Source organism: Sulfitobacter sp. R18_1 (assembly GCF_017743915.1).
GTDB lineage: Bacteria > Pseudomonadota > Alphaproteobacteria > Rhodobacterales > Rhodobacteraceae > Sulfitobacter > Sulfitobacter faviae.
Genome location: NZ_JAGHRG010000011.1, coordinates 1 through 113208, shown reverse-complemented (window position 1 = coordinate 113208; position 113208 = coordinate 1). Strand labels below are relative to the sequence as shown.

Sequence of the window (113208 nt, the reverse complement as noted above, 5' to 3'; positions counted from 1 at the left end):
GCGAACAAGGTTTGGGCGGCGCAGCCGTCGGCGCAGGTGCGGCAGCCGTCACAGGCGGGTCGCTGGCGCAGGGCGCAGCCATTGGCGCTGCAGCCAACGTCGGTTATTGCCAGCTCAATCCCGGCAAATGTAACTGATCCAGCTACAATAGCCGCTTTGCCCGCCATCCGCGCGGGCAGGGCGGCCTCCCTTTCATCTTTACCCCTACAGGCACCCGCGCAGCCCCGGCTGACGCGGCATTTTGCGTGGCCTGTCACCGTCAAAGGAACTGCTGATGTTTGACAAGATCCTCATTGCCAACCGGGGCGAAATCGCCTGCCGCGTGATCAAGACCGCCAAGAAAATGGGTCTGACCACCGTGGCGATCTATTCCGATGCAGACGCGCAGGCGCTGCATGTGGAAATGGCGGATGAGGCCATTCACATCGGCCCGCCCCCGGCGAACCAGTCCTATATCGTCATCGACAAGGTGATGGAGGCGATCAAGCAATCGGGCGCGCAGGCGGTGCATCCGGGATATGGTTTCTTGAGTGAAAACAGCAAGTTCGCCGAAGCGTTGGAGGCCGCGGGCGTGGCCTTCGTCGGCCCGCCGAAAGGGGCCATCGAGAAGATGGGCGACAAGATCACCTCCAAGAAGATCGCCAAAGAGGCCGGTGTTTCGACCGTGCCGGGCTACATGGGGTTGATCGAAGACGCCGAGGAAGCGGTGAAGATCTCCAATGACATCGGCTACCCGGTGATGCTCAAAGCCTCTGCCGGCGGTGGTGGCAAGGGCATGCGGATCGCTTGGAACGACGAGGAAGCGCGCGAGGGTTTCCAGTCGTCCAAGAACGAGGCGGCCAATTCCTTCGGCGATGACCGGATCTTCATTGAGAAATTCGTGACGCAGCCGCGCCACATCGAAATTCAGGTGCTTTGCGATGCCCATGGCAATGGCATCTATCTGGGCGAGCGCGAATGCTCGATCCAGCGCCGCAACCAGAAGGTGGTCGAAGAGGCCCCGAGCCCCTTCCTTGACGAAGAAACCCGCCGCGCGATGGGCGAACAGGCCGTCGCACTGGCGCAGGCCGTGGGCTACACCAGCGCGGGCACCGTGGAATTCATCGTCGACGGTGACAAGAATTTTTACTTCCTTGAAATGAACACCCGTCTTCAGGTGGAGCACCCGGTCACCGAACTGATCACCGGCGTCGATCTGGTTGAGCAGATGATCCGCGTGGCCAACGGTGAAAAGCTGTCGATCACCCAAGACGACGTGACCCTGACCGGCTGGGCCATCGAGAACCGGCTCTACGCCGAGGACCCCTACCGCGGCTTCCTGCCCTCCATTGGCCGCTTGACCCGCTACCGCCCGCCGCAGGAGGTGGCCGCGGGGCCGCTTCTGGAGCAGGGCACATGGCAAGGCGACGCGCCCGCCGGCGACATGGCCGTGCGCAATGATACCGGCGTCTACGAGGGCGGCGAGATCTCGATGTATTACGACCCGATGATCGCCAAGCTTTGCACATGGGCCCCGACCCGCGAAGAGGCGATTGAGAAGATGCGCGTCGCGCTCGACAGTTTCGAGGTTGAGGGCATCGGGCATAACCTGCCGTTTCTCTCTGCCGTGATGGATCACCCCAAGTTCGTCTCGGGCGAGATGACCACCGCCTTCATCGCCGAGGAATATCCCGAAGGTTTCGAGGGTGTGACCCTGCCTGAGGGCGAGCTGCGCCGCATCGCTGCGGCCTGCGCTGCGATGCACCGCGTAGGCGAAATTCGCCGCGCGCGTGTCTCGGGCCGGATGGACAACCACGAGCGCAAGGTTGGCAGCGATTGGAACGTAAAACTGCAGGGGGAGAGTTTCGACGTGGTCACCAAGGCCGATCCCGAAGGGGCGACGGTGGCCTTTGGCGATGGCAGCGAAATGCGCGTCAGCGGCGATTGGACACCGGGTGATCAACTGGCCGAAATGACTGTTGATGGCGCTCCTTTGGTGCTGAAGGTTGGCAAAATCTCTGGCGGCTTCCGCATCCGCACCCGCGGCGCAGATCTGAAAGTCCATGTCCGCACCCCGCGTCAGGCGGAACTGGCGGCCCTCATGCCCGAGAAGCTGCCGCCCGACACCTCCAAGATGCTGCTCTGCCCGATGCCGGGTCTGGTGGTGAAGCTCGACGTCGAAGTTGGCGACGAGGTTCAGGAGGGCCAAGCGCTCTGCACCATCGAGGCGATGAAGATGGAAAACATCCTGCGCGCCGAGAAGAAGGGCGTGGTGAGTAAGGTCAACGCCGGCGCGGGCGACAGCCTTGCGGTGGACGATGTGATCATGGAGTTCGAATAGGGTGCGACGCGGGGGCGATCAGGGCGGGCAGGGCGCGGGGCATCAGCGGTTGACGCCGCGCTCCTTCGCCTCTCTGATCTCTCGCTGCCTCAGCGGCATCTTGTCGATGCTGCGGGTGATCTCGCGCACGTCCCAAGGGAAGGGTTTGCGCAGCTCGATCTGGCCTTCCTTGTCGACCAGCACCAGCATGAAACCACGCGGGCGCATCCGCAGCCGCAGCGGGCTTCGCGCGGCGGGGTCGGTATCGGTCAGCACGACGACATCGCGCAGGCGCAACTCGTCCTCGCGCTCGCGGAGGTATTCCATCTGCGCGACGAAGGCGGGGTCGTTCTCGGAATTGGCAAAGACCAGCACGGGCCGTTTGGTCCATTGGAAGGTGCTGAGATCGGCCATATCGGCAGGCATGAACAGTGGGTCCTCCACCGGGGCATCGGCCCCTTGGGCCATGGCCGCCGTGGTCATCAATCCTGCAAAAACTAGTGAGATCAAACGTTTCATCAAGGCTCCTGTCCCCTCAAATATAGGGGGCCTGTGCCAGTTTGCGAAGGGCAAAGCGCCGCAGGGGGTATTTATCCCCCTAAGGGCGCGGCCTTTGACAATTCAGCCGCCCCAGTTGCGCAGGCCGATGCCTGCCGCCGGGCGCTAAGGGAGAAGGACAAGCATATGACATCCGACCAAAAGGACGCGAAGGCGCGTTGGCAGGAACTGGCTACCGGCGAATTGCGCGGGCGCAGCCTTGACGATCTGACGTGGAAGACGCTGGAGGGGATCGACGTCCAGCCGCTTTACACCGCCGAGGACGTGGACGGTCTGGAGCATCTCGGCAGCATCCCCGGCGAGGCGCCGTTTACGCGCGGCGTGAAGGCCACGATGTATGCGGGCCGCCCTTGGACGATCCGGCAATATGCGGGTTTCTCCACGGCGGAGGAATCCAACGCCTTTTACCGCCGTGCCTTGGCGGCAGGCCAGCAGGGTGTCTCCGTCGCCTTCGACCTCGCCACCCACCGCGGCTATGACAGTGACCACCCCCGCGTTGAGGGCGATGTCGGCAAGGCGGGCGTGGCCATCGACTCGGTCGAGGACATGAAAATCCTCTTCGACGGCATCCCGCTCGATCAGGTCTCGGTCTCCATGACGATGAACGGCGCGGTGATCCCGATCCTCGCCAATTTCATCGTCGCGGGCGAAGAGCAGGGCCATGATCGGGCCAAGCTCTCGGGCACGATCCAGAACGACATCCTTAAGGAATTCATGGTGCGCAACACCTATGTATACCCGCCGGAGCCGTCGATGCGGATCATCGGGGACATCATCGAATATACCTCGGACCACATGCCGAAGTTCAACTCGATCTCGATCTCGGGCTACCACATGCAGGAGGCGGGCGCGAACCTCGTGCAGGAACTGGCCTTCACCATCGCGGACGGGCGCGAATATGTGCGCACGGCGATTGCGGCGGGGATGGACGTCGACCGCTTCGCGCCGCGGCTGTCGTTCTTCTTCGCCATCGGCATGAACTTCTTCATGGAGGCCGCCAAGCTGCGCGCCGCACGTCTGCTCTGGTCGCGGGTGATGGAGGAGTTCGAGCCGAAGAACCCCAAGTCTTCGATGCTGCGTACCCACTGCCAGACCTCCGGCGTCAGCCTTGCCGAGCAAGACCCTTACAACAACGTAGTCCGTACGGCCTACGAGGCGCTTTCGGCAGTCTTGGGCGGCACCCAGTCGCTGCACACCAACTCGCTGGATGAGGCCATCGGCCTGCCCACCGACCATTCCGCGCGCATTGCCCGGAACACCCAGCTGATCCTGCAGGAAGAGACCGGCATCACCAATGTCGTCGACCCGCTGGCGGGCAGCTACTACGTTGAGAAACTGACCGCCGATCTGGCCGAGGCGGCGTGGAAGCTGATCGAGGAGGTCGAGGAGATGGGCGGCATGACCAAGGCCGTGGCCTCGGGCATGCCCAAGCTCAGGATCGAAGAAGCCGCGGCCCAGCGTCAGGCAGGCATCGACCGCGGCACCGAGGTGATCGTGGGCGTCAACAAGTACCGCCGCGACAAGGAAGAGCCGATCGACATTCTCGACGTCGACAACGTCAAGGTGCGCGCAGGACAGGTGGCGCGTCTGGAGCGCATCCGCGCCGAGCGCGACGAAGAGGCCTGCACCGCCGCCTTGGCGGAACTGACACGGCGGGCGGCCGAGGGCGGCAACCTGCTCGACGCCGCGGTCGAGGCCGCGCGCGCACGCGCCACAGTGGGGGAAATCAGCATGGCGATGGAAAAGGAATTCGGACGGCACCGGGCCGAGGTCAAGACGCTCTCGGGTGTCTATGGCGCGGCCTACGAAGGCGACGCGGGCTTTGCCGACATTCAGAAATCGGTCGATGAGTTCGCCGAGGCCGAGGGCCGTCGCCCGCGTATGTTAGTGGTCAAGATGGGTCAGGACGGCCACGACCGCGGTGCCAAGGTGATCGCCACTGCCTTTGCCGATATCGGCTTTGACGTGGACGTGGGCCCGTTGTTCCAGACGCCTGCGGAGGCCGCGCAGGACGCCGTGGACAACGACGTGCATGTCATCGGCATCTCCAGCCAAGCGGCGGGGCATAAGACACTGGCGCCGCAGCTTATTCAGGCGCTGAAGGATGCGGGCGCAGAGGATATCCTCGTGATCTGCGGCGGGGTGATCCCGCAGCAGGATTACAAGTTCCTGCAAGACGCGGGCGTGAAGGCGATCTTTGGGCCGGGCACCAATATCCCGACCGCCGCGCAGGACATCCTGAAGCTGATCCGCGAGACGCGGAAGTGATGCAAGAAGACGGGAGCGCCGCCCGGAAGGACGGCGTGATCCGCCCCGCTTTGGCGCAGGACGCCGCCGCCGTGGCGGCGCTGTGGAACGGCATGATCCGTGGCAGCCTGTCGACCTTCACGACCGACGAAAAGACGCGCGAGGAGATCGCGGCGCTGATCGCCGCCCGGGCAGATGCCTTTTGGGTGGCCGAAGGGGACGGTGTGGTGCTGGGCTTTGTCACCTATGGCAGCTTTCGGGGCGGGCCGGGCTATGCGGCGACGGTGGAGCATAGCATCGTCCTGTCCGAGGCGGCGCAGGGGCGGGGGCTGGGCCGCGACCTGATGACACAGGCCATAGAGGCGGCAGCGGCGCAGGGCCGTCACACCATGGTCGCCGCGATCAGCAGCGCCAATCCCGGCGCAGTGACGTTCCATGAAAGACTGGGCTTTGCGCAGGTCGGGCGGATGCTCGAGGTGGGGCGCAAACATGGGCAATGGCTCGATCTCATCTTGATGCAAAAAACGCTGCCTGCATCCTGACTTCCCCGATGCCAGCGGTTAAGCTGGGGGCCGAATACCAAAGGGTCAGCCCATGTCGATCTGGACGCGCATCTCCGAAGCTCTGTCAGCCCTCACCGCGGGCGAAGGGCTGTCGGCTGTCTTTGACCGGCTGCGCAGCCCGCCCGAGCGCTCGGTCGCCTTTACCATCGCGGTGATCGCGCTTGGCGCCAAGATGGCCAAGGCCGATGGGCTGGTGACCCGCGATGAGGTGACCGCCTTTCGCGAAGTGTTCCAGATCGCCGAAGCGGATCAGGAGGGGGCGGCGCGGGTCTTTAACCTTGCCCGCCAAGACGTGACCGGTTTCGAGGATTACGCCCGCCGCATCGCGCGGATGTTCAGCGACCAGCCCCAGACCCTGCATGACCTGATGGAGGGGCTGTTTCACATCGCGATGGCCGATGGCATCTACCACCCCAACGAGAACGCCTTTCTTGAGGATGTGGCCGCGATTTTCGGCATGGATGAAGAGGCTTTCGCCTCGCTCAAAGCGCGTTTCGTGCCCGATAGCTCGCCCCTGCCGCGCACGGTTCTGGGCATCGGCCCCAATGCGACGTTGGAAGAGGCCCGCCGCGCCTGGCGGCGGCTGGTGCGCGAGAACCATCCCGACGCGCTGGTGGCGCGCGGCCTGCCGCAAGAGGCAATCAAGATGGCCGAGAAACGCATGATCGACATCAACCGCGCATGGGAAACGCTCTCGGGCAAACACGCTTGATGCGCATCGCGACCTACAATGTTGAGTGGTTCGCGAGCCTTTTTGACAATGACAACCGGCTTTACGACGATGACGCTTGGGCCGGGCGGCACGGGGTGACCCGTGCGCAGCAGACTGCAGCTTTGGGCCGAGTGTTTAGCGCGCTGGATGCCGATGCGGTCATGGTGATCGAAGCGCCGAACCACGGGCGGCGGCAATCCACCGTGGCGGCGCTTGAGCATTTCGCCGCCCGGTTTTCCCTGCGCACGCGGGCCGCTGTCATGGGGTTTTCCAACGATACCGAGCAAGAGATTGCGCTGCTCTATGATCCCGACAAGCTCAGCGCCCGCCATGTACCTCAGGGTGCCACTAATGCCCCGCGCTTTGACCAGACGCTGCGGATCGACCTTGACGTGGATGCGACGGAAGACGCGGTGGTCTTTTCCAAGCCGCCCTTGGAGTTGGAGGTGACCACGAAGGCCGGTTTCGCTTTTCAGATGATCGGCGCACATCTCAAATCCAAAGCGCCCCATGGGGCCAAGTCCGAGGCCGATGTGCTGCGCATCGCCATCGCCAATCGGCGCAAGCAATTGGCGCAGGCGATCTGGCTGAGGCGGCGGATCGACATGCATTTGGCGGCGGAACGGCCCGTGATGGTCTTGGGCGATCTGAACGACGGGCCGGGGCTGGATGAATTCGAAAGCCTCTTCGGGCGGTCCTCGGTCGAGATCGTGCTGGGGCAGGGGCCAGCGGCGCTGTTCGACCCCCATGCCAAACAGGCGCTCAGCCGCCGTTTGGGGGCCGCGCCGACCAGCGCGCGTTTCTGGATCGCGCCGGAGGAACGCTATCTTCAGGCGCTGCTGGACTACATCATGGTCAGCCCGCAGATCGCCGCCCCTGCGGCCCGCTGGTGGATTTGGCATCCGATGGATGATCCGGCCTGCTGGCAAAACGTCGCCCTGCGTGATGCGCTGCTGGCCGCCTCGGATCACTTCCCAGTCACGCTGGATGTCGATCTTTAGGCGGGGGGCTGCCAGCGGCGAGGCGTAAGACTGGACATGCGCGCGGCGCCGCCTACCTCAATCCCATGACACGCTTTATGCCCCTTATCGCCCTTTGTACGGTGCTGCCCCTCGCAGCCCATGCGCAGGAAGAATCCGAAGAACGCGGTCTCGGCCTGATGGAGCGCGGCGCGCAGATGTTCATGGACGGGATCATGGATGAGATGGGCCCGGTCATGGAGGGGTTTGAAGGGTTCACCGAGGCCATGCGCCCCGCGCTGCGCGATTTCGCGCGGGAGATGGGGCCGAAGCTTACGGAACTCTTGGACGAGGTCGAGGATTGGAGCGCCTATCAAGCGCCCGAGATGCAGCCCAACGGCGATATCATCATCCGCCGCAAGCCCGATCACCCGATGGTCCCGCCTGAGACCCCAACCGAACCCGTGCCGCAGATCGAGCTTTAACGCGCGGCGCGTTTGCCGGTCCGAACATGCACCTCTGCCTCAAGCGATTTGGCGAGTGAGTTCAGCCGCGCCTCTGCGACCTCTCCGAAAAGGGGGACCATGTCGGGGGTGAGCCACAGTTCCAACTGCTTTTTCTTGGGGAACCAGCGCAGTTCGCCGCGCTGTTCGCCCTTGTCCATCCAGAGCATCGCACCAAAGCGCATGGCCTTGCCAAGGATTTCGGCCTCCAACCGGGTCTTTTCATCGACCATCTCATAGAGGTCTTCGAAACGGGTGTTCTCACGCTTGTTGGAATAGCGGTGCAACAGGGCCAGCCCGAGGTAGATGCGTTCGGCGTGTTTCAGCCCGCCGAGATTGGCGCGGGTGGCATTGTCAAAACAGGTTTCGGCCCGGTAGTCGGGATGCGCGCGCCAGCTTACGTCGTGCAAAAGGCAGGCCGCTTTGACCAAACGCCTACGGGCGTGGGGGGCAGAGCGGTAGAGCGGCAGGATGAAGTTATAGAGCACCTTGCCGAAACCGGGCATCCGCGCGTCTTTGGCCTCGGCGAAATAGCAGGCTTCGATCAGCGGATCCCGGTCGCGCAGGCGCTGCGGCATCTGCTCATAAAGCATGCCTTCGCGGATGCCGTAGCTGGAAATGGCGATGTCCTTGGGCCGGAAGGTTTTGACCAGACGGCTCAGCACCTCGGCGGCGTAGGGCACAAGCGACATCCGGCTGGCGGAGACGCCGCAGGCATTGCGCAATTCCTCAAGGTCGGAAGTTTGAATGAACTTCACCGTCTCGCGAACCGAGGTCACGGTCATGCGGTATTCATGCAGCACATGCAGCGGATAGCCCCGGCGGTACATGTCGATCCGCGCGATCGCCCGCCAAGAGCCGCCCACAAGGAACAGCCGGTCACGCTGGCTGCCCATCTTTTCCTGAAGCCCGGTGATGACCTCTTTGATATGCGCGTGCCGCCCCTTGGCGCCGCCCTTGAGGTCGCGCAGCTTGAGCGGGCCAAGCTGCGAGGTGACCCGCCGCCCGACGCGCCCGCCCGATATTTCGGCAAGCTCCATCGAAGAGCCGCCGATGTCGCAGACGAGGCCGTAAGCACCGGGCCAGCCCAAAAGCACCCCTTGCGCCGAGAGCCGCGCCTCTTCCTCCCCGTCGATCACCCAGATGCGCAACCCGGTCTCGCGCAGCACATCGGCGCAGAAGGCGCGCCCGTCGCTGGCATCACGCACCGCCGCCGTGGCGACGACGGTAAGCTCTGACAGGCCCATGCCATCGGCCAATTTGCTGAACCGCCGCAGGGCCGAGAGCGCGCGGGCGCGCCCCTCGGGCGACAGATGCCCGGTCTCGGCCATGCCCGCGCCCAAGGCGCACATGATCTTTTCGTTGTAGAAATAGGCCGGAGAGCGCGCCGCGCCGTCAAAGACCACCAGCCGGACGGAGTTCGACCCCACATCCACCACGCCGACGCGGGCCAGCGCCCGCGCGCCCGGATCCTGAAACAAGGGTTTTCCGAAAAGGCCCAGTTCCGCCACACCCGTCTCAGGGACGGGGGCGGCTCGGGAAGGGTCGGTCTGGTCTGCCATCAATGCTCCTGCGGGCCATCCGTTTCACTGGATAATTGGCGCAGGGGGGCGGTGAGGTCAATTGCCAAAGGGGCGCTTGCCGGTCAATCCTCGGTATGGGTCAGCTTGGGCACATCCGAGGCCCCGGCGCTGCCCCGGCCCGAGAGCGAGGGGTTTTCCATGAAAAAGCGGTGGCAGTTGAAGGCGAAAGTGCCTTCGGGGATCGCCGGGCGGGTGAATTTGCCATCCGGCCCCATGACCCAGCTTTGCGCCACGTCAGCCAGATTGGCCGCCATGATCTGGCTGGTGATCTGCGCCTTGACGGTGGGGTTTTCGATCTCGACCAATGTCTCGACCCGGCGGTTCAGGTTGCGGCCCATCCAATCGGCAGAAGACATGAAGACCCGCGCCTTCTTGTGTGGCAGCCCGTGGCCATTGCCGAAACAGACGATGCGGCTGTGCTCCAAAAAGCGCCCGATGATGGATTTGACGCGGATGTTGTCCGACAGCCCCTTCACCCCGGGGCGCAGCCCGCAGATGCCGCGAATGACGAGGCTGATTTCCACCCCGGCTTGGCTCGCGTCATACAGCGCGTCGATCACCTCAGCGTCGATCAACGCGTTCATCTTGGCCCAGATCACGGCGGGGCGTCCGGCGCGGGCATGTTCGGCCTCGGCCCGGATCATCTCAAGCAGGCGCGGCTTCAGCGTCGTGGGGGAGATGGCGAGGTTTTCCAACTGCTCCGGCGGGGCGTAGCCCGACAGGAAGTTGAACACTTTCGTCGCATCGCGCCCAAGGCTCGAGTCGCAGGTAAAGAGCGACAGGTCCGTATAAATCCGCGCGGTGATCGGGTGGTAGTTGCCGGTGCCGTAGTGGGTATAGGTCACCAATTGATCACCCTCGCGGCGCACCACGGTCGAGATCTTGGCGTGGGTCTTGAGGTCGAGAAAACCGTAGACCACATGCGCGCCCGCCCGCTCCAACCGGCGCGATTGGCGGATGTTGGCGGCCTCATCAAAGCGGGCCTTCAGCTCGACCAGCGCGGTGACCGATTTGCCATCCTCCGCCGCCTCGCAAAGCGCGCTGACAATGGGGCTGTCGCGCGAGGTGCGGTAGAGCGTCTGCTTGATCGCCACCACATCCGGGTCGCGCGCCGCTTGGGCAAGGAAACGCACCACCATGTCGAAGGTCTCGTAAGGGTGGTGCAGCAGCATGTCTTTCTGTCGGATCGCCGCGAACATATCGCCGTCATGGTCGCTGACCCGCTCAGGCACGCGGGGGGTAAACTGCGGCCAGAGCAGGTCAGGCCGGGCATCGGTCACCAGTTTCGACAGGTCGGCGATGCCCAACATGCCGTCGATCTCGATCACGTCTTGGGGGCGCACGCAAAGCTCGCGCATGACGACGGACTTCAGCTTTTCCGGCGCGCCTGCGGAATGGGTCAGGCGCACGACCTCGCCCCGGCGGCGGCGTTTCAGCGCGACCTCGAATTCCCGCACGAGGTCTTCGGCCTCATCCTCCACCTCAAGATCGCTGTCGCGCAGCACGCGGAATTCGAAATGCGCCTTGAGTTTGTAGCCCGGAAAGAGGTTGGGGATATTGATGATCAGCAGATCTTCAAGCGGCAGATAGCGCAGGCAGCCATCGGGGGCGGGCAGAGGCACGAAACGGTCGATCTGCGCCGGGATCGGCAAAAGCGCCTGTAGCGGGCGTTTGTCGCGGGTGCGCTCCAGTTGCAGCGCCAGCGCGTAGCCAGTGTTGGGAATGAAGGGGAAGGGGTGCGCGGGGTCGATGGCCAGCGGCGAGAGCACGGCGAAGACTTGGTTGAGGAACACCCCTTCGAGATGTTTGTGATCGGCCTCGGTCAGGTCGGCCGTGCGCTCCAGCATGATGTTCTGCGCGTCCATCTCGGCCATGAGATCGACCAGCACCCGTTGCTGGGACATCATCAGGTTGCGCGCGTCTTCGTTGATCAACACCAGTTGCTCACCGGGGCTCAGCCCATCGGCGGCGGCGGTGGTGTTGCCCGCCTGTGCAAGCTCGCGCAGGCCCGCCACGCGCACGGTATAGAATTCGTCTAGATTGGTTGCCGAGATCGACAGGAAGCGCAGCCGCTCCAACAGCGGCACGCGCGGGTTCTCGGCTTCTTCCAGCACGCGCCAGTTAAAGTCGAGCCAGCTCAGCTCACGGTTAAAGAACCGGCCCGGCCCGGCGGTGTCGAGATCGGGCAGATCGGTGGCGGGCGGAAAGGGCGCTTGCAGGAAATCAGCTTGGGTCATGCGGGCCTCATGACATTGGAATGTAACGGGTTTGCGAAGGCTTGCGTTAATTATTCCAGTATCACGCGCGAGGCGGGGCGATGTCCAGCACCTGCGCGGCCAGTGCGCGGGTCAGGGGGCGCTTCTGCGCAAGGCTGGCAGCATCCAGCCGGTCGACCAGCGCGATGGCGGCGGCAAAGGAACGATCCATCCGGGTCATCAGGTAATTGATCAGTTCCGGTTTCGGCGTCAGTTGCCGGTCGGCCAGCAGTTTGACCAGCAGGGCCGAGAGCAGCGCATCGTCGGGTGCCTCCATCTCGACCATCGTGGCGCCGCGCATCCGGCTGACCAGATCGGGCAGCGTAAGGCCCCAATGCGCCACCGGCCCGGTGCCGGTGAGCAAGAGCGCCTGACCTTCGGCCAGCACGAGGTTGTGCAGATGGAACAGCGCCGTTTGCGCGGCCGCGTCCCCGGCGATTAGATGCACGTCCTCCACGGCCACGGGAGCACGGGCGAGGGCGGGAATGTCGGCCTCCAGCAGGTCCGCCGCACTGATGATCCGCGCGCCCGAAAGGTCCGCCCAGACATGCGTCAGATGTGTCTTGCCTGAGCCTTGCGGCCCGGTCAGCGCCAGCTTGCCGCCCGCCCAACCGCGCCAGCCGTCGATCATCGCCATGGCCATGGCGTTGGAAGGCGCGACAAAGAAAGCGTCGCGGCCCAGAGCCGTTCGGCTGGGCAGGTTCAACCCGAGTTGGTGGGCCATGTTAGCGGATGTCCTCGTCGACGGTCGTTTCAGGCTCGCGGCCTTTGTAGAGCACGCTTTCGCGGTAGCGCGCCGTGGCAAAACGCGCGATCACGCCGATGGCGGCGGCCACGGGCACTGCAACCAAGAGGCCCACGAAGCCGAAGAGCGTGCCGAAGACCGACAGCGCCAGCAGCAGCCAGACCGGGTGCAGCCCGACCGAATTACCCACGAGCTTTGGTGTCAGCAGGTTTCCCTCGACCACTTGGCCCAGCACGAAGATGCCCGCGACGAGACCGATGGAAAGCCAATCCCCCCAGAATTGAAACAACGCCAGACCGATCGCCAGCGCCCCGCCGATTAATGCGCCGAGGTAGGGGATGAAGGTGACCAGCCCCGCGACAAAGCCGACGACGAGGCCGAATTGCAGCCCCACCAGCATCAGCGCCACGGCGTAATAGGTGCCAAGGATCAAGCAGACCGTGCCCATGCCGCGCACGAAAGAGGCCAACGTCGCGTCAATCTCGCGCGCCAATTGGCGAATCGTCGGGGCATGGTCTCGCGGCAGCAGCCGGTCGACCGCGGCGACCATACGGTCCCAATCGAGCAGCAGGTACACCGCGACCACCGGGACGATGACGAACAAGAGCAGGACGTTGATCAGCGACGCAAAGGAGGCCAGCGCGGTTTGCAGCAATTGCCCGCCGCGCTCTTGAATGGTGGTGCCCAGTGTCGTCAGCGAGGTGCGCAGCGTCGAATCGTCATCCAAGAGAGAGGGGAAACGGTCGGTGATGAAATCGGTGAAATTGCGGGTGAGCTTGGGCGCGGTCTCGATCAGGTTCACGGTCTGATTGACCAGCGTCGGGATCACCAAAAGCGCCATCAGCACGAAGACCAAAAGCGCCACCACGGTGATGACGGCGGTGGCCATGGTGCGGCTGAGGCCCAAACGCTCAAGCCGGTCGGCCACGGGGTCGAGGAAATAGGCAATCGCCCCGCCCAGCAGGAAGGGCAGCATCACATCGCCGATGAACCACAGCGCCACCATGAACACCGCTGCCGCGATGCCCCAGTACTTCAATTGGTCTCTGATTGGCAGGGCCATGGCGCTCTCCGGCAGGGAATGCCATCACATCGCCCATGTGGCGTTTCGTTTCAAGCCTTGGCTGCGGGTGGCGCGCGCGTCAAAGGCGCGGAACGGGCAAGCGGTGGAACTGGCCCAGCGGGCCGCCCGACCTCAGCGATGTGATTGTCTCGCCCTTTGACATGCACTAGTCAGGGGGCAATGCGTCAATGAGGAAACACCATGCGTCTGTCCCAATATTTTCTACCCGTGCTGAAGGAAAACCCTGCCGAGGCGCAGATCGTCAGCCACCGGTTGATGCTGCGGGCGGGGATGATCAAGCAATCCAGCGCGGGGATCTATTCTTGGCTGCCGCTGGGCTACAAGGTGCTGCGCAAGGTCGAAGAGATCGTGCACCAAGAGCAGCAGCGCGTGGGCCATATCCCGATGCTGATGCCGACGCTGCAATCGGCGGACCTGTGGAAGGAGTCGGGCCGCTATGACGCCTATGGCCCCGAGATGCTGCGCATCCGCGACCGGCAGGACCGCGACATGCTCTACGGTCCCACCAACGAAGAGATGATCACCGATATCTTCCGCAGCCATGTCGGCTCTTACAAAGACCTGCCGCTGACGCTCTACCACATCCAATGGAAGTTCCGTGACGAGATTCGCCCGCGTTTCGGCGTGATGCGGGGCCGTGAGTTCCTGATGAAGGACGGCTACAACTTCGACCTCACCAAAGAAGACGCGTTGCACGCCTATAACCGCCATCTGGTCAGTTACCTGCGCACCTATGAGCGGATGGGCCTGCAAGCGATCCCGATGCGCGCCGACTCTGGCCCCATCGGCGGCGATGACACGCATGAGTTCCTCGTGCTGGCTGAAACGGGCGAGTCGGAGGTTTTCTATGACAGCGAGATCACCGACCTGACCTTTGGCGACCGCGAGATCGACCCCAATGATCACGACGCCTGCCGCGCGGTGCTGGAGGAGTTTACCTCCCGCTACGCCCGCACGGATGAGACCCATGATCCGGAGGTATTTGCCAAGGTACCGGAAGAACGCCAGCGCACCGCCCGCGGCATCGAAGTGGGGCAAATCTTCTATTTTGGCACCAAATATTCCGACGCGATGAACGCCAAGGTGCAAGGCCCCGACGGCAAACAGGTGCCGGTGCATATGGGCAGCCACGGCATCGGCGTCAGCCGTCTGCTGGGCGCGATAATCGAAGCCAGCCATGACGACAAGGGCATCATCTGGCCCGAGGGGGTGACGCCTTTCCATGCGGGGATCGTGAACCTCAAACAGGGCGATGCGGAGGCCGACGCGGCCTGCGACGCGCTTTACAAGAGCCTCAAGGCGCTGGGCCTCGATCCGCTGTATGACGACCGCAAGGGCGGGGCGGGGATGAAGTTCGCCACGATGGACCTCATCGGTCTGCCATGGCGCATCACCGTCGGCCCGCGCGGGCTGAAGAACGGCGTGGTCGAACTCACCAGCCGCCGCACGGGTGAGAGCGAGGAGCTACCGCCCGAACAGGCGGTTGAGAAGATCGCCAAGATCTACGCCGGTATCGTCTGAGGGCCGCGATGATCCTGCGGGCGCTGACATTGGCCGGTGGGATCGTAAGCGCAGGCATTGCCGCACAAGGCCCGGGGTTCACCCGGGCCTATGTGTTTCAGCTCGAGGCGGCAGAGCAGCGCCTCGCCAAAGTCGTGGCGGATTTTGATGCCGCCGCGCAGGCCGCAGGGCTGGTGCGGGAAGACGCCGTGGCGCGGCTGCGCGGATCGGCGCTGCTAGAGCGCCGGGGCTGGGACATGCGCCGCAACATCGAACGGCGAGGGTGGCTTGAGGCCACATTGCCGAGGCTCCAATCAGCGGGCCCGTTCCTGCGCTGCTATCTGCTATGGCGCAGCCCGGATGCCGAAGCTTTGCGCGCCGCCCTGCGCGGCTTTGCCCCCACCGCCCCGCGCAGCCGTGCCGAATGGCTCTTCGCCGGTTTGGGGCTCATCACGGGGGCCAGTCTCACCCGCCTGCTGCTGTGGCTGCCCACATGGCCCGCGCGCTTCCGCCGCCGCCGGGCATTGCGTTCTTGACCCTGCTGGGGCAAAGCCTCAGGTTGCGCGCACCTCAGACCGGAGCCTTCCCGCATGGCCAGCAAACCCACACGCACCGCCCCATTCGCGGCCTTTGAATGGATGATCGCTTGGCGCTACCTGCGCGCCCGCCGCGCCGAAGGAGGCGTCAGCGTTATGACGTGGATCAGCCTCATCGGCATCACGTTGGCGGTCTTTGCGCTGATCGCCACGCTTTCGGTCCGCTCAGGGTTCAGGGCCGAGTTCGTCGACACGATCCTCGGGGCCAATGCCCATGTCACCGTCTACACGATGGGGGAGGTGCTGCCCAACGGCCAGATCGACCGCACCATCGACGATTACGAGGCAATGGCCGAGCGGGTGGCAGCCGTCGAAGGCGTGACCCGCGTGGCCCCGCTGGTGCGGCAACAGGTCATGGCCAACCGCCGCCAGTCGAACGCGGGGGTCGAGGTTTTCGGCATCGCTTCGGATGACCTGATGACCATCCCCGGCATCCAGCCCTCAGAGCGTTCTTTCGGTGACATCACGCGTTTTGAAGAGGGCATGGCCATCGGCAGCGGCGTGGCGCAGGCCTTGGGCGTGCAGGTCGGCGATAGCGTCAAGCTGATCTCGCCCAACGGGGTAAAGACCGCCTTTGGCACCAGCCCGCGGGTCAATGCCTATGAGGTGGTCTATATCTTCTCTGCCGGGCGCTACGATATTGATAAAACAAGGGTTTACCTGCCTATCACCGAGGCGCAGAGCTTTTTCAACCGCGAGGGCGTGGCGGATGAGCTGGAGGTTATGGTCGAAGACCCGGAAGGCGTGGATGCCATGGCGCCCGCGGTGATGCAGGCGGCGGGCGAGCGCGCGCAGGTCTGGACATGGCGCGACGCCTCAAGCTCCTTCCTCTCGGCGCTCGACATCGAGGACCGGGTGATGTTCGTGATCCTCAGCGTCTTGGTGCTGATCGCGGCGATGAACATCGTCTCGGGGCTGATCATGCTGGTCAAGAACAAGGGCCGCGACATCGGCATCCTGCGCACCATGGGGCTGTCTGAGGGCTCTGTGCTGCGGGTGTTCTTCATCTGCGGGGCCTTCACGGGCATCATCGGCACCGCGGCGGGCGTGGTGCTGGGGGTACTGTTTGCCACTTACGTCGACCAGATCTTCGGCTTCGTGAACTACCTCAGCGGCGGCAATGCCTGGGACGCTTCGATCCGCGGCATTTATTTCCTGCCTGCGAAACTGCAACTGGGCGATGTGCTCTCGGCCGTGGCGCTGTCGCTTGGTCTTTCCTTCGTCGTCACGATCTTTCCCGCCCGCCGCGCGGCGCGGATGAACCCGGTGGAGGCCCTGCGCTATGAATGATCCCGTCCTGCGCCTGAGCGGCATTTCCAAGGCCTATAACCCCGGTGCACCCAATGAGGTGCAGGTGCTGCGCGGCATCGACCTTGAGGTGGCCCCCGGCGAGGTGGTGGCGCTGGTCGCGCCCTCCGGGGCGGGTAAGTCGACGCTGCTGCATATCGCGGGGCTTTTGGACACCGCCGACAGCGGCACTGTGGAGATCACGGGCGATGACCTGACAGGCCAGAGCGACCGCCGCCGCACGGCCGTGCGCCGCGCGGACGTGGGCTTCATCTACCAGTTCCACCACCTGCTGCCAGAGTTCACGGCGCTGGAAAACATCGTGCTGCCGCAACTGGCCAATGGCGTGGCGCGCAAGGAGGCCGGGGCGCGGGCGCGGGAGCTTCTGACGCAGGTCGGCATTGCCGAGCGTGCCGATCACCGCCCCGCCGCCATGTCGGGCGGCGAGCAGCAGCGGGTGGCCTTTTGCCGGGCGCTGGCCAACGCGCCGCGGCTTCTGCTGGCGGACGAACCCACGGGCAACCTCGACCCTTCGACCTCGGATCAGGTCTTTGCCGCGCTGATGGCGCTGGTGCGCGGCACCGGGCTTTCGGCGGTGATCGCTACCCATAACCTCGAACTGGCGGCCCGGATGGACCGGCAAATCCGGCTCGACGCGGGGCAGTTGGTGCCGGTCTGACTCAGCCGCAGATGTTTTCTAACTCGACCCCGTCCCAGGGCAGGCCCACGTCATAGGGGCGGCTTTGGGGCAGGGGGGGCACGGGCATGACCTCCGACAGCATCGCATGCAGCCGCTTGGTGCGCGGCGCCTGCGGGTCGAGCGCGCGGCAGCAGACGAATTCCTCCACGATCGAGCCTTGTTGCTCATAGCCAAAGTCGAGAAACCGCGGCTTGGTATCCACGTCGAAGAGGTAGGGGTCCGGACTGGTGAATTGCTCGGAGGCCGCGCGCAGGGGCGAATAGCCGGTGAACTCGCGGTTCTGCCATTGCCAGACATGGGTGATCTCATGCGCCAGCAGCATGGCGGCGATCAGCCCGATGCGGTCGGGGTGATCGGGCAGGTAATCCTCGAGGTACCAATCCTTGTCGAAGAGCACATGATTGAAGAGCGCCACGGCGGCGGGCTTCGAGGTGACGGTCTCGCCCACCTGCGGCGGCAGGATACGCTCGCGGCAGGTGGTGCGCGGGCGCGGCTTGCGGCGGAAGGTGACCGCGCGGGTGGGCGCGCCATCGTGCAGACGCACGCGCTCGTAGTCGAGGGTGGGGCCATGGATGGTGGCGAGATAGGCGCGTTCGTTGTCCGTCAGCGGTCGACCGCAGGCGGTGAGGAGGAGCAGGAGGAGAAGCGCGCGGATCATGGGGTGAGTTAGGCGCGGGGGAGGCGGCGGATCAAGGGGGAAGTTGGGGGTGCGGTCGCGAAACAGTAGGGCCGCGCCCGACCTCGGGCCGGAGGGCTACTTGGAAAAGGTCCAGTGGACCTTTGCAGCCCGGAAGGCGGCGCAAGCCGCCGGGGGGCACGCATGTGCGCCCTCCACGTGGGGGAGGGTGAAGACCGTCTCGCAAACTCTCCCGGGGGAGAGTTTGAGGTCGGAACGGGCGGAGCCCCGGACGGGCGTGGCCCGGGCGAGGCTAGAGCGCCCTAGGCATATACCAAGCTCGTGGAGACCGCATTGCGTAGTTTGGACGGAAAACACGCCCGTCTGGACCTATGGCTAATGCTGTATGGCAATTTCGCATTCGAACGTTCTTGAAGGTTCCGCCACCCATGCGGTTTTGTGCTTCAGATAGCGAAACTAGGTTTCCTCCTAAATTCAGCTCTCCGTCGATTTCCACCTCATCCCCTCGGAAGTCGATTGTTAAGAATACGTTCCCTTTTGCGCGGCGGAACTTCACCCAATTTGTCTTAAACTCGATGTCCCAGAACTGCCCGATGCTAGCGGCCATAACGTTTTGCTTTATTTCGACCTCGGGCCAAAATTCTTCATCAGGAATAAAGACGTTTAGTCTGAACTCTCCGTCTATCTGTCGATATCCGATAATCGAGTTTCCCCCGTAGTCTATTGCTGAGACGCAATCTTCTACGATCATTGAGCCTAACCTAAGAACTCTCTGTTCTCGATTCCCGCCGAGGTACCCACTTATCTTTCCGTTGCGAATATTGATTGGATTGGCTTTGGCTGAGTAGGACTTAGCTTTGGGAAGTTTTCCATACTCCGAGTGATGACTCGGGCAAAGGGCAACCATATGTTCTGGTTTGAAGTGCTTTTCTTCACGCCATTCAATAATATGATGGTATTCAATAATTGGACAGCCGCAGACGGCGCACCCAAATCCAGCTTCTTGACGAAGTTGGCGTGCGATCGCGGCAGGTGGCGTCCTACCCCTCAAACATCCAACTCCTCCACAAACTGCGCGTTCTGCTGAATATACGCAAACCGCATCTCCGGCTTCTTCCCCATCAGCCGCTCCACCAGATCCCCGGTCTCGCCCGGCACGTCCTCGTCCACGGTCACGCGGATGAGCTTGCGGGTCTCGGGGTCCATCGTGGTTTCCTTGAGGTCCTTCGCGTCCATCTCGCCCAGACCCTTGAAGCGGCTGACGTCGATCTTGCCTTTGCCGCCGAGGCCCTTCTCCAGCCACATGTTCTTTTCCGCCTCGTCGAGGCAATAGACCCGCTTGGCGCCTTGGGTCAGGCGGAAGAGCGGCGGGCAGGCCAGATACAGGTGCCCCGCGTCAATGAGCGGGCGCATCTGGGTGAAGAAGAAAGTCATCAGCAGGGACGCGATATGCGCGCCGTCGACGTCGGCGTCGGTCATGATGATGATCTTGTCGTAGCGCAGATCGTCGAGGTTGAACTTCGTGCCCATGCCGACGCCGAGCGCCTCGCACAGGTCGTTGATCTCGGCGTTAGTCGACAGCTTGCTCGAGGCCGCGCCCAGCACGTTGAGGATCTTGCCCTTCAGCGGCAGCAGCGCCTGCGTGTTGCGGTTGCGCGCGCCCTTGCCGGAGCCGCCGGCGCTGTCGCCCTCAACGATGAAAAGCTCGGTGCCCTCACGCGACTTGCTGGTGCAATCGGTCAGCTTGCCGGGCAGGCGCAGCTTCTTGGTGGCGGATTTGCGGGCGGTTTCCTTCTCCTGCTTGCGGCGCATCCGCTCCTCGGCGCGCAGGACGAGGAAGTCGAGGATCGCGCCCGCGGATTTTGTGTCTGCCGCCAGCCAGTTGTCGAAATGGTCGCGGACTGCGTTTTCGACCAGTCGCTGCGCCTCGGTGGTGGCCAAACGGTCCTTGGTCTGGCCGACGAATTCCGGCTCTCGGATGAAGCAGGACACCAGCGCGCAGCCCCCGGTGATCAGGTCGTCGCGGGTGATGTCCTTGGCCTTGCGGTTGTTGGCCAGCTCGCCATAGGCGCGGATGCCTTTCAGGATCGCGGCCCAGAAGCCGCTCTCATGGGTGCCGCCCTCGGGCGTGGGGACGGTGTTACAATAGGACTGGATGAAACCGTCGCGCGCGGGCGTCCAGTTGATCGCCCATTCAACCTTGCCCGGCACGCCGAAACGTTCCTGAAAGTCGACCGTCCCGGCAAAGGGGTTCTCGGCGTAGGTCGTGGCCTTGCCCAGCGTCTCGCGCAGGTAATCGGCGAGGCCCCCGGGGAAGTGGAAGGTCGCCTCCATCGGGGTGTCGCCGTCCTCGATCTCGGACTTCCAGCGGATCTCGACGCCGGAAAAGAGATAGGCCTTGGAGCGCACCATCTTGAGCAGGCGTGCGGGCTTGAAGCGGTGCGCGCCGAAAATCTGTTCGTCGGCGTGGAAAGTGACGGTGGTGCCGCGGCGGTTAGGTGCCGCGCCGATCTTCTCCACCGGGCCTTGCGGGATGCCGCGCGAGAACCGCTGCTCGAAGAGCTCGCGGTTGCGCGCGACCTGCACCACCATGGAATCCGACAGCGCGTTCACGACCGAGGCGCCCACGCCGTGCAGACCGCCCGAGGTCTGATAGGCCTTGCCGGAGAACTTGCCGCCCGCGTGCAGTGTACAGAGGATCACCTCAAGCGCGGATTTGTCCGGGAACTTCGGGTGCGGGTCGATCGGGATGCCGCGGCCGTTGTCGCGGATGGTGACCGAGTAATCGGCGTTCAGCTCCACCTCGATCCGGTTGGCATGGCCCGCGACCGCCTCGTCCATCGAGTTGTCGAGTACTTCGGCCACCATGTGGTGCAGCGCGCGTTCATCGGTGCCGCCGATATACATGCCGGGGCGTTTGCGGACGGGCTCCAGCCCCTCCAGCACTTCGATGGAGGAGGCATCGTATTCGGTGGGTTCCTGGCCGGAAAGAAGGTCGGTCATGCGGGCCTGCTCTTTGTTTGTGGGTGGGGCCATTTTGACAGCCCCGCGCGCCGGGGGCAATCGCGGGTTTGTCTTGGGCTGCTGTTTTGCCCCGGTCAGCCAGCTTTGGCGCGCAGCCAATCGGCAAGGGTCTCTTCATCGATGCGGCCTTGGGCCACTTCGCGGATCAGATCGCCTGCCTCGATGGTTTCGTGGTCAAGCTGCACCCCATTGAGATCAAGGCAGATATCGAGAACGAGATGCGCGGTTCGCTTGTTGGCGTCGTTAAAGACATGCCCGGTGGCAACTGCCACGCAATAGGCCGCGGCAAGGTCGAAAACATCTTCGATCATGCCGTAGACCAGCCGGTTATCGACCCGCGCCAATGCCCCTTCTAGCGATTTGTCCAAGGCCATGCCGGCCAACTCGCCTGGGTTTAGTGCGGAATCGTGAATCCTGACGACGAGGTCAGGTGAAAGCAGCACATAGGTCATTTATCTTTGAGGTAGTCCAGAACGGGCTGATTGATGTGCTTCCTGCGGGCAATGCTCTCCATCACCTCATCCAGCGTGGCCACGCGCGGCTCTTCTTGCAATGTCGCCTCGGCGGGTACGAAATAGCCCACGCAGCGCGAGTTCTTCATCACCGCCACGGGCTTGCCGCCCGAGCGTTCCAATACCTTATGCGGCTCGCGCATTTCGGTCATGGTGGCGATGTGGTTGGTGTGAATGCGGGTCATGGCGCGGCTCCTGAATGCATATACGAATATACATTATTTCGGCCATTTTACAAGGGCCGCTGTTTGCACCAGTCGAGCACCGCCGCCGCCACCTCTGACGGCTTTTGGTGGTGCAGCCAATGATCCGCCCCTTCGATCTCGACCCGGGTGAGGTCCGGCGCGAAAGCCTCCAACCCGGCGGTGGCTTCGGGCAGAAGAGCGGTGTCTTCCGTTCCCCAGATCAGCAGATGCGGGCAGGGGGCGCGCAAACGGTCGACCGGGAATTCTGGCAGGTCGCTCAGGGGCTTGCCCGGCGTGGCGACTTGCAGGGGGGAGGCACGATACCAGTTGATCATCGCCCTGAGCCGCCCCGGCCGCCCCCATTCCGCGCGGTAGTCCTCAAGCCGCGCGGGCGTCAGCCAGCTGAGGTCCATATTGGCGGAAAAAAGGTCGAGCAGCCCCGCGAAATCGTCCCGCGCCAGCTGCACCGCGCTGCCTTCGGCGCGCAGGGCGTTGATATATTGCGAGGCGCGCGACTGCGCCCCGCCTGCGGCCATGGCGCGCTGAAACGGCACGGGATGCACGCCGTTGAGCACGATCAGCCGGGCCACCAGCTCAGGCCGGAACATCGCCAAAGCGTAGCCCACGGAGGCCCCCCAATCATGCGCCAAGACGGTCACTGGCCTGTCGCCGATCAAAGCGGCCATATCGGCCATGAGGTGCGCCATCGCATAGGGTTCGATCCCCTCGGGCGCGCTGCTTTGGCCATAGCCGCGCTGGTCGGGCGCGATGCAGTGGAAGTCTTGGCACAGCAGCGGGGCCAGATCGCGCCATGCGCCGCCATATTCGGGAAAGCCATGGAGCATGAGAAGCGGCGGCAGGTTCTCATCGCCCCAATGGCGTATGAAAATCTCCTGACCGTTCACGCGGCGGGTTTCGGTCCGTGTCGGTTCCATCGCGAGCCCTCCTGCCACCAGCTTTGCCGTTAAGGGCCGCGGACGCAAGGATTTCATGGCAAAACAGTGGCATCGACCCGCCGCAAACCCATGGCAGAGCGCAAAAACCGCACTTCCCCTTTGCAGCGACCCGGCGTAAGGCTCGTGTCATGAGCAAGACAATGACCAACCGCAATCACGTCCGGGCGATCCTGACACTCGGCCTGCCGCTGATCGGCGGGCATCTGGCACAGATGGCCATCGGCGTGACCGATACCGTCATGCTCGGCTGGTATTCGGTCGAAGCGCTGGCGGCGGTGGTGCTGGGCAGTACCTATTTCTTCGTGCTGTTCATCTTTGGCTCGGGCTTTGCCATGGCAGTGATGCCGCTGGTGGCCGCCTATGACGCCGAGGATGACGAGATTGGCCTGCGCCGCGCCACGCGCATGGGGCTGTGGCTGTCGGTGGGCTTTGCGATGATCGCGCTGCCCGCGATGATCTGGTCGCCTGCGGTGCTGGACCTGCTGGGGCAGGGGCCCAACCTTGCCGATACGGCGGGCGATTACCTCAAAGTCGCAGGCTGGGGCATCGTGCCTGCGCTCTTGGTGATGGTGCTGAAATCCTACCTCGCCGCCTTGGAGCGCACGCAGGTGGTGCTGTGGATCACCCTGCTGGCCGCCGGGGTCAATGCGTTGGCGAATTACGCGCTGATCTTCGGCAACTGGGGCGCGCCGGAGCTTGGCGTGATGGGGGCGGCTGTGGCCTCGGTCACGACGCAATGCGTCTCGTTGATCGGGGTGGTGATCTATGTGCTGATCGCCCTGCCGCAGCACAGCCTGTTCGTGCGGCTTTGGCGGGTGGACGGGCAGATGTTGCTGCGGGTGTTTACGCTGGGCCTGCCGATTGGCCTGACCACGCTGAGCGAAGTCGGGCTTTTCGCCGCCTCCTCGCTGATGATGGGCTGGCTGGGGACGATCCCGCTGGCCGCACATGGCATCGCGATTCAACTCGCCTCGCTGACCTTCATGGTGCATCTGGGGCTGAGCAATGTCGCCACGATCCGCGCGGGCAATGCCTATGGCCGCCGCGACGTGCCGCATATGAAGCGCGGCGCGGTGATCGTGACCGTGCTGTCGCTGGTCTTTGCGCTGCTCACCATGGTCGGTTTTGTCGGCTGGCCCGAGCCGCTGATCTCGGTCTTCATGCAAGAGGATGAGCCCGCGCGGCCTGAAATCCTTGCCATCGGCACCGGGCTTCTGGTGATGGCGGCGCTGTTCCAACTGGTCGATGGGGCGCAGGTGGTGGCCCTTGGGCTGTTGCGCGGGGTGCAGGATACCAAAGTGCCGATGGTCATGGCCGCGGTCAGCTATTGGATCGTCGGCATGCCCTGCTCCTACCTGCTGGGCTTTGTGCTGGGCTTCGGGGCTATGGGCATCTGGGCCGGTCTGGTGGCGGGGCTGGCGGTGGCCGGGCTGCTGCTGAATGCGCGTTTCTGGGACGTGATCGTCAAGCGGCTGGCGGTTTAGACCTCAGCCCCGGTCCATCCGATCCGCCTTTTTGCGCACCAGCGTGCTGCGCAGGTCGTGCATCGCCAGCAGCAACTCATCCGTCACCGCCTCAAGCTCGGCGTCCGTGGCGCGGGACTGCGCCCATTGGGTGGTGAGGTTCAGATGCTCCACGGCGCGGCGGATGTCGTCGATCTCGCGCGCCGCAAGGGTCGCGCGGCGGGCCTTGGTCCAGCGGGCAATCTCGGCCTGATCGGCCTCGGTCAAACGGTGCTGCCCATGGGGCTTTACCTCTCCGTTGCGGATGTTGACGACGGCGATCTGCTCCATCTCGATCCGGCGCTGGCGGTTCGCGGCATCCAGCCGAAACACCGCCGCGCCATTCTCGCGGACCCTGAAATAATAGTCGGGAAGATCGCCCGCCATGGTGTTGTCCCTTACGTCAGCCCGGCGCAGAAGCTCTGGATGCGGCTGCACGCCTCTTTCAGCGCCTCATCCGAGGTAGCGTAGCTGACCCGGAAATTCGGCGAAAGCCCGAAGGCCGCGCCAAAGACGACCGCAACACCGGTTTCCTCAAGCAAAGCAGTGGCAAAAGCCTCGTCATCCGTGATCTTGGTGCCCGCCGCCGAGGTCTTGCCGATCAGCCCGGCGATGGAGGGATAGACGTAGAAGGCTCCCTCGGGCGTCGGGCAAGTGATGCCCTCGATGGCCGAGAGCATCTTAACCACCAGATTGCGGCGGCGCACGAAGGTCTCGTTGTTTTCGGCGATGTAATCCTGCGTGCCGTTCAGCGCCTCCACAGCGGCCCATTGGCTGACCGAACAGGGGTTCGACGTGCTCTGCGACTGGATCTTGCGCATCGCCCCGATCAGCTTTTCCGGCCCCGCGGCATAGCCGATGCGCCAGCCGGTCATGGCATAGGCTTTCGACACGCCGTTGACCGTCAGCGTGCGGTCGTAGAGCGCGGGTTCCACCTGCGCAGGCGTGCAGAACTCGAAACCGTCATAGGCGAGATGCTCATACATGTCGTCGGTCATCACCCAGACGTGCGGGTGGCGCATCAGCACGTCGGTCAGCGCCTTCAGCTCGTCGCGGCTGTAACCCGCGCCGGTGGGGTTCGAGGGGGAGTTGAAGATGAACCACTTGGTCTTAGGCGTGATCGCCTCTTCCAGCGCCTCGGGGGTGAGCTTGAAGTCGTTCTCCAGCGTCGCGGGGGCGATGACCGGCGTGCCGCCCGCCAAGAGCACCATGTCGGGGTAGCTGACCCAATAGGGGGCGGGGATCACGACCTCTTCGCCGGGGTTCATCGTGGCCATCAGCGCGTTGTAGAGGATCTGCTTACCCCCGGTGCCGACGCTGACCTGCGCGGGCGTGTAGTCGAGCCCGTTGTCGCGTTTGAACTTGGCGCAGATCGCCTGTTTCAGCTCGGGGATGCCGTCGACGGGGGTGTATTTCGTCTTGCCCGCGTTGATCGCAGCCACGGCTGCGTCCTTGATGTTCTGCGGCGTGTCGAAATCCGGCTCGCCCGCGCCAAGCGCGATGATGTCGCGCCCCGCGGCCTTGAGTTCTGCCGCTTTGGTGGTGACGGCGATGGTGGGCGACGGTTTGACCCGATCAAGGGTCGCGGACAGCAGTTCCATTTCAGCCTCGGGTTGCTTATGAATATCTCCACGTTCATAGGGGGCGTCCCCGCACCCGGCAAGGGTGTCTGGCAGGAGAGGAAGCATGACCGACGAGATTGACTGGTACGGCCCCGAGGCCGCCACCTTTGGCGACCGGGTCGCGGCGGCCCGCGAACAGACCGGCATGACACAGGCGATGCTGGCCAAACGGCTGGGCGTGCGCCTGTCCACCCTGCGCGGTTGGGAAGACGACCTGTCAGAGCCGCGCGCCAACCGGCTGTCGATGCTGGCGGGGCTGCTCAATGTCTCGATGATGTGGCTGATCACGGGCGAGGGGGAGGGCGTCGATGCCCCCGAAGCGGGCGAGACCGCGCGCCGTGTCGACCTCGAAGAGGTGCTGGCCGATATGCGCGCCCTGCGCAGCGACCTGCTGAAAAAGGCCGAGACTGTCGGCAAATTGGAAAAGCGCATTCGGCGCCTCATGACGGAGCCCGCAGATGGCTGAAGCCCCCGAACACCGGATCAAACGCCTGCAAATGCGCTCTATGCGCCGGGGCATCAAGGAGATGGACCTGATCCTCTCGGCCTATGCCGAGGCGCGGTTGCCCCAGATGGATGACGCGGGCCTCACGCTTTACGACCAAATGCTGAACGAGAATGACCACGACCTCTATCTTTGGGTCAGCGGACAGGCAGAGGCACCCGCCGAATATGCGGGATTGATCGCGGATATCCGCGGGCAATTGGCCGAGGCGCGGGGCTAATTCAAAAAACCCGAAAGGGTTTAACGAATTATTCTGATTTTTTAGCGAGTTTCCGGTTCAAACAGAGTGAACCGGAGATTTCGCATGAGCATTCAAGACCCCGCCACGCAGCCGATGGCCATAAAGGGTTTCATGGCAGGCTATCTTGAGTCCCTGTCTTTGGTCGAGCGGCTGCACCGCTTGCTGCTGGACGTGATCAAGGACGAATTCGAACGCGTCGGCGTGTTGGAGATCAACGCGGTGCAGGCGCTGCTTTTGTTCAACATCGGCGATAATGAGGTCACCGCGGGGGAGCTTAAAAGCCGCGGCTACTATCAGGGCAGCAACGTCAGCTACAACCTCAAGAAACTGGTCGAAATGGGCTATATGCACCACCAGCGCTGCGAGATTGACCGCCGTTCCGTGCGCGTGCGCCTGACCGAAAAGGGGCGCTATATCCGCGATGTGGTGGCCGATCTTTTCTCGCGCCATGCGGATGGAATGGAAAGCAAGGGCGTCTTAGGGGATGCAGGGATCGAGGATATCACCCGCTCGCTCAAACGGATGGAGCGGTATTGGACGGATCAGATCCGCTATATCTACTGATCGCGGGCAGGGGGGAGCTGGGCATAGGCCCGCCCGTCCAATTCGCGCAGGATTTTTCGCGTCATGGCGCGGGCGTAGTCTTCGAACCCCTCTGCCGTCTCAACGAAAGCTCCGGGGCCGAGGATGACCTCGGCCCGGTAGTATGACGCCAGCGCGCCGACCTCGGCCTGTCCATTGTCGTCAAGGCCCGCGTCTTTCGCGCCGATCACCAAGCCGTTGATGGTCAGCCCCTGCGGCCCGAGGGGCTGGTTTTGCAGGCTGTTGCGTATATCCCGGGGCCGCGGCCCGAAGTTCGAGATACCATCGCCCGAGATATCCAGCGTGTGTTTCCGGCAGTCCGAACGCGCCGCCAACTGCCGCGCGCCGAATTGCATCGCATCGCCCAAGGCCGTACCGGGCGACGCCGCGCGCCGCTCGGTGCTGCGCAAAAGGGTGATGGCATCGTCAAGCGCGGCGGCATCGTGCAATGGCGTCCAAGGCAGGATCACCCGCTGATCGCTGGACCCGCTCCACTCATAGACCATCAGATCGACGTGATCTCCGGGCCGCGCCAGAAGAGCGTCCCGCAGGCGCGGATCGTCCAACGCCTCGGCCAAACCGCCCATCTGCAACCGATACTCCCGCGCATCGACAGACCCAGAAACGTCCAGCCCCAAGGCCAGCGCCTGCCGACAGGCGGCCTCGGCCCATTGCGGGCCTGATAGGGTGAGAAAAAGGGCGAGGGCGGCGCGGATCATCTCTCTGCCTTCGGCAGGGCATCAGAAAAACGCGGGCCGAGCGCGGGAGGCGGAAAAGCCCCCCGCGCTACACTCATCAGCGCCGGGGCGGCGCGGGCGGCACCCCTTACCAATGGCCGGTGTTTTCCATGCTGGCCCATGGCTCCTGCGCGGGCAGGGCGTCACCCTCTTGCAGCAGTTCGACGGAAATATTGTCGGGCGAGCGGACAAAAGCCATGCGTCCATCGCGCGGCGGGCGGTTGATGGTCACGCCGTTGTCTTGCAGGTGCTGGCAGGTCTCATAAATATTCTCGACCGTATAGGCGAGGTGGCCGAAATGGCGGCTGTCGCTGGGCAGCGCGTCGTCGCCGTCCCAATTGTAGGTCAGCTCAACATCAGCATGACCGTCGTCCATGCCCGGGGGGCAGAGGAAAACCAGCGTGAAACGGCCCCCTTCGTTGTCGATCCGGCGCCGCTCGACCAGGCCCAGAAGTTTGTAAAATGCGATGGAGGCGTCGAGATCTTTCACGCGCACCATGGTGTGCAGGTATTTGATGGGCATCGGTTTTCCTTTGGTTGGCTGGCCTGAACGGGGCGACGCCCCTTCCAAGCTTGAATGTCGTTCAAAGCGGGCGGGGGCAAATCAACCCTTTGCGCTTCGCGGTGGAGTTTAGGGGCGAAACCGGCGGTGTCAAAGTGGGCGGGCGATGTCTGTTGATCGGCTTGAGGCCGAAGGCCCGGAAGGCTATGCAGAAGCAACCGCCACGAATGATGAGGAAGCCCGCGTGAAACAGTACCATGATGCGCTGCGCGAAGTGCTGGAGCAAGGGGTGACCTCGACCGACCGCACGGGGACGGGGACGATCTCTCATTTTGGAATGCAGCAGCGTTACCGGATGGCCGATGGCTTCCCGCTGGTCACCACGAAAAAGCTGCATCTGAAATCCATTGTGCATGAGCTTTTGTGGTTCCTCGCCGGGGATACGAACATTGCCTATCTCAAGGAAAACGGCGTTCGCATCTGGGACGAATGGGCCGATGAGAACGGCGATCTCGGCCCGGTCTACGGCCATCAGTGGCGGCGTTTCCCGATGGTGGGCGAACCGGTGCCCCAGCCCGATGGCACGGTGCTGCATCAGGCCGGGCAGGTCGATCAGATCGCCAAACTGGTTGAGGCGATCCGCAAGACCCCCGACAGCCGCCGCCTGATCGTTTCGGCGTGGAATCCGGGCGAGGTGGACCAGATGGCGCTGCCGCCCTGCCATACGCTCTGGCAGGTGCGCATCGCGGGCGGCAAGCTGCATTTGCAACTTTACCAGCGTTCGGCGGATATGTTCCTCGGCGTGCCGTTCAACATCGCCTCCTACGCGCTGCTCTTGGAAATGCTCGCCCATGTGACCGGCTACGCCCCCGGTGATTTCGTGCATTCCATGGGTGACGCGCATATCTACTCCAACCATCTGGAGCAGGTGAAAACTCAACTCGCGCGGACGCCCAAGCCGCCGCCCAAGCTGCGGATCAACCGCGAGGTCAGCTCGATCTTTGATTTCCGCTATGAAGATTTCACCTTTGAGGGCTATGATCCCGACCCCGCGATCAAAGCACCGGTGGCCGTCTGATGCTGAGCCTGATTGTCGCCCGCGCCCGCAACGGCGCCATTGGCAAAGACGGGGATATCCCTTGGTCACTGCCCGAAGACCTGAAATTCTTTCAGCGTGAAACCACCGGCGGGGCCATCATCATGGGGCGCCGAACGTGGGAGAGCCTGCCCTTCAAGCCACTGAAAAACCGGTTGAATTGCGTCGTCTCCAGCAGCGAGCTCGAGGGCGTCCATGTGGCGCGCGACCCGCAAGCCGCTTTGGGCTATTGCGCGGCAGAGGGCTATCGCCGGGTCTACGGCATCGGCGGCGAAGGCATCTACCGCGCGCTTTTGCCCCTCGCGGACCGGCTTTTGGTGACCGAAGTGGATGTGGAGATCGACGGCGCCGATGCGTTCTTTCCCGCGTTCGACCCAGACGAATGGATTGAATTGGGCAACCTTTGCCTGCGCACATCCGGTCCGCGTGCCATCGCGCGGGAGTGGCTGCGCCGCTGCTGACCGGCCATTGACATAGGCCGCGCGGCGGGCATCACTGCGGGCCATGTTTGATCTATCCGCACCGCCCGAAGGGTTTGTCGAGAACCCGTTCCCCCATTACGACCGCTTGCTGCGCGACGCTCCGGTGCTACGCCAGCCTGACGGCTCGGTCCTGATTTGCCGCCATGCGGATCTGAACGCGATCTACCGCGACACCACGCTTTATATCTCGGATAAGAAACTGGCCTTCGCGCCGAAATTCGGTCCCGGCAGCCCCCTGTTCGAACATCACACCACCAGCCTCGTTTTTAATGACCCGCCTTTGCATACCCGCGTGCGGCGGATCATGACCTCGGCCCTTACGCCCAAGGCGCTCGCGCGGATGGAGCCGGGGTTGATCGATACGGTCGACCGGCTGCTTGAGGGGCTGAGCCCCACGCCGGACCTGATCGAGGACTATGCCAGTTGTATTCCGGTGCAGATCATCGGCAACCTGCTGGACGTGCCGATGGAGGAGCGCGGCCCGCTTCGCGATTGGTCGCTGGCGATCCTCGGCGCGCTGGAGCCGACCTTGAGCGATGCAGAACTTGAGGCGGGCCATACCGCTGTGCGGGAGTTCAAAGCCTATCTGCAAGACCTCATCGCGCGGCGGCGGGCCGCGCCGGGGGATCCTGAAACCGATGTGTTGACCCGGTTGATCGCCGGGGATGACGGGGGGCAGCTGACCGAGATCGAGTTGATCCAGAACTGTATTTTCATCCTGAACGCGGGCCATGAGACGACGACCAATTTGATCGGCAGCGCCCTTGCGCTGCTGCATGACCATCCCGACCAAAAGGCGCGGCTGCTGGCCGAGCCTGCCCTGATCGGGCCTTGTATCGAAGAGGTGCTGCGCTTCCGCTCGCCCAATCAATTCGGCAACCGGGAGACCACGGCCCCGGTCACCATCGGCGGGGTCGAGATTGCCACGGGCAGCAACCTGCACCTTTGTATCGGGGCTGCGAACCGCGACCCGGAGGTCTTTGAGGAGCCGACAAAATTCGATATCGGGCGCAAGCCCAATCGGCATCTGGCCTTTGCCGGTGGCCCGCATGTTTGCGTGGGGCTGACCTTGGCGCGGATGGAAGGGAAGATCGCGCTTCAACGCTTCCTGAACCGCTACCCGGATTATGAAATCAGCGCAGCCCGCCAAGGCGGCGGGCGCATCCGCTTTCACGGCTATGCGACGCTTCCGGCGCGGCTGAACTAAAGCGGGCCTGCCATAAAAGACTGGACTAAAGGAAATCGCCCCGGCAATCTTCGTTAATATTATACATAATTACGAGGGTTATCATGCGTGTAACGACAGCTATTGCAGTGGCGGCAGGGCTGCTTACAGCCGGGCTGGCCGGTCAGGTCTCGGCAGAGCCCAAGGTCTATGCCTATCCCAGTTCCGCAAATTATTGCCCGGCGGGGCTGCAACCGGTGACCCTTGGCGGGGCGATCTGTTGTGGCACGCCGAACCAGACCATGACCTATGCTGAGGTCAAAGCGCACCCAGTGCAGCGCCGTCACCGCGTGGTCACACCGCGCCGTTCAGCCCGCGTGCCTTGCCCGGTTGGGACCAAGGGCTGTTCGTATAACTGATCTTTCAAGCAACGCCCGGCGCGGGACGCCGGGTGTTTTCTTGCAATGTCGTGGCTAGAGCAGTGCGAGGTCGGTGGCCATCTGCCGTCCGTCGCGGCCGTCGGTCAATTCGTAGCTGACCTTTTGATCGTCCGCCAAGCCGGTCAGGCCAGACCGTTCGACCGCCGAAATATGAACAAATACATCGTTACCGCCGCTTTCGGGGGCGATGAACCCGTAGCCTTTGGTGGTGTTGAACCATTTCACGGTGCCAGTTGGCATAATCTCCGCGCCTCCTTTGTCTTTGCGTCTCTGCGTCCAGCAGAATGGCGAAAGCGATTGAATTGCGACCCGCCATAATAGAAAGATCGCGCGGACTGGAAAAAAATCAAGCGATCAGCTGCGAGATCCGCAAATGGGCGCGGGATCGCGGGGCTGAGGGAGACGGATGTGCTAATTTATGGGCTGAAAAATTGTGACAGCTGTCGCAAGGCGAAAAAGGCGCTGCCTGAGGCGCAATTGGTCGATGTGCGGGAGGAGGGCGTGCCCACAGCGGTCTTGGAGAAGGCCCATGCGCAGTTTGGTGCGGCCTTGCTCAACACCCGTTCGACCACCTGGCGGGGGCTGGATGAAGCGGCCCGCAAGGAAGCGCCACTGGCCCTGATCCAAGCCCATCCGGCCCTGATGAAGCGCCCCCTGATTGCGGTGGGTGATCGGCTATTTCTAGGGTGGAGCAAAGAGATAGAAGCCGAGGTTCAAGCAATGCTTTAACCGCGGCCCGCCATGAGCCGGTCCAGTGACAGGGGGCCGGCCCCTTTGATGACCAGCACCACAAGCAAGAAGACCCAGAGCGCCCGCTGGTCGAGGATATGGGCGTCGGGGAAGCGGTCGAACCACGCGCCGAGGGCGCTGCCGTGGCCGTAGAGATCGGTCAGCGATTGCACCACGACAAAGCCCACCATCGCCAGCGCGGCCAGTCGGGTCAGCAGGCCGATGACGATAAGCAGGGGCAGGATGAACTCCGCCACTGTTCCGGCGACGACGACAAGCCAGTGAAACAGCCCAAGCGCGTCGCTGTCATAGCCGACCGCCTCAAAAACGCGGGGGAAGATCTGGGCGTAGGCGCCGGTGGAAGGGGTGAAGATGCCCAAAGGGCCGGGGCCGAGTTTGGTTAGACCGGCGTTCAGGAAGTAGACCAGCAACACCGCGGCAAAGAGGAACCGGGCAAGGGTCGGAAGCAGCCAGTCAGCCCGCGCTAGTCGGTCGGCGGCGGTGCGGTAAAGGGGCAGAAATCGGGTCATTGGCTTTCCTCCACGGAAATCGCGCTGAATACGCCGTGGCTCAGGGCAAAGCCTAGGGCGGCGGCGAGGTCGAACTCAGGTACGGCACCGACTGTGGCATCAAGGGCCGCCCCGAAGGTCCGCCCCTCGGAGAGGTGACCGGACCATTGCGCCGCGCCGGGGGGCGCCAGATGCGGGGCGGGATCATAGGCGGGGCGGGTGATTACCACGTCCTGCGCCAGGTTGCGCGGTTTGGGCGCGTTATCGGTGAAATTATAACGCCAGATGTCGAAAAGCGGCCAATCTGACCGCAGAACGCGGGTCGCGGGGGCGAGGGTCAGCTTGGCCCCCATCAGCGCATCGGGAGGGAGCGCCTCGAAGGTCTGCGGATCCAGCGATGACGCGTCGGCGGCGTGGTAGGAGGACCGCAGCGCGAGGTCGAGCCTTGCGGCATCGGCGAGATAGCCGATTTTCGCCAGTGGCGCGAAACCTGCGATGAACCCCGGGAAATCCGCGCCATAATGCATCATCATCGGCGATTTCGGTGGATGCGCCCGGACATAGAGCGGCGCGAGCTCGGCAAAATTGCGGGCACCTATCAGCTTGCGCACCAGCGGAAAGGCCACTTCGAGGGCCGCGATCAGGGAATGGGTGACATTGTTGCGATAGACGCCATAGCGCGCGCCCGCCGGTTGCCCCTTGCCATCGCGCAGCCCCGCAGGGGCGGGGCGTGCGGGATCAAGCAACCCCGCGCGAAAACTGTGCTGGTCGGTCACGCCAGAACCTCGGCGGCGCGATTGGACTCGGCCCGCAGGACGGGCCAGTCGGGCACGTCATTGTCCCACTCGACCAGTACCGGCTTTGGACCGGTTTGGGCCAGCGTGTAGCTGAGCAGGTCCCAGACCGGATCGACGACCTCTTTGCCATGGCTGTCGATCAATAGCGGCGCGCCGTGATCGTCGGTGTCGTCGTCATGGCCGCCCACATGGATCTCCCCCACATGGTCTGTCGGGAAGGCGTCGATGTAGCCCTGCGGCGATAGCCCGAGGTTGGTGGCCGAAATGAAGACATTGTTGACATCCAGCAAGAGCCCGCAGGTGGTTCGCGCGATGACCTCTGCTAAAAAGTCGGTTTCGGACAAGTCGGATTCTTCGAATGCGAGGTAGCTGGAGGGGTTTTCGAGCAGCATTTGCCGCCCCAATACGTCTTGCACTTGATTGATATGCGCGGCGACGCGGGTCAGCGTTTCTTCGGTATAGGGCAGGGGGAGGAGGTCGTTGAGATACTCCATCCCATGGGTCGACCATGCCAGATGTTCGGAGAAGGAGGCGGGCTGGGTTCGGTCACAGAGGGTCTTGAGCCGCGCGAGGTGGTCTGTGTCGAGGGGGCCTTCGCCGCCGATCGACAGGCCGACGCCATGAACCGACAGGGCAAAACGTTCCTGCAAGGCACGCAGCTGCGCATGGGGGCGGCCACCGTCGCCCATATAGTTCTCGGCATGCACCTCGATCCAGCGGACCGGGCCGGGATCGGCCATCAAGCCATCGAAGTGCCGGGATTTATATCCGACCCCGGGGGCATTGGGCAGCGTGGTGAGAGGGGGGGTATTGTCGCGCATATCGGCCTCCGGCATGGGGCGGGGCAGGGTCCGGGCGGGCGCCGCCCGGACCGCTTTGATTAAGCGGGCAGGTCGCGGTCAAGCGGCTCAAGAGAGCCGGTCCGCTCGGTCCCGTCGGCCATGGCGGGCAGGTCGATCTCGGCGCAGGTGCCTTCGTCGACGAGGGTCCATGCGTTGCCCTGATAGTCGGTCACGGAGGTGCCGGCGCAGGTCGTGCCGGGGCCAGCGGCGCAGTCGTTCTCACCGGCCAGCGATACGCCATAGCATTTCTCTTGCGAAGCGGCGGAGACGGTGGTGGCGTGGCTGCCGAGTGCGGCGGCAACGGCCCCTGCGATGGCGGCGGTCTTGAGTGTGTTGGACATTGTCATTTTCCTTCCTGATGGTGTTGACAGGCTTACTAGAGCAGCCCGTTCGCTCACAAGCCAGTCACGAGCGAGTGTGTCACAGTCCCGTCAGAATTCACCCGCAAAACCGGCGAAAGTTGTAACGATCCCGCGTAGGAAGGGAGGGATTGTTACAAAAACGCTCCGGCGGCTAGGGGGCATATTGCCCGCAAACCCGCCGGAGCGCATGTTTGTTACAGCGCGTTAGCGCAGGTCAGGCGGGGTCGCGTCCTGTGCCAGTTCGGCGGTGAGTGCGTCGAGCGGCTGTACGGATGTCTGTTTTTGCCCCAGACGCCGCACCGAGACCGTGCGCTCTTCGACTTCGCGCGCGCCCACGGCGAGGATCACCGGCACCTTGCCCAGCGAATGCTCGCGGACCTTGTAGTTGATCTTCTCGTTGCGCATGTCCGCCTCGGCACGGACACCGGCGGCCTTCAGGGTCTCCACAACCTCTGCCACATAGTCATCGGCCTCGGACGTGATGGAGGCCACAACGACCTGCCGCGGCGCGATCCAGAAGGGCAGCTTGCCGGCGTGTTCCTCGATCAGGATGCCGATGAACCGCTCGAAACTGCCCAAGGTGGCGCGGTGCAGCATCACGGGGCGGTGCTTGTTGCCGTCCTGCCCGATGAAGCTCGCCTCCAGCCGCTCCGGCAGGTTCGCGTCGACCTGCAGGGTGCCGCATTGCCAGTTGCGCCCGATGGCGTCGGTCAGGGTGAACTCAAGCTTCGGGCCGTAGAAGGCGCCTTCGCCCTCGAGCACCTCAAAGTCATAGCCCGCGGCCTTGCAGGCATCGCCGAGCGCCTGTTCCATATGGTCCCAAGTCTCGTCCGAGCCGATACGCTTTTCCGGGCGGGTGGAAAGCTTGATGGTCCAGTTATGGAAGCCGAGGTCGGCATAGACCTTGGACAGGAAGGCGATGAATTTCGCTGTTTCCGAGGTGATCTGATCCTCGGCGCAGAAGATATGGCCGTCGTCTTGGGTAAAGCCGCGCACCCGCATGATACCGTGCAGCGCGCCCGACGGCTCGTAGCGCGCGCAGGAGCCGAACTCGGCCATGCGTAGCGGCAGGTCGCGGTAGGATTTCAGACCCTGATTGAACACCTGCACATGGCAGGGGCAGTTCATCGGTTTGAGCGCATTCACCGCCTTTTCGCGGGCATGGTCCTCGTCGACTTCGACGATGAACATGTTCTCTTGATACTTGTCCCAGTGGCCGGATTTTTCCCACAGCTTGCGGTCCACGACCTGCGGGGTGTTCACCTCGACATAGCCGTCGCGGTCCTGCATGCGGCGCATGTAGTCCTGCAGGGTGGTGTAGATGCGCCAGCCGTTGGGGTGCCAGAAGACTTGGCCCGGCGCTTCTTCCTGCATGTGGAACAGGCCCATCTCCTTGCCCAGCTTGCGGTGGTCGCGTTTGGCGGCCTCCTCCAGCATGTTGAGATGGGCGCGCAGTTTCTCCTTGCCGGTGAAGGCCACGCCGTAGATGCGCTGCAACATGGCGCGACTGCTGTCGCCGCGCCAATAAGCACCGGCGATGGACATCAGCTTGAAGGCATCGCCCGGCACTTGGCCAGTGTGTTGCAGGTGCGGACCACGGCAGAGGTCCTGCCAGTCGCCGTGCCAATACATCCGCAAAGGCTCGTCGCCGGGGATCGCCTCAATCAGCTCGACCTTATAGGGCTCGTTCAGGTCTTCGTAATGTTTGATCGCGCGGGCGCGGTCCCAGACCTCGGTGCGGACGGGGTCGCGCTTGTTGATGATCTCCTTCATCTTTTTCTCGATGAGGCCGAGATCCTCAGGGGTGAAGGGCTCTTCGCGGTCAAAGTCGTAATACCAGCCGTCCTTGATCACCGGGCCGATGGTGACCTTGGTGTCGGGCCAGATTTCCTGCACGGCGCGGGCCATGATGTGCGCAAGGTCGTGGCGCACCAGCTCGTTGGCCTGTTCTTCGTCGGCCATGGTGTGGATGGCGATGCTGGCGTCGGTTTCGATCGGCCAAGCCAGATCGTAATGCGCGCCGTTCACGGTGGCGCTAATGGCCTTTTTGCCGAGCGATTTAGAGATATCGGCAGCCACTTCACCAGCGGTGATCCCGGCGTCGTACTGCCGGCTGTTGCCATCGGGAAGGGTGAGGGAGATTTGGGCCATCTTGGGCGCTCCTCGTCGGTTTGGCGCCTACGAGACGCCCGGTTGCGGGTTATGTGTTGGGCCTATGTGGCGGGGCGGGCGCGGCTTGTCAATGCAAGCGGGGCCGCTTCGGGAAAGTTGCGGCAGGGCGATGGCGCGCTATGTCAGGCGGGCAACAATGAGGATCGGTCAGATGCAAGACGACACGGCGCAGCGCGCATTCGAGACGATTTCGGGGGCGGACGACCCGGCACCGGGGTTGGACGACAAGGCGCAAAGGGCCGAGGCGCGCAACGGCCTGCGCCACATCGTGTCGCTGTCGATGACCAAAGTGGCCGATGGTCTGATCGACCCGAAACTGGTCTTGGCTTGGCTGTTGAGCGCCCTTGGCGCGCCTGCGGTTTTCGCGGGCGCCTTGGTGCCGATCCGCGAGGCCGGGTCGCTTTTGCCGCAGATTGCGTTGGCGGGCGTGGTGCAGCGCATGGCGCGGCGCAAATGGGCTTGGGTCTGGGGCTCGGTCGGGCAGGGGGTGGCGGCGGGGCTGATCGCCCTTGCTGCGCTGAGCCTTGAGGGGGCCACGGCGGGCTATGCGGTCTGCGCCGCGCTGGCGCTGCTCGCCGTTTGCCGCGCGGCCTGTTCGGTGTCGTTCAAGGAAATTCTGGGCAAGACAGTGGGCAAGACCCGGCGCGGATCGGTGACCGGCTTGGCGGGGTCGGTCTCCTCCGTCGGGGTGGTGATCTTTGCGGGGCTTTTGATGTCGGGCCTTTTTCAAAGTCGGGGTGTGGTCGTGGCAGCCATCGCGCTGGCGGCGGCCCTGTGGATCGGCGCGGCGCTGTTGTTCTCGACGATCATGGAAACGCCGAGCGAGACCGAAGAGGCCGATGGCGTGGATTTCAAACTGCTGCGCGGCAATCGCGACCTGTGGCTGTTCATTCTGGTGCGCGGGCTTTTGGTGTCGACCGCCCTTGCGCCGCCCTATCTGGTGGTGCTGGCCGGATCGTCGGAGGGCGGGCAGTTGGGCGCCTTGGTGCTGGCCTCGGCATTGGCGTCCTTGGTCAGTTCCTACGTCTGGGGGCGGCTGTCGGATATGTCGAGCCGCCGGGTGCTGATGCTGACAGGCATCGTCGGCGCGCTGGCGATGGCGCTGGCGGTGGGGCTGTGGTTCCTTGGTCTGGCGCAGGCGGTCTGGGCGATGCCCGCCGTGCTGTTCATCCTGATGATCGCCTACCACGGTGTGCGGCAGGGGCGCTCGACCTATCTGGTCGACATGGCCCCGAAAGACCAACGCGCCGCCTATGCTGCCGTCAGCAATACGGTGATCGGGCTGCTCTTGCTGCTGGCGGGCGTGTTGGGCGGCGGGGCCGCGCTGATCGGGGCGCAGGCGACGCTGATGCTATTTACCGTCATGGCGCTGGCCGCCGCCGTGTTTGCCCATTGGCTGCCGGAGGTTGAGCATCTGGCCGAGGACTGACTTGCCCTCATCCGCCGCGATGCCCATGATTGGACAAAAGACGGAGGCAGCATGGCAGACAGCAAATTCATCGACACGCCGCAGGGGCGGCGCATCGCCTATCACAAGACCGAAGGGGCGGGGCCCTGCGTGGTGTTTCTGGGCGGGCTGAAGTCCGACATGATGGGGACCAAGGCGGTCTATCTCGAAGACTGGGCCCGGGCCGAGGGGCGCGCCTTTCTGCGGTTCGACTATTCGGGCCATGGGGAATCGTCGGGCCTGTTCACCGAAGGGTGCATCGGCGATTGGCACGAAGACACGCTGGCCGCAGTCGCGGCGCTGACCGAGGGGCCGCTGATCGTCGTCGGCTCCTCGATGGGCGGCTGGCAGGCGCTGCTCTTGGCGCGGCATATGCCCGAGCGGGTCGCCGGGCTGGTCGGCATCGCCGCGGCCCCCGATTTCACCGAAGATGGCTATTGGGCGAATTTCACCGAGGCGCAGAAACGGACCTTGGAAGAGGTCGGGCAGGTCGAATTGCCGTCGGACTATATGGAGCCCTATGTCATCACCCGCCGGATGATCGAGGACGGGCGCAAGCGGTTGGTGCTGCGCGATCCGCTGAACCTGCCGTTCCCGGTGCGCCTGTTGCAGGGCACGGCGGACACCGCCGTCAGCACGGCCACGGCGGTGCGGCTGTTGGAGCATGCGCAAAGCCCCGATATGCATCTGACGCTGGTCAAGGATGCCGATCACCGTTTCTCGGACGCGCGCTGTCTGGCGATGATCGTCGAGGCGATCAACGCGGTCTCCGGCGACGCGGGGTGACCAAGGGGTGACCAAGAGCGCGGGCATGGAACCGCCGACGCGCCCGCGCCCCGCTGTCCCCCGAAACCACTCATGCTAAGAGACCGCCAAACCCAAGGGGGACGGCATGAAACCACGTTATTTCAACCGCATACCGCACCGGAGCCTGCCCAATGGCTGAGCCGATCGTTCTGCTGCCCGGCATGATGTGCGACGCGCGTGTCTTTACGCCGCAGATTCAAGCGCTCTCCCCGCGCGGGACCGTGGTGCTGGCCCCGATCAACCAAGGGGAACGGATCGAAGAGATCGCCTCGGGCCTGTTGGATCAACTGCCGCCGCGTTTCGCGCTGGTGGGGCAGGGCATGGGCGGTGTGGTGGCGCTGGAACTGCTGCGCCGCGCGCCCGACCGGATCGGCCGCATTGCCCTCTTGGCCACCCACGTGCTGGCCGAATTGCCCGCCATTGCCGCGGACCGTGAACCGCAGATCATTATGGCGCAGTCGGGCAAGCTGGGGGAGGCGATGCAGGCGCGGATGGCCAATGGTTTCCTTGCCCCCGGCAAGGGGCGGGGCGAGGTGCTGACCCGCGCGATGGAGATGGCTGAGACGCTGGGCGGCGATGTCTTCGTCCGCCAATCCCGCGCGTTGCAACGGCGGCGCGATCAACAGGCGGTACTGCGCAAATGCAAGGTGCCCGCGCTGGTGCTTTGCGGGGAGCATGACGCGCTCTGCCCGGTCAAACGCCATGCCTTCATGGCCGAGATGATCCCCTATGCCAAGCTGACGGTGCTCGAAGACGCGGGCCATCTGCCCAGCCTAGAGCAGCCAGAGGCGACCACCGCCGCGCTGCGCGACTGGCTGCATCAACCTCTGGTGCTGCAATAGGGCAGTGGCTTAGGCCGCTGCCGGTTTATCGCTCTTCTTGGCCTCGGTTTTCTGAGAGGCGGGCTTTTGCGGCCCGGGCGTTTGTGGCGCAGGGCTCTGCGGCTCAGGCGTGCCATTGTTCGCGTCGATAAAGTCGAGCACCAAGGGCCGGATGTTGTTGCGCCAGCTTTTGCCCGCAAAGATCCCGTAATGGCCCGCGCCCTGCTCTAGATGGCTGGCCTTCTTGGCATCCGGTAGCCCGGTCAGCAGGTCAAGAGCGGCGATGCACTGGCCGGGGGCCGAAATGTCGTCCTTGCTGCCCTCGACCGTTTTGACGGCGACGGTGGTGATCTTGCCGATGTCGACCTGACGGCCCGCCACGGTAAAGACATTCCGCGCGATCTCGCGCTCTTTGAAAATCCGCTCCACGGTCGACAGGTAGAACTCCGCCGGCATGTCCATCACGGCGAGGTATTCGTCGTAGAACTTGTTGTGCTTGTCATGCTCATGCGCCGTCTTTTGCGCCACGCGGGTGATCTGATTGGCAAAGGCATCGCGGTGGGTGTCATTGTTCATCGAAATGAAGGAGGTAAGCTGCAACAGCCCCGGATAGACCTTGCGCCCCACGCCCGCGTATTTGAAGCCGACCTGCTGGATCATCATCTGCTCAAGCTGGCCCATGGTCACGCTATGGCCGAAATCGGTCACGTCTGTAGGTGCGGCATCGGGGTCAATCGGCCCGCCGATCAGTGTCAGTGTGCGCGGCTGCGCTTCGGGCGCTTCTTCGGCCAGATAGGCGGTGGCGGCCAAGGTCAGCGGGGCGGGCTGACAGACCGCGATCACATGGGTGTCGGGGCCAAGGTGGTGCATGAAATCAACGAGGTAGAGCGTATAATCCTCGATGTCGAATTTGCCTGCACTAACTGGAATATCACGCGCATTGTGCCAGTCTGTCACATAGACGTCGCAATCAGGCAGCAGGGAAATCACAGTGGAACGGAGCAGCGTGGCGTAATGACCCGACATCGGCGCGACCAAAAGAACCTTACGGCCCGTCTCTTCGCGGCCTTGGACCGAGAATTTCAGCAAATCGCCAAAGGGCCGCTCCATCACCGGCTCGATGCTGACCAGACAGTCCTGCCCCTTGGGGCCGACCACCGGGGGAATGTCCCAATCGGGTTTGACGACCATGCGGGCAAAGGTCCGCTCCGTCACCTCACCCCAAGCGGCGAGCCATTCCATCGCAGGGTTTGGAAACAGAGAGAAAGCCGGGTAGGATGCCATAGCAAGCGCAGAAGCGCCGAGCCATTGATTGGTGTTCCGGATGGACTCCATCATGTCGTAGGTGGCCATATAGCGCATGTGGGGGCTCCTTTATGCTGCACCTGCGAAGATAGGAGGTAAGGGTTAAGATGACAACAGAATCCGAGAATCCCGAGATTGCCGAGTCTCAAGCCCTGTCTCGTATGGCGCAAAACTTGAAAAAGGTTGAAGAATTAAGCCAGCGCCTGACCCGTGTGATGGCGCAGCGCGAGGGCCATCAGCCTGCGTTGGACGCGCCGAACCAACAGCTTTTCGCCAAGGCGGCGCAGTCTTACTGGGCCGAAGCGATGACCAATCCGGCCCGTTTGATGGAGCATCAGATGGGCTATTGGACCAAATCGGTCGCCCATTTCGTCGAGGCGCAGCAGGCGCTGGCCAAGGGCGGTTTGGCCCCGGTTGAAGAGGACGCTCCGACCGACAAACGTTTCGCCAACCCGCTGTGGCAGACGCATCCCTATTTCAACTTCATCAAACAGCAGTATCTGATCAACGCCGAGGCGCTGCGCCAAGCGGTCGAAGATGCCCAAGACATGGACCCGGCCGAGAAGAAGCGGCTGGTCTATTTCAGCCAGCAGATCATCGCGATGATGTCCCCGACCAACTTCCTCGCCACCAATCCCGACGTGCTGGAACGCGCGGTTGAGACCGAGGGCGAGAGCCTCGTGAAGGGTCTAGAGAACCTGATCGCGGATCTAGAGGCGAACAACGGCGAGCTGGTCGTGAAACTGGCGGATGACAGCGCCTTTGAGCTGGGCCGCAACATCGCCACCACACCGGGCAAGGTGGTGTTTCGCAACCGCATGTTCGAGTTGATTCAATACACCCCCAGCACCGAAGAGGTCCATAAAACACCGCTGCTGATCTTCCCACCGTGGATCAACAAGTTCTACATTCTCGACCTCAAGGCGCAGAACAGTCTCGTCAAATGGCTGGTCGATCAGGGCCACACGCTGTTCATCGTCTCATGGGTGAACCCCGATGCCAGCTATGCCCAGATCGGCATGGAGGATTACGTCGAAGAAGGCTACCTAGCCGCGATTGAAGAGGTGAAGGCGATCACTCAGGAAAAGCGCCTCAACGTGGTGGGCTATTGCATCGCCGGCACCACGCTGGCGCTGACCCTGTCGCTGTTGAAAAAACGTGGCGACAGCTCGATCAAATCCGCCACCTTCTTCACTGCGCTTACCGATTTCTCGGATCAGGGGGAGTTTCAGCCCTTCCTCACCAATGACTTCATCGACGGGATCGAGGCCGAGACGGCGGATAAGGGCATTCTGCCCTCGGTCGTCATGGCGCGCACCTTCTCATTCCTGCGGTCCAACGATTTGGTCTATGGCCCCGCCGTGCGCAGCTACATGATGGGCGAGACGCCCCCGGCCTTTGACCTGCTCTATTGGAACGGCGACGGGGCCAATCTGCCGGGGCAGATGGCGATGCAATACCTCCGCGGTCTCTGCCAGCGAAACGAATTGGCCGAGGGTGGTTTCAAACTGCTCGGAGAGCGGCTAACGCTGGATGATATCGAGGTGCCGCTCTGCGCCGTGGCCTGCGAGACGGATCACATCGCGCCGTGGAAAGACTGCTACCGCGGGGTGCAGCAGATGGGGTCGAAGGACAAGACCTTCATCATGGCGCAATCGGGCCATATCGCGGGCATCGTCAATCCGCCCAATCGGAAGAAATACGGCCACTATGTGAACGGCGATCTCACGCAGGACTACGCCGCATGGCGCGAGGCCGCCGCCTTTCACGAAGGGTCTTGGTGGCCACGGTGGGGCAAGTGGCTGGCCAAACGGGCAGGGGCAATGATTCCCGCACGGTTTCCCGGCGACGATGGGCGCGAAATTCTCGCCGATGCCCCGGGCAGCTATGTGACCCGCAAGGCAAACGACTGATTACCTTAGGTAATCCAAGCACCCTTCGGGCTCATGCTGCAATGCAGAAAAAACCTTGAAATGCTGCGCTGCGGCATCTATGTTGTGGTCAGACGCGAAACGGACGGGTCTCCCCGCTCCCTTGCCACAGTAGCATTAAAAGGATTGAGACATGACCAAGACACCTGACATGACCGCGATGTTCAAAGACGTTCTGGGCGCTTTCCCGGTGGATAACGCCGCCATGCAAGACGCATTCAAAAACACCGCCACCCTGAACGAGAAACTCTCCGGCGTTGCCTTCGACGCGGCTGAGAAATCCGCCGACATCTCCACCGCCTGGACGAAAGAGACACTGGCCCGCCTGACCGAGATGACCAAGGTCAAAGCCGAGCCCACGGACTATGCCAAAGCGATGACCGATTTCGCCTCCGCCTCCGCCGAATCCGCGGCCGAGCATATGGCAGCCTTCGCCGAGATCGCGAAAAAGGTTCAGATGGACACCGTCGAGCTGATGATGTCGGCTGGCAAAGACCTGCAAAGCGACGCCAAAGCCGCCACCACCGAAGGCGTGGCCACCGCACAGGCTGCCGCCAAAAAAGCGACAGTGAAGTAAATCTGACGCTGGGCTCTCCAGCGCCAAGGAATGCTTAAAGAAAGGGCAGGTCCAGACGGGCCTGCCCTTTTGTCATGCGCTCTTTCTATTTGCCGATCCCTGTCCTAAGCTGCGATGCAGCACCATTGGTCGGGAGTAACATCATGGCGGACAAACCGAAGCCCTTGCTGATAAAACGCTACGCCAGCCGCAGGCTCTACAACACCGAAACAAGCGATTACGTCACGCTGGAAGATATCGCCGGTTTCATTCGCGATGGCCGTGAGGTTCAGATCGTCGATCTGAAATCCGGCGATGACCTGACACGGCAATATCTGTTGCAAATCATCGCCGAACACGAAAGCCGGGGCGAGGCCGTCTTGCCGGTCGATGTGCTGACCGATCTGGTGCGCAGCTATATGTCGGGCAATGTCTCGGTGGTGCCGCAGTTCCTGCAGGCCTCCTTCGACATGCTGCGCGATGGCCAATCCAAGGCGATCGAAAACATGAGCGCGATGAACCCGATGGCCAAGATGCCCGGCATGGAAGCGATGCAGGCGCAGCAAGAAGCCTTCATGAAGGCGATGACCGGCGGTTGGGCCAAATCCACCACGCCAGAGCCGCCCAAACAGAAGGCCGAACAGGGCGACGATCTGGACGCGATCAAAAAGCAGTTGGCAGAGTTGCAGGATAAACTGTCAAAGCTGAACTAACCCCAGAAGAAGCGGGCGTCGCGCGCCCGCCTCAGGCCGCCTGCGCCTCGGCCACATCCCTCAGCGCGCCTAAAATCACATCCGCCACGGCGTCGATCTCCTCCAGGGTCAACTGCACAGGCAGCCGCACGTCGCAGGCCCGCATCAGCATGCCGCGGGTGCGCGGCAGCTCGGGCAGGTCTTCGATGAACTGCCAGTTCCAAAAGGCGCGGGCGTTGTCGGTGCTTTGGCCAAAGACCTGCACCTTCACCCCCGCCGCTTCCGCCGCTGCCGCGAAAGCGCGGATGCTGGCGTCAGAGAGGCCCGCCAGATTGAACTGGATCGAATCCGGCGCGCGGGTCTCACCGGGCAGGGGGCTTGGCACCTCGATCAAGGGGGAGGCCGCCAGCCGCGCCGCCATGTGATCGTGATTGCGCAGCCCATCGGCCACCCGGCGCGGCAAATGCGGCAATTGCGGCCGGATGATCGCAGCCGAAAGGTTAGACATGCGCAGATTGTACAGCGGCAGCCGGTTCTGCCACTTGGCAAAGCTGTCTTGCAGGGCCGCGTGTTTCTTCCAATTATGCTCATAAGCGCCCGACATGATGATCGCCCGCGCCACCAGATCGGCGTCATCGGTGATCAGGATACCGCCTTCGCCTGCGTTAATCATCTTGTAGGACTGGAAGGAAAAACAGCCGATCTTGCCAATCGTCCCGATTTCTCGCCCCCGCCAAAGCGTGCCCAGCGAATGGGCAGCGTCTTCGATCACCGGCACGCCAGCGGCCTCGCATAGCCCCATGATCGCATCCATATCCGAAGTATGCCCCCGCATATGGCTGATGATCACCGCCCGAACGCCCGGCAGTTTGGCGGCGAAATCCTCCAAATCCACACGGTAATTCTCGCCCACTTCACAAAGCACCGGCTTGCAGCCTGCGTGGATCACTGCAGAAGGCACGGCAGCAAAGGTGAAACCCGGGATCAAGACCGGCGCCCCATCCGGCAGGTCCAAAGCAAGCAAGGACAGAAACAGCGCGGCCGAGCAGGAGGACACGGCAAGCGCATATGCACTGCCCATCATCTGCGCAAATTCGACCTCCAAAAGGGAAACAGGCGCGTCCTTGGCCGCCGTATAGCGAAAAAGATCGCCACTTTGCAAAAGCTCCGCAATGGCGGCCTCCGCTTCGGCAGGGATTGGTTCGGCACGGTGCATGTCGGGCAAAGTCATATTTCAAAATCCTGAATAATGATTTCCAGAATAGTAAAACAAACGCCTACGCAAACCAAGGGGGATGCCCCCACAATAGGCCACCCCCTCTTCCCCTTCATCCTTTCCTAAATACCCTCGGGGGAATCGCGCCAAAGGTGCGATGGGGGCAGCGCCCCCGCACTCCACCAACCAGCCAACCCGCAACACCGCTCAGAGCAAAATCACAGCCCCAACCGATCCCGCGTCGCATACCAAAGCATCGCAAGCACCAAAAGCGGGCTGCGCAGAGAGGCACCACCGGGGAAAGCTTGCGTCGGGATCGCGGCCATCGTGTCGAAACCCGCGGCATCGCCTTCGATCGCCTGGGCCATCAGATAGCCCGCATGGGTCGCCGTCCCAACACCGTGACCGGAATAGCCCGAGGCCGAGAGGATGTTCGGCGCGAGCCGGGCCACATAGGGCAGGCGCTTCATCGTGATGCCAAGGGTGCCGCCCCAAGCGTAGTCGATCTTGACGTCCTTCAACTGCGGAAAGACCTGCGACATCGGTTTGCGCACCTTGGCGGCGATGTCCTGCGGGAAGCGATAGCCATAGCTCTCGCCACCGCCAAACAGCAGCCGCCCGTCGTGCGACAGTCGGAAATAGTTTACCACAAAGCGGCTGTCGGCCACGGCCACGTCGCGGGGCAGCACGTCTTTCACACGCGCGCCCAAGGGTTCGGTCGCGGCGATGAAATTGTTGATCGGCATGACCTTGGCGGCCACGTCGCCGTTGAGCTTGCCCAGATAGCCGTTGCAGGCCAGCACCACATGATCGGCGCTGACGCTGCCAGTGGCGGTTTGCACCAGTGCCTTGCTGCCTTCGACGATGTGCTCGGCGGGGCTCGTCTCATGAATGCGCACGCCTGCGGCGGCAGCGGCGCGGGCAAGGCCAAGGGCGTAGTTCAGCGGATGCAGATGCGCGGCCCCCATGTCGAGCACGCCGCCCTTGTAGTCGGGTGAGGGGCAGACCGATTGCAGCGCGGCGTGATCCAACACTTCGATCTCATCATAGCCATAGCGCTTTTGCAGATGCTCGGCATAATCGTGCAGATGCCGCACGTCAGATGTGGTGGAACCGGTCCAGGCCACGCCGGGCTTCAGGTGGCAATCGATCTCATGTTTCGCGATGAGGGATTTGACCAGTTCCTTCGCCTCTTGGCCCATCTGCCACAGCTTGGCGGCATGGTCTTCGCCCAGCATCTTTTCGAGCCCGTCCTGCTCGACCCGCTGGCCCGAGCCCAATTGCCCGCCATTGCGGCCCGAGGCGCCAAAACCCACGCGCTGCGCGTCCAAAAGCACCACGTCGTAACCTGCTTCGGCCAGATGCAGTGCGGCGGAAAGCCCGGTGTAGCCGCCGCCAACGACACAGACATCAGCCTTCGTATCACCCTGAAGCGGCGGGTAGGCCGCGTGTTTCGTGGCGGTGGCGGCGTACCAGCTGGTAGGGTACTGGCCGGGCGTGTCATTGGCGTAGAGCAGGTTCATCGGGCCTCCGGGCGTTAGACGTTCATCAGCAGATGTTCACGTTCCCAAGGTGAGATGACCTGTAGGAACTCCTCATATTCCGCCCGTTTCACGATGGAATAGACGCGGGCGAAATCCGGACCCAAAGCCTCATGCAGCTCTGTCGCCTCCTCGAAAAGGTCGAGCGCTTGGCCCAGAACTTGCGGAATATCCCCTTCGCCGACATAGGCATCGCCCTTGAATTCGGGCAGCGGATCTTTCTGCTGGATCAACCCCAGATAGCCGCAGGCAAGGCTGGCGGCGATGCCGAGGTAGGGGTTGCAGTCCATCCCCGCGAGACGGTTTTCCACCCGGCGCGACTTGGGCCCCGAGAGCGGCACGCGAATGCCCGTGGTGCGGTTGTCGCGGCCCCATTCGAGGTTGATCGGCGCGGCGTGATCCTTGACGTAGCGGCGGTAGGAATTGACATAGGGCGCGATCACGGCCAGCGCCGAGGGCATGTGGTTTTGCAGCCCGGCGATGAAGTGCTTGAAGGGCGCAGTCTCTTCCCCATCCGCATCGACAAAGATGTTTTCGCCGGTTTTCACGTCCAGCACCGAGTGGTGGATATGCATCGCGCTGCCCGGCTCATCGGCAATCGGCTTGGCCATGAAGGTGGCATAGCACTCGTGCCGCATCGCCGCTTCGCGGATCAGCCGTTTGAAATAGAACACCTCATCGGCCAGCCGCACCGGATCCCCATGTTGCAGGTTGATCTCAAGCTGGCCTGCGCCACCCTCTTGGGTGATGCCGTCGATCTCGAAACCCTGCGCCTCGGCAAAGTCGTAGATGTCGTCGATCACGGGGCCGAATTCATCCACCGCGGTCATCGAATAGGCCTGCCGCGCCGCCGCCGGGCGGCCCGAGCGGCCCATCATCGGCAGGATTTCCTTGGCCGGGTCGATGTTGCGGGCAACAAGGAAGAACTCCATCTCGGGGGCCACGACCGGCTCCCACCCCTTGTCGCGGTAAAGCTGCACCACGCGTTTGAGCACATTGCGCGGCGAATAGGCCACCGGCTTGTCGTTGCGGTCATAGGCGTCGTGGATGACCTGAAGCGTCCAGTCCCCGGTCCAAGGTGCGGCGGTGGCCGTGTCCATATCCGGGCGCAGGACCATGTCTTTTTCGATGAAACCGTCATCGCCCGCCGCTTCGCCCCATTCGCCGGTGATGGTCTGGTAAAAGATGCTGTCGGGCAGGTGGAAATACTCTTGCCGCGCGAATTTCGACGCCGGGACGGCCTTGCCGCGGGCGATGCCGGGCAGGTCGGGGATGATACATTCCACTTCGTCCAGACGCCGGCCCTCAAGATAGGCGCGCGCCGCTTCGGGTAGTGCTTCTGTCCAATCCTCGGCCATCAGGCCCTCTCTTTCCTGTTGTCTTTAAAGAATGCGGCCATTTGGTCCGCGATTTTTTGGTTGTCGATGGGGCCGCCCAAGGCGGCTGTCGCCTGTTCCAGCAGATGCTCGGGCACCACGCCCTTGCCACGGGTTTTGATCAAGCCGTCGATGAAGTCATGGCCGAATTCGGGATGCGGCTGCACTGTCCAGATGCGGTCGTCATAGGCCAGCGCCGCATAGGCGCAAAAGTCCGATGAGGCGACGACACGCGCCCCTTCGGGCAGTTCCACGATCTGATCCTGATGCCATGCGTTCAGCGCCAGTTTGTCACCATCCATGTCGTATTCGGTGCGGCCAATGGACCAGCCGTTGGTAAACTTCTCGACCTTGCCGCCAAGCGCTTGGGCGATGATCTGATGGCCAAAGCAGACGCCGATCAGGGGGCGGCCATCGGCATAGGTCTGGCGGATGAACTCCTCCAGCGGCGGGATCCAATCGTGATCCTCATAGGCGCCGTGTTTCGATCCGGTGATCAGCCAGCCGTCGGCCTGCGTCACGCTGTCGGGCAGGATGCCATCGACGACCGACCAGATTTGAAAGTCAAACCCGTGACCGTCCAGCAGTTTGGTGAACATCTCCCCGTAGTCGCCGAGCTGTTCGCGAAAGTCATCGGGGGAGTGGCCGGTTTGCAGAATGCCGATTTTCATGTGTCACCTGTTACACAGTGTCGAGGTAGATCTCGACCTGTTCCTCTGGGGTCAATTCCTGCATGTAATGCAATTCTTGGCGTTTGGTCAGCACGAAGTTGCGGATCATCTCGGGCGCGAAGATCCGCGCGACATGGGGGCAACTTTCAAACAGGTCGATGGCGGTCTTCCAATCGCTTGGCATGCGCGGCAATTCGGCGGCATAGGCGTTGCCGGTGATCGGGGCGGGCGGCTCAAGCGCGTCTTCGATCCCGTTGAGCGCGGCACCCAACACGGCGGCGAGCATCAGATAGGGGTTCACATCCCCGCCCGAGACGCGGTGTTCGATGCGCCGCGCCTTGTGGCTGCCCGAGGGGATGCGGATCGCGGCGGTGCGGTTCTCATAGGCCCAGCAAACACCGGTGGGCGCATGGGATTCCGGCACCATCCGGTCAAAGCTGTTGGCATGCGGGCAAAAGACCAGCGCCGAGCCCTGCATCGCGTTCATGCAGCCCGCCACAGCGTGGCGCAGCGTGTCGGTCCCCTTCGGCCCGCCATCGTCAAAGATGTTGTCGCCATTTTCATCCAGCACCGAGAAATGGGTGTGCAGGCCGGAGCCGGAGTAATCCTCATAAGGTTTCGCCATAAAGCTTGCGGCAAAGCCGTGCCGCCGTGCCAGACCCTTGACCAGCATCTTGAACAGCCATGCGTCATCGGCGGCGCGCAGGGCGTCATCGCAATGCATGAGGTTAATCTCGAACTGGCCCAGACCCGCCTCGGAAATGGCGGTGTCGGCGGGGATGTCCATCTCTTCGCAGGCGTCATAAAGATCGGTGAAGAACAGATCGAACTGGTCAAGCGCGCGGATCGACATGGTCTCGGCCGCCTTGCGCCGCTTGCCCGACCGGGGCGAGACGGGCACCTGAAGGTTGCGGCCCGAATCGTCGATCAGGAAGAATTCCAGCTCAACGGCGCAGACCGGCGTCAGCCCGCGCGCCTTGTAGCGGTCCAGCACCGCGCGCAGCGCATGGCGCGGATCGCCGGGATAGGGGCGGCCATCTTCGCGGAACATCCAGATGGGCAGCAGGGCCGAGGGCGCGTCGAGCCATGGCATCGGCATGAAGCCCCGCTCGGTCGGTTTCAGTACGCCATCCGCATCGCCCGTTTCGAACACCAGCGGGCTGTCGTCGATATCCTCGCCCCAGATGTCGAGGTTCAGCACTGAGACGGGAAAGCGGGTGCCTTCGGTCGTGACCTTATCAGCAAAACGCGAGGGAATACGCTTGCCCCGGGCTTGGCCATTGAGGTCGGCGGCGGCCACACGAATGGTGCGGACCTGAGGATTTTTGCGAAGCCAGTTGTTCATACATCACCTGAAAGGGCGGTGGGCATGTCACAAAGCGGTTCGCCCGGGGGGCAAAAGCGGTTGGCGCCCACGCGCCGCGTAATTTGATCAAATAATGGATACTACCGGATCAAATTAGGACGCAAGCGAATTTTACGGCGTTGCGCTTGGGGCAGGTGGCGGTTGAGGCGGGAATTGATCAAACCGAAGACGCCAATGATGCAGAGCGTCAGAAGGATGAAATAACCGGCAAGAATGGGATAGGGGACGAAGGGGTTGAAGGTCTTATCCGCGAAATAGCTGGCGTAATAAAGCGCGTCGCCGCGCTGCTGCCATGCCGGGAAACCGCTGAAAAACACCAGTGTCGTGGCGTGAAACAGGAAAATCGCCTCATTCGTATAGGCGGGCCAAGCGAGCCGCAGCGAGGTGGGCCAGATCACCCGGCGAAAGCGCGACCAACCCGACAGACCATAGGCATCCGCGGCCTCCACATCGCCCTTGGGGATGGATTGCAGCGCGCCGTAAAAAATTTCGCCCGAATATGCGGCAGTGTTAAGAAAGAGCACGATCAACGCGCCCAGCCATGCCGCGGTGAAGGGGGCGAAGAAGGCGTATTCGGATTTCAGCGACAGAAACAGGAAGTAGCCAAAGAAGAACTGGATGAAGAGCGGCGAGCCGCGGAAGAGGAAGATGAACCACTCCGCCGGTTTGCGGAACCACGGGTTCGCGCTGGCCTTGCCGACGCCAAGCGCCGTGGCAAAGAAAAAACCGGTCAGCAGGGCGACGACGCCGAAATAGACGTTCCAGATCATGCCCGAGCCAATGAGCGTGAACTGCTCGCAGAGCGTGAAACCGTCGCGCGGCAGCAGCCGCTCGCCATAGCCCAAGGACCGCAGGCCATAGTCCTGAATCGTTTGCAGACAGCTCATGCGCCGGCCCTCCGCTGGGCTTCGCCGCCGGTGGTGGCTTGGCCGCGTGTCAGTCGTTTCATCAGACGGTCCAACGTGATCTCGGAAATGCGGGTGAAGAGCAGGTAGAACACCAGCAGCGCGAGGAAGTACCACATGCGCCAGTCAGGGTGCGGGTAATCGGTAAAGCGCGGGGTCTTGGTGCCGCCGAGCTCGCGCGCCCAATAGACGATGTCTTCGACGCCCAGCAAAAACAGCAGCGGCGTGGCCTTGATCAGCACCATCCACAGGTTGCTGAGGCCGGGCAGGGCATAGACCCACATCTGCGGCACCAGCACCCGCCAGAAGGTCTGGCGGTGGGTCATGCCATAGGCTTCGGCGGTTTCGAGTTGCGGGCGCGGCACGGCGCGCATGGCCCCGAAAAGCACATTGGCCGCGAAAGCCCCGAAAACGATGGCAAAGGTAAAGACCGCAAGGCCGAAGCCATAGGTCTCATGCACCCATTGGGCGGCATTGCCCAGGGGCATCTTGGCCTCTTGGCAGACGACGAAGTCGCTGCCTTGGCGGATCGGCATATCCCAATCGGGGCAGAGCACCTTGTGGCGCAGGTACTCGATGCCCTGATCCAAGGCGATCACGAAAAACAGGAAGAAGGCGATATCCGGCACACCGCGCACCAGCGCGATATAGCCCTTGCCGACCCAACTGAGCGGCGCGAAACGCGCGCGTGCCATCATGGCTCCGCCAAAGCCGAAGGCCAGCGCCACGGGGGCGGTGACTGCCAAAAGCAGCAGAACCTTCAGGAAGGACAGGTAGAAGGACATATGGACGCCAGTGGTCAGGTAACAGGCGGTCCAGAGCCAGTCATTCAGGGTCGACGGATCGGTGCAGAAAGAGAACATGGGCCCCCGTGGGCTGATCTGCGCGCGGGGCCCGCGCAGGCGTGGTCAGGCGCGCCGCGACGGGCGCGCCTGAGATGGAATCACTCGTAGGTGGTGGTGTCTTCGCCGAACCACTTCTTGAGCATCTCGTTGAGCGAGCCGTCTTCCTTCATCTCGGTGATGACGGCGTCAAAGGTGTCGCGCAGCTCGGTGTCGGACTGGCGCAGGCCCATGCCGATGCCACCGCCGAGCGGCACATCGTCGCCCACGAACATCAGCTCACCGCCGGATTCCTCGACGATCGGCACGAGGTAGTCCTTGTCGGCGAAGACCGCGTCGGCCTCACCGTTGCGCACGGCGGCGACGGTCTCTTCCGGGGTTGCGAATTCGATCAGCGTGGCGCCGCTTTCGGCAACATAGCCCGCCTGAATGGTCGCGGTCTGACCGGCGACAACGCCGCCTTCGAGGTCCGCGTCCTCAGAAGCCGCGACATAGGCCGAGGCGGTGGGCGGATAGTAGTTCTGCGTGAAGGCGATGACTTCCTTACGCTCGTCGGTGATGCTCATGCCCGCCATGATGGTGTCGTAGTTGCCCGACACGAGGTTGGGGATGATGCTGTCCCAGTCGTTCTTGACCCATTCGCAGGTCAGCTCAGCGCGCTCGCACAGCTCGTCGCCCAGCTCACGCTCGAACCCGTCGACTTCGCCGGCGTCGTTGATGAAGTTGTAGGGGGGGTAGGCGCCCTCGGTGCCCATGCGGATGGTTTTGCCATGGGCTTCGGCCATCGCGAAGCCAGCGGTCATGCTGAGCGCGACGCTTGCCAGTAGGATCTTTTTCATTTGGTAACTCCCTTTGGTTCTTGTTTACGCAGGCTGGGTTGCCGAAAGGAACCCACGCAGACGTTCCGATTTGGGCGCGCCGAAGACCTCTTCGGGCGTCCCTTGTTCTTCGATCAGCCCTTGATGCAAAAAGACGACATGATCGCTGACATCGGCGGCCAGTTTCATGTCGTGGGTCACGATCACCATCGTGCGCCCCTCTGCGGCCAGATCCTTGATAACCTTGACGACCTCCTGCTCCAACTCGGGGTCGAGCGCGCTGGTGGGCTCATCAAAGAGCAGCGCCTCGGGCTCCATGCAGAGCGCGCGGGCGATGGCGGCGCGCTGTTGCTGCCCGCCGGAGAGTTGGGCGGGATAGACATCGCATTTGTCGCCGATGCCGACCTTTTCCAGATAGCCGCGCGCGGCGCGCTCCACCTCCGCCCGGTCGCGGCCCAACACGGTCAGCGGCGCTTCCATCACGTTTTGCAGGATCGACATATGCGCCCAGAGATTGAACTGCTGGAAGACCATCGACAGGTTGGTGCGGATGCGCAGCACCTGTTTGGCGTCCGCCGGGCAGCGCTGGTGGCCGTCGCCCTTCCACCGCACCGGTTCGCCCTTAAAGATCACCTCGCCCTGTTGGCTGTCTTCGAGCAGGTTGCAGCAGCGCAGCAGCGTCGATTTGCCCGAGCCGGACGACCCGATGAGCGAGATCACATGGCCACGCGGGGCGGTCAGATCGACCCCCTTGAGAACCTCCAGCGCGCCATAGGCCTTGTGGAGGTTCTTGATCTGGATAACCGGGGTGTCTGTGGTCACGGAAACTGTCGCCAATCTGTCATTTCAGTGCGCTATAAAGCGACGAATCGACGGAAATTGCAACGCAGAGTTTGCCCCGCGTTGCATCACAGTCCCGGTGCTGACGCTAGGTCAGTTTTCTTTGGCAACACGCTGGCGGGCCATGGCGCTGTCGGTATCGGTGACGCCCAATAGGTTCGACACCAGCCGCAGCAGCGCGTCTTCTTCGTCGGAACGGCTGCCGTCGGCCAGAACCACCTGCCAAAGTGCCTCGATGACCTCCAGCCGGTGCTCATAGGGCACCGCATCCTTGATCGCGCGGGTAAAGCGCACGGTGTCGGGGGCTTGGGCCTCCAGCGCCTCGGCCTCTTTACGCAGGGCGGTGGCGTCGGCCTCGTTCAGGCCGTAGCGCTCGGCGGCGATCCGGTCGATCAGGCGCCGCTCGCTCATTGCGTAGTCATTGTCGGACCGGGCGATGCGCACCAAAAGCGCGGTGAGCGCGAGGCGGGCGTCATTATCGGCCAATGGATCGGGTTCGGGCTGGGTCAGCCGTTTGAGAAAGTCACCAAACATATATGCGTCATCATCCTGCTGCGGGAAAAGGGAATGTCATAGCGTGTTCAAAGCGTTAGCGCGGGCTGCGGCCATATCCTCATCCGACAGGCCAAGGGCGGTTTCGATGGCGACAAGCTGAATTTCCTCGTCATCGTTGCGCGCCCCGTCCGAAAGGGCCACCTGCCACATCGCTTCGCCCAATGCCTTGCGGTCGGCATAGTCGACCTCTTCGCGCAGGATGCGGGTGAACTCCGGCGTACCGGGGGCGTCGCGCTCAAGCGCTTCGCAAGTGGCACGCAGTTTCGCCGCCTCAATGGGTTTGAGGCCGAAGGTCTGCGCCAGAATGCGGTCGATCTGGCCAATCTCAGAGGCGCGGTAGTTGCGATCGGCAAAGGCCACACGCACCAAAAGCGCGCCCAGTGCCAGTTGGGCATTGGGCTGCGGCAAAGGTTTCGGCTGTGCCTTGCGGCGGGGGAACAGTCGGTTCAGCATGGGGCTCACTTATCGCAGGAAACAGGGTCGCCATAGAGGAAACTGCGCATCGGGGGCGCAGGTTCCTGCAAGGGGCCACATGGGCTTAGCCGTCATAGCCTTCGACGATCACCAAAGACCCGTCCGCCACGTTCAGGCGAATGTCTTTCGCCCGTTGGTAGCCGGGGCTTTCGTAACAGGCGACCGCATCGGCGTAGCTGTCGAATTCCAAAACAACGGTGCGGGCGCGCATCTGTCCTTCCCGGATCTGCTGGGTGCCGCCGCGGACAAGGAAGCGCGCGCCGTAATCCGCAAAGGGTTTAGCATTGGCAGCACGGTATTTGTCGTAAATCGCAGTGTCGTGGATATCCATGGTGGCGATCCAATAGCCCTTTGGCATTTGTTATCTCTCCTGTTGGGTCAAGGTGGCGAAACGGGCGGTGAGGTTCTGTGCCTCATTGTCGAGCCCGTAGGGGGGATTGATCACGAACATGCCCGAGCCGACCATACCATGCCCGGGCCGCGCGGGCGGAAAGCGCACTTCATGGCGCAGCGCATCGGGGTGGTTGGCGGTGAGCTTGTCGAGCATCGGCTCATGCGCGCGATTGGTCAGGATTGGATACCACAGGGCGATGATGCCCACGTTCCAAGCGCGGTTGAGTTTGGCGATCTGGCGGGGAATGGTCTCGTAATCGGTTTTGATCTCGTAAGAGGGGTCGATCAGCAGCATCCCCCGGCGCGGTGTGGGCGGGGTCAGGGCAAAGGCCATCTCGAACCCGTCGCTGAGGTGGCATTTCGCCGGATAGGGCGACATCGCTAGATCAAGGGCGCTGTGCTCTTGCGGGTGCAACTCGGCCAAATGGATGCGGTCATCGGGGCGCAGCAGTTTCGCGGCCAACAGGGGAGAGCCGGGGTAGGCACGGGGGCCGTGGGCCTCGCGCAGCGCTTCCAGAACCTGCCTGTAAGGGTGATCGGCAGCGAACCAATCGCGCACCTTGTCGATGCCCTGCCGCGCTTCGCCAGTCTTTTCCGCCGCCGCATCAGACAGGTCATAAAGCGCCCGTCCGGCATGGGTTTCCAGATAGGTGAGCGGTTTGTCCTTGCGGGTAAGATAGGACAGCATCCACGCCAAAAGCGCATGTTTCTGCACGTCTGCAAGGTTTCCGGCGTGGTAGATGTGTTGATAGCTCAGCATGGCCTAGCTGTAGCGGAGTGGTTGGCGGGTGCAACGCGAAAGAGCGGAGAGGGCCGTTGCCTGGCCCGTCGCACCGCAGGTGCGGCGAATGAATGATGGCACGCCTACGGCGTGGCGGGCGGGCAGGCGATGGCCCGGCGCCTACGGCTTGATTCCAGGCCTTGTGATGGCTGCCAGACAGAAAAAAGGCCCGGCGTTTGACGCTCGGGCCTTCGATCTTATACCAACCGCGACACATCCTTCGCGGCGCGCACGAAATCCTTGAAAAGGGGATGCGGATCAAACGGCTTTGACTTCAGCTCAGGGTGGAACTGCACCCCGATGAACCACGGGTGATCCGACCATTCCACGATCTCAGGCAGCTTGCCATCCGGCGACATGCCCGAGAATTTCAGCCCAGCCTTCTCAAGCTGTTCCTTATAGGCGATGTCGACCTCATAACGGTGGCGGTGGCGTTCATCGATCGTGGTGGTGCCATAGGCTTCGGCCACGCGCGAGCCTTCGGCCAGCGTCGCGTCATAGGCGCCCAAACGCATGGTGCCGCCTTTGTCGTCATCGACCTTCCGCGCCACCTTGTGGTTGCCCTGCACCCATTCTTTCAGGTGGTAAACCACCGGCTCGAAACGCTTTTTGCCTGCCTCATGGTCAAACTCTTCCGACCCCGCAGATTTCAGCCCGGCCACGTTTCGCGCGGCTTCGATCACCGCCATCTGCATGCCAAGGCAGATACCGAGGTAGGGGACTTTATGCTCGCGGGCATATTGCGCGGCCTTGATCTTGCCTTCGGTGCCACGCTCGCCAAAGCCGCCGGGGACGAGGATCGCGTGGAAACCTTCAAGATGCGGCGCGGGGTCTTCGCTGTCGAAAATCTCGGCATCGACCCATTCGACCTTGACCTTCACCCGGTTCGCCATGCCGCCATGGGTTAGTGCCTCGGCGATGGATTTATAGGCGTCTTCAAGTTGGGTGTATTTGCCGACGATGGCGACTTTGACTTCTCCCTCGGGGTTGTAAATGCGGTCGGCCACATCTTCCCAACGCGACAGGTTCGGCTTGGGCGCGGGGGTGATCTGGAAGGCATCCAGAACCGCTTGATCCAGCCCCTCGCGATGATAGGCGAGCGGGGCTTCGTAGATCGATTTCAAATCCTGCGCGGCGATCACCGAATCCGGGCGCACGTTGCAGAAGAGCGCCAGCTTCTCACGCTCCTTGGCGGGGATCGGCCCTTCGGAGCGGCAGACCAGAATGTCCGGCGCGATGCCGATGGAGCGCAGTTCTTTGACCGAGTGCTGCGTCGGCTTGGTCTTCAATTCGCCGCTGGCCTTGACGTAGGGCAGCAGCGTGAGGTGCATGAAGATACACTGGCCGCGCGGCTTGTCTTGGCTGAACTGGCGGATCGCCTCAAAGAAGGGCAGCCCTTCGATATCGCCCACGGTGCCGCCGATTTCGCAAAGCATGAAGTCGACCTCATCATCTCCAATGTCGATGAAGTCTTTGATTTCGTTGGTAACGTGAGGGATCACCTGAATGGTCTTGCCCAGATAATCGCCGCGGCGCTCTTTCTCTAGCACGGTGGAGTAAACCCGGCCCGAGCTGATGCTGTCGGTCTTGCGCGCGGCGACGCCGGTGAAACGCTCGTAATGCCCAAGGTCGAGGTCAGTCTCTGCGCCATCATCGGTGACGAAGACTTCGCCATGCTCGAAGGGCGACATCGTGCCGGGATCGACGTTCAGATAGGGGTCCAGCTTGCGCAGACGCACCGAAAAACCGCGTGCCTGAAGCAAGGCACCCAAAGCCGCCGAGGCCAGACCCTTGCCCAGCGACGAGACCACACCGCCTGTGATGAAGATATAGCGTGCCATGTGATCGGAGACCCCCGTGAATTCAAAGTTTGTTGCAGGCAAAAACCAGCCAAACGCGCTGCGGAAAACCGCAACACCACGGGATTTAAGCCTTACAGGATTCGTGCGTTTGAGGCAAGGCCCGCCGCAACATACAGTTGCGGAACCGGGCCGTGCCTCAAGGTTTTGTGTTCGTTAGCTTAATCGGCCGCAGGGACCAGCGGTGAGTTGCCATCCGCGGAAGGCGGCAGCAGATCGTCGCCGGCGGGCAGGGCCGGGCTGCCATCTTGGCTCTGGGCGGGCGGTGTCGCGCTCAGCCGGTCGATGACCGACGAGCCTGCGGATTTTTCGGCCGCGATGATGGTCAGCGTGATCGACGTGGCGATGAAACCGGCCGCAAGCGCCCAAGTCACCTTGCCCAATGCCGTGGCCGCCGCGCGGCCCGAAACGGCACCGCCGCCACCACCACCCATGCCAAGGCCACCGCCCTCGGACCGTTGCAGAAGTACCACGGCGATCAGGCCAAGAGCCAGAATCAGGTGAATGATCAGAACGACATTTTCCATGGGTACGACAGCTTTCGGTTTTGGTTGGCGGGTATCTATTCGTCTTTGCCCATGGGGGCAAGGGTGGATTGCCGCCGGGTGATGATCGGATCGGGAGGGGGCGGCCTAAGGGATCAAAGGCACGCGCAAAGACCGCCGCATGGGGGCGACGGTCTTTTGAAGCAGTACTCAACCACAATATGTAAGAGGGCTATCCTGGAATTAAGGTGGTGCAGACTCGCTTCGTACATTCACTATAGCATGAAATGCGGGCAAATTCGCCCATATTCTTTGCAGAGAAATGAAGGGATTGCCCGTGATCGGCGATGGACAGCCGAGTGCCGCTGGGGCAGTCTGCCGCCATGCCACATGATCATTCGGACCACGACCACCCCCATGCCCTGCTGCCGCCCGAGCCTGCGCTCAGGGTCAAGGCGTTGGAGACGCTGCTGACGGCCAAGGGGCTGATTGACCCCGCCGCCTTGGATGAGATCATCGACACCTATGAGAACCGCATCGGCCCGCGCAACGGGGCCGAGGTCGTTGCCCGCGCGTGGAGCGATCCTGATTTTCGCGCGGCGCTGCTCAAGGATGCGACCGCCGTGGTGGCCGAGATGGGTTTCTTCGGGCGGCAGGGCGAACATATGGTTGCGGTCGAGAATACGGATGAGGTGCATAACATCGTCGTCTGCACGCTGTGCTCCTGCTACCCTTGGCCGCTTCTGGGCATTCCGCCGGGTTGGTATAAATCCGACGCCTACCGCGCCCGCGTGGTGCGCGAACCGCGCAAGGTGCTGGCGGAATTCGGGGTCGAACTGCCCGCAGACACCGCCGTTCGGGTCTGGGATTCAACGGCAGAGGTGCGCTATCTCGTAATCCCGCAGCGCCCTGCGGGGAGCGAGGGCATGGATGTCGCGGCGCTGGCCGATCTTGTCACCCGCGACAGTATGATCGGCACCGGATTGGCCAAAGCGCCATGACCCGCGTGCATGATATGGGCGGGCGCTTCGGCGATGGCCCGGTGACGCCCGAGGGCGAAGACGTGATCTTTCACGCCGAGTGGCACCGCCGCGCGCTGGCGCTGACCTTGGCCACCGGCACCTTGGGTAAATGGAACATCGACGTGTCGCGCCATGCCCGTGAATGTCTCGCCCCCACCGATTACATGCGGTTCAGCTATTATGAGAAGTGGCTCGCCGGGGTGGCCGATATGTTGGTCGCCCGCGGGGTGGTCAGCCGTGAGGAACTGGCGGGCAAGGCCGATCCTGCGCCCAGCCCGCTGGCGGAAAAGGCGATGAAAGCGCCGCAGGTGGCCGGGGTGCTGGCCCGTGGCGGCCCGGCGGATCGTCCCTCAGGCATCGCAGCGATCTTTGCGCCCGGCGATGCGGTCGTCACCCGCAAGCAGCCTGAAAACACCATTGTTCCCGGTGGGCACACTCGGTTGCCCGCCTATGCCGCGGGCGCGAAGGGCCGGGTGCTGCGGCTGCATGGCGCGCATGTCTTGCCCGACAGCAACGCCCATGATCTGGGCGAAGCCCCTGAGCCGCTTTATGCCGTAGCCTTTCCGGCCTCTGAGCTATGGGCGCATCCCGAACACCCCCGCGATGAGGTCGTGCTCGACCTGTGGCAAAGCTATCTGGAAACTCCATGACCGCCCCGGAACCCGTCTTTGAGGCGCCATGGCACGCGCAGCTCTTCGCGCTGACGGTGCATCTGAACGAAAGCGGCCTTTTTGATTGGCCCTTTTGGGCCGACCGCTTTGGCGCGACTTTGGCACGGCATGGGCTGAGGCGAGAGTTGAACGGCGGAGAGGACTACTTCAACGCTTGGCTGGAAACCCTCGAAACCCTGCTGATCGACGCAGGCCATGCCCGCCCCGGTGATCTGCGCAGCCTGCGCGACGGGTGGGAGGCCGCCTATCTCAGCACCCCGCATGGCGATCCGGTGCATCTGAAGGCGGGGCCGAGCGTCTAAATCCCTTCCCGCGTTTTTTCGAGTTTCACACGCCTGCCACTGTCGCTATACGGGCGCGGGACATCGCAAAGGAATATATCATGGCCAATGTCGTCGTTGTCGGCGCCCAATGGGGTGACGAGGGAAAAGGCAAGATCGTTGACTGGCTCAGCGAACGCGCCGATGTGATCGCGCGCTTTCAAGGCGGGCATAACGCGGGCCACACTCTGGTCATCGACGGCAAGGTCTACAAGCTGCACGCGCTGCCTTCGGGCGTGGTGCGCGGTGGCAAGCTGTCTGTCATCGGCAACGGCGTGGTGCTGGACCCGTGGCACCTGCTGAAAGAGATCGAAACGATCGAAGGGCAGGGTGTTGAGATCAACCCCGAGAACCTGATGATCGCGGAGAACACGCCGCTGATCCTGCCGTTCCACGGCGAACTTGACCGCGCCCGCGAAGAAGCGGCCAGCAAGGGCACCAAGATTGGCACTACTGGCCGCGGCATCGGGCCGTGCTACGAGGACAAAGTGGGCCGCCGCGCCATCCGCGTTGCCGATCTGGCGGACCCCGCGACATTGGAAGCCCGGGTTGACCGTGCGCTGCAGCACCACGACCCGCTGCGCAAGGGCTTGGGCGTTGAAGCCATTGACCGCGATGCGCTGATTGCACAACTGCAAGAAATCGCTCCGAAAATTCTGCCTTTCGCCGCACCCGTTTGGAAAGTGCTGGCCGAAAAGCGCAAAGCGGGCAAGCGCATCCTCTTTGAAGGGGCGCAGGGCGCGCTTTTGGACATCGACTTTGGCACCTATCCCTTTGTCACGTCGTCGAACGTGATCGCAGGGCAGGCAGCGACCGGCGTGGGCCTTGGCCCCACCGCCATCGACTATGTGTTGGGCATCGTCAAAGCCTATACCACCCGCGTCGGCGAAGGCCCGTTCCCGACCGAGTTGGAAGATGCCGACGGCCAGCGTTTGGGTGAGCGGGGCCATGAGTTCGGCACCACCACCGGGCGCAAGCGCCGCTGCGGCTGGTTCGACGCGGCCCTGCTGCGCCAGACCTGCGCCACCTCGGGCATCACCGGCATCTGCCTGACCAAGCTTGACGTGCTCGACGGCTTCGAGACGCTGAAGGTCTGCGTCGGCTATGATCTGGACGGTGAGCGGCTCGACTATCTGCCAACCGCCGCCGAGCAGCAGGCGCGTTGCGTGCCGATCTACGAAGAACTGCCGGGCTGGTCCGAATCGACCGAAGGCGCGCGCAGCTGGGCCGACCTGCCTGCCAATGCGATCAAATATGTGCGCCGGGTCGAAGAGTTGATCCAATGCCCCGTCGCGCTGGTCTCGACCTCGCCAGAGCGGGAGGACACCATTCTGGTGACCGACCCTTTCGCGGACTGATCTGATGGCGCTGAGCTACAAAGCACGTCGCCGTTGGGCGCTGGTGATCCTGCTGATCGGGCTGCCGAGCTATATCGCGGTGGCGGTCTGGACGGTGGCCCAATTCGAACGCCCGCCGGTGCTGCTTGAGCTTGGCATCTATGTCGCCCTTGGCATCGTCTGGGCGCTGCCGTTCAAATTTGTCTTTAAAGGCATCGGACAGGCGGACCCGGACGCGGACGACGACCAGTAACACGCAATAAAAAAGCGCCCCGCGGGCACGCCCCTCTGATAAATGTTGTTAAGGCATCATGCCGGCACTAAGGTGCCGGCATATTTCGTTCGCCTACAGCATTTTACGGGGGTGATGTGTGACCGATGCCGCCGATGATGCTCCGAAGAAATCTTCGGCAGGTCGACCTCGCCGACTTCCTCGAACTCCGGGCGGATTTTCAGTCAACTTTTGTCGAAACCCCCATTGCGAACTTTATGGCGTTCAACCTGATCCATTTGGCGTTCGGGGCCGCGGCAAAGTCCTTTCCGGGCGGGTCACTGGCAAAGGCGAGGAACGCTCATACCGCTGTCCTACTTGCGAGAAGTACCACTCATTAAAGGCCAATCCTGGCATTCTTGAGGAATATGCTCGCATCAGTCGCATGTATAGGAAAAAGTTTTTCCCAAGCTGTGTGACCCCCGACTGCGTAAACAAGGGACTGCCTCAGCATCTTGCGCCCAAAGCCTATATCTCCTTCGGCAAGACAGCGGCGGGCGATCCTAGATACCAATGCAAAGCTTGCCGCAAAACGTTCTCAGTGGGTAACCCAACGCGACGGCACAAGAAGACCCATGAGACGGGCAATATCCTCCGAAACCTTGTAAACAAGGTGCCGCTAAGCCGTATGTGCGAAATCAACGGCGTGAATTTCGAGTACATCTATTCGAAGATCAACTTCATTGAGCAGCAATGCCTGAAGCTCGGCAACCGCCGCGAAGAAGAGCTAAAGCACTGTTTTGCAGGGAAGCGCCCGTTTTTCGCGACGGACGCACAGGTCATTCATGTGAACTGGCAGGCGAAAACACGGCGAGGTTCGGTCCCGTTGATCCACTCCAGTACGGTCCATCAGGGAACTCAGTACGTTATGGCGTCTACGGTCGATTACGACCCAGAGACCGATCCTGTAGCGATCGACGATTGGATGGAGGAAAGCGGGGACTTCGATCTTCCTCGATCCATGCGCCAACAATCGCGAGTATGGTCACATCGCGAATACAGCATGACGGCCATGAAGCTGAACCGTGAGATCTTCGCAAAAGACGACCTAATGGTAGGCGGCGACCTCAAGCTTCCAGGCGTAGGTTCGAGAGTTCGCACGGATATGGCAGTCTACGCACACCTCATGCACGTCAAAAAGCTGCTCGGAAACGACTACATGCATGCCACCTACTGCTTGGATGCCGACAGCGGGCTTACCGCAGCAGCCTCCGCCATCATGTCGAATGAGATTGATAATCATCGCGTCGATCTGGCCCAGATTTCCTTCCAGAAGGAGATGACCAGCGATCAGAAAGCATCACTGCAGCGGCAGGGTAGCGCAAAGCTTCGACATCTTCTGGATGAGTACGCCGTTGAAGTGGCGCTCGTTCTTAACCGGCATCCGAACCTGACGAACATGGAAGCCTTGGTTACGGTCCTCCTTGAACAACTGGAGGATACCCTGGATTCAGAAGAGCGGGGGCAACGTCTGATGGAAGATGGTATGCCCTGGCCATTCCACACTCAAGGCGAACCCAAAAAGGTCATTCGCCTTTGGACTGATACCGGCCAACATCGTCGCGTGGATCTCGCCCGCATCCTATGCAGGGCATCTATCCACCCTGTAGATGCCTACTTCTCTGTAGTGAGGCGCCGGGTCAGCGCATTCGACCGTGGAATGCAAACCGGATCAAACAAGCGCCGCACGTGGTATGCCTACGCCTATTATGATCCGCAGATGGTGGTGAAGATGTTGAACATCCTGCGCTTCTATTACAACTTCATGGTGCCGGGCGCAGACAAGAAGACCCCCGCGATGCGTTTAGGGCTGGCAAAAGGTCTCGTATATGAACGAGACCTCTTTTCGTTGGTTTGACTAAAGAAACCTAAACTTCATGTTATGAAGAGGTCATCGTGATCCTATCGATCTGCTCACAGACTAGGGCTTGATACGCTTCGAATGCATCATAGCATTTCTCGCATTCGCCTTGAAGGAGGTCTGCGATAGGAGCCAATCCGAGTGGCTCGCTTCCTCCATACGCATAATCGTAAATGCGACCATCGAGCTCGACGTTCCGTTTTACAGTGCCCGATTGCCCAATCAGAAGCTGGACGGAAAAGCCATGATTGTACGTATTGCGGAAATCGTCCGATTCACTCTTAAACACAGAACCGGCGATGGCTTCGATTTTTAGTTTAGCCTTCCGGTACCTCTTCCAAGGTTTGCCATAGGGCTCGATGTCATTAAGATAAAGATTCCTCTCCGGAAAGTCATCAACCCAGTCCGAGCCATCCTTCACCCTATTCGCTTGATGAGACAGGTGGCCCACGGAATAAGCAAACCGAGATTTGATCGCATAAGGCTGCCCAAGAGAAACTGTACCCAGGGTTTTGATGAACTCATGGTTCGCGTTCATCTTCTCCTGATTGTTCATGTTCTTGGTGACTTCGTGCCAAGCGCGCAATCGTAAGACATTATTTGTCAGATCATTGATCATATTCGAGATTTCTTGAGCATGCTCTTTAAGCATCTCGCCATAAGGCATCGATACGATATTCATCGGTTTTGGTAGAGTATACCAACGATAGGGCATATATTTCCCTTGCCTTGGCAGCCTATCAAACTCTTGCCGAAATTCAGTGTAAAGTTCGATCAAGCTCTTCGAGCTATCACTCATTGCGGCCGTATCATCAGTTTCCGCTGTCACGACAGTCACTGTCCCAGCTCAATCTGCCCGCCCTGTTTCAGCAGATCGTAGATCACCGGATTGAGCAGTCCCAAGCCCTGCTTGTCAGCCTTCAAGAGGAGGGCAGCCAGGGCGCCATGCGAAGACATAGCACGAGCAACCGCGGCTTCGATTGTTCCCGGCAGGTTCCCCTTCAAGGCATCCTCTTTCGAGTTCTTGTTGACCTGGGCCATGACTACAGGGTTCTCACGAGCGATAGTGGCAATCTGATTGACGAAGCTGACCTGGTCGCTCAAAGGGGTTGCCTCCCCAAAAATGCCATTCAGCTTATTGATGATGTCCTGAATATAGACAGGCACCGCACCGGGCGCTGGTGATCCACCCGCCCCAACAGGCTTGAGCACTTCATCCTCAGCATTACCCTCGTCATCGCCACCAGCCTCATCGGCCGGAAGAGCCTTGATGTCGTATCCCGTCAACGTAATACCGCGCAGATCTACGTTCTCTGGGGGAACACCGCTCAGGCGGTTCTCCAACAGCTTGGCGAACGCCGCAAAGTTCTCGAGGTCCGGATCCCCCAGGTCGATGAGCTGAGCGATATAAGAATAAGTCCGTGCGATACGTGCGAGACCAGCCTTGAACTCCGTCATCTGGCCAATCGCCTCAGCAACCTGCCTGCGTTCGTGGTCGGCCTTCTTCATTCCGTCATCATTGCCTGCAAGGCGGGCGTGCTCGTATGCATCGTCCGCATCCTGGGCCACACCCCGCAAACTCTTCAGTCGCATATTGTAAGCGTCTGTAGGTTCTTGTGTGGCGGCAAACATCGCCTTGTGCTCTGTGTCACCCTTCGCCTTGAAGGCTGCAGCTGTTTGATGGCGTGCGATCCGAAACTGGTTTACATGCGTATCGTCATAGACCCCCTGTTCGTCGAGCTTGTCCTTCATGTCGTAGATGACATTCAGGTCTTGAACCTGCTCTATCTTCGCACCGCTATCATACTGCGCGAAGGCAGCCTGAACGGACCCCGGATCGTTGATGAAATCGATGATGAATACCTGATCTTTGCCCGGGAAAGTTCGGTTCAGGCGCGAAAGCGTTTGAACGATCTCCACGGCATTGGCGATCTTCTTGTCGATATACATCGCCACCAGCTTGGGCTGATCAAAACCCGTCTGAAATTTGTTCGCCACCAACATGACCCGATATTCGGGGCGGTCGAAGGCGGTGCGCAGATCTTGGCCGCCAACTCCGGGGTTCATGTTGCTTTCAGAGAACTCCGCATTTTCATCGACGCTGAAGATATCGTCATCCAACAAATCGTCATCAGGATGCGCTACTTCTTTCCCTGTCAGCTTGCCAGAGAAGGCCACCAGTGCCCTGATCTCTTTATAGGCAGGGTTGGCCTCAATAAACGCGTCAAAGGCCTTCTTGTAGCGCACAGCGGATGCACGGGAGCTTGTAACGACCATGGCCTTGGCCTTGCCGTCGAGACGATGCGCCACATTCTTAGAAAAGTGCTCCATGATGAACTGCACTTTTTGCGTCACGTTCGTCGGGTGCAGGGACATCCAGGCGGCGAGTGCGCGCTTCGCGGCTTTGCCGTCCACGCGTTTCTCGTCCACCATTTCCTTGCCGAGATTGAAGGCAGTTTTGTAGGGAACATAGCCCCGCAAGACGTCCAGAATGAACCCTTCGTCGATTGCCTGTCTCATCTCGTATTTGTGGAATGAAACCGGCAGGTTGTCGTCAGACGCGGGCTCGGTCGGATCGGCCGGCCGTCCAAATAGCATCATTGTGGAATGCTTCGGCGTAGCCGTGAACGCAAAGTGCGATACATTCGAAGGACGTTTGCGCGACTTTTGGACCTCGAGCAAAATGTCTTCGATTGTCATGCCTGCCATGTCCTTCTTCGAGGACATGGCCAAGGTTGCCTGAAGCTTTGATGCTGTATTGCCGGTTTGCGAGGTGTGTGCCTCATCAATGATCACGGCGAAGTTCTTATCTTTCAGTGAACTATCAGTCAGGATAGCTTCCATCGCATGAGGAAAGGTCTGGATGGTTACAACGATGATCGGTGTGCCCTTGATCAATGCTTCGGTAAGCTGCTCGCTCTTCGATTTAGCGGATTTATCTCGATCAATCGCCGCGATCAGACCTTTCTGATGATCGATCTGTTGAACCGCATCTTGCAACTGCCCGTCCAAAACATTGCGGTCGGTCACGATGATGGCAGCGTCGAAGATAGGCTTCCCATCATCTGTGCGCAGCTTAATCAGGTCGTGTGCTGTCCAGGCAATGGTCGAGGTTTTCCCCGAACCTGCGCTGTGCTCACAGAGGTATGATTGGCCCGGGCCATTCTGTTTGGCATCCGCGATCATCTGGTTCACGGCGTCGAACTGATGATAGCGTGGGAAGATCAACGTCTCTTTGACCGACCAGTTGCCTTTTAGATCGACCACATTCTTCTTCTCTACGTACACGAAACTGTGGAAGACCCGCAGGAACGCATCGGGGCGACAGATCGTCTCCCAAAAATACGCGACGGGATATTCGCCATCCTCGCGGGGCGGATTGCCGCCGTGACCATCGTAACCCTGGTTGAATGGAAGAAAGAATGTGTTCTCGCCCGCGAGCTTCGTGGTCATCCAGATCTGGCTGTCAGACATGGCGAAGTGTACCACCGCGCCTCGCTTGAACGTCAGCAAGGGATGCTTGCGTTTGGAGATCGGGTCCATCGGCTGACGGTCATTGCGGTACTGGTTTTTCGCGTGCTCCACGGATTGGGTGAAGTCAGTTTTCAGCTCGGCCGTCGCCAACGGCAGGCCGTTCAAAAAGAATGCCAGATCGATCGCCAATTCGCGGCCCGGATGGTACTTCAGCTGCGGCACGACCCGGAGGCGATTGGAGGCATAACGATGCAGTACATCAGCGTTGCGCTGATCCTCTGGCGCGGCCTCCGAGAGGTCTAGGTGCCCACAGCCAGCGATGGAAAAGCCACGGCGGAGGACGTGCATCGTGCCGTCTTTCTCCAGTGCGGCATCGAGACGCTTCATCAGAACGTCGCGTGTCTTACTACCATTCGTAGCGGCAAGCTTATCCCATTTTGGACCCTGGGTAGCCTTCAGCCAGGCTTCAAGGTCTTCGGGGTAAAGCGCATAGTCTTGATTGTATCCGCCGCTGTCACCGACCAGCCAACCCTGCGCGGCAAGCTTATCTACGATATAGGCTTCGAGGTGCTTTTCGTGATGTAGGTCGCTCATGCTGCGTTCCTTACGTCAATCTTGCCGGTCACGGCGGCGGTGATCAAGGCCGAGCGCTTCTCTTTGAGAAGCTCGATGCTGCGGTTGGTTGTGGAGATCAGGCCGTCGATCCGGGTGGTCTCGCGGTCGATGTGGGCGAGGATTTCGTCTTGCTCTTCCAGCGAAGGCAGACATACACGCAGGTTCCGGAAGTGATCCCAATATAGCCTCATCCGGAAATCTGCGATACCACGTGAGAACCGACGGATTTCTTCGGATGCCGATTTCGTGTGCAGAATATGCTCGATGAACTTCGTGCGGAACTCTGCGATCGGATGGGCCACGACATAGGCGGGGCTGACTAGCCCATCGACCTGAACTGCGCCAAAGGCACCCTGCCACGCGCGCATCATGTTGTAGACCAGATCACCAGGCGCCACGCCCTGATATTTGGTTCGGTCTTCGCTCAGGGACACCTTGCGGTCGCGCTCTTCATCAGAAAGCTCTCCATCAGTGACACCATCATGGATGGAGACTGACAGCACAGGAAGGCTGGGATCGGGCGCGCGGAAAGCTTCGCGGAAGAGCGCAGCGATACGGCTTACATCCCAATGGGACGGAACCTGACCAATCCATTCCACGCCAGAATCCTTCATTGGCACATCACCATCAATGCCCTTTGTTACCGCATGAGTAATTAGCGCTGCGCATTTTTCTTTTAGAAGCTCGATGAAGCGAACCTTCTTCTTGATTAGCCCATCAATCCGTGCGGTCTCGCGGTCGAGGAAGCTGGCGATTGCGGTTTGTTCACCGAGGGGCGGGTGCGGTATCCGGATATTCTTCATGGAACTGAAATTCGTAGACCAAAGATCAGCAACAAGACCGCTGCCCATACGATAGAACTCTTCTTGAAATGCAGTGCTCCGCAAAAGATGGTGGCAGTATCTGGGGGCAAGCTCCTCGTTTATCTGCAATACCGTATTGATCAGCGATACGGAGCCATCCATCTCGGCGATGCCTGAAGATCCCTTTCTGTCTGACCGGCTGTTGATTACAAAATCACCAGCCTTCACAAGCTTGCGGTTGTCGTTGTCATCCGTTTTGGCCACGTGCTCCATTTGCGGAACGATGCCAGACTTAGTAACTGATAGTGCCGGGTAATCTCTATCGGATACCTTTGAGCTACGCTGCTGGAAAAGCTGACCGATACGGCTAAGATGCCAATGTTCTGGAACTTCTCCAATCCATGGGTATCCAGAGTGTACCCTGCTAGAATACTGAACTTTCATTCTGTCACCTCGGCCAGCATTCCTGCAATCTCGGCTTCAACGTTTTTGAGCTCGGCGTCGATGTCCTCCAGATCCCGCGGCGGCTGGTATTCATAGAAATACCGGTTGAAGTTGATTTCGTACCCAACGATACCAACCCCACCATCAGTCTCGTCGCAGTAGGCCTCATCAATGAAGGCGTCCTCCGCATGGGGGAGCACCTCTGTTGCGAGGTAGTCTTCGACATCGGTGCCAAGCGGAACGTTCTCATAGTCCGTCAGGTCCTCATCAGGGATGACCTGACCTTTCTTGTCGCGCACGATCTCAAGTTCAGGATCTCGGATAGCGAAAGCTGAACGAAATGCCTTGATCAGGCCTACGTCCGCTTTCCCAAGTGCCTCATCGCGTTTTGCGGAGTTTTTGGCGAACCCATCAATCCAATGCCATCCTTCTTCCCGATCCATGTTTTCACGGAACAAGTCCAGCCAGCCAGCCTGCTGTTCAGCTGAGCGCTTCTCCCAGGCCTTCTCATCGGCCAGCGCTGCGATCCCCACTTCGGAGATGACGATCTTCTTGCGCAATGGCCGCAGGACCTTGATGCGACGGTAGCCGAAGTCAGTGCTCTTCAGGATCAAGCTTTCTTTTGTCGAAGCGAACTCGGAGTACATCTGCACGATGTTCCGTGTCTGATCTTCCCCAACGCGGCGGCGTTTATTGCCTTCGTTCTTGCGCATGGACTCGAAAAGCGTGGTTGCATTGATCAGTTGCACCTTGCCTTTACGATGTGCGGGCTTCTTGTTGGACAGGATCCAGATGTAGGTTCCGATGCCTGTGCGGAAGAAAATCTCTGTCGGCAACGCGATGATTGCTTCAACCACATCCTGCTCGAGGAGGTGGCGCCGGATTTCGGATTCCCCTTGACCAGCGTTGCCATTGAAGAGCGGGGAGCCCGAGAGCACGATTGCCGCCCGACCGCCACCTTTGATCGGGTCTTCCATCTTGGATAGAAGGTGCAGCAAGAACAGCATGGAGCCGTCCGAAACGCGGGGCAGCTTGGGACCGAAGCGCCCTTCAAAGCTTTGCTCCTTGTGTTCACGCGCCACTTCAGCTTGGTCCATCTCCCATTTTTTGCCGAAGGGCGGGTTCGAAACGCAGTAGTGGAACTTCTCACCTTTATGCTTGTCAGCCGAAAGGGTGCTGCCGAGCTTGATGTTCTTTGATAGATCGCGGCCTGGGTCGGTCTCGAGCGTTTTCAAAAGCATGCCTGCCAAGCAGACCGCATGGGTCTCAGGCTCCAATTCTTGGCCGTAGGGTACGATGACTGGGGCAATTGAGTACCGGTCTTGCAGGCTGCGCACGTGTTCCATGCCATCCGAAAGGAAGCCACCGGTGCCGCATGTGGGATCGTATAGCGTGCGGATCAGACCCGGATTGTCGATGAAGAGCTGGTCGTCTGGATCAAGAAGCAGTTCGATCGCAAGGTGAACCACATCGCGGGGCGTCATGAAATCTTCCGCGGCCTCGTTTACTTCGGCCCCGAAGCGGCGGATCAGATGCTCGTATACGTTCGACATTTCACGCTCTGGCACTGCGTCCGGGTGGAGGTCGATTGCAGCAAAATTCAGGCAGATCTTGTAGAGAACACCTGCCTTATCCATTCGCGCCAGGGTGTTGGCAAAATCGAACTGCTCAAAGATGACCCGAGCATTGTCAGAGAACTGCGCGATGTAATCTTCGAGGTTCTGACGGGTGCGCGTGGCACCAAGGCTTTGGAGAGAGTAGTTCGACGTATTGTAGAACGGGAAGCCGGTCTGCTGCCGCAGGATCACGTCCATGTCGATATCGGTGTCTTTGAACGTCTTCACGGTCTCTTGAACCCGCTCGCGCGTAGGCTCGAGAACACATTCCAGGCGCCGCAGCAGAGTGAAGGGCAAGATAATCTTACCAAACTCGACGTGTTTGAAGTTTCCCCAAAGGTCGTCGGCATTCTTCCAGATAAAATCTGCTAGGGAAGTTTTTTTTACGTGCGTCTCGCTCAATGTCTTGGCCCTTCTACCGCCGCCCTGCAAGGGCTTTAAATCAATCAGTTTTTTCGTCGAAATGCTTCTTCATCAACTCAAATGCTAAGCGAAATCCATCTACCTGGCTCATCCTATGGCGCACGCAAAGCTCTTTGAACTCCCAACGTTCATCCTCAGTGATCTTCAGGTTTAGATTGGCCAGCTTTTGCTGCTCCTCGGGCATTCCTTCATCCTTCAACTAGACATTAGGCGTCGTTCTTCCATTCTTCAAATCTTTAAAGCAAGAAAAAATGGAAACCTGTTGATATTCGCATTGCATTTGTAGGGTGCGCAGAATGCAAAAAAGACGGGAAGCGCGAACTTCCCGTCTTTTGTTTTTTGGCATCAGAAAGCGCCAACATTTACCGTAGGGGCGTGCCCCGCGGGGCGCTTTTTCGTATCTGCACTATGGCCGGGGCTTAACCCACGGCGCGGTGATCGGGGCGGTAGCCAATCTCATCCGAAACGGTGAACCGCCCGCCTTTGATCTTTTCGATCTTACCTGCGCGCAGCAGTTGACCGAAGGAGCGCAGCCCGTCTTCGCGGGTGAAATCCGGCAGCCCGATTGAGCGGACCTTGCCCATTAGCTGCGGACGGGAGAATTGGTCGCGCCCCTCGACGAAGGACATGTAAGACGCCGCCGCTTCAAGCAGTTCGGGCAGTTTGGTGGCACCCATGTCGGCGGCGAAATCGGCAAAGCTTTCGGCATCGGGGTTGGTTTTGACCGGCTCGACCACGGCCGCCACCCGGCGCGGACGCACAGGGCCAGCGCTGCGCAGCTTGTCGACATCGATGCGCTGTTCGGCCACCAGTTTCAACGGCGCGGAGCGGGCGTCGGCCTTGGGCCGCTCGGTCCGGGCCGAACGGCTCACGGGGCGGCGCGGACGGACCACATCGGCCAAGTCTTCGCGGTAGGCGTCATCCGAGGTCGCGGTGGTGGCGCGGCCACCCATCGCCTCATCGGCTTTCTTTGCGGCGACGGCGGCGCGCAGATGGGCAAAGGCATCGCGGCGCGTGGTGCTTTCGGCCTCGTCCATCTTGCTGTCGGTTTCCGCCATCAGACGCGACATGTCGGGGCCGGTGTCATCGTCGATGGTGGGCAGGCTGTGACGGGCCGCTTGCGCAGGCTCGGCGTGCTCTTCGATCGGTTCCGCTGCGGCTTCAACCTCTGCTGGTTCTGGCTCTGCGGCCTTAACCTCTTCGGGCTCTTCTACCGCAGGTTCGCCCTCAGCAGACGCGGCTTCCGGCTCGGTCATCTCGACCGCGGGGGCGGGCGTTTCCTCGGCCTCTGCCGGGGTGGATGCGCCAAGTTCGGCCTCCAACGCGGCCAGTTCGCGGGCCAGCTCGTCTTCGTCCTCGGGCGACAGCGAAGAGCTGCGCGGTTCCTCGGCTTTAGCAGCGGGTGCCTCTTGCGGTGCCGGGTCAGAGACCTCTTCCAGATCGCCCCGTGCCACGGCCGCTTCGAGATCTGCGCGTTTGACCTTGATCACGCGCCCTTTGCGGGGCAGGTCGGCGGCGTCGATCTCCGGTGCGGCTTCCGATTTTGGTGCGGCTTTAGGTTCCTCTTCGTCCTCTGCGTCGAACAGGCTTTCGTCCGTCTCGGCAACTTCTGCTTCGTCTTCTTCTTCGGCCTCAAGACGGTTGAGGATGTCGGCAAGATCGTCGTCGTCCTCTTCCGTTTCGTCTTGCGCCATCTCTGTGGCTTCATCGGCGTCCAGCGCATCTTCGATGTCGCGACGGGCGGCGTCGATGGCGGCTTGGCTCTCTTCCGGCGCTGCTTGCGTTTCGGCGGTGGCGCGGGCCACGGGTGCGGCTTCTTCCTCGTCATAGCCCGCCGCTTCGTCTTCGTCCTGCTGGGCGACGACGGCGCGGATGCGCTGCAGCTTCGCGGCGATGCTGTCGGCAGGGGCGGCGCTTGCGGCGGGCAGCTCTTCGACGCTGGCCTCCTGCGCTTCGTCCTCAAAATGAGTCTGCGGCTGCGGGCTGGCGGCAAAGAAGGCTTCGGCTTCGCTGGTGTCCTTGGCTTCGGCAGCCGGTGCAGGCTCTGGGGCAGGCGCAGGCTCTTCAGCGGTCTCTGCGATCTGGGGTTCCGGCGTGGTGGGCGCTTCCACCGCGGCGGTGTCGGCGATCTCGGCCTTGAGGGGGGCGGGCGCCTCTTCCTCTACCGGCGCAGGCTGTGCTGCGACGGGGGCTTGCGGCGCTGCGGCCTCGGCCTGAGCCGGCGCGGCGGCGGGGGCCGCCGCAGGGGGCGCTTGGGCCGGAGCTTCGGCGCTTTGGTTCTCCAGCGCACTCAGTACGATCTTGCCTTCCTGCTCACGGGCCTGCACCCGGCGGGAAACTTCGCGCTGCGCGATCCGGGCGAGCATCTCGGCATCGGGTTGCGGTGGTTCGGCACCGAAGTAGCGGTCATCCGAGGCCAGATCGCGGAAATACTCGGCAATGGCCTTCATCGTGCCGAAGGAATCGTCGAAGCCTTCCAGCGTGCACGAAAAAGTGCCATAGGAGACCGTCAAGATTTTGTTGCTGTTCATCATCGGATGCTCGTCCTCTGCGGTGTTGCAGGTATCGTTTACCACGATGTCCAAGACCAAAGCGGCTCGAATCTGTGCCATTCAACGTATGATTTCAAGGCAAGATTAAGGCAGATTTCCAAAAGGGGCATTAATTGACCACTTCAGAGCATATCGTAAGGGAGGAGGGACCAGTCACGCTGCTCGGCGGCGGAGAGGTCTTTGCGGGGGACATTGAAGCGGCGCTGGCGCTGGCCCCGACCTGCGTGGCGGCGGATAGCGGTGCCGCAGTGGCCGTGACGGCGGGGGTGGAACTGGCCGCGGTCATCGGCGATCTGGATTCCGCCCCGGCAGAGGTCTTGGCCCAAATCCCCGCCGCGCGGCGCCACCGCATCGCCGAGCAAGAGAGCACTGATTTCGACAAGGCGCTGACGCGGATCGACGCGCCGCTGGTGCTCGGGGTCGGCTTTACCGGGGCGCGGTTGGATCATCAGTTCGCGGCTTTCAACACGCTCGCCACCCATCCGCATCGGTCCTGCATCCTGTTGGGCGCGCATGAGATCGTGCTACTGGCCCCGCCGCGGATCACGCTGCCGACGGCGGCGGGGGATGTCGTCTCTCTCATGCCTCTGGCCCCGGTGACGGGGCGCAGCCAAGGGTTGGAATGGCCAATCGACGGGCTGGATTTCGCGCCGGGTGGCCGGATCGGCACGTCGAACCGCGCCTTGGGGCCGGTCACGCTTGAGATCGATGGCCCGGATATGCTGCTGATTCTGCCGCGTCGTCTTATGGCGCCACTGGCGGCGCAACTGCTGCGGCCAGAGCACGCGCCGTGGCCCGCTCGCGCATGACGATGTAGAGCCCCGCGCCCACGGTGATCAGAATGCCAAGCCCCGCCAATGGGTTGGGCAAGTCGGAGAAGATCAACAGCCCAAGCAGCGTGGCAAATGGGATCTCCAGATATTGCATCGGCGCCAAGGTTGCCGAGGGGGCAAAGCGCAGGGACCAGGTCATCAAGAGATGCGCCACTGTGCCGAGCACCCCGATGCCGAGCAGGAGGGTCCAGTCGAGCGCATCAGGCTGGATGAGCCGAAGCGGCGCGATCTGTGTCATGGTGCCAAGCGCAAGGAGCGGCAGGATCATCACCACCGCCATGACCCCGCTGACGGCCTGCAGGCTAATCGGATCGGTTTCTTTCGCGATCTGGCGCGTCACCAGCATGAAGAAAGAAAAGACGACCGCCACGACGACGGGCAGCAGCGCAGGCCAGCCCACATCGGCAAAGCTCGGCTGTACGATCAAAAGCGTGCCGAGAAAACCCACGATGCTCGCGCCCAAACGTCTGGGGCCGACCTCTTCGTTCAGGATGAACTTGCCGAGCAGCAGCATGAAAAAGGGCATGACGAATGCGATGGCGACCGCATCGGCGAGGGGCAGGTATTTCAGTGCGGTGAACATCGCCGCGATGCCCGCCATATGCAAAAGGGTGCGTAGAAAGGTCAGCCGTAACACCCGGCCCCGCGTCCGCCAGATGCGCCCAGAGTACCAGACGATGGGGATCAGGATCAGCGCCTGAATGGCAAAGCGGAGCAGCACCACCTGCCCCAAGGGGACCGAAGCGCCCAGTAATTTGGCCACCGCATCGCCCACGGGGGCGACGATGCAGAAGCCCATCATGAGGGCTATTCCGATGAGGGGTCGATCCCGTTGCATTGCGTTACGCTAAGGAAGCTTTGTTGCAAATGCAATCTTTGGTTGAAGTTTGATTGCTGTTGTCTCGTGCTTGTTCTCAGAGGCAGAGGCAGAGGCAGAGGCAGAGGCAGAGGCAGAGGCAGAGGCAGAGGCAGAGGCAGAGGCAGAGGCAGAGGCAGAGGCAGAGGCAGAGGCAGAGGGAGAGGCAAAGGTCCGATCAGCACCCGCTCTTGAAGGCAGTCAACGCTGTGCACCTTCCAGCGGCAGCGAGCCCCACCTATCCGAACCTCAGGCCGCGGGGCGGCTCAGGTTCACCCGGTTCCGGCCATGGGTTTTTGCCGTGTAAAGCGCCCGATCCGCCCGCGCCATCAGGGCTTCGGCTGACAGCGGGTGGCCTTCCTCTTCCACTGGGCCGACGGAAAGACCGATGCTGATGGTCACATGGATCGGCTGGGGCGTGCCGGGAACGACAAAGCCGCGGTTGCCGATATCGGCACAGATGGCCGCCGCCGTCTTCTCTGCATCCGCAAGGCCGGTGCCGGGCATGACGATCAAGAATTCTTCCCCCCCGATCCGGGCCACAAGGTCCATGCCGCGCAGGTTGTTGCGCAGCCGTTCCGCCGTTTGCACTAGAACGGAATCCCCCGCGGCATGGCCGTAACGGTCATTGATGCCTTTGAAGTGATCCAGATCGGCGACCATCACCGAAAAGGGGCGGGCGGTCGCAACGGCATGTTCCGCGATATGGTCTAAATGGGGCAGGGCATAGCGGCGGTTGTGCAGCCCTGTCAGCGGGTCGAAAACGGCGGCCTTCAGCCCCGTTCGCACCGTGTCGCGCAGTTGGTCCGTCATCCGCTTGCGCCGCAAGATCGCATGCAGGCGCAGCGCCATTTCCGCCGGGTTGAAACCTTCGGTCATCAAATCATCCGCCCCCAGATCAAGGGCAGTGGCGGCAAGCGCCGCATCCGAGGCCAGCTGCACCACCAGCAGCCCGGTGTGGCGGGTCTGGGCGTTGGCCCGCAGGGTCGAGATCAGACGCAAGGCTGCGGTGGCAGGCACGGGGTCTTTCGGCAGAACCAAAACGAATGCGTCGGGCGGTCCGTTGGCGGCGGCGGCGCGAATGGCCTCCTCCGGATTGGCGAGGGTGAGGCGCGCGCGCAACTGAGGGCGGAGTTGCTTCGCCCAATTCACGCTTACCGCGCTGTCGGAGTGGATGATCACACAGTGGCTGCGGGCGGTGAATTCCGCCGCAGGCTCCGCCAGCCCGAGCGCGCGGGTCGTATCCTCGCGCATTTCCCATTCGTCTGCCGCATTGCGGGCGCGGATGAGGCTGCGGGTCCGGCCCAACAGCAGCGTGCAATCGAGCGGTTTCAGCAACACATCGCTCGCCCCCGCTTCGAGTGCTGTAAAACGGTCGACGGCCTGATCGCTATTACCGATGGCCAAAACCGGGAGCTGCGCGGTATCGGGAGTGGCTTTGAGCGCGCGACAGAGGTCCGCCGCGCCGCCACCCGGCAATGTCAGCGCGCAGATCACCAGATCCGGCGGGTTTTCCCGCAGGCAGGCCAAAGCCTCTTCCATGTCTTCGGCCTGAACGACGTGATAGTATGCCGCACAAAGCTTGACCTTGAGGGCGATGCGATTGGTCGCGATCGCATCTGCAATAAGGATGGTCCCTTGCACGACAACTCCTTCACCGTACAAATCAGTTTGATGCGAGAGTCTTTGCCCCCTAATGGTTAACAAAGGGTTTCCAACCTTCAGCAAAAGACGGTTTTCCAATGTCCTATACCCAAGACACCGCTGAGACTTTGGCGCTTCAGGCGCTGGGCTGGCTGGCGGCGAATGATGATCTGTTGCCGGTGTTTCTGGGCAGCACCGGTGCCTCCGAGGCGGACCTCAAAACACAGGCCAGCGACCCTATTTTTCTGGGCGCGGTGCTGGATTTCCTGATGATGGATGACGCGTGGGTGATCGGGTTTTGCGACCATCTGGAAATCCCCTATGAGCGGATCATGCAGGCCCGCGCGGCATTGCCCGGGGGGGAGCAGGTGCATTGGACTTAAGAAATGTTAAAGCGCTGCTGTTCGACAAGGATGGCACGCTTTTCGACTTCGCCGCGACTTGGGAGCCTTGGGCCGAGGCCTTCTTGCTGCGGGTCTGCGAGGGGGATCGCGGGCTGGCGGCACGGGTGGGCGCGGGCATTGGCTTTGACCTCGCCACGCGCCGTTTCGCGCCGGACAGCATCGCCATCGCTGGCACGCCGCAGCAGGTGGTCGATGCCTTGGCCCCGCATTTTCCTGACCGCCTGCCAGCGGACCTGTTGGACATCATCAATGCCGAAGCCAGCGCCGCGCCACAGCGCGAGGCGGTGCCGCTAAGACCGTTTTTGCAAGGGCTCCGCGACCGGGGTCTGCGCCTTGGCGTGGCGACGAACGATGCCGAACACCCCGCGCGGGCCCATCTGCTGGCGGCGGGGGTGGTCGATATGTTCGACTTTATCGCAGGATTTGACAGCGGCCATGGGGGCAAACCTTCGCCGGGGCAGTTGCACGCCTTTGCCGCCCATGTGAACCTTCCGGCCGCCTCTGTCGCGATGATCGGGGACAGTGTTCACGATCTGGAGGCCGCGCGGGTGGCGGGGATGCTGAGGGTCGCGGTGCTGACCGGCCCCGCCACGGCGGAAGACCTCGCCCCATACGCCGATCTGGTCTTGCCGGATATCGGCCATTTGGCGCAGCGCTTGGCCTGAGGGCGCTTTATTTTTCGACCATGCGCGCGCCTTCGAGCAGCCCCTCTTCAAGGGTATCGCCATGCAGGACCGAGATATCGCCCGTGGTCTCCAAGACCACCGCGCGCACATCCGAGAAGCGCAGTGCATTGGCCTCTCGCAACTTGGCGATCAGATCGGCGCGCGCGACGCGGGTCTCGCTGAGGGCGGCATCGAAGATCTCACCCTCCCGCATCAGGATCACGGGTTCGTTCTGCACGGCCTGCTCAAAGCTGTCGGAAGCCTGCCGTATCTTCGCGATGACGAATTGCGCGCCGAGCAGGGCGGAGATGGCCAAGGTCGGCTGGGCGAACTCCGGCCAAGTGGTGGCCTGACAGGCGCCCGCGAGCAGCGAGCCGGTGGCGACCGTGGCGACAAAGTCAAAAGCGGTCATCTTTGAGAAGGTGCGCAGCCCGATGACCCGGACCACGATGATCACCCAAGTCAGCGCAATGGCCGAAAGCAACAGCGCCCGGGCGAGGATATCCAACGGGAGGTGATCAAAGAACATCAGCCATGCCCCCCATCCAATGCCCGGCCCCGTTGGATAAAGAACCGCCCCAGAAGCACCACCATCGCCATGGCAATCAGGCCCAGATAGCGCTCATAGACGCCATCGATCCCGGTGGGCAGAAAAAAGAATGGCGGGGCAGAGACCAGCCAGAGGAGCGAGATCACCTTGAGCGATTTGGCAAGAAAACTTGATATATCGGCGAAGCCTCTCGACAGCAGCCAAGGCACGGTGAGCATGATCAGGCCGAGCGCGTAGACCAGATAGATATGGATCACCACACCGTCGGAATCGCGGTCTCCGTATTCGTTGCGCGCGCCCACCAGAAAGACGATGAGCCCCAGCAGGGCGAGCCCGATGGTGGCGATGCTCCACCAGCGGTCGCCGAAATGCACATGGGCGCAAAGCAGGGCGCAGGCGATGAGCGCGGCGGAGAAGGCATAGATGCCGATGTCGACAATGAACTCATACCGCCCCGCGCCCAGATCGCTGATCGTATCGGCGATCCAATCGTGATCCGGCACGACGAAATCCGCGATCAGGATCGATACGGCGAATATCACACAGCCAAGGATGGCCACCCAACCCAGACAGACCATAAACCCCGGCGCGCTGTGCTGCCGGGGTGCTGTGACGTCATTGTTCATGTTGCGTAACCCTTCTTGGCCGCCTTGGTCGGACCCAAAGTATCAATCCGAAAGCCGTGAGCGTTCTTCGGCGTTGGGGCTGCCGGCGGGGGCTTCGTCCAATGTGGCCTCAGGGCGGTGCAGGTCTTCTTGAGGTTTCTTGGGCGGTGTCTTGTTCTCGTCCTTGGGGTGTTTGGGAACATCGCTCATGAAAAGTCTCCTCAGGCTGGGGAGAGACGGGGCATCGCCTCTTCTTCCTTTACCGAACGCCCAGCATATGGCGGCGGTTCCGCCTGCAGCAGGGCGCGCGCCCAAGGCAATTTCCCGACAACTGTATTCATCAGGTCAATCTTAACCACTGCCCCCGCAATCTGGGGTTGGGAAAATGGGAATGAGGCAATCATGCACGGGCTTATCAACCGCAGCATCCAAAACTACTTTTGCGCGAACTACGGGCAGAGGCTCTGGGCCGATGTGGCCGCGCGGGCCGGGTTGGATTTCACCGAATTCGAGGCGATGCTGACCTATCCGGATCACGTCACCCCGGCGGTGCTCGAAGCGGTTTGTGCCGTGCTGGACCGGCCCCGGGCCGAGGTGATGGAGGATGTCGGCACCTTCCTCGTGGCGCAGCCGGGCTATGAGGCCGTGCGGCGTTTGCTGCGGTTCGGCGGGGTCAGCTTCAGCGATTTCCTGCAATCGCTCGACGATCTGCCGGACCGGACCCGCCTTGCCCTGTCGGAACTGCATCTGCCCCCGGTCGAACTGCGCGAAGACCCCGATGGCCAGTATTCCCTGATCTGTGAGGCGCCGATCGTGGGCTACGGCTATCTGATGATGGGGGTTCTGCGGGCCATGGCCGATGACTATGGCGCGCTGGTGCTGCTGGAGCATTGCGGGCGATCCGAAGGCGTCGAGGCATTGAAGATCATTCTGGTCGAGGCCGAATTCTCGGAAGGGCGCCGGTTTGAGCTTGGGGCGCGGGCATGAGTGGCGCAGGCCACGATCCGGCGGTTCTGGACAAGCTCTGCCCGATGCATTTGCTGCTCTCGGCCAGCGGCAGGATCCGTCACGCTGGGCCCACGATCCAGAAACTGCGCCCGCAGGCGCCGCTGGCAGGGCGGCGGTTTCTGGATACGGTCACCGTCAAACGGCCCCGTGGCATAGCGGGGATGGAAGACCTGCGCCGGGCCGCCGGGGTCAAGCTGCACCTCGCTTTTCGCGACGCGCCGCGGACCGAGTTGAAGGGCCTGCTGGTGCCGCTGGGGGATCGGCGGTTGATCGTGAACCTCTCTTTCGGGATTTCGATTTTCGACGGGGTGCAGGACTATGCGCTGACCAATGCGGATTTCGCCGCCACCGATCTGGCGATCGAGATGCTTTACTTGATGGAGGCGAAATCCGCCGCGATGGAAGCCTCGCGCCGTTTGAACCTGCGTCTGCAAGAGGCGCGGATCGCGGCGGAGGAACAGGCCTTTACCGATACGCTGACGGGGCTGAAAAACCGGCGCGCGCTCAACGCGGTGCTGGAGCGGTTGATCTCTGCCGGTGAGGGGTTTGCCGTGATGCATGTCGATCTCGACTACTTCAAAGCGGTGAATGACCGTTTGGGCCATGCGGCGGGCGATCATGTGCTGCAAGTCGTCGCCCACATCATGCAGCAAGAGACGCGCAGCTCTGACATGGTGGTGCGTTTGGGCGGGGATGAGTTCACCGTGGTTCTGCCCGATGTGCGCAGCGAGGGCATCCTGCGCGGGATCGGCCAGCGGATCATCGACCGGCTGGAAGAGCCCATTCATTTCAAGGGCGAGGTCTGCAAAGTCTCGGCCAGCATCGGCACGGTCTGGATTCAGCGGGGGGACCGAAGATCGCGCGACGTGGTCTTGGCCAATGCCGATGCCGCGCTCTATGCCTCGAAACACGCAGGCCGGGCGCGGCATACCTTCTTTGACCCCACCCTGCGCGCGGGGGGCGGGATGGTCGCCGCGCCTGCAGAAAAGGGCGGCGGCTAATTGCTCGGGGGCAGTCCGGGGCAGGTCGGAAGGGCACGGGGGCAGTGGACCGCGCAGATCGGCTGGCGTATCACAAGGGCATGAAATCGCCCCTGCATCTGTTCCGCCGCCTGCGCCAACGCCTGCACAACACCCGCCGCCGCGCGCGCTTTGCCGCCTCCTTGCAGCATTTGCATGGGCCGAGCAAACTCGACACCGCCCCGGGCGAGGTGGTGCTGATCGCCCTTGTGCGCGACGGCAGCTATTACCTCGACGCTTTCTTTCGCCATTACCGCGCGATGGGCGTGCAGCATTTCGTCTTTATCGACAACGGCTCACGCGATGACACCATCGCCCGGATCAAGGCCCAAAAGGGCACGGTGATCGACCGTTGCACTCTGCCGTTGGCCGAATACGAAGACCTGATCCGCCAACACCCCGCGCAGACCTATGGCAAGGACCGCTGGTGTCTCTATGCCGATATGGACGAGATTTTCGATTTCGAAGGGCGCAGCCAGATCGGCATCAAGGGGCTGACCGCCTATCTCGACCGACAAGGCTATACCGCCTTGGCCGCGCAGATGCTTGAGATGTTTCCCAAAACCAGCCTCGCGGCGGCGGCGGGGATGCCCTACAAACAGGCGCTGCAATCCTTCCTGTATTACGACATCAGCGCGGTGCGCAAAATCGATTACCACAGCCCGGAGATTCCGTTTTCCGCCCTGCTGGCCGACAACGAACTTTCCAACGACGCAGTGAAATTCGCCTTCGGCGGCGTGCGTGGCAAGGTCTTTGGCGAAGACTGCTGCCTGACGAAACATCCGCTGATTTTCAATGGGCCAGAGGTCACGCCCGCGCCGCATCCGCATCTCTCTTCGGGGGTGCGGGTGGCGGGTATGACGGCGGTGATCAAACACTATAAATTCGCCAATGACGCCGCCGCGCGGGATGCCGAGACGCTGGACGCGGGCAACCTGTCTCATGGCGAAGACGCGCGGCGGATGGCGGTGATCGGTCAGAACCCTGATGTCTCGCTCTTCTCATTGGATGCGCGGCGCTGGAACCGGGTCGAACTTCTCTATCGTGCGGGCTTTCTGGTCCCGTCGGAGGCCTATAGCGCCCATGTCGTCGCTTGGCGTGAAGAGCATGCCGCATGAGCATCGGTGCCGTCGTCATCGGCCGGAATGAGGGCGCGCGGTTGGAGCGGTCCTTGCAAGGACTGGCAGGGCAGGTGGCGCAGATCGTCTATGTCGACAGCGGCTCGACCGATGGCTCGGTCGCCATGGCGCGGGGGCTGGGGGCCGAGGTGGTCGAGCTTGACATGCAGCAGCCCTTCACCGCCGCGCGGGCGCGCAATGCGGGCATGGCGGCATTGGGTGAGGGGATCACGCTGGTGCAGTTCCTCGACGGGGATTGCATCCTGCGAGACGGTTGGCTGGCGGTGGCGGAGGCCCATCTGAGCGCTCATCCGCAGGTCGCCGTGGTCTGCGGCAGGCGGCGTGAGGAAAACCCCGAGGCCTCTGTCTACAACAGGCTGATCGACCGCGAGTGGGATACGCCCGTGGGCGAGGCGCTTGCCTGTGGCGGTGACGTGCTGATGCGCATGGACGCGCTGCGCGCTGTGGGCGGCTACCGGGCCGAGATGATCGCCGGGGAAGAGCCGGAGCTTTGCCAAAGGTTGCGCCGCGCGGGCTGGCAGATATGGCGGCTCGACGCCGAGATGACATGGCATGACGCGCAGATCACTAAGGTCGGTCAGTGGTGGCGGCGCAGCCTGCGGGCGGGCCATGCCTTTGCCGAAGGAGCCGCGCTGCATGGCCGCGGGCCGGATCGGCATTGGGTGGCCGAAACGCGCCGCGCGCTGCTTTGGGGAGCGCTTCTACCCGCCGTGATCCTGCTCTTGGCGCTGATGCTCCCTTGGGCTGGGCTTGGGCTGGCTCTGTTCTATCCGCTGCAACTGTTGCGGTTGATGCGGCGGGGCGGGGTGGCTTGGGGCTTCTTCACCCTGCTGGGCAAATTTCCCGAAGCTATGGGCGTGCTCAAATACCACATGCGCCGCGACGGGCGGATCATCGAATACCGCTGAGGGCTAGCGCGCGCGCCATGCCGCAAGCGTCAATCGCGGCAGGATCGCGAAACAACGGGCATAGCGCGGCACCATCCGCGCCGGGCTTTGCATAGCCCGCCAAAGCCACTCCAAAGCCAGCATCCGCATCCATTTCGGCGCGCGGCGCTGCCGCCCGGCGAGGAAGTCCAACCCCGCCCCGATCGAGGCAAAGCCAACCTCCGGCGCGATGCCGCGCCCGCGTGCGGCAAGGATCTCTTGCTTGGGCGCGCCGAGGGCCAGAAAACAAAGGCGCGCGCCGCTTTGGGCGATCTCCCGCAGGGCGGTATCCGCCTCGGCACTTTCGGGGTCAAAGCCCATGGGCGGGGCGGCGATATGGCAAATCTCCAACCTCGGCAGGCGGGTCTGCAGGGCCGCTGCGGCCCCTTGCAGCGCGTCTTTATCGCTGCCGAAAAAGGCGACAGGCAGCGAGTGCGCGGCGGCCAATTCGCAGAGCGGAAGGATCAGATCGGAGCCGGGCATCAGCTCGACCGGCTGGTTGGCGAGTTGCGAGAGCCAGACCACGGGGCGGCCATCGGCCACAATGAAATCCTGCGCGCGATAGGCGGCGGCGAAGCCCGCATCGCGGGGCAATTTGGTCAGATGGTCGAGGTTGAGAGTAGCAAGGGCGAATCCCTGATCCGTGGCAAAGCGGGCGCGCAGGGCCTGAAACAATGCGGCCCGCGTCGCCACATTGACCTCCACGCCGGCAGTGCCCGTGCCATACTTCATGCCGCGCCCTCCGCTGTCACGCCGACGCTGGCAGGCGAAGGAACATAAGCTGCGCGCTCTATCCCATTGATTTCATGTGCCATCTATCAAACACGCCCGCGCCAAAGTGAACCTGCCGCAAAACTAGCGGGATGACAGGGCTGGGGCCAGATGGTATTTTCGCCCGGCCCCATCCTGCCGCGCCCCGACGCGGCTTTCGCGAAGGACGTCATGCCAAATCCCGTCGCCTATCTGATGTTGCTGATCTGGCCCTTCGTCTGTCTGGCCCTGTTTCGCAACCTGCCGCTCCAGCGGGCGCTGATCTGGTCGATCCTTGGCGGCTATCTGTTCCTGCCCCCGCTGGCGGAGTTCAACCTGCCGCTGGTGCCGGGGCTCGACAAAGTGTCGATCCCGAACCTGAGCGTCTTGCTGATCATCTGGCTGGGCACGCAGGAGAAACTGCAGCTTTGGCCCGCCTCCCGTCTGGCGGGGCTTTTGGTACTGGGGCTGGTCTTTTCGGCGGTGCCCACGGTGCTGACCAATGGCGATCCGATCCTGTTTCAGTCGATCCGCGGCTTTGAGCCGATCCTTTTCCCCGTCGACACGCTGCCGGGACTTTCGATCCGTGACATCGGCTCGGTGCTGATTGGGCAGGTGCTGATGCTGGTGCCCTTCCTGCTGGCGCGGCAGTTCCTTGCGGATGAAAAGGGGCTGCGGGAATTGCTCTTGGCCTTCATGGTTGGCGGGGTGATCTACTCCGTGCCTTCGCTGTTCGAGATCCGGTTCTCACCGCAGCTCAACACATGGATCTACGGGTTCTTCCAGCACTCCTTTGAACAGATGATGCGCAATGGGGGCTTTCGCCCCATCGTGTTCCTGCCCCATGCGCTGTGGCTGGCGCTGTTTATGTGTATCGCGCTGCTGTCGGCGGTGGCGCTGGCGCGGCAGACCCCGGTGATCGACCGTTGGAAGATGCTCTTGCTGGCAGGCTATCTCGCCTTGGTTCTGCTGCTGTGCAAAAGCCTTGCCTCGCTGGCTTATGCGCTGCTTTTGGTGCCGATGGTGCTGCTGACCCCGGCGCGGTGGCAGACCCGTCTGGCGGTGGTCTTTGCCATCGTGGCGGTGATCTATCCGATGCTGCGCAACGCCGGTCTGGTGCCGCTCGACGCGATCCTTGCACAGGCCGAGGCGATCAGCGCGGACCGGGCGCAATCGCTTGGCTACCGCTTCATGAACGAAGAGCAACTGCTGGCGCGGGCCGCCGAGAAACCGTGGTTCGGCTGGGGCGGATGGGGGCGCAACCTGATCCGCGATGCGACGAACGGCAATATCCTGTCGATCCCCGATGGCCGCTGGATCATCGTTTTCGGCACTTTCGGCTGGCTGGGCTACCTATGCGAGATGGGCCTTCTGGCGCTGCCGATCATCCTTGTGGGGCTGCACCTCTACCGGAGGGGCGATGCGGCCCTATCCCCATGGCTCGCACCGCTGCTTTTGATCCTTGGCATTACCATGATGGACATGTTGCTTAATGCCACGCTGACGCCGCTTACTTGGCTTACGGCTGGGGCGATCCTTGGCCATGCCGAAGGGTTGGCGGCGGCGCGCAAGGGGCGGAACAGGATCGACGCCCCCGCGTTGAACGTAAAACGGACGGTTTTCTAAACCGCGACCCATTCACGGCGCTGTGAAGTGATTTTGGCCGAAAGTGACCCTAGGGCACGTTATCGGCTCATTTTCGCCAGATTTGCCTGTTGTATGCTTCACCCGAAGCTTAAATTGAACCTCAAGGGTGCCGCACAATGGCCAAGCGGGCGGTGGGACATGTGTCGCAATGAATAGCACGGACAACACTCTTTCGCGCGGTGACATCGCGATCGTCGGCATGTCGGTGACGGTGCCCGGCGCCGAAGGGATCGACGCCTATTGGGCGAACCTGCGCGACGGGATGAGCGCGCTCAAGCGCCGCGACGCGGCAGAGCTGCGCGCCGCCGGAGAAAGCGCCGAGCGGATGGCCCGCCCAAACTATGTGCCCGTCACCGCCGATATGCCCGGCTTTGACATGTTCGATGCGGAGTTCTTTGGCTTTTCGCCAAAAGACGCCGCCATCCTTGACCCGCAGCACCGCAAGTTTCTTGAGATCGCTTGGGAGGCGATGGAGCAGGCGGGGCATATGCCCGAACGCCTTTCCGGCCCGGTGGGCGTCTATGCTGGCTGCGGCATGGGGAGCTATTTCTATTTCAACATCTGCTCGAACCCAGACCTCGTCGACGATGTGGGCATGTTCCTGCTGCGCCATACCGGGAACGACAAGGATTTCCTGTCGACCCGGGTGAGCCATGTGCTTGACCTCAAAGGCCCGTCGATCAACCTGCAAACCGCCTGTTCGACCTCGCTGGTGGCGATCCACTACGCCGCGCAGGCGCTGCGCGCGGGTGAGATCGACATGGCGCTGGCCGGCGGGGTGACGATCGAACTGCCGCAGGGGCGCGGCTATGAGTTCAAGGAAAACGAGATCCTTTCGCCTGATGGCGAATGCCACGCTTTCGACCACCGCGCGCAGGGCACCGTCTTTGGCTCCGGCGCAGGCGCCGTGGCGTTGCGGCGGTTGGAGGATGCTGTCGCGGATGGTGACCACATATGGGCAGTCATCAAAGGTTCGGCGGTGAACAACGACGGGGCGGCAAAGGCGGGCTATCTGGCACCTTCCGTGGACGGGCAGACCGCCGCCATCGCCCGCGCGCTGGATGATGCGGGCGTGGCGGCGCAGAGCATCGGCATGGTCGAATGCCACGGCACCGGCACCTATCTGGGCGACCCGATCGAGGTGGCCGCGCTGACCCAAGCCTACCGCGCCGAGACGCAGGCCGAAGATTTCTGCCGCATCGGATCGGTCAAGACCAACATTGGCCATCTCGACACCGCGGCGGGGGTGGCGGGGCTGGCCAAGGCAGCGCTGTCGCTGCACCACCAGCAGATCCCGCCCTCGCTGGGCTATGAGGCGCCGAACCCGGCGATCCCTTTTAAGGGCTCGCCCTTCCGCGTCAATGACCGGCTCTATGACTGGCCCGGGCAAAACACCCCGCGCCGCGCCGCGGTCAATGCGCTTGGCGTGGGCGGCACCAATGCGCATATGATCTTGGAAGAGGCACCGGCTCGCGCGGCCTCGGAAGACAGCGATTTCCCTTTCCATGTGCTCTGCCTCTCGGGGCGCAGCAAAGCGGCCTTGGACGCCAATAGCGCCGCGCTCGCAGCACATCTGCGCGCCCATCCCGAACAGCCTTTGGCCGATGTGGCCTTCACCCTGAAAGAGGGCCGTCGCGGTTTTGACAAACGCCGCGTCTTGGTGGCCGAAAGCCATGCGGAGGCCGCGGCCCTGCTTGAGGCGGGCGACAGCCGCCGCGTCTTTACCCATGACCACCTCGGCCCCGATCCCGAAGTCGTTTTCATGTTCCCCGGCGGCGGCGCGCAATATGCCGATATGGCCCGCGATCTTTACGAGACTGAGCCGGTCTTTGCCGAATGGATGGACCGGGGGCTGGCCCATCTGGCCCCGCAACTCGACTACGACATTCGCGCGATCTGGCTGCCGGAGCCTGAAGGCCGCGCGGCAGCCGAAGCCAAGCTGAAACGCCCCTCGGTGCAACTGCCGCTGATCATGATCGTTGAATATGCGCTGGCGCAGCTTTGGCTGTCTTGGGGCGTGAAACCCGCCGCAATGGTCGGGCATTCCATGGGCGAGAATGTCGCCGCCTGTCTTGCCGGGGTGATGCGTTTTGAAGACTGTATCGACCTTGTGCTGCTGCGCGGGCGGTTGTTTGACAAGGTGCTATCGGGCGGGATGATCAGCATCGCCGCGCCGCTTGACCGGATCACGCCGCTTCTGGGCGAGGCCCTTGATATCGCCAGCGTCAACGGCCCGGAGCTGATCGCCGTTTCCGGCCCCGAAGACGCGCTGGAGGCGCTGCAAGAGCGGCTCGACGCCGCCGGTCTTGACCATCAGCGCATCGCCATCGACATCGCCGCCCACTCGCGGATGTTGGACCCAATCCTTGACCGATACCGGGCCTTCCTCGCCACGCTTGATCTGCGCGCGCCGCAGATGCCCTTCCTGTCAAACCGCAGCGGCGAGGTGATCACGGCGCAGATGGCGACGGACCCCGATTATTGGGTCGAACAGCTCCGCCATACAGTGAATTTCGCCGATTGCATCAATACTCTGAGCAGTGATACGCTGCGGGTTTTCCTTGAGGTCGGGCCGGGCAAGGCGCTTTCCGCCTTGGCGCAGATGCACGCTAATGTGGCCCCGGGGCAGGTGATGTCTTCGCTGCGCCACCCCGAGCAAGAGATCGCGGATGATGCCTATTTCCTCGGGGTGATCGGGCGGCTCTGGGCCTGCGGGGTCGAGGCCGATTGGGCGCAGATTTGGGGCGAGGCACGGCGCAACCGTGTGGTGCTGCCGACCTATCAATTCCAACGCGCGCGCTATTTCATCGAGCCGGGTGAGGCGGCGGCGCGCCCGGCCGAGCAACCGCTCCAGCGGCTGGAGGATATCGGCGACTGGGGTGCGCTGCCGCATTGGCAACCGCGCTATGCCGAACGGGATTTGGACCTCTCCGGCCCACTGAACTGGCTCGTCTTTTCCGACACGGCGGGGCTGGGGGCCGAGGCCGCGGCACGGTTGCGGGCCGAAGGGCACCGCGTAGTGGAGGTCACGGCGGGGGATGCCTTTGACCGCGTCAGCGCCGATCATTTCACGCTCGCCGCCGAACAGGGGCGGTCGGGCTATGACCAGTTGATCGCAGCGCTTGAGGCCGATGGGCGGAGGCCCGACCGGATCGCGCATTTCTGGCCGACCGATGATCAGGCCGCCCCGCGCCCCGGCTCCAGCCGGTTTGACCGCAATGTCGAACAGGGGTTCTGGAGCCTGACGTGGCTGGCGCAGTCCTTGGCCGAGGCCGAGAACCCCGCGCCGCTGCACCTCAGCGTCTTCACCACCGGTGCCGCGCAGGTGGCGAAGGAGGGGCTGGCCTATCCCGAAAAAGCGCTCATCTCCGGCCCCGTGGGGGTCATGGCGCGCGAGGTGCCGGGGCTGACGGCAACTCAGATTGACCTGCCCGAGGCCGCCCCTGTCGCGCCTTCCGGGTGGTTCGCGAAACCGTTGGCGCCCGCGCCGGTGATTGACCCCGCGGACCTGATCGAAGAGCTTTTGGCGACCCCCGCCAACCTCCAAGTCGCCCACCGTGCTGGCCGCCGCTATGAGTTGGGCTACCGCGCCGCCGCGCTGCCCGAGGCTGATCTGCCGGGCTGGAAGTCGCAGGGCACCTACCTCATCACCGGCGGTTTCGGGGGCATCGGCCTGACCCTCGCGGCGGATATTCTTGAGACGCCCGGCACCCGCGTGATCCTGCTGAGCCGCGCGGCCCTCCCGATGCGCCATGAATGGGAAAGCTACCTTGCCAGCCACCGCCCGGCGGATGCCACGGCGCGGCGCCTGCGGGCTATCCTGCGACTTGAGGCACAGGCGGCGCAGTCGGGCGGGGCGGTCGAAGTGGCCCGCGCGGATGTCGCCAACCTTGCGCAGATGCGCCGGGTGATCGACGACCTGACCGCGCGCCACGGCAGGCTGACGGGGGTGATCCATGCCGCGGGGGTGCTGGACGACGCGCCGCTTTTGGCCAAGACGGATGCGAATATCGACGCGGTGCTTGCGCCCAAGGTGCAGGGGCTGCGGGTCTTGGATCAATTGCTGCCCGATGGCACGCTCGACCTCATGGTGCTCTTCTCCTCGACCTCCACCGCGACCCGCGCGGCGGGGCAGGTGGATTATGTGGCGGCCAATGCCTGGCTCAACGCCTTTGCCCAATCGCGGCGCGCGGCGCAGACTCGCGTGGTGGCGGTGAACTGGGGCGTTTGGGCCGATGTCGGCATGGCGGCAGAAAGCCTTGGCGGCGGCGGTGCCGTTGCGCTGCCCGCCCGCCCGATCAAGGCGGCGCTGCTGGAAACCGCTGGGTCGGGCGAGAGCGGCGCGCCCGAATTCACGACCGAGATTGCAGCCTCGGATTGGCTGCTTGACCAACACCGCACCTTGGATGGCCGCGCGATCATGCCCGGCACGGGCTATATCGAGCTATTGGCCGAAGCGGCGGCGGCTCAAGGGCTAGACGGCTTCACTCTGCAAGACCTCTATTTCCTGCGCCCCCTGCCGCTGGCCGATGGGGCGCAGCGTCGGATCAAGATCACCCTGACGCCTGAGGGCGCGGGCTTTGCCGCCGAGTTGCGCAGCGCCTGTGTGGTCAACGGCAAGCCTGCGTGGCAGTTGCATGTCCAAGCGCGGCTGTCTCGGGCGGGCGACAGTGCCGAACCGCTTGACCTCGCGGCCATCGCCGCCCGTTGCGAGGATGTGGCCGAGGCCGCCCCCGGGCGCCATCTGCCCGCTGTTCAAGAGGCACATTTGAAGTTCGGCCCGCGCTGGCATGTGCTGCAATGCACCGCCCTCGGGCAGGGTGAGGGCATCGCCACATTGCACCTGCCCGAGGCCGCACAGGGTGATCTGTCCGATGGCTACCTGATGCACCCCGGTCTGATGGATATCGCCACCGGCTGGGCCATGGCGCTGATCCCCGGCTATGCCGCGCGCCACCTCTGGGTGCCGCTGTCCTATGGGGAGATCACGCTCCACGCCCCGCTGCCTGCCGAGGTCCGCTCGCATGTTCGGCTGGCCGAGGGCACGGGGGCCGAGGGTTTGGCCCGTTTCGACGTGACGATCACCGATCCGCAGGGCATGGTTCTGGTCGAGGTCCGCGATTTCGCGATGAAGCGGCTCGAAGGGGCCTTTGCCGATGTGCCCCCGCCCGACGCCCGCGAAGTGATCTTTGAGGATGCCGACAGCGGTGAGAGCCTCAGCCCCGCCGAGGAGCGTCTGGCCCGTCTGGTGCGCCAAGGCATCCGCGCGCAGGAGGGGCCAGAGGCGCTGCGCCGCGCGCTGGCGCTGGAGGCGCCGCAGGTCATGGTCTCTTCGCTGCCCTTGCAAGGGCTGATCGCGCAGGCCGATGCGCCGCTGACCGATGCCGCCGCTCAAGGGCAGAGCTTTGAGCGGCCCGATCTCGACGGCTCCTTCGTGGCCCCGCGCAATGGGATCGAAGAGCGGTTGGCCGAGATTTGGTCGAACCTTTTGGGCGTTAGCCCCGTGGGGGTCGAGGATAGTTTCTTTGACCTCGGCGGCCATTCCCTGATCGCGGTGCGCCTCTTCGCGGCGGTCAAACGTGAGTTCAAGGTGGAGTTCCCGATCTCCGTCCTTTTCGAAGCGCCGACCATCGCCAAATGCGCAGCGCTCATCGCGGCGGAGCGGGGGGATCTGGCGCAGGCGGAGGCGGTCGAGACAGAGGCGGCGGGCTCGCAACAGCGCTTTGACTACCTCGTGCCGCTCAACCAGTCCTCGCGAGACGCGACACCGCTGTTCGTGGTCGCGGGGATGTTCGGCAATGTGCTGAACCTGCGCCACCTTGCCTTGCCGTTTAGCAGTGAGCGCCCGGTCTATGGGGTGCAGGCCCGTGGGTTGATCGGAGACGCGGCCCCCCATGAAGTGGTGCAGACCGCCGCGGCGGATTACATCGCCGAAGTCCGCGCCTTACAGCCCCAAGGGCCTTATTTGCTGGCCGGATACTCCGGCGGCGGGATCACGGCCTATGAGATGGCGCAGCAGTTGAAGGCCGCGGGGCAGGAGGTGGCCGTTCTTGCGATGCTCGACACGCCGCTGCCCGTGCGCCCGTCGCTCAGCAAGATCGACAAGGCGCATATCAAGCTGGCCGAACTGAAGCGCAAAGGCCCGGCCTATCTGCTGGAATGGGCGCGCAACCGCTGGGCGTGGGAGCGTGAGCGGCGTCGGGCGCCGCAAGAGACGAGCGGCGAGGGGGTTTCCTTCAACAGTCTGCGCATTCAGGCGGCATTCCTGCGCGCGATGGAGCGCTATGAAACGCCCCAGTGGGACGGGCCGATGACACTTTTCCGCCCCCCGCTCGATCGGCATTGGGCGGTTTCTGCCGGGCAATATGTCACCGCGGAAAAAGAATATGTCTATGAGGACAACCAGTGGCGGCAATATGCGCCGCGCTTGCAGGTGATCGAAGTGCCGGGCGATCACGTCAGCATGGTGCTGGCCCCGAATGTGACCGTGCTGGCCCAAGAACTGGCCGAGGTGATTGCGGCAGCCCTGCCCGACGGCGCAGGCCACGACCACACCCAAGCCACGGCGGCGGAATGATGCAACAACCGCCCCGCCTGTTGGTCGTCATCCTCAATTACCGCACCGCAGAGATGACCCTGCGCGCGGCTGAGGCCGCTTTGGCCGATATGCCTGATGCGGGTGCCGAATTGGTGATCGTCGACAATGACAGCGGCGATGGCTCTGCCGCGCTACTGGCGCAAGAGATCGCCGCGCGGGGCTGGGGCGCGGGCAACCGGGTGCGGCTGATCGCATCGCCCCGCAACGGCGGCTTTGGCGCGGGCAACAACTTGGCCATGCGGGCGGGGATGTCCGACGGGTCCGCGCCGGATTTCGTGCATGTGGTGAACTCGGATGCCTTCCTCGATCGCGGCTGTATCGGGGCGCTCTTGGACCACCTGCAAAACCACCCCCGCGCCGGCTTGGCTGGAAGCCATGTGCGCGGGGAGGATGATCTGCCCCATGCGACGGCCTTTCGTTTCCCCTCAGCCGCCGGAGAGTTGGAGGCCGCTGCGCGCTTTGGCCCGTTGACGCGGCTGCTCTCTGCCTCGGTCGTGGCGCCGCCCCTGACTGAAAAGGCGGCGCAGGTCGATTGGGTGGCCGGGGCCAGCGTCATGATGCGGTGGGAGATGTTGGCCGAGATCGGCCTCTTCGACGAAGCCTATTTCCTCTATTATGAGGAAACCGATCTTTGCCTGCGGGCTGCGCGGGCGGGTTGGGACTGCTGGTATGTACCGCAGGCGCGTTGCGTGCATGTCGGCTCAGTCTCCACCGGGATGAAGGAATGGCGGCGCATGCCGCGCTATTGGTTCGACAGCCGCCACCGCTATTTCGCCAAGAACCATGGCCGCGCCTATGCCGCACTGGCCACGCTCGCCCGGCTTGCCGGGGGCGCGTTGCACCATCTGCGCTGCCTGCTCACCGGGCGCCGCCCCGAAGACGCGCCGGGTTTCTATCGCGATCTTGCGGCCCATGCGCTCACCGCGCGGCGCGCGGCCCCCGCCGTTCAAGACCCAAGCCGTAGCCCCGTCACGGAGGACCGTTGATGACCGTCAGCTTCAAGACAGACCCGTTCACCGCCCTCTTGATGGGCGACGAATCCCTGACCATCGCCTGCGGCGACATGCTGCTGGCGGGCGGGCACCGGATCGCTGCCGTGATCACCCGCGACGCCGCGGTGCGCGCTTGGGCCGAAGGACATGGGCTGGCGCTTTGCCGCGACGCCGAGGAACTCTTGCCGATGGGGCTGGCCGCCGACTGGCTGTTGAGCATCGCCAACCTGCGGCTGATCCCCGACACGGTTCTGGCGCTGCCCAAACGCGGGGCGGTCAACTTTCACGATGGTCCGCTGCCGCGCTATGCCGGGCTCAACACACCCGCTTGGGCGATCATCAATGGCGAGGCGCGGCATGGGGTCAGTTGGCATCTGATCGAGACCGGCGTCGATACCGGCGACCTGCTGGCGCAGCGCGAGGTTGATATCGCAGCCGATGAGACGGCCTTCAGCCTCAATTCCAAATGCTACGCCGCTGGGATGGAAAGCTTTGGCGAGGTTCTGGCCCAGTTGGAAAGCGGCAGCCTGCAAGGCGCCGCCCAAGACCTGAGCCAGCGCAGCTATTTCGCGAAGGACAAACGGCCCGAGAACGGCGGGCTGATCGATTTTACCAAAACGGCGGAGGAGATCGGTGCGCTGGTCCTTGGCCTTGATTTCGGCAGCTATTGGAACCCGCTGACCACGGCGAAAATTCTGAGCGCGGATGGCGCGGTGCTGTCCGTGTCCCGCGTGGAACGCGCGGCGGGGCAGGGTGGCACGCGCGGCGAGGTTGTCGAGGTTGACGAGGCGCGGGTGATTGTGGCGGCGCAGGATGCGCATATCGCCCTCCATGACCTGCGCGATATGGCGGGCGAAAGCGTTGCTCCCGCGCAGTTTTTCGCCCTCGGGGATATGTTGACCCAAACGGCAGGCCCGGTTCCGGCACCGGCTGATGAGGCATATTGGCGGCGCGCTCTGACCGGCTTCGACGCGCTGCCGGTCCCCTTGGCCACGGCAACGGAAACGCCGGAGACATGGCTGGCGCGAGAGATCACCTTGCCGCAGGGGAGCGACCCGTTGCACCAAGTCGCCGCCGCAGCCCTCGTCGCGCTGCGCAGCGCCGGGGCCACCGAAGGCGGCATCGCTTTGCGGCGTGAAGGCGCGCCAGCACCGCTCATCGCCGATTGGCTGCCGATCACCATCACGGCAGAGGCGGAGACACCGGTGGCGGAACTGTTGGCTCAGCTGGACCCCCAACTCACCCGCGCGAAGCATGCCGCGGGTTTCGCCCGCGACCTGCTGCTGCGCGATCCGGCGATTGATGTGGCTGCAACCCCGGAGTTCGCGATCTCCTTTGATGATGAACCGCTCGCGGGGGCGGCGCTGACCCTCTGCCTCACCCCACGGGGGGCGCGGCTTCTTGCCGACGGTGCACGGCTGTCCGACGCCGCGGTCAACCTCCTCGCCGCGCGCCTTGAGGCGGCCTCTGCCAAGATCACCGACGCCAGCGATTGCGGCACCGTCTGGACGCTCCCAGAGACCGAGGCGCAGATCTTGGCCCGCGTCAACGCGACAACGCGCGACTATGCCCCCCACACCATCCACGCCGCTTTCGAGGCGCAGGTGGAGCGCACCCCCGACGCGCCCGCGCTGGTCTTTGAAGGTGAGACGCTGAGCTACGGCGCATTGAACGCCCGCGCCAACCGATTGGCACATCTGCTGCGCGATATGGGGGCGGGTCCGGGGATGCCGGTGGCGCTTTGCGTCGCACGGGGGGTGGACCTGCTGGTTGGCACGCTTGGCATTTTGAAAGCCGGGGCCGCCTATGTGCCGCTTGATCCGGCCTACCCGGCAGATCGTCTGACGCACTACCTCTCGGACAGCGGCGCATCTATCGTGGTCACGCAATCGGCCCTCATCGCCAGCCTGCCGTCGCATGACGCGCAGGTGGTTGAGATCGACCGCGACAAGCGCCTTGCCACGGCACCGACGGCGAACCCTGCCGCCAGCGTCGGGCTGGATGACCTTGCCTATCTGATCTACACCTCCGGCTCGACCGGGACGCCCAAGGGGGTGATGGTCAGCCATGGCAATGTGGCGAATTTCTTTGCCGGGATGGACGACCGGATCGACCATGAGGCGGGGGCGGTCTGGCTCGCCGTGACAAGCCTCAGCTTCGACATTTCGGTCTTGGAGCTTTTCTGGACCCTCGCGCGGGGGTTTAAACTGGTGCTGGCGGGCGATGACAGCCGGGCGCTCATGTCGAACGGCCCAATTTCCACGAGCGACCGCAGGATGGACTTCAACCTGTTCTATTGGGGCAATGACGATGGCGTCGGCCCCAAGAAATACGAATTGCTTCTTGAAGGGGCGAAATTTGCCGATGCCCACGGGTTCAACGCGGTCTGGACGCCCGAGCGGCACTTTCATGCCTTTGGCGGCCCTTACCCCAACCCCTCCGTCACCGGCGCGGCGGTGGCGGCGGTGACGCAGAACCTCGACGTGCGGGCGGGGTCTTGCGTGGCACCGCTGCACCATCCCGCACGGATTGCCGAGGAATGGGCGGTGATCGACAATCTGACCAATGGGCGCGTCGGTCTCGCCATCGCCAGCGGTTGGCAGCCCGACGATTTCGTGCTGCGCCCCGAGAATACGCCGCCCGAAAACAAGCCCGCGATGTATGACGCCATCGACCAACTGCGCAGGCTCTGGGCCGGGGAGGCGGTAGAGTTCCCCCGCGCCGATGGCACGCCCCACGCGGTGGTGACCCAGCCGCGCCCCGTCTCTGACAAGCTGCCGATCTGGGTGACCACGGCGGGCAATCCGCAGACTTGGCAGGAAGCGGGGGAGATTGGGGCCAATGTGCTGACCCACCTGCTGGGGCAGTCCGTGGAAGAGGTCGCCGATAAGATCAAGATTTACCATGACGCCCTGCGCGCGGCGGGTCATGATCCGGCGGACCATCGGGTTACCGTCATGCTGCACAGCTATCTCGCCCAGACCCGCGCCGAAGCCGAAAAGACGGCGCGCGGCCCGATGAAGGACTACCTGCGCTCGGCGGCGGGGCTGATCAAACAATACGCTTGGGCCTTCCCGGCCTTCAAGAAACCAGCGGGCACGACGAATCCGTTTGAGATCGACCTCGAAGGCCTCTCGCCCGATGAAATGGATGCGATCCTTGAGTTTGCCTTTCAACGCTATTTCAACGACAGCGGCATGTTCGGCACCGTGGCCGATGGTCTGGCGCGGGCCGAGCAGCTCAAGCGCATCGGCGTGGATGAGATCGCCTGCCTGATCGACTATGGCATTCCGACCGACAAGGTGATGGCGGGGCTTGCGCCCTTGGCCGAGGTGTTGCGCCGCGCCAATGCGGGCGGGCAACCGGCGGCGGATGACCACTCCATCGCCGCGCAGATCATCCGCCACGGGGTGACCCATCTGCAATGCACGCCTTCGATGGCGCAGATGATGGTGATGAACGACGAGGCGCGCGGCGCTTTGGCGCGGATCAAGTCGCTGATGATCGGGGGGGAGGCGCTGCCCGGCACCCTGCTGCGCGGCCTGCGCGCGGCGACACCGGCGCAGATCCGAAACATGTATGGCCCGACCGAGACGACGATCTGGTCCACGACCCATATGCTCGACGGTGCCGAGGCCACCACCGCGCCCATCGGCAGGCCTATCGCCAATACGCAGGTCCATATCCTCGACCCCGCGCGGCAGCCGCTGCCCATCGGTGCACCGGGGGAGCTATGGATCGGGGGCGATGGCGTCACGCGGGGCTATTGGCGACGGGCCGAGATGACAGCGGCGCGTTTCATCGACGATCCTTTCACCGGCAGGGGCCACCTTTACGGCACGGGAGATCTGGTGCGGATGGACGCCGAGGGCGTGCTGCATTTCGAGGGCCGCGCCGATGCACAGGTCAAGATCCGCGGCCATCGGATTGAGCTGGGCGAGGTTGAGGCGCGTCTCGCCGAGCTGCCGGGCGTGCGCCAAGCCGTGGCGGTGCTGCGCGAGGATACCGGGCAAGGTGGCGCGCAGTTGATCGGCTATGTGGTCGCGGAAAAGACGGTGGATAGCGACGCCGCGCGGCGGCAATTGGCCGCGCATCTGCCCGATATCATGGTGCCGCAGGCCATCGTCACCCTCTCTGCCATGCCACTGACGCCGAATAAGAAAATCGACCGCAAGGCGTTGCCCGCCCCGACCCGACAAAGCGCGGCGACCCATGCCGCGCCGCAGGCCGAGACGCCCGCAGGCGGCAGCCAAGCGGCGATCGCGCAGGTCTGGAGCGCGCTTTTGGGGGTAGGGGACATTCGCGGCGAGGATAATTTCTTTGCCCTCGGCGGCCACTCGCTGCTGGCGGTACAGGCGCATCGCGACATCAAGGCGGCTTTGGATGTCAGCGCTCTGTCGATCACCGATATCTTCCGTTTCCCGACCCTGGCCGGACTGGCGGCACATATCGACGGGCTGGGGGGCAAGACCGCCGCACCGTTCAAGGCACCCTCCGCCGCCGAGACCCCCGCGCGGTCCGAGACCATGTCGAAACGTCGCCTCATGCGGGCCGCGCGTGGCCGCGGGCGGGGTTGAGGTGACGGCGGAGGGCGAGATCAGGGCGGCTGTTCAGGCTCTTTTCGATCTGCCGGTCGCTGTCGCCGTGACCCGCCCCGGCAGAGCCTATCCGCCCTTGCTGGCGGGCGAAGCCGCCTTCATCGCACGGGCACAGCCCAAACGGGTCGCCGAATTCACCGCCGGACGCCACGCGGCGCGGGAGGCGATGCAGGCGCTCGGCCATCCGCCCGCACCGGTGCTGGCCAGCGCCGACCGCGCGCCGATTTGGCCACCCGGGCTGACCGGGTCCATCAGCCACTGTGACGACTGGTGCATCGCGGTTCTGGCGCGCAGGGCAGAGGTTGAGACCCTCGGCGTCGATATCGAAGACGACAGCCCGCTGCCCGCAGACCTGCTCACCGAAATCTGCCTTCCGGCGGAAATCACCCGCCTCGGCGGCGCGAACCTAGCGGCTGCGAAACGTATCTTTTGCGCCAAGGAGGCGGCCTATAAGGCGCAGTACCCAGCGACCAAGGCGCTTTTTGGCTTTGATCGGCTTGAGGTCACCCTATCTGGCGATAATACCACCTTCGACGCGCGATTTACCCAAGACACAGAAGGCTTTAGCCGCGGCGATAAGCTGCTGGGGCGGATCGCGTCGGTGGCGGGCCACCTTGTCAGCGGGGTGGCGATTGGGCAGATTGATCGCAAAGGAGCTTGATCTCATGGTCGCACTCTCACGCCGTCTCTTTCTGGGGGGCGCCGCGCTTGCCAGCCTCGGCGGCGGGTCTTGGGTCTTTCGCCGGGCGCAGTTGCAGGACCGGGCGGAGGAACTCTATGCCACGCCGGTGAGCGCGCCTTCGGGGCCGATGCAGGTCTATCATCTGGGGCATTCTCTGGTGGGCCGCGACATGCCCGCGATGTTGGCGCAAATGGCAGGGGCGGGGCATGGCTATCACAGCCAGACCGGGTGGGGCAGTTCGCTGCGCGATCATTGGGAGCCGGATGTGCCTGTGAACGGGTTCGAGCGGTCCAACGATCACGCGCAGCACCAGCCCGCCCGGGCGGCCATCGGCTCGGGCGATTACGACGCGGTGGTGCTGACCGAAATGGTCGAGATCGCCGATGCCATCCGCTATCACGACAGCCCTGACTACCTTGCCCATTGGGCGCGGCTGGCCCATGCCGCCCGGCCCGACATCCGCGTTTACCTCTATGAGACATGGCACCATACAGATGACGGCTACGGGTGGCTTAATCGCATCGACCGGGACTTGGATAAGTACTGGCGGCGGCAGGTGATCTATCCCGCATTGCAGGAGGCGGAGGTGCCCATTCATCTGATCCCCGCGGGGCAGGTCATGGCGGCCTTTGTCCGGGCGGTCGATGCCGCTGGCGGGGTGGGCGGTATCAACAGCCTGCATGACCTTTTTTCGCGCGATGAGAATGGCCGCCCCGATACGATCCACTTTAACGATCAGGGGGCTTACCTCGTGGCGCTGACCCATTACGCGACGCTCTATCACCGCTACCCGGCGGGGCTGCCAAATCAGCTGAGCCGCGCCGACGGCACCCCGGCGGCGGCCCCAAGCGCTGAGGCCGCCGCACTGATGCAACAGGTGGTCTGGGACGTGGTCCGCGCCCATCCCGACAGTGGGGTCGCGGCATGAGCGGTCTGGGCGGGCTGTTCTCGGTCCTGATGGTGGGCCACAGTCTTTTCGGGGCCGACGGGCCGGATATGCTGCAAGAGGCGCTGCGCGCCGGGGTGGGCCAAGGCGAGGTGCGCGCGCAGATCATCAACGGCGCGCCCCTGCGTTATAATTGGGACGAATCTGACCGGGCCGAGGGCGTGGATGCCCGCACGGTCTTGCCCGAAGGGCAGACCACCCATCTGATCCTGACCGAGGCGATCCCGCTGGCCAATCACACCCGCTGGTCGGATACCGAAGTCTATGCGCAGGCTTTCTTTGGCCTTGCTGCGGCGGCCAATCCAACGGTGAAGGTCTATCTGCAAGAGACATGGCATTCGCTGAAAAGCGGCAGCGGAGAGGCAGTGGCCTATGACGACCACGCCCATATCCCTTGGCGCGAACGGTTGCAGAATGATCTGCCCGCGTGGGAGGGGATCGCATCGGCGGTGCGCAGTTCGGAGAACGCGACGATCGAGGTGATCCCAGCCGGGCAAGCGATGGCCCGGCTTTATGATGAAATCGCCGCCGAAAGCATCTCCGGGCTGACCGGGATCGACGCGTTTTTCGCGGATGACATCCATCTGAACGACCTCGGCCACTACTTCGTTGCCATGGTGCAATATGCCACGCTGACGGGCAAAGACCCGCTCGGGCTCCCGACGGATTTCAATGACCGCTGGGGCAAGGCTTTCGACACGCCGGACGCCGATCTTGCGCGGGCGTTGCAACTTGTGGCTTGGGAGACGGTGCAGGACTATCAGAGCGGTGCCGTGATGCCGGCGCCCCCCGCGACGCGGCCGGTGGCCGAGGACAACGCCCAGACCGCGCCGATAGCCCCGACCGGCCCGCCCGCGGCCAGCCCGGCCAGCGATGCGCCCGAGGCGGCGAAACCTCTCGATCCGCCAGCCCCATTTAAGATTACCGCCCCCGAGGAGGCCGTTGCGGGCACCCGCGACATGGGCATCGGCCTCGCCGCCATCGCGGATTGGAGCGTGCAAGCGCCGTTCCTCGACCTGATGAAAACCGCCCGCCCGTGGCTTGGCCATGTCGCGGGGCGCTTTGGCGGGATGGAATATGCGCAGCTTGTCGAAGGCGGCTATCTCGATGCTGAGGGCTGGCCAGTGAAGATGCCGCGCGAACTTGGCAGCATTGGCACGCTAATCCTCACCGACATGCCGGCGCAGGCGACGACGCTCAAGGGCCGCTATCTGCTCCGCTTCAAAGGGCAGGGCGTGATTGAGGTCACGGGCCGGGCCGAGAATGTGCGCTATGGCAAGAACGAGGTGCGGTTCGACTATGCGCCGGGGCCGGGCAGTGTCGACATTCGCATTCAGCGCATGCACCGCAGCGATCCGCCGCGTGAGATCACCGTGGTCCGCGAAGACCGCGTCGCCGATTACGACGCCGGGGCGCGTTTCAACCCTGATTGGACGCGGCATCTGACGGGGATGAAGGTGCTGCGCTTCATGGATTGGATGGCCACCAACGACAGCCCCATCGCCACTTGGGAAGACCGTCCGCGCCCCGAGGACGTGACCTATGCCCTGCGCGGCGTCCCGGTGGAGGTGATGGTCGCATTGGCCAATGAACTGGGGATCGACCCGTGGTTCAACATGCCGCATCTGGCGGATGATGGCTATGTGACCGCCTTTGCGACCTATGTCGAAGAGGCGTTGGAGGGCGAGCGCAAAGCCTATGTGGAGTTCTCGAACGAGGTGTGGAACTGGCAATTCGCGCAGACCCAATGGGCTGATGAGATGGCGCAGGCCCGCTGGGATGAGGCCGAGAAGGGGATGCAGTTCTACGGTCTGCGGGCCGCCGAAGTGGCGCGCATCTGGACGGATGTTTTCGGCGGAGAGGCCGAGGCGCGGTTGCGCAATGTGATCGCGAGCCAAACGGGGTGGCTGGGGCTTGAGCGCGAAGCCTTGGACGCGCCGCTTTACGTGGCCGAGCAGGCGGGCAACAGCGCCCCCGCCACGGCCTTCGATGCCTATGCGATCACCGGGTATTTCGGCGGCGTGCTGGGGTTGGAGGAGAATGCCGAATTGGTCAGCGGCTGGCTGGCCGATAGCCTTGCCAAGGCCCGCGCCGAGGGGGAGGCGCAGGGGCTCAGCGGCGCGGCTTTGGCCGATTATATCGCGGCCCACCGCTTTGATGCGGCCACGGCCCTTGCGACGCAGGACCTGCGCAACGGTGGCACCAGCGGCTTGGAGGCTGACACGCTGGCCGATCTCATTGGCCGGGTTTGGCCCCATCACGCCGCCGTGGCGCGGGCGCATAACCTCGATCTGGTGATGTACGAAGGCGGCAGCCATGTGGTCGGCCTCGGCGCGCAGGTGAATGACGAAGGGCTGACCGCGTTCTTTCACCATCTGAACTACGCCCCCGAGATGGGCGCGCTTTATACCGATCTGATGGCGGGCTGGCTGGCCGTGGGCGGGCAGCTTTTCACCCATTACTCCGATGTCTATGCGCCGACGAAATGGGGCTCTTGGGGGGCGCTGCGCTATCTGGCGGATGACAATCCGCGGTGGGACGCTTTGACCGCATGGAAGTGACCAACGCGTTCCAAGGGGTGAGCGTGTTGATCCCCGCCCATGATGAGGCCGACTGGCTGCCCGCTTGCCTTGACGCGCTCTGCGCCTCCGCGCCGCTGGCGGGGCCGGTCGAGGTGATCGTCGTGGCCAATGGCTGCTCGGACAACACCGCCGAACTTGCCCGCGCGGCGATCCCGTCGTTTAAGGCGCGGGGCTGGGTGTTGCGGGTGCTGGAACTGGCCCAAGGTGGCAAGCTTGGCGCGTGGAACGCGGGCGAGGCGACGGCGCGGGGGGGCGTGTTGGTCTATCTCGACGCCGATGTGCTGGTGTCACCGCCCTTGCTGAGCCAGTTGGAAGAGGCGCTGGCCGGGGACGCGCCGCGCTATGGCAGCGGGGTGCCGCGGGTGACGACCTCGGGCGATTGGGTGACGCGCCATTACACGCGGTTCTGGCGGACGACCGGTTTCATGACCCATGGCGTGCCGGGCTTTGGTGTCTTTGCGATGAACCGCGCCGGGCGGGCGCGGTGGGGGCCGTGGCCCGATATCATCTCGGACGACACTTTCGCGCGGCTGAACTTTCGCCCCGAGGAGCGTATCGCCGTGCCCGCCCGCTATGACTGGCCGATGATCGAAGGTTTCGCGCCGTTGGTGCGGGTGCGCCGGCGGCAGGACGCGGGCGTGGCCGAGGTGGCGCGGCTGTTCCCCGAATTGATGCACAATGACGATCCCCATGACCGACTGCGCCCCTTTTGGCGGCGGGCGCTGGCCGATCCCTTGGGTGCGCTGGTTTTTGTGGCCGTGCGGCTGACGATCCATGCGCCGATTTTGCGCAGCGCGAACCGCTGGGTGCGGGGGCGCTAGCGGGCGGCCTCTTGCATGTGCTGGGCGAGTTTCGCCGCCTCACGGGCGACATCATGGCGTGCAAAGACCCGGCTGCGGGCCTTCGTGCCCATTTCCTCTAGCGCGGGGAGGGGGGCGTCATGCAGGGCGGCCATCGCCTCGGCCAAGGCTGCCACATCGCCTGCGGGCACCAGCCATCCGGTCTCGCCCGGCTGCACCAATTCCGGCGCGCCTGCGATATAGGTGGCGATCACGGGGCGGGCGGCGGCCATCGCCTCCATCACCACCATGGGCAGACCTTCGGCGAAACTGGGCATCACCAGCGCATGGGCGGCGCCAAGTTCCGCCGTCACACGGGCCTCATCGACCCAGCCGGTCAGGATGACGCGTTCTTGCAGGCCGTGGCGGGCGATCTCGGCCTCGATCGCGCCGCGCAGGGGGCCGTCGCCGATCAGGGTCAGATGCAGATCGGGGTGGCTGTCATGCAGCCGGGCCATGGCGTCGATCAGGGCAAGCTGGCCTTTCTGCTCTACAAACCGTCCGATGGAGACGAGACGGCGCGGGCCATCGGGCAAGGGGGCGGCGGCCGCGAATTTGGCGGGCTCGATGCCGCAATGAACGACCTTGATGCGCGGCCAATCCGCCGGGGCGACCCAACGGCACAGCTGGCTGCGCCCGAATTGGCTGATCGCCACGGCGAAGGCCGCGTGGTGGATTTTCGCGCCGAGCGAGAGGGCACGCGGGCTGTCAAATTCCTCGGGCCCGTGGATGGTGAAACTATAACGCGGCCCGCCCAGCCTGTGGCAAAGCATCGCGACCATCGCAGCGTTGGTGCCGAAATGGGCGTGCAGATGTTGGGTGTCACTGCCCTCAAGCCGGGCGCGCAGATAACAGGCCTCGGCCAGATAGATCAGATGGCGGGCCAGCCCCGTCTCGGCCCGGCGGGCAGCTTGCCAGACGTCGCGCAGCGCTTGGCCGAACCGCCGCGGCGCGCGCAGCATCAGGCGCAGACTGGCACGGGCGAGGGCGCTGCCACCGGCGGCCAGCACATACTGGGTCGCTGCCGCCTCGGCCTTGTCCTGCGGATCGACCAAAGGGACATCGGGGCTGCGCATGGCGAAACGGTCCACCTCATGGCCCGCCGCCTCGAGCGCCGCGATCTCGCGCCGGATGAAGGAATGCGAGGGCTGCGGATAGGTGTTGAGGATATAGGCGATCTTCACGGGCGGTGCGGCCTTGGCTTGGGGCTGATAAACCTTGTTACCCGCCCGCTTGCCACTGGCACAAGGGCGGGCAAGGCTTTAGGCTTTCACAGAGAACTGGCAGAGGCGCAGCAACGGGTGTTTTCCAAGCTTTCCCAAGCGGTAACGGGCAATCGCCTGATGGCACGGGCATTGCGCTCGACCTCTTGGATCGTCTTGGGTTATGGCGGCTCGCAGGCGATCCGGCTGGCGTCGAACCTGATCCTCACGCGGCTGCTCTTTCCCGAAGCCTTTGGTCTGATGGCGCTGATACAGGTGGTGATTGTCGGGCTGACGCTGTTCTCGGACGTGGGCATCGCCCCCTCCATTGCGCAGAGCAAGCGTGGCGATGATCGGGACTTCCTCGATACCGCTTGGACAATCCAAGCGATCCGTGGGGCGTGCCTGTGGCTTGTGGCCTCCGCGCTGGCTTGGCCAGTGGCGGCGTTTTACGACGAGCCGCTCCTGCTGACCTATCTCCCCATCGCGGCGCTGAGCCTTGTGGTGGCCGGGTTCAACCCGACACGGATCGAAACGGCGCATCGGCATCTGCAAATGGGGCGGCTGACGCTGCTGGACTTGACATCGCAGGTGATCGGCATCGCGGTGATGATCTTGGGCGCGGCGCTCTATCAATCGGTGGCGGCGTTGGTGATCGGCGGTGTGGTGAGCGCCTTGGCGAAGCTGGCGCTGACCCATGCCTTCCTGCCGGGGCCGGGCAACCGCTTTCGCTGGGAGCGTCCGGCGGTGCGCGAGTTTGTGCATTTCGGCAAATGGATCTTCCTGTCGACCATGTTCTGGTTCTTTGCCAGTCAGGGCGACAAGGCGATCTTGGGCAAGTTCCTCTCGCTCGAAGGGTTGGGCATCTACAATATCGGCTATTTTCTGGCCAGCTTTCCGCTGCTGCTGGGGCAGAATGTCACCGGGCGGGTGATGATCCCGATCTACCGAGAGGCGGGGGGCGGCGGTCATCCCAAGCTCAAGCGGATGCGCTATGGGCTGAGCGGAGGGCTGCTGGCGCTTTTGGTGGTCATGGCGCTGGCGGGGCCGTGGCTGGTCTCGGTCCTCTATGACCCGCGCTACCTGCAAAGCGGCGCGATTCTGGTGATGTTGGCGCTGGCGCTGATGCCGCAGGTGATCGGGATGACCTATGATCAAGCGGCCCTTGCCGCGGGGGATTCGCGGCGGTTCTTCATCTCTTCGGCCTCAAGGGCCAGCCTGCAAGTGGGGCTACTGCTGGCGGGGGTGATCACTGCCGGTTTGCCGGGGGCGCTGATCGGGTTGGGGGCCGCGATGGTGCTGTCGCATCTGGTGCTGATCTGGCTCGCAAGGGCGCATGGGGTCTGGGACGCGCGGCATGATCTGTTTTTTACCCTTTTGGGGCTGGCGCTCGGCGCGCTGGCGCTTTGGCTGCATTGGGATCGGGTGCTGGGGCTGAGCGCCACGGTCTGAGCGGTTCACCCCTTTTGCTTGCGGGCCATCCGCGCGGCGCGGCCTTCTTTCCCGGCCTTCAAGCGCTCCTGCCAGACTTTGCCCAAGGTCCGGCGCTTTTCGCGCGGGCTGAGGTCGGGGATCGACACGACAGGGATCAACCCCGTCTCGCGCGTCATCTGCCGGGCCGAGCGGATCACCGGGCGGCGCAGTTCCAGCAGGAAGGCCACGATCAGCGCCAGCGCCAAGCTGGCCACCCCCCCCACCGCCGCGCGTTTCTTGCGGCTGAGCGATACGGGGTAATCGGGCAGTTCGGCCTGCTCCAACGTGATCAGCTTCTCGCCCCGCTGATCGGATTCAAGCGAGAAGCCCACCTCCGCCTCGTTCCGGCGGGCGGTGATCACCTCCAGCTGGTCTTGCAACTGGGTCAGACGGCGTTCGAACCGGGCCAGCTCCCGCTCAACCTCGGGCGAGGTTTGCAGGCTGGCGGTCAGGGTTTCGCGCTGTTCTTGCAGCAGGTCGCGCTGCGTGGTCAGGCTTTCGAGCGTGGCATCCAACTCGGCCTGTTCGCGGGCGATGGTGGCAGCGCGGGCATCGGGGTTGACCCGATCGCGCGCCAGCCGCGTGGCGATGATTTCACGGTCAAGTTCAAGAATGGCGTCATTGAGGCTGCTGATCTCGCCGCGGCGAAACTCAAGACTGCCTTCGAGCGACAGATCGTTTTCGGTGCGATAATCCGCCAGTTCGGCCTCAAGTTCCGAGATGTCGCGGATCAGGTTCTGCTCTTGGCGCTGGAAAAACTCCAAGGTTTCTTGGGTCTGGCTCTGGCGTCGGGCGGCGGACATCTGGCGCGTGCGGTCGGCGAATTCGCGGGCCACGGCCTGCGCATCGGCGGGGTTGTCCATCTCGGCGGTAAAGGTCATGACCGAGATGGTGCCGTCATCCGCATAGCCTTCGCGCGGGGCCGCGACGCCGGTGATGGTGACTGAACGGCGCAGCAGATCGACTTTCTCGGACATGCGCAACGCGGTCAGATCGTCATAAAGATCAAAGCGTTGAATGATATCGACCAAGGTGCCGCGCGCCATCAACTGCTGTTCGATCAATTGCAAACGGCGCGCCGAAGACCCTTCGACCGTGGAGGGGGCCAGATCATTGGCGATCTTGGGCTGCTCGATCTGGATGACTTCGGAGGATTGGTAGACATGCGGTGTCGCAAGCGCCCAATAGACCGAGGCGATACAGCCCAGAAGCGTGATCAAGATAATCACGCCCGCGCGGCGGCGGATCATGTCGATGAAGTCATCGAATGTATAGATCGGTCCCATGTGCCTCTTTCCAACCTGCCCAAAGCCCCCGACCGTTGCCCGGCGGAGTTTCCCTGCCTAGATCAGATGACTTGGGCGATAATAGGGCGCAAGCAAGGACGGCGACAGGGGGTGTCAGGCATATTTCGGCAGGCTTGAGGCCCGCGCCCGGTTCAGCACGATGCCCAGAAGCGGCACCTGACCTTCGAGCATCCGTTCGCATTCGCGCAGGTGACGCGCCATGGTTTGGCTGCCGTCGGAGATCAGCAAAACACCGTCTAGTTGCGGCAAGAAAGCCGAAAGATCGTCATGCTCCAGCATCGGCGGCATGTCGTAAAGGACGATTTCAGGCTGGAGCGAGGCGCGCAGGCGCAGCAGGGTCTCCGCCGTGGCGCTGTCTTGCAAGATTTCGGCGGCGTTCACTTCGGCCCGGTCGTTCAGGCCAAGGGCGAGCGTATCGCTTACCCGCAGCATCCCCTTGCCGAGGTCGGCACGGCCACTGAGCAGATCGCTCATCGCGCCGGGGGCTTGCATGTCAAAGGCGCGGGCGAGACCGGGGCTGCGCATGTTCATGTCCATCAAAACGGTGCGCGATCCCGGCACCCGCGACAGGCTCAGCGCCAGATTGGTCGCCGAAAAGCTGTTGCCGCAGCCCGAGGTGGGGGCGGTGATGGCGATATTGACCCAGCGATGCTCTAACGTGGTTTGACGCAAGCGCGTGCGCAGCAGGTCAAAGGCCCGCGCGGCGGCGCTGTTGCGATGATCGTCAACCAGCGGCATGTCGCCGCCGGGGCCGGGGGTGGCGATTGGCAGGTCTTGCCAGCGCGGCGCGCGGTCGTCACCGATGTAGCGGGAAACGGCAGGGACGGCGGGCAGGCTGTCTTCAAAGGTCAGGTCGCCTTCGGAGAAATCGCCGTCGAACTCATCTTCATGGTCGATCACGGTGCGGCGCGGGCGGATGCTGTGGCGCATCCCCGGGCCGCCGAACTGCGCCGTCACGTCGCTGTTGTCCGCGCCGAGGGCATCGGATGCGTAGAGGTCTCTCATCGTCTTCCCTTTCGATTTCTTGAACATGAGGCGCTGGATTTCTCGTTATTGCCGGGCGCGGCGAGCATCGCTCAGCACCCGGTTCGGCGCAAGACGACGCCGACGGTTTTCAGCAAAATGGTCAGGTCCATCGGCAGCGACAGATTGCGGCGATAGGCGGCGTCGACCTCATTGCGGTAGGTGAAACGGCTGTTGTTGCGGGCCGAGACCTGCCACAGCCCGGTGATGCCGGGGCGCAGCGCGAAATAGGCTTTCGCATCGCCATACATCTCAAGCTGGTCGGGCATCATGGGGCGCGGGCCGATCAGGCTCATGTCACCTTTGAACACGTTCCATAGCTGCGGCAGCTCATCCAGCGAGGTTGCCCGCAGGAAAGCGCCCACCCGCGTGATGCGCGGATCGTCCTTCAGCTTTTGCATCTCATCCCATTCCGCCCGCATCGCCGGATTCGCGGCAAGGTAGCTTTCCAGCACCGCGTCGGCATCGCGCACCATGGTGCGCAGCTTCAGGATGGAGAATCCTTTGCCGCCTCGGCCAAGGCGCTTTTGCGTATAGAAGGGCTGACCGCTTTCGATCCACAGCGCCAGCGCGCAAAGCGCGATGATCGGCAGAGCGATAGGCAGGGACACGAGGATCAGCAGCCGGTCGAGAAGCGGTTTCGCGTAGCGGCCATAAAGGCCGGTCGGACGCAGACGAAGGGCCGCCAGCGCGCGCGGCGCGGGCAGCACCGCAGTCCCCGCCATGGCAGGCTGCGCACGGCCCAGCACCGGACCGGCGATCACTTCCATCGAGCCATAGGCATGGCTGTGTGCGTCAAAGTACTTCATTCCAAACCCCCCAGGGTTCAATCGCATTCATTCGGACCGTTTCGGCCCACGGCGCCTTCGCACCGCTCCGTCTCAACGACCTATCCGGCCTATACGTTCAGGTAGGATATGTATCATTTGTTACCACCTTTTCGCCTTATTCGATCCTTTTTCTCAGAAACAGACTGTTTCGCGGGGCGGCGGGCAGGTGGAGATTTAGGAGTGAGTTGAGGGCGTTATGGGGGCGCCATGGGGTGCAGCTGTGTGGCGTTCGATGGTGGAGGGGAGGGCGTGCGCAGGCGTAGATTGGATGCCAAAACGTTGATAAATAAGGGTCTTATGGGGTGCTGGAGTTCCGAGTAGTCATCTGCCTCAGGTCTCGGCCGCTAAGCCTGTGCGCCTTCGGATAGCGAGGGGATCTAGGCGCAAGCCACCCCCCGTCGCGCAATTCTCACAATAATGTCAGGGCGATAAATGGGCGACAGTTGGGCGCAGGGCGCAGGTGGGCGAACGCCAGAAACCCCGGATCGGCAGCGCGATTCCGAGGGGATTCTTTAGTGCCTCTGGAGGCTTGTCTTTGGATTTTGGAGAAGAAAAGTGGCAGCCCGTAGGGGAATCGAACCCCTCTTTCCAGGTTGAAAACCTGGCGTCCTAACCGATAGACGAACGGGCCACTCTTTTGTCAGATCAGTGCAGCGTTTAGTGTGTGCTGCTCTGTCTGTGAGCGGACGTTTAAGTAATACTGCGGGGGGCTGCAAGCGGAAAAATGAAGTTTCTTCAGAAAAAGTTTTCAGGCCCGTGCGGCGTCCTCCAAACGCAGTTGAACGGTGCGCCGACCGCGGAAATTGTTAATGTCGAGACGGCCTGCGAGGTGGAAACGCGCGCCGCCGTGGTTTTCCAGCGCGGGGCCGAGGGGGCCGTCGTAAGCGCCAAATGAAATCGCCTCGAGATTCGCGCCGAGGCCGTCGCCAAAGCTCACTTTGAGGTGGTTCTCGCCCACGCGTTTGGCAAAGCGGATTTGCATGTCCGCAAAGGCATAGCGCGGGGCAGGGGCGCCGGCGCCGAAGGGGCCGGCTTGGTCGACCATCTCGGCCAGTTCCACGGTGGCCGCGCCGGGCATCATCATGCCGCAGAGGTTGAGGTCGGCAGGGCCTGCCAAATGCGCGCCCTGTTTGGTGAGCAATTCGCCCAAGCGCGCCATCGCCGCGTCGATCTTGTCTTCCGCCACCGTCAGGCCCGCGGCCATCTTGTGCCCGCCACCCTTGATCAGCAGCCCTTCGGCAGCCAGACGCTGAATCGGCGCGCCGAGGTCGATACCGCTGATCGAGCGGCCTGAGCCTTTGCCGATGCCGTCTTCGACCCCGATGACGATAGAGGGGCGGTTGGCGGCTTCTTTCAGGCGGGAGGCGACGATGCCCACCACGCCGGGATGCCAGCCGGGGCCAGCAGCCCATGCCAGCGGCCCGTCAAAGCCGCGTTCTTCGGCCTGTGCCATGGCGCTGGCGCGCACGGCGGCCTCAACCTCGCGGCGGTCGGTGTTGAACTGGTCCAGCCGTTCGGCGAGGGCCGCGGCCTCATGCGGGTCGGCGGTGGCCAAGAGCCGCGCGCCAAGGTCGGCCTGCCCGATGCGCCCGCCTGCGTTAATGCGGGGGCCAAGCAGAAAGCCCAAGTGATAGGCCGTGGGGGCCGTGTCCATCCGCGCCACATCCGACAGGGCGGCAAGACCGGGCCGCGCGCGCCGGGCCATGACCTTGAGTCCCTGACGCACGAAAGCGCGGTTCACGCCTGTGAGCGGGGCCACATCGGCGACGGTGGCCAGCGCCACCAAGTCGAGCGTGGCCATCAGGTCCGGCCCCTTGCGCCCCGCTTCGCGCAATTGCCGCCCCACTTCGACGAGCATCAAGAACACGACCGCAGCGGCGCAGAGATGCGCCAGCGTGCCGTCTTCGTCCTGTCTGTTGGGGTTCACCACGGCTAGCGCATCGGGCAGCGTTTCGCCGCCAAGGTGGTGGTCCAGCACGATGACATCCGCGCCCTTGGCGGCGGCGATGGGGCCATGGGACAGCGTGCCGCAGTCGACGCAGACGATCAGGTCATGCTCGGCAGCGAGGGCCGACATCGCCTCGTCATTGGGGCCATAGCCCTCGTCGATACGGTCGGGGATATAGAGCGTTGCGCGGTGGCCCATGTCGCGCAGCCAGACCAGCAGCAGCGCAGCGGAGGAGCCGCCGTCAACGTCATAGTCCGCGAAAATTGCGATGCGCTCGCGGTTTTGCAGGGCCGAGAGAAACCGCGTTGCTGCCGCCTCCATATCGCGCAGGGAGCGGGGGTCGGGCAGCAGGTCGCGCAGGGCGGGGGCCAGAAAGCCCGCCGCTTGGGTGTCGACCACGCCGCGGCGCGCCAGCACTTGGCACACCGGGTCGGGCAGGCCCGCGCGCTGCACCAGCAGTTCCGCCGCGCGGGTCAGTTCCACGTCAGGACCGATCCAGCGCCGCCCGGTCAAAGATGTTTCGACACCGAGAAAGCTCATGCGGACCTCATTTGGCCGTTATGGAAGGGGGTGGGGAGGGCCAGTCTGGCCCTCACTCCGCCGGGGTGCGGTAGTTGATGCGACGGACCGAGCCGGTGCGCGAGCGCATGATCAGCGTCTCGGTCGTCAGCCAGCCTGGCTCGCGTTTCACGCCCGGCAGGATGTTGCCGCCGGTGACGCCTGTCGCGGCAAAGATCACGTCTTGGGTGACCATCTCGTCGCGCGAATAGATGCGGTCGAACTCGGTGATCCCGGCCTTGGCGGCGCGGCCCTTTTCGTCTTCGTTGCGGAACAGCAGGCGGCCATACATCTGCCCGCCCATGCATTTCAGCGCCGCAGCGGCCAGCACGCCTTCGGGCGCGCCGCCTTGGCCCATATACATGTCGATGCCGGTTTCAGGGTCGGCGCAATGCATCACGCCAGCCACGTCACCGTCGGTGATCAGACGGATGGCCGCACCGGTGGCGCGGACCTCGGCGATCATGTCGGCGTGGCGGGGGCGTTCGAGGATGCAAACGGTGATGTCGGACGCCGCGCAGCCCTTGGCGCGGGCCAGCGCTTCGACACGTTCACCGGGGCTCATGTCGAGGGTGACGACATCGGTCTCAAAACCCGGGCCGATGGCGAGCTTGTCCATATAGGTGTCCGGCGCGTGCAGCATGGAGCCGCGCGGACCCATGGCGATCACGGTCAGCGCGTTGGGCATGTCCTTGGCGGTCAGCGTGGTGCCTTCCAGCGGGTCAAGCGCGATGTCCACGCCGGGGCCTTTGCCAGTGCCGACCTCTTCGCCGATATAGAGCATCGGGGCCTCGTCCCGCTCACCTTCACCGATGACCACGACGCCCGCGATATCGAGCATGTTGAGCTGTTCGCGCATGGCGTTCACGGCGGCTTGGTCGGCGGCTTTCTCGTCACCCTTGCCGATCAGCTTGGCCGAGGCCAGCGCGGCGGCTTCAGAAACGCGGGCGAGGCCCAGAGAGAGCATGCGGTCTTGGAATTCGGCGGAAGCGGTCATGGAGTGTCCTTGGGTGCAATGTGTTTTCTGTCCTGTACCCTCGCGCGGGCCTCGGGGCAAGTTTTGGGTTTGGGAAGGGGCTGCCCCTTCGGCCGAAACTGCCACCCCGGCCCGGGAACAAGCCGCAGGCGCCGGGCCATCGCCTGCCCGCCTCGTCACGCCGAAGGCGTGCCGGTCTATCTAGGCGCACCTTTGGTGCGACCGGGTAGGCGATTTGTTGGGGCTGGGTGCGCCCCCGCGGGCGCACATTAGGGTTGAGCCATAAAGTAGCACGAAGCACCGTCTCATCTGTCTCTTATACACATCT

Annotated in this window: 103 protein-coding genes and 1 tRNA gene (1 of these 104 only partly in view); 48 read left to right on the top strand and 56 right to left on the bottom strand. The window is 63.0% G+C overall.

Going from position 1 to position 113208, the window contains the following annotated elements; genetic code table 11:
- Together J7392_RS19685 and J7392_RS19680 are read left to right on the top strand one after the other, a co-directional pair.
- Nucleotides 1-137, top strand: partial view of a hypothetical protein gene (locus tag J7392_RS19685; RefSeq protein WP_067261646.1) — the 3' portion only. It extends 70 nt beyond the left edge of the window; 137 of the gene's 207 nt are visible here — the last part of the coding sequence; the start codon falls outside the window, past its left edge; its stop codon occupies nt 135-137.
- Nucleotides 138-274: 137 nt separating this feature from the next.
- A complete protein-coding gene (locus J7392_RS19680; RefSeq protein WP_209219050.1) occupies nt 275-2320 on the top strand; it encodes an acetyl/propionyl/methylcrotonyl-CoA carboxylase subunit alpha in 2046 nt (681 codons plus the stop codon).
- Between the two features lie 42 nt (nt 2321-2362).
- Here J7392_RS19680 and J7392_RS19675 read toward each other — a convergent pair whose 3' ends face one another.
- On the bottom strand, nt 2363-2818 hold the full coding sequence (locus J7392_RS19675; protein WP_209219049.1) for a DUF4174 domain-containing protein: 456 nt from the start codon (nt 2816-2818) through the stop codon (nt 2363-2365).
- Between the two features lie 165 nt (nt 2819-2983).
- Between J7392_RS19675 and scpA the strand changes: the two genes are divergently transcribed.
- The 5 genes from scpA to J7392_RS19650 all read left to right on the top strand — a co-directional run bounded on the left by scpA (nt 2984) and on the right by J7392_RS19650 (nt 7823).
- Nucleotides 2984-5125, top strand: coding sequence for a methylmalonyl-CoA mutase (scpA, locus tag J7392_RS19670; protein ID WP_209219048.1), 2142 nt, complete (start codon nt 2984-2986; stop codon nt 5123-5125).
- Nucleotides 5125-5646 (top strand): GNAT family N-acetyltransferase, encoded by a 522-nt coding sequence (locus tag J7392_RS19665; protein ID WP_209219047.1) that lies wholly within the window; start codon nt 5125-5127, stop codon nt 5644-5646. Before scpA ends, J7392_RS19665 begins: the two co-directional genes overlap by 1 nt.
- Nucleotides 5647-5698: 52 nt before the next feature.
- Nucleotides 5699-6379 (top strand): molecular chaperone DjiA, encoded by a 681-nt coding sequence (locus J7392_RS19660; protein WP_067261634.1) that lies wholly within the window; start codon nt 5699-5701, stop codon nt 6377-6379.
- Entirely contained in the window at nt 6379-7380 is a 1002-nt protein-coding gene (locus J7392_RS19655; RefSeq protein WP_209219046.1) for an endonuclease/exonuclease/phosphatase family protein, read from the top strand. Before J7392_RS19660 ends, J7392_RS19655 begins: the two co-directional genes overlap by 1 nt.
- 77 nt (nt 7381-7457) lie before the next feature.
- Nucleotides 7458-7823 (top strand): hypothetical protein, encoded by a 366-nt coding sequence (locus J7392_RS19650; protein WP_247744672.1) that lies wholly within the window; start codon nt 7458-7460, stop codon nt 7821-7823.
- Here J7392_RS19650 and J7392_RS19645 read toward each other — a convergent pair.
- The 4 genes from J7392_RS19645 to J7392_RS19630 all read right to left on the bottom strand — a co-directional run bounded on the left by J7392_RS19645 (nt 7820) and on the right by J7392_RS19630 (nt 13487).
- On the bottom strand, nt 7820-9403 hold the full coding sequence (locus J7392_RS19645) for a Ppx/GppA family phosphatase (protein WP_209219044.1): 1584 nt from the start codon (nt 9401-9403) through the stop codon (nt 7820-7822). The genes J7392_RS19650 and J7392_RS19645 overlap by 4 nt on opposite strands.
- A gap of 83 nt (nt 9404-9486) precedes the next feature.
- On the bottom strand, nt 9487-11661 hold the full coding sequence (locus J7392_RS19640) for an RNA degradosome polyphosphate kinase (protein WP_209219043.1): 2175 nt from the start codon (nt 11659-11661) through the stop codon (nt 9487-9489).
- A gap of 61 nt (nt 11662-11722) precedes the next feature.
- Entirely contained in the window at nt 11723-12403 is a 681-nt protein-coding gene (locus J7392_RS19635; protein WP_209219042.1) for a DnaA/Hda family protein, read from the bottom strand.
- Nucleotide 12404: 1 nt separating this feature from the next.
- Nucleotides 12405-13487, bottom strand: coding sequence for an AI-2E family transporter (locus J7392_RS19630; protein WP_209219041.1), 1083 nt, complete (start codon nt 13485-13487; stop codon nt 12405-12407).
- Nucleotides 13488-13688: 201 nt separating this feature from the next.
- Between J7392_RS19630 and proS the strand changes: the two genes are divergently transcribed.
- The 4 genes from proS to J7392_RS19610 are packed head-to-tail and all read left to right on the top strand — an operon-like array spanning nt 13689 to nt 17570.
- Entirely contained in the window at nt 13689-15029 is a 1341-nt protein-coding gene (gene proS / locus J7392_RS19625) for a proline--tRNA ligase (RefSeq protein ID WP_209219040.1), read from the top strand.
- Between the two features lie 8 nt (nt 15030-15037).
- The gene (locus tag J7392_RS19620) at nt 15038-15544 is read left to right on the top strand and encodes a DUF2937 family protein (protein ID WP_209219039.1); all 507 of its coding nucleotides are present in this window, start codon (nt 15038-15040) and stop codon (nt 15542-15544) included.
- Between the two features lie 54 nt (nt 15545-15598).
- Nucleotides 15599-16894, top strand: a complete 1296-nt coding sequence (locus J7392_RS19615) for a lipoprotein-releasing ABC transporter permease subunit (protein ID WP_209219038.1) — start codon at nt 15599-15601, stop codon at nt 16892-16894.
- Nucleotides 16887-17570 (top strand): ABC transporter ATP-binding protein, encoded by a 684-nt coding sequence (locus J7392_RS19610; protein WP_209219037.1) that lies wholly within the window; start codon nt 16887-16889, stop codon nt 17568-17570. The genes J7392_RS19615 and J7392_RS19610 overlap by 8 nt, the downstream gene beginning before the upstream one ends.
- Nucleotide 17571: 1 nt before the next feature.
- Here the strand turns inward: J7392_RS19610 and J7392_RS19605 are convergent, their stop codons facing one another.
- The 6 genes from J7392_RS19605 to J7392_RS19580 all read right to left on the bottom strand — a co-directional run bounded on the left by J7392_RS19605 (nt 17572) and on the right by J7392_RS19580 (nt 22884).
- Nucleotides 17572-18249, bottom strand: a complete 678-nt coding sequence (locus J7392_RS19605) for a hypothetical protein (protein WP_209219036.1) — start codon at nt 18247-18249, stop codon at nt 17572-17574.
- Nucleotides 18250-18520: 271 nt separating this feature from the next.
- A complete protein-coding gene (locus J7392_RS19600; protein WP_209219035.1) occupies nt 18521-18979 on the bottom strand; it encodes a hypothetical protein in 459 nt (152 codons plus the stop codon).
- 296 nt (nt 18980-19275) lie between these two features.
- A complete protein-coding gene (gene parE, locus J7392_RS19595; RefSeq protein ID WP_209219034.1) occupies nt 19276-21231 on the bottom strand; it encodes a DNA topoisomerase IV subunit B in 1956 nt (651 codons plus the stop codon).
- 95 nt (nt 21232-21326) lie between these two features.
- Nucleotides 21327-21704 carry a type II toxin-antitoxin system death-on-curing family toxin gene (locus J7392_RS19590; protein WP_209219033.1) on the bottom strand — a complete coding sequence of 126 codons (378 nt, stop codon included), beginning with the start codon at nt 21702-21704 and terminating at the stop codon, nt 21327-21329.
- Nucleotides 21701-21949: a hypothetical protein gene (locus J7392_RS19585; RefSeq protein WP_093926785.1), complete on the bottom strand. Its 249-nt coding sequence runs from the start codon at nt 21947-21949 to the stop codon at nt 21701-21703. Before J7392_RS19585 ends, J7392_RS19590 begins: the two co-directional genes overlap by 4 nt.
- A 47-nt stretch (nt 21950-21996) precedes the next feature.
- Nucleotides 21997-22884 carry an alpha/beta hydrolase gene (locus J7392_RS19580; protein WP_209219032.1) on the bottom strand — a complete coding sequence of 296 codons (888 nt, stop codon included), beginning with the start codon at nt 22882-22884 and terminating at the stop codon, nt 21997-21999.
- A gap of 149 nt (nt 22885-23033) precedes the next feature.
- Here J7392_RS19580 and J7392_RS19575 point away from each other — a divergent pair, with 149 nt between their 5' ends.
- Nucleotides 23034-24389, top strand: a complete 1356-nt coding sequence (locus tag J7392_RS19575) for an MATE family efflux transporter (protein ID WP_209219031.1) — start codon at nt 23034-23036, stop codon at nt 24387-24389.
- A gap of 3 nt (nt 24390-24392) precedes the next feature.
- Here J7392_RS19575 and J7392_RS19570 read toward each other — a convergent pair whose 3' ends face one another.
- On the bottom strand, nt 24393-24794 hold the full coding sequence (locus tag J7392_RS19570) for a hypothetical protein (RefSeq protein ID WP_067262135.1): 402 nt from the start codon (nt 24792-24794) through the stop codon (nt 24393-24395).
- Between the two features lie 11 nt (nt 24795-24805).
- Nucleotides 24806-26008 carry a pyridoxal phosphate-dependent aminotransferase gene (locus tag J7392_RS19565; RefSeq protein WP_209219030.1) on the bottom strand — a complete coding sequence of 401 codons (1203 nt, stop codon included), beginning with the start codon at nt 26006-26008 and terminating at the stop codon, nt 24806-24808.
- Nucleotides 26009-26093: 85 nt separating this feature from the next.
- On the opposite strand from J7392_RS19565, the gene J7392_RS19560 reads away from it, so the two are divergent.
- The 3 genes from J7392_RS19560 (at nt 26094) to J7392_RS19550 (ending at nt 27339) form a co-directional block, all read left to right on the top strand.
- Complete coding sequence (locus J7392_RS19560) at nt 26094-26495, top strand: helix-turn-helix domain-containing protein (protein ID WP_209219029.1); 402 nt, start codon at nt 26094-26096, stop codon at nt 26493-26495.
- Nucleotides 26488-26754: a succinate dehydrogenase assembly factor 2 gene (locus J7392_RS19555; protein WP_209219028.1), complete on the top strand. Its 267-nt coding sequence runs from the start codon at nt 26488-26490 to the stop codon at nt 26752-26754. The genes J7392_RS19560 and J7392_RS19555 overlap by 8 nt, the downstream gene beginning before the upstream one ends.
- Nucleotides 26755-26838: 84 nt before the next feature.
- The gene (locus J7392_RS19550; protein WP_067262129.1) at nt 26839-27339 is read left to right on the top strand and encodes a winged helix DNA-binding protein; all 501 of its coding nucleotides are present in this window, start codon (nt 26839-26841) and stop codon (nt 27337-27339) included.
- Here the strand turns inward: J7392_RS19550 and J7392_RS19545 are convergent.
- Both J7392_RS19545 and J7392_RS19540 read right to left on the bottom strand, forming a co-directional pair.
- A complete protein-coding gene (locus J7392_RS19545; RefSeq protein WP_209219027.1) occupies nt 27333-28076 on the bottom strand; it encodes a DUF1194 domain-containing protein in 744 nt (247 codons plus the stop codon). The genes J7392_RS19550 and J7392_RS19545 overlap by 7 nt on opposite strands.
- Before the next feature lie 106 nt (nt 28077-28182).
- Nucleotides 28183-28617 carry a VOC family protein gene (locus J7392_RS19540; protein ID WP_067262125.1) on the bottom strand — a complete coding sequence of 145 codons (435 nt, stop codon included), beginning with the start codon at nt 28615-28617 and terminating at the stop codon, nt 28183-28185.
- 223 nt (nt 28618-28840) lie between these two features.
- Between J7392_RS19540 and J7392_RS19535 the strand changes: the two genes are divergently transcribed.
- The 4 genes from J7392_RS19535 (at nt 28841) to J7392_RS19520 (ending at nt 31758) form a co-directional block, all read left to right on the top strand.
- Nucleotides 28841-29674, top strand: coding sequence for a thymidylate synthase (locus J7392_RS19535; protein ID WP_209219122.1), 834 nt, complete (start codon nt 28841-28843; stop codon nt 29672-29674).
- Nucleotides 29674-30153 carry a dihydrofolate reductase gene (locus tag J7392_RS19530; protein WP_209219026.1) on the top strand — a complete coding sequence of 160 codons (480 nt, stop codon included), beginning with the start codon at nt 29674-29676 and terminating at the stop codon, nt 30151-30153. The genes J7392_RS19535 and J7392_RS19530 overlap by 1 nt, the downstream gene beginning before the upstream one ends.
- A gap of 43 nt (nt 30154-30196) precedes the next feature.
- Nucleotides 30197-31381 (top strand): cytochrome P450, encoded by a 1185-nt coding sequence (locus J7392_RS19525; protein ID WP_209219025.1) that lies wholly within the window; start codon nt 30197-30199, stop codon nt 31379-31381.
- Nucleotides 31382-31464: 83 nt separating this feature from the next.
- Nucleotides 31465-31758: a hypothetical protein gene (locus J7392_RS19520; protein WP_209219024.1), complete on the top strand. Its 294-nt coding sequence runs from the start codon at nt 31465-31467 to the stop codon at nt 31756-31758.
- Between the two features lie 54 nt (nt 31759-31812).
- Here J7392_RS19520 and J7392_RS19515 read toward each other — a convergent pair whose 3' ends face one another.
- Nucleotides 31813-32019, bottom strand: coding sequence for a cold-shock protein (locus J7392_RS19515; RefSeq protein ID WP_209219023.1), 207 nt, complete (start codon nt 32017-32019; stop codon nt 31813-31815).
- A 168-nt stretch (nt 32020-32187) separates the two neighbouring features.
- Between J7392_RS19515 and J7392_RS19510 the strand changes: the two genes are divergently transcribed.
- Nucleotides 32188-32508 (top strand): ArsC/Spx/MgsR family protein, encoded by a 321-nt coding sequence (locus J7392_RS19510; RefSeq protein ID WP_209219022.1) that lies wholly within the window; start codon nt 32188-32190, stop codon nt 32506-32508.
- Here the strand turns inward: J7392_RS19510 and J7392_RS19505 are convergent.
- The 5 genes from J7392_RS19505 to thrS all read right to left on the bottom strand — a co-directional run bounded on the left by J7392_RS19505 (nt 32505) and on the right by thrS (nt 37169).
- Nucleotides 32505-33038: a DoxX family membrane protein gene (locus J7392_RS19505; RefSeq protein WP_209219021.1), complete on the bottom strand. Its 534-nt coding sequence runs from the start codon at nt 33036-33038 to the stop codon at nt 32505-32507. The two genes, J7392_RS19510 and J7392_RS19505, sit on opposite strands and share 4 nt — an antisense overlap.
- On the bottom strand, nt 33035-33793 hold the full coding sequence (locus tag J7392_RS19500) for a DNA-binding domain-containing protein (protein WP_209219020.1): 759 nt from the start codon (nt 33791-33793) through the stop codon (nt 33035-33037). Before J7392_RS19500 ends, J7392_RS19505 begins: the two co-directional genes overlap by 4 nt.
- Nucleotides 33790-34635 (bottom strand): DUF692 domain-containing protein, encoded by an 846-nt coding sequence (locus tag J7392_RS19495; RefSeq protein ID WP_209219019.1) that lies wholly within the window; start codon nt 34633-34635, stop codon nt 33790-33792. The genes J7392_RS19500 and J7392_RS19495 overlap by 4 nt, the downstream gene beginning before the upstream one ends.
- Before the next feature lie 59 nt (nt 34636-34694).
- Nucleotides 34695-34997, bottom strand: coding sequence for a DUF2282 domain-containing protein (locus J7392_RS19490; RefSeq protein ID WP_209219018.1), 303 nt, complete (start codon nt 34995-34997; stop codon nt 34695-34697).
- Between the two features lie 225 nt (nt 34998-35222).
- A complete protein-coding gene (thrS, locus tag J7392_RS19485) occupies nt 35223-37169 on the bottom strand; it encodes a threonine--tRNA ligase (RefSeq protein WP_209219017.1) in 1947 nt (648 codons plus the stop codon).
- A gap of 172 nt (nt 37170-37341) precedes the next feature.
- Here thrS and J7392_RS19480 point away from each other — a divergent pair, with 172 nt between their 5' ends.
- The 3 genes from J7392_RS19480 to J7392_RS19470 all read left to right on the top strand — a co-directional run bounded on the left by J7392_RS19480 (nt 37342) and on the right by J7392_RS19470 (nt 40286).
- Nucleotides 37342-38619 (top strand): MFS transporter, encoded by a 1278-nt coding sequence (locus J7392_RS19480; protein ID WP_209219016.1) that lies wholly within the window; start codon nt 37342-37344, stop codon nt 38617-38619.
- A gap of 51 nt (nt 38620-38670) precedes the next feature.
- Nucleotides 38671-39423, top strand: coding sequence for an alpha/beta hydrolase (locus J7392_RS19475; RefSeq protein ID WP_209219015.1), 753 nt, complete (start codon nt 38671-38673; stop codon nt 39421-39423).
- Between the two features lie 152 nt (nt 39424-39575).
- Complete coding sequence (locus J7392_RS19470; RefSeq protein WP_209219014.1) at nt 39576-40286, top strand: alpha/beta hydrolase; 711 nt, start codon at nt 39576-39578, stop codon at nt 40284-40286.
- A gap of 9 nt (nt 40287-40295) precedes the next feature.
- Here the strand turns inward: J7392_RS19470 and phaZ are convergent, their stop codons facing one another.
- On the bottom strand, nt 40296-41627 hold the full coding sequence (gene phaZ / locus J7392_RS19465) for a polyhydroxyalkanoate depolymerase (protein ID WP_209219013.1): 1332 nt from the start codon (nt 41625-41627) through the stop codon (nt 40296-40298).
- A gap of 50 nt (nt 41628-41677) precedes the next feature.
- Here phaZ and phaC point away from each other — a divergent pair, with 50 nt between their 5' ends.
- The 3 genes from phaC to phaR all read left to right on the top strand — a co-directional run bounded on the left by phaC (nt 41678) and on the right by phaR (nt 44770).
- Entirely contained in the window at nt 41678-43483 is a 1806-nt protein-coding gene (phaC, locus tag J7392_RS19460) for a class I poly(R)-hydroxyalkanoic acid synthase (protein ID WP_209219012.1), read from the top strand.
- Between the two features lie 151 nt (nt 43484-43634).
- Nucleotides 43635-44078: a phasin family protein gene (locus tag J7392_RS19455; protein ID WP_067260985.1), complete on the top strand. Its 444-nt coding sequence runs from the start codon at nt 43635-43637 to the stop codon at nt 44076-44078.
- A gap of 143 nt (nt 44079-44221) precedes the next feature.
- Complete coding sequence (phaR, locus tag J7392_RS19450) at nt 44222-44770, top strand: polyhydroxyalkanoate synthesis repressor PhaR (RefSeq protein WP_209219011.1); 549 nt, start codon at nt 44222-44224, stop codon at nt 44768-44770.
- Between the two features lie 31 nt (nt 44771-44801).
- Here the strand turns inward: phaR and J7392_RS19445 are convergent, their stop codons facing one another.
- From J7392_RS19445 to secG, 15 genes are all read right to left on the bottom strand, one after another.
- Complete coding sequence (locus J7392_RS19445; protein ID WP_209219010.1) at nt 44802-45980, bottom strand: aminotransferase class I/II-fold pyridoxal phosphate-dependent enzyme; 1179 nt, start codon at nt 45978-45980, stop codon at nt 44802-44804.
- A 203-nt stretch (nt 45981-46183) separates the two neighbouring features.
- Nucleotides 46184-47488 (bottom strand): FAD-binding oxidoreductase, encoded by a 1305-nt coding sequence (locus tag J7392_RS19440; RefSeq protein WP_209219009.1) that lies wholly within the window; start codon nt 47486-47488, stop codon nt 46184-46186.
- A 14-nt stretch (nt 47489-47502) separates the two neighbouring features.
- A complete protein-coding gene (locus J7392_RS19435; protein WP_209219008.1) occupies nt 47503-48864 on the bottom strand; it encodes a glutamine synthetase family protein in 1362 nt (453 codons plus the stop codon).
- Entirely contained in the window at nt 48864-49553 is a 690-nt protein-coding gene (locus tag J7392_RS19430; protein WP_209219007.1) for a type 1 glutamine amidotransferase, read from the bottom strand. Before J7392_RS19430 ends, J7392_RS19435 begins: the two co-directional genes overlap by 1 nt.
- Before the next feature lie 10 nt (nt 49554-49563).
- Entirely contained in the window at nt 49564-50898 is a 1335-nt protein-coding gene (locus tag J7392_RS19425; protein ID WP_209219006.1) for a glutamine synthetase family protein, read from the bottom strand.
- A 101-nt stretch (nt 50899-50999) separates the two neighbouring features.
- Nucleotides 51000-51806 (bottom strand): ABC transporter permease subunit, encoded by an 807-nt coding sequence (locus J7392_RS19420; protein ID WP_209219005.1) that lies wholly within the window; start codon nt 51804-51806, stop codon nt 51000-51002.
- Nucleotides 51803-52687 (bottom strand): ABC transporter permease subunit, encoded by an 885-nt coding sequence (locus J7392_RS19415; RefSeq protein ID WP_209219004.1) that lies wholly within the window; start codon nt 52685-52687, stop codon nt 51803-51805. The genes J7392_RS19420 and J7392_RS19415 overlap by 4 nt, the downstream gene beginning before the upstream one ends.
- A gap of 80 nt (nt 52688-52767) precedes the next feature.
- Nucleotides 52768-53505, bottom strand: coding sequence for a transporter substrate-binding domain-containing protein (locus J7392_RS19410; RefSeq protein ID WP_209219003.1), 738 nt, complete (start codon nt 53503-53505; stop codon nt 52768-52770).
- Between the two features lie 24 nt (nt 53506-53529).
- On the bottom strand, nt 53530-54306 hold the full coding sequence (locus tag J7392_RS19405; RefSeq protein WP_209219002.1) for an ATP-binding cassette domain-containing protein: 777 nt from the start codon (nt 54304-54306) through the stop codon (nt 53530-53532).
- Between the two features lie 111 nt (nt 54307-54417).
- On the bottom strand, nt 54418-54858 hold the full coding sequence (locus J7392_RS19400; protein WP_209219001.1) for a TerB family tellurite resistance protein: 441 nt from the start codon (nt 54856-54858) through the stop codon (nt 54418-54420).
- 36 nt (nt 54859-54894) lie between these two features.
- A complete protein-coding gene (locus tag J7392_RS19395; protein WP_209219000.1) occupies nt 54895-55332 on the bottom strand; it encodes a TerB family tellurite resistance protein in 438 nt (145 codons plus the stop codon).
- Nucleotides 55333-55417: 85 nt separating this feature from the next.
- On the bottom strand, nt 55418-55711 hold the full coding sequence (locus J7392_RS19390; RefSeq protein ID WP_067261008.1) for a DUF1330 domain-containing protein: 294 nt from the start codon (nt 55709-55711) through the stop codon (nt 55418-55420).
- Between the two features lie 3 nt (nt 55712-55714).
- The gene (rlmJ, locus tag J7392_RS19385) at nt 55715-56506 is read right to left on the bottom strand and encodes a 23S rRNA (adenine(2030)-N(6))-methyltransferase RlmJ (RefSeq protein WP_209218999.1); all 792 of its coding nucleotides are present in this window, start codon (nt 56504-56506) and stop codon (nt 55715-55717) included.
- Nucleotides 56507-56724: 218 nt separating this feature from the next.
- Nucleotides 56725-58368 (bottom strand): CTP synthase, encoded by a 1644-nt coding sequence (locus J7392_RS19380; protein ID WP_209218998.1) that lies wholly within the window; start codon nt 58366-58368, stop codon nt 56725-56727.
- A 179-nt stretch (nt 58369-58547) separates the two neighbouring features.
- Entirely contained in the window at nt 58548-58913 is a 366-nt protein-coding gene (gene secG, locus J7392_RS19375) for a preprotein translocase subunit SecG (RefSeq protein WP_209218997.1), read from the bottom strand.
- A gap of 341 nt (nt 58914-59254) precedes the next feature.
- Here secG and nthA point away from each other — a divergent pair, with 341 nt between their 5' ends.
- The 6 genes from nthA to J7392_RS19345 all read left to right on the top strand — a co-directional run bounded on the left by nthA (nt 59255) and on the right by J7392_RS19345 (nt 64350).
- Complete coding sequence (gene nthA / locus J7392_RS19370) at nt 59255-59872, top strand: nitrile hydratase subunit alpha (protein ID WP_209218996.1); 618 nt, start codon at nt 59255-59257, stop codon at nt 59870-59872.
- Nucleotides 59869-60543, top strand: a complete 675-nt coding sequence (nthB, locus tag J7392_RS19365) for a nitrile hydratase subunit beta (protein WP_209218995.1) — start codon at nt 59869-59871, stop codon at nt 60541-60543. The genes nthA and nthB overlap by 4 nt, the downstream gene beginning before the upstream one ends.
- Nucleotides 60540-60866, top strand: a complete 327-nt coding sequence (locus J7392_RS19360) for a nitrile hydratase accessory protein (protein ID WP_209218994.1) — start codon at nt 60540-60542, stop codon at nt 60864-60866. Before nthB ends, J7392_RS19360 begins: the two co-directional genes overlap by 4 nt.
- Nucleotides 60867-60946: 80 nt before the next feature.
- Nucleotides 60947-62242 carry an adenylosuccinate synthase gene (locus tag J7392_RS19355; RefSeq protein WP_067626585.1) on the top strand — a complete coding sequence of 432 codons (1296 nt, stop codon included), beginning with the start codon at nt 60947-60949 and terminating at the stop codon, nt 62240-62242.
- Between the two features lie 4 nt (nt 62243-62246).
- Nucleotides 62247-62474 carry a DUF2842 domain-containing protein gene (locus tag J7392_RS19350; protein WP_209218993.1) on the top strand — a complete coding sequence of 76 codons (228 nt, stop codon included), beginning with the start codon at nt 62247-62249 and terminating at the stop codon, nt 62472-62474.
- A 118-nt stretch (nt 62475-62592) separates the two neighbouring features.
- Nucleotides 62593-64350 (top strand): hypothetical protein, encoded by a 1758-nt coding sequence (locus tag J7392_RS19345; protein WP_209218992.1) that lies wholly within the window; start codon nt 62593-62595, stop codon nt 64348-64350.
- 22 nt (nt 64351-64372) lie between these two features.
- Here J7392_RS19345 and J7392_RS19340 read toward each other — a convergent pair whose 3' ends face one another.
- From J7392_RS19340 to J7392_RS19315, 6 genes are all read right to left on the bottom strand, one after another.
- The gene (locus J7392_RS19340) at nt 64373-65191 is read right to left on the bottom strand and encodes a hypothetical protein (protein ID WP_209218991.1); all 819 of its coding nucleotides are present in this window, start codon (nt 65189-65191) and stop codon (nt 64373-64375) included.
- Nucleotides 65188-68421, bottom strand: coding sequence for a DEAD/DEAH box helicase family protein (locus J7392_RS19335; RefSeq protein WP_209218990.1), 3234 nt, complete (start codon nt 68419-68421; stop codon nt 65188-65190). Before J7392_RS19335 ends, J7392_RS19340 begins: the two co-directional genes overlap by 4 nt.
- Nucleotides 68418-69689 carry a restriction endonuclease subunit S gene (locus tag J7392_RS19330; RefSeq protein WP_209218989.1) on the bottom strand — a complete coding sequence of 424 codons (1272 nt, stop codon included), beginning with the start codon at nt 69687-69689 and terminating at the stop codon, nt 68418-68420. Before J7392_RS19330 ends, J7392_RS19335 begins: the two co-directional genes overlap by 4 nt.
- Nucleotides 69686-71707 (bottom strand): class I SAM-dependent DNA methyltransferase, encoded by a 2022-nt coding sequence (locus J7392_RS19325; protein ID WP_209218988.1) that lies wholly within the window; start codon nt 71705-71707, stop codon nt 69686-69688. Before J7392_RS19325 ends, J7392_RS19330 begins: the two co-directional genes overlap by 4 nt.
- Before the next feature lie 40 nt (nt 71708-71747).
- Nucleotides 71748-71912: a hypothetical protein gene (locus tag J7392_RS19320; protein WP_209218987.1), complete on the bottom strand. Its 165-nt coding sequence runs from the start codon at nt 71910-71912 to the stop codon at nt 71748-71750.
- Between the two features lie 235 nt (nt 71913-72147).
- Entirely contained in the window at nt 72148-74340 is a 2193-nt protein-coding gene (locus J7392_RS19315) for a hypothetical protein (protein WP_247744669.1), read from the bottom strand.
- Between the two features lie 53 nt (nt 74341-74393).
- Between J7392_RS19315 and J7392_RS19310 the strand changes: the two genes are divergently transcribed.
- Nucleotides 74394-75089, top strand: a complete 696-nt coding sequence (locus J7392_RS19310; RefSeq protein ID WP_247744668.1) for a thiamine diphosphokinase — start codon at nt 74394-74396, stop codon at nt 75087-75089.
- Here J7392_RS19310 and J7392_RS19305 read toward each other — a convergent pair.
- Complete coding sequence (locus tag J7392_RS19305; protein ID WP_209218986.1) at nt 75025-75951, bottom strand: DMT family transporter; 927 nt, start codon at nt 75949-75951, stop codon at nt 75025-75027. The two genes, J7392_RS19310 and J7392_RS19305, sit on opposite strands and share 65 nt — an antisense overlap.
- 267 nt (nt 75952-76218) lie before the next feature.
- The gene (locus J7392_RS19300) at nt 76219-77613 is read right to left on the bottom strand and encodes a diguanylate cyclase (protein WP_209218985.1); all 1395 of its coding nucleotides are present in this window, start codon (nt 77611-77613) and stop codon (nt 76219-76221) included.
- 98 nt (nt 77614-77711) lie between these two features.
- Here J7392_RS19300 and J7392_RS19295 point away from each other — a divergent pair, with 98 nt between their 5' ends.
- Together J7392_RS19295 and J7392_RS19290 are read left to right on the top strand one after the other, a co-directional pair.
- Nucleotides 77712-77996 carry a DUF3572 domain-containing protein gene (locus J7392_RS19295; protein WP_209218984.1) on the top strand — a complete coding sequence of 95 codons (285 nt, stop codon included), beginning with the start codon at nt 77712-77714 and terminating at the stop codon, nt 77994-77996.
- On the top strand, nt 77987-78682 hold the full coding sequence (locus J7392_RS19290; RefSeq protein ID WP_209218983.1) for an HAD family hydrolase: 696 nt from the start codon (nt 77987-77989) through the stop codon (nt 78680-78682). Before J7392_RS19295 ends, J7392_RS19290 begins: the two co-directional genes overlap by 10 nt.
- A 7-nt stretch (nt 78683-78689) precedes the next feature.
- Here J7392_RS19290 and J7392_RS19285 read toward each other — a convergent pair whose 3' ends face one another.
- From J7392_RS19285 to J7392_RS19275, 3 genes are all read right to left on the bottom strand, one after another.
- The gene (locus J7392_RS19285) at nt 78690-79211 is read right to left on the bottom strand and encodes a YetF domain-containing protein (protein WP_067261620.1); all 522 of its coding nucleotides are present in this window, start codon (nt 79209-79211) and stop codon (nt 78690-78692) included.
- Nucleotides 79211-79810, bottom strand: coding sequence for a DUF998 domain-containing protein (locus tag J7392_RS19280; RefSeq protein ID WP_209219119.1), 600 nt, complete (start codon nt 79808-79810; stop codon nt 79211-79213). Before J7392_RS19280 ends, J7392_RS19285 begins: the two co-directional genes overlap by 1 nt.
- A 90-nt stretch (nt 79811-79900) precedes the next feature.
- Nucleotides 79901-80047 (bottom strand): hypothetical protein, encoded by a 147-nt coding sequence (locus J7392_RS19275; protein ID WP_209218982.1) that lies wholly within the window; start codon nt 80045-80047, stop codon nt 79901-79903.
- Between the two features lie 192 nt (nt 80048-80239).
- Between J7392_RS19275 and J7392_RS19270 the strand changes: the two genes are divergently transcribed.
- From J7392_RS19270 to J7392_RS19255, 4 genes are read left to right on the top strand one after another with little or no spacing between them, the layout of a single operon-like run.
- Nucleotides 80240-80824: a heme NO-binding domain-containing protein gene (locus J7392_RS19270; RefSeq protein ID WP_209218981.1), complete on the top strand. Its 585-nt coding sequence runs from the start codon at nt 80240-80242 to the stop codon at nt 80822-80824.
- Complete coding sequence (locus J7392_RS19265) at nt 80821-81846, top strand: GGDEF domain-containing protein (RefSeq protein WP_209218980.1); 1026 nt, start codon at nt 80821-80823, stop codon at nt 81844-81846. The genes J7392_RS19270 and J7392_RS19265 overlap by 4 nt, the downstream gene beginning before the upstream one ends.
- 44 nt (nt 81847-81890) lie before the next feature.
- The gene (locus tag J7392_RS19260; protein ID WP_348540715.1) at nt 81891-82982 is read left to right on the top strand and encodes a glycosyltransferase family 2 protein; all 1092 of its coding nucleotides are present in this window, start codon (nt 81891-81893) and stop codon (nt 82980-82982) included.
- Complete coding sequence (locus J7392_RS19255; protein ID WP_209218979.1) at nt 82979-83911, top strand: glycosyltransferase family A protein; 933 nt, start codon at nt 82979-82981, stop codon at nt 83909-83911. The genes J7392_RS19260 and J7392_RS19255 overlap by 4 nt, the downstream gene beginning before the upstream one ends.
- 3 nt (nt 83912-83914) lie before the next feature.
- On the opposite strand, the gene J7392_RS19250 is transcribed toward J7392_RS19255, so the two are convergent.
- Complete coding sequence (locus J7392_RS19250) at nt 83915-84661, bottom strand: WecB/TagA/CpsF family glycosyltransferase (RefSeq protein ID WP_209218978.1); 747 nt, start codon at nt 84659-84661, stop codon at nt 83915-83917.
- Nucleotides 84662-84811: 150 nt separating this feature from the next.
- On the opposite strand from J7392_RS19250, the gene J7392_RS19245 reads away from it, so the two are divergent.
- From J7392_RS19245 to J7392_RS19210, 8 genes are all read left to right on the top strand, one after another.
- On the top strand, nt 84812-86305 hold the full coding sequence (locus tag J7392_RS19245) for a hypothetical protein (protein ID WP_247744666.1): 1494 nt from the start codon (nt 84812-84814) through the stop codon (nt 86303-86305).
- Between the two features lie 169 nt (nt 86306-86474).
- Complete coding sequence (locus J7392_RS19240; RefSeq protein WP_209218977.1) at nt 86475-92903, top strand: type I polyketide synthase; 6429 nt, start codon at nt 86475-86477, stop codon at nt 92901-92903.
- Nucleotides 92900-93910, top strand: coding sequence for a glycosyltransferase family 2 protein (locus J7392_RS19235; protein ID WP_348540714.1), 1011 nt, complete (start codon nt 92900-92902; stop codon nt 93908-93910). Before J7392_RS19240 ends, J7392_RS19235 begins: the two co-directional genes overlap by 4 nt.
- Nucleotides 93910-98493: a MupA/Atu3671 family FMN-dependent luciferase-like monooxygenase gene (locus J7392_RS19230; RefSeq protein WP_209218976.1), complete on the top strand. Its 4584-nt coding sequence runs from the start codon at nt 93910-93912 to the stop codon at nt 98491-98493. The genes J7392_RS19235 and J7392_RS19230 overlap by 1 nt, the downstream gene beginning before the upstream one ends.
- A complete protein-coding gene (locus J7392_RS19225) occupies nt 98474-99175 on the top strand; it encodes a 4'-phosphopantetheinyl transferase superfamily protein (protein ID WP_209218975.1) in 702 nt (233 codons plus the stop codon). The genes J7392_RS19230 and J7392_RS19225 overlap by 20 nt, the downstream gene beginning before the upstream one ends.
- Nucleotides 99176-99179: 4 nt before the next feature.
- Complete coding sequence (locus J7392_RS19220; protein WP_209218974.1) at nt 99180-100124, top strand: hypothetical protein; 945 nt, start codon at nt 99180-99182, stop codon at nt 100122-100124.
- Nucleotides 100121-102703, top strand: a complete 2583-nt coding sequence (locus J7392_RS19215; RefSeq protein ID WP_209218973.1) for a hypothetical protein — start codon at nt 100121-100123, stop codon at nt 102701-102703. The genes J7392_RS19220 and J7392_RS19215 overlap by 4 nt, the downstream gene beginning before the upstream one ends.
- Entirely contained in the window at nt 102694-103545 is an 852-nt protein-coding gene (locus tag J7392_RS19210) for a glycosyltransferase family 2 protein (protein ID WP_209219115.1), read from the top strand. The genes J7392_RS19215 and J7392_RS19210 overlap by 10 nt, the downstream gene beginning before the upstream one ends.
- On the opposite strand, the gene J7392_RS19205 is transcribed toward J7392_RS19210, so the two are convergent.
- The gene (locus tag J7392_RS19205) at nt 103542-104747 is read right to left on the bottom strand and encodes a glycosyltransferase (RefSeq protein WP_209218972.1); all 1206 of its coding nucleotides are present in this window, start codon (nt 104745-104747) and stop codon (nt 103542-103544) included. The genes J7392_RS19210 and J7392_RS19205 overlap by 4 nt on opposite strands.
- Nucleotides 104748-104906: 159 nt before the next feature.
- Here J7392_RS19205 and J7392_RS19200 point away from each other — a divergent pair, with 159 nt between their 5' ends.
- The gene (locus tag J7392_RS19200) at nt 104907-106217 is read left to right on the top strand and encodes an oligosaccharide flippase family protein (protein WP_209218971.1); all 1311 of its coding nucleotides are present in this window, start codon (nt 104907-104909) and stop codon (nt 106215-106217) included.
- 5 nt (nt 106218-106222) lie between these two features.
- Here the strand turns inward: J7392_RS19200 and J7392_RS19195 are convergent, their stop codons facing one another.
- From J7392_RS19195 to glpX, 6 genes are all read right to left on the bottom strand, one after another.
- Complete coding sequence (locus J7392_RS19195; protein WP_209218970.1) at nt 106223-107524, bottom strand: DUF874 domain-containing protein; 1302 nt, start codon at nt 107522-107524, stop codon at nt 106223-106225.
- A 114-nt stretch (nt 107525-107638) separates the two neighbouring features.
- Nucleotides 107639-108550 carry a CpsD/CapB family tyrosine-protein kinase gene (locus tag J7392_RS19190; RefSeq protein WP_209218969.1) on the bottom strand — a complete coding sequence of 304 codons (912 nt, stop codon included), beginning with the start codon at nt 108548-108550 and terminating at the stop codon, nt 107639-107641.
- A gap of 71 nt (nt 108551-108621) precedes the next feature.
- Nucleotides 108622-109377, bottom strand: a complete 756-nt coding sequence (locus J7392_RS19185; protein WP_247744665.1) for a sugar transferase — start codon at nt 109375-109377, stop codon at nt 108622-108624.
- Between the two features lie 577 nt (nt 109378-109954).
- Nucleotides 109955-110029, bottom strand: a tRNA-Glu gene (locus tag J7392_RS19180).
- Between the two features lie 117 nt (nt 110030-110146).
- The gene (gene recJ, locus J7392_RS19175; protein WP_209218968.1) at nt 110147-111886 is read right to left on the bottom strand and encodes a single-stranded-DNA-specific exonuclease RecJ; all 1740 of its coding nucleotides are present in this window, start codon (nt 111884-111886) and stop codon (nt 110147-110149) included.
- Nucleotides 111887-111938: 52 nt separating this feature from the next.
- Nucleotides 111939-112901, bottom strand: a complete 963-nt coding sequence (gene glpX / locus J7392_RS19170) for a class II fructose-bisphosphatase (RefSeq protein ID WP_209218967.1) — start codon at nt 112899-112901, stop codon at nt 111939-111941.
- Between the last annotated feature and the right edge of the window lie 307 nt (nt 112902-113208).

Excerpts from the sequence above, each read along its gene's own strand:
- J7392_RS19195 (WP_209218970.1), bottom strand. The coding sequence starts at position 107,524 with ATGGGACCGATCTATACATTCGATGACTTCATCGACATGATCCGCCGC.
- J7392_RS19550 (WP_067262129.1), top strand. The coding sequence starts at position 26,839 with ATGAGCATTCAAGACCCCGCCACGCAGCCGATGGCCATAAAGGGTTTC.
- J7392_RS19600 (WP_209219035.1), bottom strand. The coding sequence starts at position 18,979 with ATGATCGTAGAAGATTGCGTCTCAGCAATAGACTACGGGGGAAACTCG.
- J7392_RS19495 (WP_209219019.1), bottom strand. The coding sequence starts at position 34,635 with ATGCGCGACAATACCCCCCCTCTCACCACGCTGCCCAATGCCCCCGGG.
- J7392_RS19470 (WP_209219014.1), top strand. The coding sequence starts at position 39,576 with ATGGCTGAGCCGATCGTTCTGCTGCCCGGCATGATGTGCGACGCGCGT.
- proS (WP_209219040.1), top strand. The coding sequence starts at position 13,689 with ATGCGTCTGTCCCAATATTTTCTACCCGTGCTGAAGGAAAACCCTGCC.
- nthB (WP_209218995.1), top strand. The coding sequence starts at position 59,869 with ATGACCCGCGTGCATGATATGGGCGGGCGCTTCGGCGATGGCCCGGTG.
- J7392_RS19185 (WP_247744665.1), bottom strand. The coding sequence starts at position 109,377 with ATGAAGTACTTTGACGCACACAGCCATGCCTATGGCTCGATGGAAGTG.
- J7392_RS19475 (WP_209219015.1), top strand. The coding sequence starts at position 38,671 with ATGGCAGACAGCAAATTCATCGACACGCCGCAGGGGCGGCGCATCGCC.
- J7392_RS19410 (WP_209219003.1), bottom strand. The coding sequence starts at position 53,505 with ATGAAAAAGATCCTACTGGCAAGCGTCGCGCTCAGCATGACCGCTGGC.
- J7392_RS19220 (WP_209218974.1), top strand. The coding sequence starts at position 99,180 with ATGGTCGCACTCTCACGCCGTCTCTTTCTGGGGGGCGCCGCGCTTGCC.
- J7392_RS19520 (WP_209219024.1), top strand. The coding sequence starts at position 31,465 with ATGCGTGTAACGACAGCTATTGCAGTGGCGGCAGGGCTGCTTACAGCC.
- J7392_RS19640 (WP_209219043.1), bottom strand. The coding sequence starts at position 11,661 with ATGACCCAAGCTGATTTCCTGCAAGCGCCCTTTCCGCCCGCCACCGAT.
- J7392_RS19630 (WP_209219041.1), bottom strand. The coding sequence starts at position 13,487 with ATGGCCCTGCCAATCAGAGACCAATTGAAGTACTGGGGCATCGCGGCA.
- J7392_RS19590 (WP_209219033.1), bottom strand. The coding sequence starts at position 21,704 with ATGACCTATGTGCTGCTTTCACCTGACCTCGTCGTCAGGATTCACGAT.
- J7392_RS19350 (WP_209218993.1), top strand. The coding sequence starts at position 62,247 with ATGGCGCTGAGCTACAAAGCACGTCGCCGTTGGGCGCTGGTGATCCTG.
- J7392_RS19605 (WP_209219036.1), bottom strand. The coding sequence starts at position 18,249 with ATGATCCGCGCGCTTCTCCTCCTGCTCCTCCTCACCGCCTGCGGTCGA.
- J7392_RS19440 (WP_209219009.1), bottom strand. The coding sequence starts at position 47,488 with ATGAACCTGCTCTACGCCAATGACACGCCCGGCCAGTACCCTACCAGC.
- J7392_RS19655 (WP_209219046.1), top strand. The coding sequence starts at position 6,379 with ATGCGCATCGCGACCTACAATGTTGAGTGGTTCGCGAGCCTTTTTGAC.
- J7392_RS19650 (WP_247744672.1), top strand. The coding sequence starts at position 7,458 with ATGCCCCTTATCGCCCTTTGTACGGTGCTGCCCCTCGCAGCCCATGCG.
- J7392_RS19635 (WP_209219042.1), bottom strand. The coding sequence starts at position 12,403 with ATGGCCCACCAACTCGGGTTGAACCTGCCCAGCCGAACGGCTCTGGGC.
- J7392_RS19415 (WP_209219004.1), bottom strand. The coding sequence starts at position 52,687 with ATGTTCTCTTTCTGCACCGATCCGTCGACCCTGAATGACTGGCTCTGG.
- J7392_RS19275 (WP_209218982.1), bottom strand. The coding sequence starts at position 80,047 with ATGAGCGATGTTCCCAAACACCCCAAGGACGAGAACAAGACACCGCCC.
- J7392_RS19335 (WP_209218990.1), bottom strand. The coding sequence starts at position 68,421 with ATGAGCGACCTACATCACGAAAAGCACCTCGAAGCCTATATCGTAGAT.
- J7392_RS19435 (WP_209219008.1), bottom strand. The coding sequence starts at position 48,864 with ATGGCCGAGGATTGGACAGAAGCACTACCCGAAGCGGCGCGCGCCTAT.
- J7392_RS19390 (WP_067261008.1), bottom strand. The coding sequence starts at position 55,711 with ATGCCAAAGGGCTATTGGATCGCCACCATGGATATCCACGACACTGCG.
- secG (WP_209218997.1), bottom strand. The coding sequence starts at position 58,913 with ATGGAAAATGTCGTTCTGATCATTCACCTGATTCTGGCTCTTGGCCTG.
- J7392_RS19320 (WP_209218987.1), bottom strand. The coding sequence starts at position 71,912 with ATGCCCGAGGAGCAGCAAAAGCTGGCCAATCTAAACCTGAAGATCACT.
- J7392_RS19215 (WP_209218973.1), top strand. The coding sequence starts at position 100,121 with ATGAGCGGTCTGGGCGGGCTGTTCTCGGTCCTGATGGTGGGCCACAGT.
- J7392_RS19245 (WP_247744666.1), top strand. The coding sequence starts at position 84,812 with ATGGTATTTTCGCCCGGCCCCATCCTGCCGCGCCCCGACGCGGCTTTC.
- J7392_RS19585 (WP_093926785.1), bottom strand. The coding sequence starts at position 21,949 with ATGACCCGCATTCACACCAACCACATCGCCACCATGACCGAAATGCGC.
- J7392_RS19400 (WP_209219001.1), bottom strand. The coding sequence starts at position 54,858 with ATGTTTGGTGACTTTCTCAAACGGCTGACCCAGCCCGAACCCGATCCA.
- phaZ (WP_209219013.1), bottom strand. The coding sequence starts at position 41,627 with ATGCGCTATATGGCCACCTACGACATGATGGAGTCCATCCGGAACACC.
- J7392_RS19425 (WP_209219006.1), bottom strand. The coding sequence starts at position 50,898 with ATGAACAACTGGCTTCGCAAAAATCCTCAGGTCCGCACCATTCGTGTG.
- J7392_RS19580 (WP_209219032.1), bottom strand. The coding sequence starts at position 22,884 with ATGGAACCGACACGGACCGAAACCCGCCGCGTGAACGGTCAGGAGATT.
- J7392_RS19255 (WP_209218979.1), top strand. The coding sequence starts at position 82,979 with ATGAGCATCGGTGCCGTCGTCATCGGCCGGAATGAGGGCGCGCGGTTG.
- J7392_RS19295 (WP_209218984.1), top strand. The coding sequence starts at position 77,712 with ATGTCCTATACCCAAGACACCGCTGAGACTTTGGCGCTTCAGGCGCTG.
- J7392_RS19235 (WP_348540714.1), top strand. The coding sequence starts at position 92,900 with ATGATGCAACAACCGCCCCGCCTGTTGGTCGTCATCCTCAATTACCGC.
- J7392_RS19285 (WP_067261620.1), bottom strand. The coding sequence starts at position 79,211 with ATGTTCTTTGATCACCTCCCGTTGGATATCCTCGCCCGGGCGCTGTTG.
- J7392_RS19210 (WP_209219115.1), top strand. The coding sequence starts at position 102,694 with ATGGAAGTGACCAACGCGTTCCAAGGGGTGAGCGTGTTGATCCCCGCC.
- J7392_RS19610 (WP_209219037.1), top strand. The coding sequence starts at position 16,887 with ATGAATGATCCCGTCCTGCGCCTGAGCGGCATTTCCAAGGCCTATAAC.
- J7392_RS19555 (WP_209219028.1), top strand. The coding sequence starts at position 26,488 with ATGGCTGAAGCCCCCGAACACCGGATCAAACGCCTGCAAATGCGCTCT.
- J7392_RS19545 (WP_209219027.1), bottom strand. The coding sequence starts at position 28,076 with ATGATCCGCGCCGCCCTCGCCCTTTTTCTCACCCTATCAGGCCCGCAA.
- J7392_RS19515 (WP_209219023.1), bottom strand. The coding sequence starts at position 32,019 with ATGCCAACTGGCACCGTGAAATGGTTCAACACCACCAAAGGCTACGGG.
- J7392_RS19620 (WP_209219039.1), top strand. The coding sequence starts at position 15,038 with ATGATCCTGCGGGCGCTGACATTGGCCGGTGGGATCGTAAGCGCAGGC.
- J7392_RS19315 (WP_247744669.1), bottom strand. The coding sequence starts at position 74,340 with ATGGCACAGATTCGAGCCGCTTTGGTCTTGGACATCGTGGTAAACGAT.
- J7392_RS19560 (WP_209219029.1), top strand. The coding sequence starts at position 26,094 with ATGACCGACGAGATTGACTGGTACGGCCCCGAGGCCGCCACCTTTGGC.
- J7392_RS19680 (WP_209219050.1), top strand. The coding sequence starts at position 275 with ATGTTTGACAAGATCCTCATTGCCAACCGGGGCGAAATCGCCTGCCGC.
- J7392_RS19505 (WP_209219021.1), bottom strand. The coding sequence starts at position 33,038 with ATGACCCGATTTCTGCCCCTTTACCGCACCGCCGCCGACCGACTAGCG.
- J7392_RS19420 (WP_209219005.1), bottom strand. The coding sequence starts at position 51,806 with ATGAGCTGTCTGCAAACGATTCAGGACTATGGCCTGCGGTCCTTGGGC.
- J7392_RS19360 (WP_209218994.1), top strand. The coding sequence starts at position 60,540 with ATGACCGCCCCGGAACCCGTCTTTGAGGCGCCATGGCACGCGCAGCTC.
- J7392_RS19190 (WP_209218969.1), bottom strand. The coding sequence starts at position 108,550 with ATGAGAGACCTCTACGCATCCGATGCCCTCGGCGCGGACAACAGCGAC.
- J7392_RS19445 (WP_209219010.1), bottom strand. The coding sequence starts at position 45,980 with ATGACTTTGCCCGACATGCACCGTGCCGAACCAATCCCTGCCGAAGCG.
- phaC (WP_209219012.1), top strand. The coding sequence starts at position 41,678 with ATGACAACAGAATCCGAGAATCCCGAGATTGCCGAGTCTCAAGCCCTG.
- J7392_RS19270 (WP_209218981.1), top strand. The coding sequence starts at position 80,240 with ATGCACGGGCTTATCAACCGCAGCATCCAAAACTACTTTTGCGCGAAC.
- J7392_RS19480 (WP_209219016.1), top strand. The coding sequence starts at position 37,342 with ATGCAAGACGACACGGCGCAGCGCGCATTCGAGACGATTTCGGGGGCG.
- phaR (WP_209219011.1), top strand. The coding sequence starts at position 44,222 with ATGGCGGACAAACCGAAGCCCTTGCTGATAAAACGCTACGCCAGCCGC.
- J7392_RS19665 (WP_209219047.1), top strand. The coding sequence starts at position 5,125 with ATGCAAGAAGACGGGAGCGCCGCCCGGAAGGACGGCGTGATCCGCCCC.
- J7392_RS19455 (WP_067260985.1), top strand. The coding sequence starts at position 43,635 with ATGACCAAGACACCTGACATGACCGCGATGTTCAAAGACGTTCTGGGC.
- J7392_RS19355 (WP_067626585.1), top strand. The coding sequence starts at position 60,947 with ATGGCCAATGTCGTCGTTGTCGGCGCCCAATGGGGTGACGAGGGAAAA.
- J7392_RS19525 (WP_209219025.1), top strand. The coding sequence starts at position 30,197 with ATGTTTGATCTATCCGCACCGCCCGAAGGGTTTGTCGAGAACCCGTTC.
- J7392_RS19570 (WP_067262135.1), bottom strand. The coding sequence starts at position 24,794 with ATGGCGGGCGATCTTCCCGACTATTATTTCAGGGTCCGCGAGAATGGC.
- J7392_RS19380 (WP_209218998.1), bottom strand. The coding sequence starts at position 58,368 with ATGGCACGCTATATCTTCATCACAGGCGGTGTGGTCTCGTCGCTGGGC.
- recJ (WP_209218968.1), bottom strand. The coding sequence starts at position 111,886 with ATGAGCTTTCTCGGTGTCGAAACATCTTTGACCGGGCGGCGCTGGATC.
- J7392_RS19660 (WP_067261634.1), top strand. The coding sequence starts at position 5,699 with ATGTCGATCTGGACGCGCATCTCCGAAGCTCTGTCAGCCCTCACCGCG.
- J7392_RS19200 (WP_209218971.1), top strand. The coding sequence starts at position 104,907 with ATGGCACGGGCATTGCGCTCGACCTCTTGGATCGTCTTGGGTTATGGC.
- J7392_RS19395 (WP_209219000.1), bottom strand. The coding sequence starts at position 55,332 with ATGCTGAACCGACTGTTCCCCCGCCGCAAGGCACAGCCGAAACCTTTG.
- J7392_RS19645 (WP_209219044.1), bottom strand. The coding sequence starts at position 9,403 with ATGGCAGACCAGACCGACCCTTCCCGAGCCGCCCCCGTCCCTGAGACG.
- J7392_RS19250 (WP_209218978.1), bottom strand. The coding sequence starts at position 84,661 with ATGAAGTATGGCACGGGCACTGCCGGCGTGGAGGTCAATGTGGCGACG.
- thrS (WP_209219017.1), bottom strand. The coding sequence starts at position 37,169 with ATGGCCCAAATCTCCCTCACCCTTCCCGATGGCAACAGCCGGCAGTAC.
- J7392_RS19575 (WP_209219031.1), top strand. The coding sequence starts at position 23,034 with ATGAGCAAGACAATGACCAACCGCAATCACGTCCGGGCGATCCTGACA.
- J7392_RS19430 (WP_209219007.1), bottom strand. The coding sequence starts at position 49,553 with ATGAAAATCGGCATTCTGCAAACCGGCCACTCCCCCGATGACTTTCGC.
- J7392_RS19530 (WP_209219026.1), top strand. The coding sequence starts at position 29,674 with ATGCTGAGCCTGATTGTCGCCCGCGCCCGCAACGGCGCCATTGGCAAA.
- nthA (WP_209218996.1), top strand. The coding sequence starts at position 59,255 with ATGCCACATGATCATTCGGACCACGACCACCCCCATGCCCTGCTGCCG.
- parE (WP_209219034.1), bottom strand. The coding sequence starts at position 21,231 with ATGACCGACCTTCTTTCCGGCCAGGAACCCACCGAATACGATGCCTCC.
- J7392_RS19305 (WP_209218986.1), bottom strand. The coding sequence starts at position 75,951 with ATGCAACGGGATCGACCCCTCATCGGAATAGCCCTCATGATGGGCTTC.
- J7392_RS19280 (WP_209219119.1), bottom strand. The coding sequence starts at position 79,810 with ATGGTCTGTCTGGGTTGGGTGGCCATCCTTGGCTGTGTGATATTCGCC.
- J7392_RS19490 (WP_209219018.1), bottom strand. The coding sequence starts at position 34,997 with ATGTCCAACACACTCAAGACCGCCGCCATCGCAGGGGCCGTTGCCGCC.
- J7392_RS19615 (WP_209219038.1), top strand. The coding sequence starts at position 15,599 with ATGGCCAGCAAACCCACACGCACCGCCCCATTCGCGGCCTTTGAATGG.
- J7392_RS19330 (WP_209218989.1), bottom strand. The coding sequence starts at position 69,689 with ATGAAAGTTCAGTATTCTAGCAGGGTACACTCTGGATACCCATGGATT.
- scpA (WP_209219048.1), top strand. The coding sequence starts at position 2,984 with ATGACATCCGACCAAAAGGACGCGAAGGCGCGTTGGCAGGAACTGGCT.
- J7392_RS19675 (WP_209219049.1), bottom strand. The coding sequence starts at position 2,818 with ATGAAACGTTTGATCTCACTAGTTTTTGCAGGATTGATGACCACGGCG.
- J7392_RS19540 (WP_067262125.1), bottom strand. The coding sequence starts at position 28,617 with ATGCCCATCAAATACCTGCACACCATGGTGCGCGTGAAAGATCTCGAC.
- rlmJ (WP_209218999.1), bottom strand. The coding sequence starts at position 56,506 with ATGCTGAGCTATCAACACATCTACCACGCCGGAAACCTTGCAGACGTG.
- J7392_RS19265 (WP_209218980.1), top strand. The coding sequence starts at position 80,821 with ATGAGTGGCGCAGGCCACGATCCGGCGGTTCTGGACAAGCTCTGCCCG.
- J7392_RS19565 (WP_209219030.1), bottom strand. The coding sequence starts at position 26,008 with ATGGAACTGCTGTCCGCGACCCTTGATCGGGTCAAACCGTCGCCCACC.
- glpX (WP_209218967.1), bottom strand. The coding sequence starts at position 112,901 with ATGACCGCTTCCGCCGAATTCCAAGACCGCATGCTCTCTCTGGGCCTC.
- J7392_RS19240 (WP_209218977.1), top strand. The coding sequence starts at position 86,475 with ATGAATAGCACGGACAACACTCTTTCGCGCGGTGACATCGCGATCGTC.
- J7392_RS19230 (WP_209218976.1), top strand. The coding sequence starts at position 93,910 with ATGACCGTCAGCTTCAAGACAGACCCGTTCACCGCCCTCTTGATGGGC.